Here is a 102,555-nt window from a genome sequence, read left to right on the forward strand (position 1 = left end):
CGGCGTGTCGCGGGTGATTCTGCCCGGTGTGGGTGCCGCGCCGCATGGCATGGCGCGCCTGCATGCGCAGGGGCTGGTGCAACCCCTGCGTGAACTGGAGGTGCCGTTGCTGGGCATCTGCCTGGGCATGCAGCTGTTGTTTGAAGGCTCCGAAGAAGGTCATGTCGAGTGCCTCGGGCTGCTGCCCGGCGTCGTCCGCCACCTGCATCCGGCCACCGGGATCCGGGTGCCGCACATGGGCTGGAACCGCCTGCTGCCGCTGCGCGATGCGCCGCTGATGCACGGCGTGGCCGATCGTGCCAGTGCCTACTTCGTGCACAGCTACGCCGCGCCATTGAACGAACACACCGTGGCAGCATGCGACCACGGCGGCCTGTTCGCGGCGGTGGTGCAGCGCGGCCGCCACAGCGGCGCGCAGTTCCATCCCGAACGGTCGGCCGCCACCGGTGCCCGGATCCTGCGCAACTTCATCGAGAACGCCTCCCCATGAGTTTCATCGTCTATCCCGCACTGGACATCCGCGACGGCCGCGTGGTGCGCCTGCTGCAGGGGGATTACACCCGGCAGACCACCTATGGCGACGACCCGCTGCCGCGCGCGCAGGTCTTTGCGGACGCCGGCGCGAGCTGGATGCACCTGGTCGACCTCGACGCCGCCCGTGCCGGCGGCTACACCCTCTCGCCCCTGCTCACGGCGATCACCGCGCAGACCGGGCTGAAGGTGCAGACCGGCGGGGGCGTGCGCTCGCGCGAGGATGTCGCGCGCCTCCTGCAGGCGGGCGCTGCCCGCGTGGTGGTCGGCTCCGTGTCGGTACGCGAACCGGATACGGTGATTGGCTGGCTGCGTGAGTTCGGCGCGGAGCGGCTGACGATCGCACTCGATGCCCGGCAGGCCGACGACGGCCGCTGGCTGCTGCCGGTGCACGGCTGGACCGAAACCGCCGACGTGACCCTGGATGCACTGGCCCAGCGCTATGCGCAGGCCGGCATGCGCCACCTGCTGTGCACCGACATCGCCCGGGACGGCATGCTGTCCGGGCCGAACATCGCGCTGTACCGGCACCTGTCGACGCTGCTGCCCGGCGTGGCCGTGCAGGCCTCCGGCGGCGTGCGCAGCGCCGCCGATGTTGCCGAGGCCAAGGTGGTGGGCTGCGGTGGCGCGATCCTGGGCAAGGCGCTGCTGGAAGGGCGCATGAGCCTGGCGGAGGCGCTGGCATGCTGAGCCGCCGGCTGATTCCCTGCCTGGACGTGCGCGACGGCCGCGTGGTCAAGGGCGTACGCTTCCGCGATCACGTGGACATGGGCGACATCGCCGAGCTGGCCCTGCGCTACCGCGACCAGGGCGCTGACGAGCTGGTGTTCTACGATATCGGGGCCAGCCCGGAGGGCCGTGCGGTCGATGTGGGCTGGATCGAGCGCATTGCACGTCTGATCGACATTCCGTTCTGCGTCGCCGGTGGCATCAGCGACGTGGAGACCGCCCGCCGCGTGCTGTATGCCGGCGCCGACAAGATATCGATCAATTCGCCGGCGCTCGGGCGCCCGGCATTGATCGAGGAACTGGCCGACGCCTTCGGCGTGCAGTGCGTGGTGGTCGGCATCGATTCGGTCCGCGAGCCTGATGGCCAATGGCGGGTGCGCCGTTTCAGCGGCGACCCCGACAAGACCCAGGCAGTGCCGATGCGCACGCTGGACTGGCTGGTGGACGCACAGCGCCGCGGTGCCGGCGAGATCGTGCTGAACTGCATGGACAGCGATGGCGTGCGCCGCGGCTACGACGTGGCCCAGCTTCGCCAGGCACGCGCGTTGTGTCAGGTGCCGCTGATCGCGTCCGGCGGCGCCGGGGACATGCAGCACTTCGCTGACGTGTTCGACCAGGCCGACGTCGACGGTGCGTTGGCCGCCAGCGTGTTCCACAGTGGCGCCATTGCCATTCCCGCACTCAAGCAGTTCCTGCGCGAGCAGCAGATCGAGGTCCGTGATGTCTATTGACGTATTCCCCTCCCGCGAGGCGCTGGCTGCACTGGATTGGGCCAAGGGCGACGGCCTGCTGCCGGTGGTGGTGCAGGACGCCGATACGCTGGCCGTGCTGATGCTCGGCTATGCCAATGCCGAATCGCTGGAGCTCACCCTGGTGACCGGCCACATGACCTTCTACAGCCGCAGCCGGCAGCGGCTGTGGACCAAGGGCGAGTCGTCCGGCAACGTGCTGGCGGTGACGGCCGTGCGGGTGGACTGCGACAGTGACAGCCTGCTGGTCAGTGCACGCCCGGCGGGACCGACCTGCCATACCGGCGCCGAAAGCTGCTTCGCGCAGGCGCCCGGCAGCTTCCTCGGGCGGCTGGATGCGCTGGTGCGGCAGCGCGCGCAGGACCGTCCGGCCGGCAGCTACACCACCTCGCTGTTCGAGGCAGGCACCCGTCGCATTGCCCAGAAGGTGGGCGAGGAGGGCGTGGAAACCGCACTGGCAGGTGTGGTGCAGGACGATGCGGCGCTGCTCGGCGAATCGGCGGACCTGCTGTTCCACCTCACCGTGCTGCTGCGTGCGCGGGGACTCGGGCTGGAGGATGCGGTGGCGGTACTGGCGGCACGGCACGCCGCCTGAGCGTTGAACCGGTGCGTTTAACGTTGGTGAAACGCACCGCAGGGGATGATGTGCGGCTTTACAATCGCCCACCCCGAACGGAACCCCCTCGATGACCCGCACTGCTGTCTGGCTGGCCTGCCTGCTGTTGACGACCGCCCCTGCTTGGGCTGCCGAGGTGACCGTGACCGGCAAGGTCTATCAGGAGCGCGACGGCAAGCCGGGGCGCGGTCCCACCGATCCGGGCCTGGCAGGCGTGCAGGTATCCAACGGCGAGACCATCGTGCGGACCGCCGCCGACGGAAGCTATGCGTTGCCGGTGCGCGACGGCCAGACGGTCTTCGTGATCAAACCGGATGAATACCGGTTCCCGGCGGCGTCCAACGGCCTGCCGGCTTACTGGCGTCACTACGCGCCACAGGGCTCGCCCAGGCTGAAGTACGACGGCATCGCCGCCACCGGCGCCGGCACCCGCCACTGGGATTTCGCGCTGGAGCCGGTCAAGGACGCCGCCTCGGCCCGCGATGGCTTCGAGATGCTGGTGTTCTCCGACTCGCAGACCGCCAGCCGCCAGGACATCGGGTATTACCAGCGCGCCATCGTCGAGCCGATCGTCGGCAAGCACCCGGCGCGGCTGGGCACCACGCTGGGCGACATCGTCAACGACGACCTGTCGCTGTACCCGGCCATCAACAAGGTCACCGCGCAGCTGCAGGTGCCGTGGTTCCACGTGCCGGGCAACCACGACCTGGACATGGACGCCGGCGACGACCGCCATTCGCTGGACAGCTGGCGCGCGGTGTACGGGCCGGACACCTACGCGGTGGAAGAGGGCGGCGCCAGTTTCGTGTTCCTCGACGACGTGGTCTACGACCCCACCGCGCGGCCGAAGTACATCGGCGGCCTGCGCGCGGACCAGTTCACCTTCCTCGGCAACTACCTCAAGGCCCTGCCGCGCGACCGTCTGGTCGTTCTGGGCATGCACATCCCGCTGTTCGATGCCGAACCGGGCCGCGAGACCTTCCGCCACGCCGACCGCAAGCGCCTGTTCGCGCTGCTCAAGGACTTCCCCAACGTGCTGGTGCTGAGCGGCCACAGCCACACCCAGCGGCACTATTACCACAGCGCCGCCGAGGGCTGGCAGGGCGCCAAGCCCCTGCACGAGTACAACGTCGGTGCGGCCTGCGGTGCGTTCTGGTCGGGGGTCAAAGACAGCAACGGCATCCCCGACGCGACCATGAGCGATGGCACCCCGAACGGCTACGCCGTGCTGTCGGTCAAGCCGGCTGGCGACTATGCCCTGCGCTACTACGTGGCGCGTGCGCCGGATGACTACCAGATCGCGCTGCATGCGCCGCGCGTGCTGCGCAAGGGCGCATATCCGGCCTGGGGCGTTTACGCCAATGTGTTCATGGGCCAGGACGACACCCTGGTCGAATACCGCGTCGATGACGGCGCGTGGCAGCCGATGAAGCGCGTGGTGCAGCCGGACCCGCGCCTGCTGGAAGAGAATGTCGCCGACGACACCGCCGAACGTCTGCGCGGCTTCGACCGCTCGCCGGAGGCCACGCCCTCGCCGCACCTGTGGCGCGGGGCGCTGCCTACCGACCTGGCGGCCGGCGCGCACAAAGTCGAGGTGCGCGCGGTGCACGGCGATGGCCCCACCGCCACCGCCAGCACCACTTATCGCCTGCAGGTCGCCTCGCCCTGAGCTGGCATACGCCCCTGTACGGCAGGCGCTGCTTTGCAAACCCCGGGCGATCGCCGAAAATCGCCCGGATTGATTCGATCCCAGCCAAGGCCTGCGAGTGAGCGTTGCGGCACCGTTTTCCGGGCATGTCCCGCTCCCTTCCGATTCGTCCCGTGCGACGCCCGGTCCGGCCATGCGCCATGATCCGATCATCGTTGCCGATGTCGGCGGCACGTTCGCACGCCTCGGGCTTGCCGAGGTGCAGGCGGGTCTGCCGCCGCGCCTGAGCGGGCTGCGGCAGTACCGCTGTGCCGATTACGCCAGCCTGGCGGCGATCCTGGCCGACTTCACGCGCGCCGCCCTGCGTCCGGTCGACACCGCCGTCGTGGCGATCGCCGGGCTGCTGGAAGGCGACCACCTGGTCAACACCAACCTGGCCTGGCCTGTATCGGTGGCGGCCACGCGGGCCGAGGCCGGTCTGCGCTCGCTGGCGCTGATCAACGATTTCGAAGCGGTGGCCTACGCCATTCCGCACGTGCAGCCGGACACCCTGGTGGCGCTCAACGGCGAGCCGGTCGTCGCCTCGCCTTGGCCGGCGCTGGTGCTCGGCCCCGGCACCGGGCTGGGTGCGGCACTGCGCTTCCAGGGCGGCGACCAGCCGGTGCTGGCCAGCGAAGCAGGGCACGCCGCGCTCACCGCCGGCAATGCGCTGGAACTGGAGATCCTGCGCCAGATGCAGCAGCGCTGGGCGCATGTGGACCAGGAGCGGATCCTGTCCGGCAGCGGCCTGATGAACCTGTACCCGTGTCTGTGCGGCATCCGCGGCGTGACGCCGCGTTGGCAGACCACCGAAGACCTGATCGCCGCCGCGCAGGCCGGCGACGACGCACTGGCGGTGGAAACGCTGCAGGTGTTCAGCGCGTGGCTGGGCAGTCTGGCCGGTGATCTGGCGATCACCTTCGGCGCGCGTTCGGTGTACCTGGCCGGCGGCATTCCCACCCGCATCGCCACCTTCCTGCATGCCGGTGACTTCCGCGCGCGCTTCCTGTCGAAGGGGGTGATGAGCGGTGTGCTGGCGCAGGTGCCGGTGTGGCGGGTGGACCACGGCGAGCTGGGCATGCTCGGCGCGGCGGTGTGGCACGACGCACGGCGCGGCCGCGCCGTTGCGTGAGGCACTCCCGCCGCGCGGTGCGGCGGGATGACGACAGGCAGTGCAGGGAGGGGTGGGCATGACCGATCGCAGGCAGTTTCTCCAGGCCGGGGCGCTGGCCGCCGGTGGGTTGGTGTTGCCGCACGCAGGCGCGCAGCGCCGCAGTGGCGCGCGGGTGGTGTCCACCTGGGATTTCGGCGTGGGCGCCAACCAGGCGGCATGGACGGTGCTGTCGGCCGGGGGCACCGCGCTGGATGCGGTGGAGGCCGGCGCGCGCTGGGCCGAAAGCGAACTGTGCAACCCCACGGTGGGGCGCTGCGGCAACCCCGACCGCGATGGTGTGCTCAGCCTGGATGCCAGCATCATGGACGGCGACGGCCGCTGTGGCTCGGTAGCTGCCCTGACCGACATCCTGCATCCGGTGTCGGTGGCACGCAAAGTGATGGAAAACACGCCGCACGTGATGCTGGTCGGGCAGGGCGCACAGCAGTTTGCGGTGGAACAGGGCTTCGAGCGCCAGAAGCTGCTCACCCCGGCTGCCGAAAAGGCGTGGCGCGACTGGTTGAAGACCGCACAGTACACGCCCGAGATCAACGTGGAGCGTCGCGGCCGCCCCGGCGACAGCAGCAACCATGACACGCTGGGGATGCTCGCCATCGATGCCCACGGCCGCCTCGCTGGCGCCTGCACCACCAGCGGCATGGCCTGGAAACTGCATGGACGTGTCGGTGACAGCCCGATCATTGGCGCCGGCCTGTACGTGGACAACGAGGTCGGCGGCGCCACGGCGTCGGGCGTCGGCGAGGAGATGATGCGCAATGCCGCCTCGTTCCTGGTGGTGGAGCTCATGCGCCAGGGCCGGTCGCCGGCACAGGCGTGCCGCGAAGCGATCGCACGGCTGGTGCGCAAGCGCCCGGAGGCCAGCAGGACCCTGCAGGTATGTTTCCTGGCGATGGACCGGCATGGGGAGGTCGGCGCGTACGCGCTGCACCGGGGCTTCGTCTACGCGGTGTGCGACAAGGACCGCCAGGATGACCTGCGCGACTCGGCGTCGGTCTATACCAGCGAGCAGCGCTGAGCATGGCGCGCCGGCTGCTGGAGATCGCCTCCAACTCGGTTGCGTCGGCGCTCGCCGCGCAGCAGGGGGGCGCGGACAGGATCGAGCTGTTCGACAATCTTGCCGAAGGCGGCACCACGCCGTCGCACGGCAGCATCGCGGTGGCGCGCGAGCAGCTGCGCATTCCGCTGTTCGTGCTGATCCGGCCGCGTCCCGGCGACTTCCACTACGGCGCGCTTGACGCGGAGATCATGCTGCGCGATATCGCCCATTGCCGTGCACTGGGCTGCGATGGTGTGGTGATCGGCGCGCTGGATGCCGAGGGTGACATCGACGAGGCGCTGTGCCGCGCGCTGGTGCAGGCCGCCGGCCCGCTCCAGGTGACTTTCCATCGCGCGTTCGATGCCGCGCGCGATCTGCCCCGCGCGTTGGAGCAGGTCATCGCACTGGGCTGCCAGCGGGTGCTGACGTCCGGCGGCCAGGCCAACGCGGAGACAGGGGCCGCGGTGCTGGCCGCACTGGTCGCGCAGGCGAACGGACGCATCGGCGTGATGGCCGGGGCAGGGCTCGACGCCGGCAACATTGCCGCCGTTGCCGCCCGCAGCGGCTGTACGGAACTGCATGCGTCCGCCAAGGCCGTGCAACGCTCGGCCATGCGCCACCACAACCTGGCGCTGACCGGGCTGTCGCCGGACTGGATCGCCACCGATGCCGCGGAAGTGGCGGCGCTGCGCGCCGCGCTGGACGCACGCGCAGGGTAGACCCGCGCGGAGACATCGGCCCGCTGCGGCAACAAAAACGGCAGCCGCCTGTACCAGCGCGGCTGCCGTGGAGGAACAACCCCCGCCCGAAGGCGGGGGGAGACACTCAGAACTTCCAGGTCATGCCGAGGTAGAGCTGGCGACCGGAGTACAGGTTGGACAGCAGGCGCGCCTTGCTGTCGTTGCCGAGATAGACGCGCTGCTCGGACTTGGTGGCGTTGAGCACCGATGCGCTCAGGATCAGGGCGTCGGTGATGTTGTAGGCCGCGTTGAGGTCCAGCTGGTCATACGGTTCGGAGTACTGGGTGAGACCGTTGTTCAGACCGCCCACCACTTCGCCACGGCGGTTGAACGAGGCGCGCGCCAGGAACTTCTCGTTCTCGTAGAACACCGTGACGTTGGCCTGGTTCTTGGCGCTGCCGACCAGCGGCGAGGAACCGATGCGTTCGCCATCGAGCACCACGGCGGCCAGGTTGGTGTCGTTGTAGGTGTAGTTGGCCTGGATGCCCAGGCCGATATCGAACGTGTACTGGCCGTACAGTTCAACGCCCTGCGACACGCCATCCTGGCCGTTGGCCTGGGTGGAGTACTTCTGCACCGTCACCGACTGGCCACCGACGTTCATCTGCTGGTCGCGCACCACCGGCACGGTGAAGTTGCTGATGTCCTTGCGGAACAGCGCCACACCGGCCACCGAACCCGGACGGAAGTACCACTCCAGACCGAGGTCGTACTGGGTGGCCTCGAACGGCTGCAGGTTCTTGTTGCTGCCCGAGCCGTACCAGCCGGGAGTGTCGGTGCCGCCGGCGACGCGGCGATCGTTGCTGTACTCCTCGCTGACATAGCTCAGACCGCCCGGGTAGGCGATGCTGGTGTAGCCGGGGCGGGCGATGACCTTGGACGCGGCGCCGCGCAGCACCAGGCTGTCGGTGATGTCCCAGGCGATGTTGAAGCTCGGCAGGAAGTCGGTGTAGGTCTTCTCCATCGAGCTGAGCGCATAGGTTTTCTCACGCGCCAGGTTGTCGGGCAGGCGCACGAAACCGCTCTGGCAGACATAGCCGGTATTGGAGGCGATCAGCGGTGCCGCCGCCGGATCGTTGCAGCCCATCGGCGTGCCGGCGGCGTTGTCCTGGAAGTAGTCGTTGAACTTCTCCACCGAGTCGCTGGATTCGGCGAACTGGCGGGTACGCACCACACGCACGCCCACGTTGCCGCGGACCCGTTCGGTGCGGAAGTTGGCCTGGAAGTAGCCCGAGTAGATCTTCTCGTCGACGTTGTAGACGAAATCCTCTTCCTTGCGATTGTGCGAGCCACCGTAGGTCTGGTTGAGGTAGTTGATGTACGCCGGATAGTTGATGCCCGGGAACACGTTGGCGTTGAAACCGCCGGCGATGTTGTTGATCGGGTTGGACAGGAAGAAACCGGGCTGGGCGACACCGGCCGAGGCATCGCAGCCGGACTGGTAGCGGTTCTGGTCGTAGAACGCCGGATCGGGATCCTTGCCCTGGCACACCCAGTAGGTGTTGCCGGTGTTGCGATGGACCGAGCCGTCACGGTACTTGGTGCCGAACTGGATCGAATCCAGCCAGCCGCTTTCAAACAGCTTGGTGACATCGGCCTGGAAGTAGTTCTGCTTGATGTCGGTCTGCGTCCACGACGAATCGGTCGAGCCGGTGTCGACTTCGGCGATGCCGGCCATCAACTGTTCCTGCAGGTCCGGCGAGAACGTCGCGCTCGGCGTGCCGGTCAGGTCCCAGGCGCTGTAGCTGTTGCCGGACTGCCACACGCCATTGACCTGGCGGCGTGGCTTGGCCGCCATGCGGAACTTCATCGACGGGCCGCCTTCGGACCAGGTCCGGCCGCCGGTGAACGAGGCCTTCCACAGCGGGCTGATGTCCCAGTCGATGGACAGATCGGCGGTCTGCGACAGCGCCTTCTCACGGCTGTAGTCGCCGGTCAGCTGCGGGGTGGGGATGGTGCAGTCGTCCGGACCCCAGCCACCCGGCGCGAGGCCTGCGGCCGCAGCCTGTTCCTCGCTGCAGTAATAGGTCTTGCCGGCCAGCTTCTCGTACTGCGCGCCGGTCACGATGCTGCCGCTGGGATCGAAGGTGAGCCCGTCCAGCATGCGGCCGCCGGCCCAGTTGCCGTCGCCGTTGTAGCGCGCCAGATTCCATTCGGGAATCTTCAGCATGTTCTGGGTGTAGTTGCCTTCCAGCTCGAAGCGGAAGTAATTGGCGGTCAGCGTCAGGTTGTCGAGCGGCTTGAACTGGAAGGTGAACTGGCCACCCTTGCGCTCGCGCTCTTCTTCCTTCACGGCGAAGTTCACCGAGGTCGGCATGAAGAATTCGCTGTAGTTGCGGCCGCTCTGGTCATTGAAGCCGGACCGGCCCCACCAGTAGTGGATGCCGTCCTGTTCCAGCACGTTGCCGTTGGCGTCGCGCGCATCGGTGTTGTTGCCGTACCACTGGAAGTCCTCGGTGCTGGCTTCCATCGTGCGGCTGGTGCGCTTCTGCTGGGTCACCCCGACCAGTACGCCGAAACGCTCGTCCTTGCTGTGCCAGGAATACAGCGCCGACAGCTGCGGATCGATGTCGTGGCTGGTGTCGGAGGTGGTGCCCTCGACGGTGACATAGCCCGAGTTGGCTTCCATGTCGAGCGGGCGGCGGGTATGCAGGATCACCGTGCCGCCGATGCCGCCTTCGTCGATGCGCGCTTCCGGCGACTTGAACAGCTCGGCGCTGGACAGCATGTTCGACGGCAGCAGGGTGTAGTTGAACGAGCGCGTGGCTTCGTTGTTGGTTTCCGAGGTGGCGACGTAGTTGCCGTTCAACTGCGTGAGGGTGAGATCGGGCGCCAGGCCGCGCACGCTGACCGTCTTGCCTTCGCCGCCATCGCGGGTGATGACCACGCCCGGCACGCGCTGCAGCGCGTCGGCCACGTTCTTGTCGGGGAACTTGCCCACGTCCTCGGCGGTGATCACTTCGACCACGGCATTGGCATCGCGCTTCTGCTGCAGGCTCTTTTCGATGGCGTAGCGGTAGCCGGTGACGGTCACGCTGTCGAGCGTGGTGGCGTCCGGCGACGGGGTCGTGCCGGCCTGTTGCGCGAAGGCGCCGACCGGGGCCAGCGCGGCGGCGAACAGCGCGGCGGTGATGGCTGCCGACAGCGTGTCGCGGTTGCGCATGCGGGACATCTTGTTCATTCCACTCTCTCCCTCTCCTGGATTGAAACGGTGGCGATACGTGATTGAATCGATCTAATTCTGGAGGTCGCTGTTGCCAGCAACGAACGACGGTGCGTCCCGCATGCAACGTGAGGCAGGTCCCCCCCACCTACCTGTCCGTCAATCGTGACCGTTCGGAGTTGGATCGATCTAAACGATTGGCGGGGGATTTTTAGCACGGCCCGGGAGGCGAAGCATGCTGCTGCGCAATATGACCGCGGTATGTCGGCAACGGCCGGTTTTCGCTGTGGAGGTGAAAACGTTTTCTTGCGCAGGCGCCATGCCAGGCGGTCGTTCCAGGCGCAGCCCGCAGCCAGGCCGCCGCCACAGACGACATCCATGTTGCGCCGCAGAATGCATCCGTCGAAATCCCCGTGCTTTACTTGAATCGATCTAAATTCACTGCTGCGTGGATTTGGACGCGCGCCAACAGGGGGATGGCCGGCCAGCAATGGCGGGGCTTTCACCCGTCCAGTCGCCTGGTTCCCGGCATCGGCCGGGCCACCGGTCGCCCGCACCGACATCGACCCACAGGAACCCCGCATGCGCCGAACGTCTGTCCTCGCCGTCACCTCTCTGCTTGCCCTGGCCTGCGCGCCCCTGCTGCAGGCGGCCGCGCCGGCCGCGCTGGAGCGCGAGGTCAACACCTTCATCGGCAGCAAGGATGACGGCAATACGTTCCCGGGGGCCTCGGCGCCGTTCGGCCTGATCCAGGTCAGCCCGATCGGGGAGCACTACGCCGGCTGGCGTTACGACGACCCGAAGATCCGCGGGTTCGGGCATTCCTTCCTGTCCGGTGCCGGCTGCTGGGAGCAGGGGGGCCAGGTGTCCGTCCTGCCGGTCACCGGCAGCATCGGTCCTGGCGGCGATTTCGACACCGCCACCGCCAAGAGCTTCGATCACAAAGCCTACGCAGCCTCCTACACCCATGAGGGCGAGGTCGGACAGGCCGGCTACTACAAGGTGCGCCTGACCAGCTACGGCGGCATCGATGCCGAGGCCACCGCGCGCACCCGGGCCGCAGCCGAACGCTACACGTTCGCCGCCGGTGCGGAAAACGGCCACGTGCTGGTCAACGTCGGCCAGGCCAACGAACGCCATTCGGTGATCGGCAGCGTCATCGATGTAGTGGGCGACCGTGCGGTGGAAGGCAAGCTGGTCACCCGCAGCTTCTGCGGCGGCCATCAGTACACCACCTGGTTCCGCATCGAGTTCGACCGCCCGTTCAAGGCCTTCGGCACCTGGGGCGAGGGCGGCGGGCTGCCCGGTGCGCGCCACGGCATGGAAGGCGAACTCAAGCCCAGCGGCGCCTGGCTGAGCTTCGACCTGTCGCAGGGACGAGCGGTCACGGCGGTCAGCGCGATCTCGCACGTGGATGCCGAGGGTGCGCGCGCCAACCTGCGCAGCGACGGCATGGAAAAGGGCCGCCTGCTGGGCTTCGACCGGATGCGCGAGCTGGCGCAGACGCGTTGGCGCGACGAACTGCGCAGCGTGCGCGTGCAGGGCGGGAACGGTGACGACCGCACCGTGTTCTATACCGCGCTCTACCACGCCCTGCTGCAGCCGCTGACCGGCAGCGATGCCGACGGCCGCTACCGTGGTTACGACGATGCCATCCACCGCGCCGACGGCTGGACCTACTACGAGTACTTCTCGCTGTGGGATACCTATCGTGCGCAGAACCAGTGGCTGGCACTGACCCGTCCGCAGGTCGCCCGCGACATCGGCCGCAGCCTGCTGGCCATCGATGCGCAGGGCGGCTGGCTGCCGCGCTGGGGCTACGCCAACTTCGAAACCAACATCATGACCGGCGATCCGGTGACGCCTTTCATGGTGGATCTGTGGCGCTTCGGCGCGCTCGACGGGCGTGAGGCCGAGGCGTACACGGCGTTGCGGAAGAATGCGTTCAGCACGCCGCCGATCAACTCGCGTCACGCCGGCCGGTCCGGCAATCCCAGTTATCTTGCCAATGGCTTCGTGCAGTACGACCGTGCGTTCCCCTCCAAGGGCATGGATGTGGATCCGCATCATGGCGGCTCGGCCACACTGGAGTACGCACTGGCCGACTGCGCGCTGGCACAGATGGCCGACGGCCTCGGCCACGCCGACGACGCCGGCGTGCTGCGCACGCGTGGCCGCAATTGGAACAAGGTATGGGACCCGGACGTGCGCGACGAGGGCGGCTTCAGCGGCTTCCCGCGGCCGCGCATGGAGGACGGCAAGTGGTACGTGCCGGCCGATGGCCGCTACAGCCCGCGTTCGCACCACGGGTTCCATGAAGGCACGGCGTGGCAGTACCAGTGGCTGGCGCAGCAGGACATCCCGGGCCTGGTGCAGGCGATGGACGGTCGCGCCGAGGCCGCACGCCGGCTGGATGCCTTCTTCGCCTACGACGCACTGCGCCAGGCCCCGTTGACGGCCGCGCGCAAAGAATGGGTGGTGGGGCCGTACAGCTACTACAACCAGTTCCGCTACAACCCCAACAACGAGCCGGACCTGCATGCGCCGTGGATGTACACGCTGATCGGTCAGCCGTGGAAAACCGCCACGGTGGTGCGCGCCGCGCAGCAGCTGTTCACCAACGCGCCCAATGGCGTCACCGGCAACGATGACCTTGGCACGATGTCGGCGTGGTACCTGTTCAGCGCCTTGGGGCTGTACCCGGCGGTGCCGGGCAGCGGTCAGTTCCTGCTGCACACCCCGCGCTTTGCCCAGGTCGATGTCGATCTCGGTCAGGGCCGCACCCTGACCGTGAAGGCGCCAGGTGCCGATGGCCGCACGCTCCAGTACGTGCAGGGCGTGCAGGTGGATGGTCGCGCGCATGCGCCGGTGTGGCTGGACTGGGCGCGCCTGCAGCAGGGGGGGCGCATCGATGTGGCGCTGGCAACGCAGGCGCCGGAAAGCGGGTGGGGCACGCAGGTGGCCGACCTGCCGGTGTCGTACTGCGCCACCCCGGGTGCGGCGCTCGAATGAGGGCTGCTGCAATCGTTTAGGCTTGCACGATGCCAAGGAACCCCAGCACACGATGAATGACAAAGCTTCCCCTGCCGGCAAGGGCACGCGCGCGGTGACAGTGACCGACATCGCCGAGGCGATCGGCGTGTCGCGCGCCACCGTCTCGCTGGTGCTGCGCGGCAGCCCGCTGGTGAACGTGGATACGCGAGCGCGGGTCGAGGCCGAACTGCGCCGGCAGCGCTATGTCTACAACCGGGGGGCGGCCAACCTGCGCCGGCGCACCTCGTCCAGCATCGCACTGGTGATCAACGACCTGTCCAACCCGTTCTTCGCCGAGTTCGCCTCCGGCGTCGACGAAGCGCTCGGCGGCAAGGGTTTCGTGACGTTGCTGGGCAGCACCGGCGAGTCCCCGGAGCGTCAGCAGGCGGTGCTGACCACGCTGATGGAACACATGCCGGCCGGACTGATCCTGTCGCCGGCCGAAGGCAGCGATGCCGCCCAGCTGCGCCAGGTGCTCGGACATGCCAACGTGCTGCTGTTCAATCGCGAGCTGCCCGGGGCGACCTGGGACTTCCTGACCCTGGACAACCAGCAGGGTGCGTACCTGGCCACGCGCCATCTGATCGAGCGCGGCCACCGCCGCATCGCGTTCTTTGGCGGTCACGCGGTGTCCAGCTCGTGCCACCAGCGCCGCACCGGTTATGCCCAGGCAATGCACGAGGCCGGGCTGGAGACGCACCCGGACTGGTTGATTGAAACCTCTCCGAGCCGCCTGGACGCGGCGGCCCGTAGCGGCGAGCTGTTTGCCGCTGCGACGGTGCCCACCGCGGCGGTCTGCTACAACGACAGCGTCGCGCTGGGACTGATGCTGGGCCTGGCGTCGCGTGGCGTGCACCCGGGTCGCGATTTTGCGGTCACCGGTTTCGACGATATTTCCGAAGCAGCGGTGGCCATGCCGCCGCTCACCACGCTGACCGTCGATCCGCGCGCGCGCGGGCGTCAGGCGGCGGAACTGCTGCTGCAGCGTCTGGACAACCCCGACGCCGCACCCCAGCGCACCGTTGCACCCGTCCAGCTGCGCGTCCGCGACAGCAGCGGCCCTTCCTTTGCCTGATGACCTCCCTTGTCACCTGCCCGCGCACTGAGGCGCGTACCTGAATGCCCATTTCGCCAACGCCCCGACTGCCTGCCTCATCCGCCGCCGCACCCGTGGTCAACACGCGCGTCGCGCTTGCGGTGGCGACCACGATCTTCTTCATGTGGGGCTTCCTGACCTGCCTCAACGACATCCTGATCCCGCATCTGAAGGCGGTGTTCGAACTGAACTACGCCCGCGCGATGCTGGTGCAGTTCACCTTCTTCGGTGCGTACTTCCTGATGTCGCTGCCGGCCGGCCGGCTGGTGGCGCACCTGGGTTACAAAAAGGGCATCGTGGCCGGCCTGGCGATCGCCGGGGTCGGCGCGCTCGGCTTCTGGCCAGCGGCCGAACTGCGCGTGTATGAGGCCTTCCTCGGCGCGCTGTTCGTGCTCGCCACCGGCATCACTGTGCTGCAGGTGGCGGCCAACCCGTACGTCGCGCTGTTGGGGCCGGAACAGACCGCGTCGAGCCGGCTGACCCTGGCCCAGGCGCTGAACTCGTTGGGCACGGCGATCGCGCCGATCTTCGGCGGCCTGCTGATCCTGGGCAACACGGTCAAGAGTGCCGAGGAGATCAAGGCGCTGCCGGGTGCCGAGCAGATCGCCTACCGGGTGCAGGAAGCGCAGTCCGTTCAGGGCCCGTACGTCGGCCTGGCCGTGGCGCTGTTCCTGCTGGCGGTATTCGTCTATCTGTTCCGCCTGCCGGCGCTGACCGAAACCACCGAGCAGGCCGATACCGGCAAGCACACCCTGCTGGACGCGCTGCGCCATCGCCATGTGCTGTTCGGCGTGCTGGCCATCTTCTTTTACGTGGGCGCGGAAGTGTCGATCGGCAGCTTCCTGGTCAACTACCTGTCGCTGCCCAACATCGGTGGCTTCACCGAGAAGGAAGCCACCCACTATGTGTCGGCGTACTGGACGCTGGCGATGATCGGTCGCTTTGCCGGCTCGGCGATCATGACCCGGTTCTCGCCGCGCGTGCTGCTGACCCTGTTTGCAGGGATCAACGTGGCGCTGCTGGCGGCGACCCTGCTGAGCCAGGGACAGGTCGCGCTGTACTCGATCGTGGCGGTGGGCCTGTTCAACTCGATCATGTTCCCGACCATCTTCGCGCTGAGCATCGAACGCCTGGGCACCCTGACCAACAAGGCCTCCAGCCTGTTGATCATGGCCATCGTCGGCGGCGCAGTGGTGCCGTACCTGCAGGGCCTGCTGGCCGACCAGATCGGCCTGCATGAGTCGTTCATCCTGCCGCTGCTGTGCTACGGCTACATCATTTTCTACGGTCTGTCGGGCTCGCGCCCGGCGGTCGGATTCCGCCAGGGAGCGTGAGGGCACGATGTCCAAGATTGTTTGTTTCGGCGAGATTTTGATCGATCTACTCGCCCAGCCACCGGCCTCGCCGGATACCCCGCGCGCCTTCCTGCAGTACGCCGGCGGCGCTCCGGCCAACGTCGCGGTGGCTGCCGCGCGGCTGGGTGCCGACACGCACTTCGCCGGCATGCTGGGGCAGGACATGTTCGGCGACTTCCTCGCCGAGAGCCTGGCCGATGCCGGTGTGGCCACCGACTGCATCGTGCGCACCGACGCGGCGAAGACCGCGCTGGCGTTCGTGGCGTTGGATGCCAGTGGCGAGCGGAGCTTCAGCTTCTACCGCCCGCCTGCGGCGGATCTGCTGTTCCGCAGTGCGCACTTCCATCCCAACTGCTTTGACGGCACGCGCAGCTTCCACGTGTGTTCCAACAGCCTGACCGAAGCCGACATCGCCGAGACCACGCTGGAGGGCATGCGCCGTGCGCGCACAGCCGGGGCGATGGTCAGCGTCGACCTGAACCTGCGCCCGGCCCTGTGGCCGGCCGGCGTGGATCCGCTGCCGCGCCTGTGGGAAGCCCTGCTGCTGGCCGACCTGGTCAAGCTCTCGCGCGAGGAACTGGATTATCTGGCCGCAGCGCAGGCCGGCGACGGCGAGGCGGTGGTACAGCGCCTGCTGGCCGCACAGGCGCAGGCCGTGGTGATCACCGACGGTGCCGCCCCGATCCGCTGGTTCACCCGCCGTACGCAGGGTGTACTCACCGGCTTCCGCGTGCAGACGGTCGATTCCACGGCCGCCGGCGACGCGTTCGTCGGCGGGCTGCTGTTTGGCATCGGTGAGCGCGGGGGAGATGGCAGCGCATTCGCCGCGTTCTGCCAGGACCCGGCCGCGCTCGTGGATGCGATCCGCTTCGCCGCCGCCGTGGGCGCGCTCGCGGTGACCCGCAAGGGCGCGTTCGCGGCCATGCCCACTCTAGATGAAGTCCAGCAACTGCTGCAGCAACAACAGGATGACGCCGCATGACCACGCCGGTTCCGCCGCAACCCGATTTCCGCTCGCCTGACTTCCTGCGTGCCCACATCGCGCAGAGCATGGCGTTCTACCGGCCCAACGAGATCGACCCGACGGGCGGGTTCTTCCATTACTTCCGTGACGACGGCAGCGTGTACGACGCCAGCCACCGTCACCTGGTCAGCAGCACGCGCTTCGTGTTCAACCATGCGATGGCGTACCGCGAGTTCGGCAACCCCGACGACCTCAAGGCGGTCGAGCATGGCATCCGCTTCCTGCGCGAGGTGCATCGCAACCCCGTCACGGGCGGCTATGCCTGGACCCTGCGCGATGGTGTCGTCGAGGATGCCACCAACCACTGCTACGGCGTGGCCTTCGTGCTGCTGGCCTACAGCTGCGCGCTGAAGGCGGGCATCGGCGAGGCGCGCGCCTGGATGGACGAAACCTGGACGCTGCTCGAAAGCCGTTTCTGGGAGCCTGGGTTCGGTCTGTACAAGGATGAGGCCGATGCGGACTGGACCTTCAGCGACTACCGTGGCCAGAACGCCAACATGCACATGTGCGAGGCGATGCTGGCCGCGTTCGAGGCGAGCGGCGAGCAGCGCTATCTCGGCCGCGCGCTGCTGCTGGCCGACCACATGACGCGCCGCCAGGCCGCGCAGGCCGACGGCCTGGTCTGGGAACACTACGACCGGCAGTGGCGGATCGACTGGGACTACAACCGAGACAATCCCAGGCACCTGTTCCGCCCGTGGGGCTTCCAGCCGGGCCACCAGACCGAATGGGCCAAACTGCTGCTGATTCTGGATCGGCACGTGCAGGCCGATTGGCTGGTGCCGACCGCGCGCCACCTGTTCGACACCGCCGTGGCCCGTTCCTGGGACGACGAGCGCGGTGGCCTGTACTACGGTTTCGCACCGGATGGCAGCGTCTGCGACGACGACAAGTATTTCTGGGTGCAGGCCGAGTCGCTGGCCACCGCCGCCCTGCTGGCCGCGCGTACCGGCGATGACGCCTACTGGGCGTGGTACGACCGGCTGTGGGCCTATGCATGGTCACATATGATCGACCATCGCTGCGGCGCCTGGTACCGCATTCTGGATGCGGACAACCGCAAGTACAGCGACGAGAAGAGCCCGGCCGGCAAGACCGACTACCACACGATGGGCGCCTGCTACGAAGTGCTCAACGTGGTGCGTTGACAGAACGGGGAGCAGCACATGCGGATGCGTCGTTTCGGTCTGATCGTCGGGTCGCTGTTGCTGCTGCTGGGGGCGCTGCCGCTGTCGGCGGCGCCGTTGCAGGCGCAGTGGACCTTCCGCCTGCTGCCTGGCGATGCCCGGCTGGCCGCGCATCCGCAGCTGGCCGACTGGCACAGTGCGCAGGTGCCCGGCGCCGTGCACACCGACCTGCTGGCCCAGGGGCTGATCCCGGACCCCTACGTGGGAGCGCCGGAGGCGGGCCTGCAATGGATCGGCCTGGCCGACTGGGAGTACCGGGGCCGCTTCGACGTGGATGCGGCCACGCTGGCCAGGGCGCATGCCGAACTTGCCTTCGATGGTCTGGACACGTTCGCCACCGTCGAGCTCAACGGCGCGCCGCTGCTGCGGGCCGACAACAGCCACCGCACCTGGCGGGCGCGGGTGGATGGGCGGTTGCGCCCCACCGGCAATGAACTGCGCGTGGTGCTGCGCTCGCCGATCACCACGCTGCTGCCAGGCGTGCAGGCAATGCCCCACAAAATTGCCGGCAACTACCCATCGCCGTACGGGGACGAGCCCAAGGATGCGATGGTCGGCAACTTCGTGCGCAAGCCCGGATACCACTTCGGCTGGGATTGGGGCCCGCGGTATGTCACGGCAGGCATCTGGCGCCCGGTGCGGATGGAGAGCTGGGATGCGCAGCGCCTGACCGATCTGGCTGTGCATACGCGCAGCCTGGATGCGGACAAAGCCGAGCTGGACATCGCGGTGCAGGTGGAGAGCGCCACCGCCGGGACGGCGCCGCTGCGTATTGAACTGATCGATCCGGACGGGCGGGTGGTGCGCCGGTTCGACCCGCGTGTGGCCCTGCGCGCGGGCGACAACCGCGTGGCCGTGCCGGTGGTGCTGCCCGCGCCACGTCGCTGGTGGCCGGTGGGGCAGGGCGAGCAGGCGCGCTACACCGCGCGTGCCACCCTTGCCGCAGGTACGGCGGGCGCCCTGCGGATGGAGCGACGCATCGGGCTGCGCACGGTGGAGCTGCGGCGCGAGGTCGATCGCAGCGGCGGCCAGGGCTTCGCATTCGTGATCAACGGCGTGCCGATCTTCGCCAAGGGCGCCAATGTGATTCCCTTTGACATGTTCCCGGCGCGGGTGGACCCTGCGCGCATCCGCCGCGAGCTGACCGCCGCGCGCGATGCCAACATGAACATGCTGCGCAATTGGGGCGGCGGCTACTACGAAGACGACGCGTTCTTCGATATCGCCGATGAGCTGGGCCTGCTGATCTGGCAGGACTTCATGTTCGGGGGCGGCATGCAGCCTGGTTACGATCCGGCGTTCCGCGCCAACGTGGTGGCCGAGGCACGCGACACTGTGCGCCGCCTGCGTCACCATCCCAGCGTGGTGCTCTGGTGTGGCAACAACGAGGAAGAGACCGCCTGGAAGGACTGGGGCCACGGGCGTGACCTCACCGCCGCCGATCCGGTCTTTGCGGCGAAGGTCTGGCAGGGCTATGTCGACCTGTTCGGGCTGGACCTGCGCCAGGTGGTGGCCGAGGAGGGGCTCGGTGTGCCGTACTGGTCCAGTTCGCCCGGCAATGACCTGGACGAGAAGGCCAACGATTCCACCCGTGGCGACAAGCATTACTGGCAGGTCTGGGGCAACCCGGCGCTGCCGGTGACGGCTTATCTGCGCGAGACGCCGCGCTTCATGTCCGAGTACGGCCTGCAGGCGTGGCCGGTGCTGCGCACGCTGGACGGCATCATCCCGGCCGCCGAGCAACGCGTGGACAGCCCGACCGTGCGCGCGCACCAGAAGTTCATGGCCGGGGAGGGCAACCAGCGCCTGCTCAAGTACATCGAGGAAGGCTACGGCACGCCGCGCGACTTCCCCACGTTCGTGTACCTCAGCCAGGTCATGCAGGCCGAGGGCATCGCGCTGGCCGCACTGCACCACCGCGCGTCGCGGCCGTACACGATGGGTTCGCTGTACTGGCAGTTCAACGATGTGTGGCCGGGCGCGTCGTGGTCCAGCATCGATTACGCCGGCCGCTGGAAGGCACTGCATTTCCAGGCGCGCCGCTTCTTCGCCGACCAGGCGGTGGCCGCGCTGCGCGATGACGACGGCATCACCCGGATCAGCCTGCTCAACGACCGCCGCGACGCGCTGGTGGGGCAGTGGCGGCTGCGGGTGATGGACCTCGACGGTCGCGTCCACACACGCCAGCAGCACGCCGTGACGGTGCCGCCGGGCGCGGCGCTGGAGGTGGCGCGGCTGGACGATGCGGCGCTGCTTGGCCAGGCCGATCGCCACCGCACCGTGGCCGTGGTCGAACTGCTGGATGGCGGCGGCAAGCCGGTGTCACAGGGCGTGGTGTACTTCGACGTGGCCAAGGCGCTGGCGCTGTCCCGGCCGCAGATCCACACCGACCTGCAGCGCGCAGGCGATGGCTACCGCCTGCGCCTGCGCAGCGACCGGCTGGCCCGTGCGGTGTGGATCGGGTTCGACGGACTGGACGCGGTGCTGCAGGACAATGCGTTGACGCTGCTGCCCGGCGAAACCGTGCAGGTGAACCTCACTGCAGACGCCGACCTGGCCACGCTGCGCCGCGCGTTGCGGGTTCAGTCGCTGGCCGATGCGCTGGTACCGCCGGCGGATGCCAGCGCCGCGCGTTGATCGCGCCGCCGCAGCGGCCTACATGCCGCTGCGGTTGACCACTTCGATACCGTTGACCAGCACGCGGAAACGCTGTTCGCGGAAGGCCGCGAACAGGATCGAGCGGGTTTTTTCCACGATCACCTCCTGGCCGGCGATGCGCCGCAGCCAGGACTGGGTGGTGGTAAAGGAAAAATGCGTGCCCGGGTGTGCCGGGTGCTGGACCCACACGGTCTCATCGGCGCTGACCAGCTTCATCCCGCCCCAGAACCAGTCGCGGGTGAGCTTGACCGGCGTGGTCCCGACCATGAAATCAATATCCATCTCTGTTGTGCTCCGTGTAGACGCTGGCAGATCGGCTCAGAGCGCGATCTGCTGGAAATTCTCGACGCGCTCGTGGCCGTGGGTGGCCTCGCCGCTGCGCGGCATCGGGTAGTCGTCCAGCCGGTCGAGCAGACGGGTCTGCAGCCCGGCCTCGCGCGCCGCGTCCAGTTCCTCGACCACGTCGGACAGGAACACGATCTGGGCGGCGGGCACGCCGATGGCCTTGACGATGGTGCGGTAGCTGTCGGCCTCACGCTTGCCGCCCACTTCGGTATCGAACCAGCCCGACACCAGGCCGGTCAGGTCGCCGGCCTCGCTGAAGCCGAAGAACTGCTTCTGCGCCGGCACCGACCCGGACGAGTACACGTACAGCGGCTTGCCTTCGGCGTGCCAGCCCTTCAGGACGGCGGCCACGTCGGGGTAGAAGTGGGCCTTGTAGTCGCCGTTGCGGTAGCCGCTCTCCCAGATCATGCCCTGCAGCGCCTTCAGCGCGGTGTGCTTGCGATCCTGGTCGATCCAGCCCTGCAGGGTTTCCACGATCAGGCTGTCCTGGCAGGCACCGCCGATCTCCGCCGCCACCGCATCCAGCCAGCGACGCACCTCCGGCTGCTGGCCATGCGCGGCGACGAACGCCGGCAGTGCCTTGCGCGCATACGGGAACAGCACGTTCTTGACGAACGAGATGCTGCTGGTGGTGCCTTCGATGTCGGTGAGGATGACGGTGGGGTGGGGCATGGATCAGGACGCCTTGGTCGGAATGTAACGGGGGAACTTCTGCGCGATGTCGGTGCCGGTGAAGTGGCCGACCCAGCCGTCCGGCTCGGTGAAGAAGCGGATCGCGACGAAGCTGGGCTCATCGCCCATGTCGAACCAATGGGGGGTGCCGTCCGGCACGGCGATCAGGTCGTTCTTGACGCACTCGATCTCGTAGACCCTGTCGTCCACGTGCAGGGTGAACAGGCCGGAGCCGGCGACGAAGAAACGGACTTCATCTTCCTTGTGGAAATGCTCGTCCAGAAACTTCCTGCGCAGCTCGGCGCGGTTGGGGTTGTCCGGGGCGATCGAGGCCACGTCCACGCTCTTGAAGCCGTGCTGGGCCACCAGGCGGTCGATGTCGCTGCGATAGGCGGCAAAGACCTCGTCCTGGCTGGCACCGGGGGCGACCTCATGGGCGGCCTGCCAGCGTTCGAAGGTCACGCCGATCTTCTGCAGCGCATCGGCAATCCGCTCGCCGTCCTGGGTGTCCAGCAGCGGGGCGTCGGGAACATCGTGGTCGTAAATGCGCAGTCGGCTCATGGCGGCAGCTTGAACGGCGAGGGGGGGGCAACAGTGTGTAGTGCCGGGCTCTGCCCGGCAACCCGACAGCCTGTCCTGGAATTCAGCATCCCGGCCGCCGCATCGGTAGCGCCGGCCGGCCCTGGCGCGTCCCGGGCGACGCGGTGTCGATCAGGGCCCGCGCAGCTTGCGCAGCTCCAGTTCGCAATGCAGCAGAAACTCGAACGCTTCCAGGTGACGGCGCGCCTCGGGCATGTCGCGGCCCCATGCGTACAGGCCGTGGCCGTCGATCAGATAGCCCCACAGGCACTGCCGGTCCAGCAGGTCCTCGACCTGGGCGGACAGTACGTCCATGTCCTGGGTGTTGGCGAACACCGGGACGTCGATGGCCATGTCGTGGGTGCTGTTGCCGTGGAAGGCCTTGAGCAGTTCGTAGCCTTCCAGGCGGATGTGGCCCTGCGGGGCATACAGGCGCGAGGCGACGGTCTGCACCGGCGAATGGGTATGCAGCACGCAGCCGATCTCCGGGAAACGGCGGTACAGCTGGGTGTGCAGCAGGGTCTCGGCCGAGGGCCGCAGCGGGCGGCCGACGGCCTTGCCGTCGAAGTCCACCACCATGATGTCGTCCTTCACCAGCCGCCCCTTGTCCTTGCCGGACACGGTGATCGCGGCGTGGCGGTCATCCAGGCGGTGGGAGAAATTGCTGCTGGTGGCCGGGGTCCAGCCGGCCTGCGCCAGCTCGCGGACGTTGTCGATCAACAGCTGGGCCAGCTCGCCCAGGCGCGCGGTGTCGTAGGGGGTGTTGTTCATGCCGGCATTTTAGCTAGATGAGGCGCTAAAAGCAGGGCGTCCTGAGGCGAGTGCCGGCATTGGGGGGATCGGGGGAAGGGCAGAGCCGGCGGCCAGCCGGCTCCACGGCGTGGCGACCAACGGTCGCCACACACCGGATATCCAGCGTTCCAGCAGACATCCAGCGCTCTCCAGCAGATCTCAAACCTGCTGCCTTAGCCGTTGCTATGCACGTATTCACGGCGTCCCCCGCGACTTCATACCGCCCCGCCAAACCGACCCCAACGGTCGAGCCAATGCTCCGGCTCCGGTTCTGGCTGTTGCCAAAACAGCGGGGGCCGGGCCGCAGGCCCGGCAGTCCCTCTTCCCCTTACTTCCCGCGCAGGCGGCTGTGGCGGAAGCCGTAGAAGAAGTAGATGGCGAAGCCGAGCGCGGTCCAGACGCCCATCAGCATCCAGTTGTGCGCGGTCATGGCGGTCAGCAGCGCGATGCAGCTCAGCACGCCCAGGCTGCAGATCAGCCAGGCCATCGGCATGCGGAACGGGCGCGGCAGGTCCGGCTGGGTGCGGCGAAGGATCAGTACGCCCGCGCAGACCGCAGCGAAGGCGATGAGGGTGCCCATCGAGGTCAGCTCGCCCAGGATGTCCAGCGGGAACAGCGCCGCCAGCAGGGCGATGCCGATCCCGGTGATCACCGTATTGATGTGCGGGGTGCGGTAGGTCGGGTGGATCTTGGTGAACACCGGCGGCAGCAGGCCGTCGCGGCCCATGATCATGAAGATGCGCGGTTGCCCGATGATCATCACCAGCACCACCGACGACAGGCCGATCAGTGCGCCGATCTCCACGATGATGCGCAGCCAGCCCAGTTGCGGATGCGCGGCCACCGCGGTCACCACCGGCTCGTCGGTGCCCAGCAGCGGATAGGGCACCAGGCCGGTCATGACGGCGGCCATCGCGATATACAGCACCGTGCAGATCACCAGCGAAAGCAGCATGCCGATCGGCATGTCGCGCTGCGGCCGGTGCGATTCCTGCGCGGCCACCGACACCGCCTCAAAGCCGATGTAGGCGAAGAACACCATCGCCGCGCCGCGCAGGACGCCTTCGAAGCCGTACTTGCCGGGGCCCTCGTTGTCGGGAATGAACGGGGTCCAATTGGCCGGGTCCACGTACTTCCAGCCGGCGATGATCACCAGCACGATCAGGCCGGTCTTGAGCACCACCATCGCCATGTTCATCGCCGAGGACTTGCTGATGCCCACGTAGCACAGCCAGGTCAGCAGCAGCACCAGGATCGCCGCCGGCAGGTTGGCGATCGCCCCGGTCGGCCGCAGCTGGGCGTCCAGTGGCGCGCTGACCAGCGCCGCAGGCAGATGGATGTCGAAATGACTGAGCAGGCTCAGGAAGTAGCCGGTCCAGCTCACCGCCACTGCCGAGGCGGAAACGCCGTACTCCAGCACCAGCATCCAGCCGATGAACCAGGCCGACAGCTCGCCGAAGGTGGCATACGTATAGGTGTAGGCGCTGCCGGACACCGGCACCATCGCGGCGAACTCGGCGTAGGCCATTGCGCAGAACGCGCAGCAGATCGCGGCCAGCACGAACGACAGCATGATCGCCGGGCCGGCGTGGTTGGCGGCGGCCTGGCCGGTGATCACGAAGATGCCGCCGCCGATCACCGCGCCGATGCCCAGCGCGGTCAGGCCCCACGGCCCGAGGGTGCGGCGCAGGCTCAGGCCATTGGCGTCTTCATGGGCGGCGTGCGGATGCTTGGTGGCCCACAGTTGCTTGAACATGGTGTTGAGTGTCTTGGTTGGCGCGGCAGAACGCGCGCGATGGAGCAGAAACGACCGGGCCGGCACTGGGCCGGCCCGGCAGCGATCAGGCGGAGGGCTTGTTCAGCTTGCTGTTGCGGATGCCGTAGCCGAAGTAGATGCACAGGCCCAGCAGCGTCCAGCCCACAAACAGGTGCCAATGCACCACGAACGCCTGCCAGAACAGGAAAAGACAGGCCAGCGCGCCCAACGGGCAGATCACCCACACCAGCGGCACGCGGAACGGACGCGGCAGCTCCGGGCGGGTATAGCGCAGGATCAGCACGCCGATGCAGACCGTGGCAAAGGCCAGCAGCGTGCCCATCGACACCAGCTCGCCGAGCACGTTCAGCGGCACCATGCCGGCGAGCGCTGCCGCGATCACACCCACGATCACGGTGCTCCAGTAGGGCGTACGGAAGCGGGTATGGACCTTGCCGAAGATCTTCGGCAACAGGCCGTCGCGGGAAATGGTGTAGGCGATCCGGGTCTGGCCCATCATCATCACCAGCACCACCGAGGACAGGCCGGCGATGGCGCCGATCTCGACAGCGGTCTTCAGCCAGGACAGCGTGGGATAGGGCTCGAGGGCGGTCGCGACCGGCTTGTCGGTACCCAGCAGGTGATAGGGCATCATGCCGGTCAGCACCGCACACACAATGATGTACACGATCGTGCACACCGCCAGCGAACCCAGCAGGCCGATCGGCATGTTGCGCTGCGGGTCTTTGGTCTCGCCGGCAGCGGTGGAGACCGCATCGAAGCCGATGTAGGCGAAGAACACGATCGTCGCCGCGCGGAACACGCCACTCCAGCCGAACTCGCCGGACACGCCGGTGTTTTCCGGGATGAACGGCTGCCAGTTGGCCGGGTCCAGGTGCGCTGCGCCGAAGCCGATGAACAGACAGATCACGGTGACTTTGATCGCAACGATGATCGCGTTGACGAAAGCCGACTGCGTCACGCCGACATACAGCAGGCCGGTCACGGCCGCCACGATGAGCACCGCAGGCAGGTTGAACAGCTTGCCCGAGGCGATGAACTCATTCCCGGTCCATGCGATGGGCGCTGCGCTGAGCGCGTCGGGGAACGGCATGTTCAACGTGGTGGTGATGAAGCTGATCAGGTACGCCGACCAGCCCACCGCGACCGAGGCCGATGCGAACAGGTACTCGAGCACCAGACACCAGCCGATGAACCAGGCCATGCCTTCGCCGAGGGTGGCGTAGGAATAGGAGTACGCGCTGCCGGACACCGGCATCATCGCCGCGAACTCGGCGTAGCACAGGCCGGCCAGGGCACAGGCGAAGCCAGCGAACACGAACGACAGCATCACGGCCGGGCCGGCATGGTTGGCGGCGGCCTGGCCCGTCAGTACGAAGATACCGGCGCCGATCACCGCGCCGATGCCGAGCATGATGAGATGTTTGGCTGTGAGGGTCCGTTTCAGTGTGGGCTCGCCGTCCAGGCTGCCTTCGATGGGCTCGCCGGCATCGACGTGCGGTGCCGGTGCGACCGGTTTGACCCTCAACAGAGACTTCAGCATGCAGTGCTTCCCTAAGTGAACAAAGGTGAGGTGCGCGGTACATTGCCGCGCCCCCTGATGGCGACTGGGCGCCCCTGCGATGCGGGGCCCGCTGTACCTTAGCCAAAGCTGAAGCCTGCGCACAAGCTCAAATGCAGCATGGGCGCGAGATAATCGGCAGATTCCGTCCCATCCCCGGCCCACCATGTCGCTGAACCCTGAATCCGTTGTCGTTGCTGACGCCGCGCTGCGCCGCCAATTGGCTGATTACGCGCGCCGGCACCCGGAACACGCCGCATTGGCTGCCGAATTCGGCACAGTGCTGGATGACCCGGAGAACCCCTTCCTGCGCGAGCGGCTGTCCGGCCATTTCACCGGCAGCGCGTGGCTGGTCAGCGCCGACGGGGAGCGCGTGCTGCTTACCCACCACCGCAAGCTGGACCGCTGGCTGCAGCTGGGTGGGCATGCCGATGGCGAGCGCGACCTGGCGCAGGTGGCGCTGAAGGAGGCCGAGGAAGAGTCCGGGCTGAGCGCGCTGGTGCTGGAAGATGGCGTCCTGTTCGACATCGACAGGCACTGGATTCCGGAACGGAAGGACGTGCCGGGGCACTGGCACTACGACGCCCGCTACGTCGTCCGGGCGCTGGGCAGCGAACAGTTCGCGGTCAGCGAGGAGTCGCTGGCGTTGGCTTGGCGCGATATCCGTGACGTGGCTGCCGCCATGATCGAGACGCCGGACGGCGACGACTCGCTGCCGCGCATGGCCAAGCGCTGGTTGGCGCGGTAGCGCCGGACTCGGCACGCCTGCACTCGCCGGCCACCTCGCGCCCCCGCCCGCAATTGCCGGCGACCTCCCGCGTCCGCGCGTCTGGAATTGCTGGGACCTCCCGCGGCCGTTCGGTTGGAACTGCCGGCGACCTCCCGCGTGCGCGCGTCTGGAATTGCGGTCCACTCCGTAGAGCCGGGCTCTGCCCGGCTGCCGTTGACCGGACGCGGAAGCACCACCGGCAGCCGTCAGCCGGGCTGAACCCGGCGCTACGCGGCGGCGTCCCCGGGTATCCGGTGCGGCGTCAGTACAGCACGCGGGTGCGCAGGGTGCCGGGAATGGCCGCGAGCTCTTCGCGCACCGCGCCCGCCTGTTCTTCGCTGGCGGTGATGTCGATCACCACGTAACCCACCTTGGAATCGGTGCGCAGGAACTGGCCGTCGATGTTGACGTTGAGGCGCGAGAAGATCTCGTTGACCTTGGACAGTACGCCCGGCACGTTCTGGTGGATGTGCAGCAGGCGCAGGCTGTCGGCGTGCTCGGGCAGGGTGGCCTCGGGGAAGTTGACCGCCGAGAGGGTGCTGCCGTTGTCGCTGTAGCGCACCAGTTTGGCGGCCACTTCCACGCCGATGTTGTCCTGCGCCTCCAGCGTGCTGCCACCCACGTGCGGGGTCAGGATCACGTTGTCGTGCGCGGTCAGCGGCGACACGAACGCATCGCCGTTGCCCTTGGGCTCGACCGGGAAGACGTCCAGCGCCGCGCCGCCGATGTGGCCGCTGCGCAGCGCCGCGTCCAGTGCGTCGATGTCGACCACGGTCCCGCGCGCGGCATTGATCAGGTGTGCGCCAGGGCGCATCCGCGCCAGCTGGTCGGCGCCGATCAGCCATTGCGTGGCCGGCGTTTCCGGCACGTGCACGGTCACGATGTCGGCCCGCGCCAGCAGGTCGTCCAGGTCGATCGCCGCGCGGGCATTGCCCAGCGACAGCTTGGTCTCGATGTCATGGAAGATTACCTGCATGCCCATCGCCTCGGCCATCACACCGACCTGCGTGCCGATGTGGCCGTAGCCGATGATGCCCAGCGTCTTGCCGCGGACTTCGTGGCTGCCGGCGGCCGACTTGGACCAGCCGCCCCGGTGGCACTCGGCGTTCTTCTGCGGAATGCCGCGGGTCAGCATGATCGCCTCGGCGATCACCAGTTCGGCCACGCTGCGGGTGTTGGAGTAGGGGGCGTTGAACACCGGGATGCCGGCCAGCTCGGCCGCCTCCAGGTCCACCTGGTTGGTGCCGATGCAGAAGCAGCCCACGGCCATCAGGCGCTTGGCATGGGCCAGCACCTCGGCGCTGAGCTGGGTACGCGAGCGGATGCCGACGATATGGGCCTCGGCGATGCGGGCCTTCAGCTCGTCCTCGGGCAGCGCCTTGGTGTGCTGTTCGATCTGCGAATACCCGGCGGCGGTGAACACGTCGATCGCGGTCTGGCTCACCCCCTCCAGCAACAGCACGCGGATATCCTGCTTCGGGAACGAGGTCTTCTTCGGCGACATGGGCGAGCGGCAGCATGTAGGACGGGAGCCGCCAACTATGCCAGAACCCGGGCGCGATTGTGCAGTGCGCCAAAGGGCGCGACGATGGTTTCAGATGCACCTATCGGGTGGCCCGGAATGCAGCCGGCGCAGGGCGGTCTGCTACCCTTTTGGGCTTCCCCCGTTCCGTGCCGACGCCATGACCGACCCGCGCCTTTCTTCCCTGCTGCAGGACTGCCCCGGGCTGCGGCTCACGACGGACGCGGGCGACCTGGAGCACTACGGGCGGGACTGGACCCGGCGCTGGGTGCCGTCGCCGCTGGCGATCGCGCTGCCCGGCAGTGTCGAGGAGGTGCAGGCCATCCTGCGCTGGGCGTCGGCGCACCGCGTGGCGGTGGTGCCGTCGGGCGGCCGCACCGGCCTCTCCGGCGGCGCCGTGGCGGCCAACGGCGAGCTGGTCCTGAGCTTGGAGCGCATGAACAAGGCGCTGGCCTTCGATGCAGTGGACCGCACGCTCACGGTGCAGGCGGGCATGGCGCTGGAGGCCGTGCACAACGCGGCACGGGAACACGGGCTGATCTATCCGGTGGATTTCGCCGCGCGCGGCTCGTGTTCGATCGGAGGCAACATCGCCACCAATGCCGGCGGCATCCGGGTGATCCGCTACGGCAACACCCGCGAGTGGATCGCCGGCCTGAAGGTGGTCACCGCCGACGGCCAGCTGCTCGAACTCAACAAGGGCCTGATCAAGAACTCCAGCGGCTATGACTTCCGCCAGCTGCTGATCGCATCGGAGGGCACGCTGGGCGTGATCGTCGAGGCGACGCTCAGGCTTGCCGATCCTCCGCCGGCCAGCAACGTCATGCTGCTGGCGCTGCCGAGTTTCGACGTGCTGATGCAGGTGTTCGCCGCGTTCCGCGACCGCCTGCAGCTGCAGGCCTTCGAGTTCTTCACCGACCGCGCGCTGGCGCATGTACTCGCGCATGGCGCGCAGGCGCCATTCGCCGAGGTGCATCCGTTCTACGTGGTCACCGAGTTCGCCGCCGGCGACGAGGTGCAGGAAGCGGCGGCGATGGCGGCGTTCGAAGCGTGCATGGAGCAGGGCTGGGTCAGCGATGGCGTGGTCAGCCAGAGCGAGGCGCAGGCGGCGCAGTTGTGGCGGCTGCGCGAGGGCATCACCGAAGCGGTGGCGCGCTACAAGCCGTACAAGAATGACGTGTCGGTGCGGATCTCGGCGATGCCCGCCTTCATGGCCGAAACGCAGGCGCTGATCGGCCAGGCCTACCCCCATTTCGACGTGGTGTGGTTCGGCCACATCGGCGACGGCAACCTGCACATCAACGTGCTCAAGCCCGACGCCACCAGCGATGCCGAGTTCCTGACCCAGTGCGAGCATGTAACCAGGCTGCTGGCGCAGGTGCTGGCGCGTTTCGATGGCAGCATTTCGGCCGAGCACGGCATCGGACTGGTCAAGAAGGGCTACCTGGACAGCACCCGCAGCGCGCCCGAGATCGCGCTGATGAAGGCGGTCAAACATGCGTTTGATCCCCAAGGGCTGCTGAATCCGGGCAAGGTGTTCGACCTCTGACGCGCGACAGATCTTCACGCAGCCTATACGCTCTGCGTTTTCCTACCCGAACGACACCCTGATGATGCGTCCGATCCTGCTTCTCGCCGTCCTCGCCCTGCCGCTGTCGGCGCTGGCGTCCAGTTTCGCTGGCAGCTCCGCCGGTTCGGCGTCCGGTGCGTCGTCGGCCGGCTCGTCCAGTTCGAGTGACGACAAGGTCGTGCTGGATGCGCGCGACGATGCCGCGGCGTTTGTCGCCACCGACGGCGCCATCCGTGGCGCCCGCCTGGAAGCGGCACTGCTGCATGTGCGCGAACGCGATGCAACGCAGCGCCAGGTCAGCGACATGGCCCTGGCCAAGGCGCTGCTGGCCCGCTGATGTCCAGCGTGCGCGGTCCGGCCCGTCGCTGGCGTTGGACGGTCCTGACCGCGCTGCTGCTCGCGCCGCTGGCCCAGGCGGCGCTGCAGCTGGACCTCGACCCGCAGGGACTGGACGCCCGGCAGGCGAAGGCGGCCGAACGTGTCCTGGCAGCGGTGCAGGTCCGACTGCCTGCCGACTGGCAGGCCCGCTTCGATGCGCCCGTGCCGGTGCGCTGGTCGGACACGCTGCCGGACCGCGTGCACGGCCGTGCGCGCAACGGCGCGATCACACTGAAGCGTTCGCTGCTCGACGCCGTGGAGGACGGGCAGCCGCTGCCGCGCGCCGTGCAGGCGGCGCTGATCCATGAACTCACCCACGTGCTGGACCGCGCCGATGCCGGTGGCTGGTCGCGCAGCGCGCGCTGGCGCGACCTGGCCGGCTGGCAGCAGCGGCCGTGGCGCTGGGGGCGCACCGGCAATCATTTCAGTGCGCGCAGCCCCGACGCCTACGAGCGCGCCAGCCCGGCCGAGTTCCTGGCGGTGAACGCCGAGCACTATCTGCTGGACCCGGACTATGCGTGCCGACGCCCCGCGCTTCAGGCCTGGTTTGCCGGACACCTGGGGGCCCGCGCCGACGCGCCCGACTGCGACGTGCGGCTGCCGCTGGTGCAGGCCGACGACGCCACGGGGGCGGCATCGCTGCTGGAACTGGACCCCGCGCGCATCTACGCGGTGGACTACCTGCTGGCCGAAGGCAATGACCAGCTGATGAGCCGCTGGGGCCACAGCATGCTGCGGCTGGTCGTGTGCGCCCCCGGCCGTGTGCCTGGACCGGCATGCCGCATGGATCTGTCGTATCACCGCGTGCTGTCGTTCCGTGCGTTCGTGGGTGACGTGCAGATCTCCAGCTGGCGCGGATTGACCGGCTCCTATCCCTCGCGTCTGTTCGTGCTGCCACTGAATCAAGTGGTCAACGAGTACACGCAGCTGGAACTGCGTGGCCTGTCCTCGGTGCCGCTGCGGCTGGACCGCGCGGAGATCGCCACACTGCTCGAACGGGTCGCGCAGGTGCACTGGAGCTATGACGGCCGCTATCTGTTCGTCAGCAACAACTGCGCCGTGGAGACCGGCAAGCTGCTGCAGGAAGGCGTGCCGCGGCTGGCGTCGCCGGGACTCAACCGGATCACGCCACGCGGTCTGCTGACCCGGCTGGAACGGCAGGGTCTGGCAGACCGTTCGGTGCTGGACGACCGTGCGGCGGCCACCCGCAACGGGTATTACTTCGCGTCCGCCCAGACGCATTACCAGCAGCTGTTCGATGTGGCGCGGCAGGAGCTGCCATTGGACACCGATGCGGTCGCGGCGTGGCTGCAGCGCCCGGCGAGTGAGCGCGCCCGCTGGATAGAGCAGGGCGGGCTGCGTGCCACCTCGGCGCTGTTGCTGCTGGAACAGGCTGCCCGCCATCGCGAGGAGCTGCGCGCCCGCGACCGGCTGAAACACACGTTGGGGCGCCCTGGCGAGAGCATCGATGCCGCCCGCGACACCCTGCTTGCGCTGCTCCGCGATACCGGCCAGCTGGTCAGTCCGGCGGCGCTGGTGGACGACGGCGGCTACGGGCTGCCGATGGCGGCCGAGCGCGCCGAGGCGGCCGCCGCCGCCGCACGCATCAGCGCCCGCGGAATCCCGGCGTGGACCGCGCTGCAGCAGCAGATGCGGGCCCGGTTGCCGCCGGCGCAGCAGCGGGAACTGGACACCATCGACGCCAGCCTGGCGCGCCTGGGCGACCGCATGCGCCGGCTGGCGCAGGCCGAGACCGCTACTGGCGCGGCAATGCGATGACGAACCGTGCACCGCCGAGCGCGCTGGCGGTGCACCAGACCTGGCCGCCATGCGCATCGGCGATGGCCTTGACCACGGCCAATCCCAGGCCGCTGCCGCCCCGTTGACGCGAGCGCGAGCCGTCGCCGCGCATGAACGGGTCGAAGATGTGCGCGCTCAGTGTCGGGTCGACGCCCGGGCCTTCGTCGTCGACGGCGATCTCCACGTGGGTGGCGGTGTCGTGCACGGCAATGCGCACGCGTCCCGGCGTGGCGTAGCGGCGGGCGTTCTCCAGCAGCGCCATCAGGGCCTGGCGCACGCGGGTGGGATCGCAGTGCGCCGGGTGCTCGCCGCGTGAGGTTTCCAGCTCCAGCACGAAGCCGCCGGTGCGGAAGCCGGGGTCGACCAGGGTCATCACCGAATGCACCTCCTGGACCACGTCGCTGCGCGCACGGCGCACATCCAGGCGCGCGCTGTCGGCCAGGCTCAGCACGCGCAGGTCTTCGATCAGCCGTGACAGCCCTTCCACCTGTGCCAGCAAACTGCGGAACTGCGCTTCGTCGGGCGCGAACACGCCCTCGGCGAGCCCCTGCAGCCGACCGCGCAGGATGGTCACGGGGGTGCGCAGTTCGTGCGCGATCGCCGCATGCCACATGACCCGGTCGGCATCCATGTTCTGCAGCCGCCGTGCCATCGCGTTGAAGTCGTCCACCAGCAGCGCGACCTCGCCGAGCGAGTGGTGGCTGGCGGCGGCGCGTGCGCCGAGATCGCCATTGGCGAGACGACGGATGCTGTCCACCACCGAATTGAGCGGCCCCAGGATGCGTTGCGACAACCGCACCGAAGCAGCGATCGCCAGTCCGAGCCCGATCAGGGTCACCCCGGCCATCCACACCAGTTCGGGGCCGCTGGGCGCCCAGCTGGCCGGCTCCTCGGTGGCACCCGGATAGAAGGTCACCAGGATGGCGTACAGCACATAGGAGCTGAGGATCACCATCACGATCACCGACAGCGCCATCAGCGACATCGACACCACGATGTGCCGGCTCAGCCCGGACCGGCGCATCAGCGATCCGCCGCCAGGCGGTAGCCGACGCCGCGCACGCTGGCCGGCACGTTCTCCAGGCCGACCTCGTCGAGCTTGCGCCGCAGCTTGCTGACGTGGCTGTCCACCGTGCGTTCCAACGCCTCGCTCTCCGGCAGGCATTCGTGCATCAGTTCGCTGCGGCTGAAGATGCGCAGCGGCGCCAGTGCCATGCAGTGCAGCAGCTTGAACTCGGTCAGCGTCAGCAGCAGTTCGTGGCTGTAGCCGTCGCCTTCCACATGGACCTGGTGGTTCTCCGCATCGATGACCAGGTTGGCCACGCGCAGCACGCCGGAGGCGCCTGCCGCGCGCTGGTTGAGCGTACGCCGCAGCACCGCCCGTACCCGCGCGGCCACTTCGGCCGGGTTGAACGGTTTGACCACGTAGTCATCGGCGCCCATGCGCAGCGCGGTCAGCTTGTCCAGGTCCTGGTCCAGCGCGGTCAGCATGATGACCGGGGTATCGCCGCGCTGGCGCAGTGTGTTGAGCACCGTCCAGCCATCCATGCCGGGCATCTGCACATCGAGCAGGATCAGGTCCGGGCGCGCGCTCCGGTGCAGGGCCAGCGCGGCCAGCCCGTCCTGCGCGCGCAGCGTGCGCAGACCTTCACGTTCCAGGTAGGCGGCCACGATGTCGGCGATCTCCGGCTCGTCTTCGACGATCAGGACCAGCGCGTGGAGGGAGCGGTCCCAGCGCGCGGGGCTGGCGCGGGGCGAATCGGTGGCGTGCATGCAGGCAGGGCCGGAAGGTGCTTAGCGCTCCATCGTATCTCCACATTTCCTCCATCGAAACCCCACGTGCTCCACGCAGACTTGGCCATTCATGATTTCAGCCGGTGATCCGGCCCGTGTGCTGCAGATGAAGACCAACAGGATTTGCGCCGCCGCCTGCGCGGCGATCATGGCCGTGACCACGGCCTGCTCCAGGGAAGACGTGCCTGCCGTCGCGGCGCCTGCGGTCACGGTGGCGACGCTGTCGCCGTCGATCGTCCAGCTCGACGATGAGCTGCCCGGCCGGGTGGCCGCGGTACGCACCGCGCAGATCCGCGCGCAGGTGGGCGGGATCGTGCTCAAGCGGTTGTTCGAGCAGGGAGCCGAGGTCAAGGCCGGTACGCCGCTGTTCCAGATCGACCCTGCCGCGTTCCATGCCGAGGTCGACAGCGCGGCGGCGATGCTCCAGCGCAGCGAGGCGACCCTGGCGCGTACCCGCGTGCAGTCCGAACGGCTGCAGTCGCTGGCGGCGGCGCAGGTGGTCAGCCACCAGGCCCGCGACGACGCACGCGCCGAGCATCAGCAGGCGCTTGCCGATGTGGCCCAGGCACGCGCCACGCTCGCACGACGTCGGCTGGATCTGCGCTATGCGACAGTCGATGCTCCCATCGACGGCCGCATCGACCAGGCGCTGGTCACCGAGGGCGCGCTGGTGACCGCCAGCGATGCCACGCCGATGGCGGTGGTGCAGCAGTTGGACCAGGTGTACGTGGATGTGCGGCAGCCGGCCTCGATGCTGGAGAGCATCCAGCGCAGCGTGGTGTCCGGTCAGCTCGACAAGGCCACGGGCCTGCCGGTGACGCTGCTGGGCAGTGGCGGGCAGGCTTACCCGGAGAAGGGCAGGATCCTGTTCTCGGGGATCAACGTGGATGCCGAAACGGGCGACATCGTGCTGCGCATCGTGGTCGACAATCCCGAACGGCGTCTGCTGCCCGGCATGTTCGTGCGCGCCCGGGTGCCACGCGGCGTGCAGCCGGCGGCGCTGCTGCTGCCCCAGCAGGCGGTGCTGCGCAGTACCGGCGGGCAGGCCTACGCATGGGTGATCGGCAAGGATGGCAAAGCGGTGATCCGCACCGTCGAGATCGACGGCCAGGTCGAACGCCAGTACGTGGTCAAGCACGGCCTGCATGCCGGCGAACGCGTGGTGGTGGAAGGCCAGGAGCGCCTGCAGGAAGGCGTGGTGGTCGATGCCAGGCCCTGGAAACACCCACAGACGACGGGCGCGCTGGGCGCGCCCTGATTTCCCCCGGCTGACCCCGTCGGAACAGGCGCGCCAGCGCCTGCCCGATGTGCAAAGGACGTTGCATGCCCCAGTTTTTCATTGATCGCCCGGTATTTGCCTGGGTGTTGGCCATTTTCGTAGTGCTCGCCGGCGTGCTGGCGATTCCCCGGCTGGCCATCGAACGCTATCCGGCAGTTGCGCCGCCCAGTGTGAGCATCTACGCCAGCTACCCCGGCGCAACGCCGCAGACCATGAACGATGCCGTGGTCGGACTGATCGAGCGCGAGCTGTCGGGCGTCAAACACCTGCTGTACTTCTCCTCGTCCACCGACACCTCCGGCGAGGCCACTATTTCGGCGACGTTCCGCCCGGGCACCGACCCGGAACTGGCGCAGGTGGATGTGCAGAACCGGATCAAGGCGATCGAGCCACGGTTGCCGCAGGTGGTGCGCCAGAACGGATTGACGGTGGAAGCGGCCGATTCGGGCTTCCTGATGCTGGTCGGCCTGAAATCGGTGGACGGACGCCTGGACGAGGTGGACCTGAGCGACTACATGGCGCGCAACATCGTTGACGAGCTGCGCCGCATCGACGGGGTCGGCCGCGTGCAGCTGTTCGGTGCCGAGCGCGCGATGCGGATCTGGGTGGACCCGTCGCAGCTCACCGCGTACAGCCTCACGCTGGACGACCTTGCCCAGGCGATCGCCGCGCAGAATGTGCAGATCGCGCCGGGCCGCGTCGGCGACTCGCCCGCGCTGCCGGGCCAGCGGGTGACGATCCCGCTGACGGCCGAGGGCCAGTTGACCACGCCGGCCGCGTTCGCGGCGATCGTGCTGCGCGCCCGTGCCGACGGCGGCACGGTGGTGCTCGGCGACGTGGCGCGGGTCGAACTGGGCGCGCAGAGCTATGCGTGGTCCACCCGCGAGGACGGCGTGCCGGCCACAGCGGCGGCGATCCAGTTGTCGCCGGGCGCCAACGCGGTGCGCACCGCGCGGGCGGTACGGGCGCGCATCGCCGAGCTGGCGCCGACGTTGCCGGCAGGCATGGAGGCGACGGTGCCGTTCGACACCGCCCCATTCGTGGAGATCTCCATCCGCCAGGTGCTGATCACGCTGATCGAGGCGATGGTGCTGGTGTTCGCGGTGATGTACCTGTTCCTGCAGAACATCCGCTACACGTTGATCCCGGCCATCGTGGCGCCGATCGCGCTGCTTGGCACGTTCGCGGTGATGCTGGCGGCGGGCGTGTCGATCAACGTGCTGACCATGTTCGGCATGGTGTTGGCGATCGGCATCATCGTCGACGATGCGATCGTGGTGGTGGAAGGCGTAGAGCGGATCATGGCCGAGGAAGGCCTGCCGCCGCGCGAGGCCACGGCCAAGGCGATGAAGGAGCTGACCGGCGCGGTGATCGGCATCACCCTGGTGCTGACCGCTGTGTTCATTCCGATGGCCTTCGCGGATGGATCGGTCGGCGCGATCTACCGCCAGTTCACGCTGGCGATGTCGGTGTCCATCCTGTTCTCGGCCATCCTCGCCCTGAGCCTGACCCCGGCCCTGTGCGCGACGCTGCTCAGCGCCAGTACCCGCGGCCATCATGGACGCAGCGGTTTCTTCGGGTGGTTCAACCGCGGTGTCGAGCGGATGACGGCCGGCTACCAGCGTCGCGTGGTGCGTATTCTGCAGCGTGGCGGTCGCGGCATGGCCGTGTTCGTCGCGCTGGTGGTTGCCCTTGGCCTGGGGCTGCACCTGGTGCCGGGGGCGTTCCTGCCCGAGGAAGACCAGGGCTATTTCATGACATCGATCCAGCTGCCCGCCGATGCCACCGCCGAGCGCACGCTGGAGGTGGTGAAGCGCTACGAAGCGCACGTCGCCTCGCGTCCGGGGATCGCCTCCAACCAGTCGATCATGGGCTACAGCTTTGCCGGCTCCGGCCCCAACGCGGCGCTGGCCTACACCATGCTCAAGGACTGGAGCGCCCGCAATGGTGCCAGCGCGGGCGACGAAGTGCAGCGCGCGCAGGCGGCGATGGCTGCCGCGCCCGAGGGGCAGATCATGAGCGTGATGCCACCGGCGATCGACAGCCTGGGTACGTCATCGGGCTTCGAGCTGCGGCTGCAGGCGCGTGCCGGTCAGGACCACGCACAGCTGCAGGCGGCGCTGCAGCACCTGCTGGCGCTGGCGGTGAAGAGCCCGCTGCTGCGCGATGTGCATGCCGAGGGATTGCCGGCTGGCAGTACCGTGCGGCTGGAGATCGATCGCCACAAGGCCGAAGCGATGGGCGTGGGCTTCACCCGCATCAGCGACACACTGTCGGCGGCGCTGGGCTCGCAGTACGTCAACGACTTCCCCAATGCCGGGCGCATGCAGCAGGTGATCGTGCAGGCCGACGCGCCGCACCGGATGCAGGTGGAGGATGTGCTGGCGCTGCACGTGCGCAACGCCACGGGGGGCATGGTGGCGTTGTCCGAAGTGGTCACGCCGGTATGGTCGCAGACGCCGCTGCAATTGGAGCGCTATCAGGGGTTTCCGGCACTCAGTGTGTCCGGCAACGCCGCGCCTGGCACCTCCAGCGGCCAGGCGATGGCCGAAATGGAGCGGCTGGCCCGGCAGCTGCCGGCCGGCTTCGCGCTGGCATGGACGGGCCAGTCCTTGCAGGAGCAGGCATCGGGCGCACAGGCACCGTGGCTGCTGGTGCTGTCGATGCTGGTGGTGTTCCTGGTGCTGGCGGCGTTGTACGAAAGCTGGTCGATTCCGGCGGCGGTGATGCTGGTGGTGCCGCTGGGGCTGCTGGGCGCGGTTGCGGCGGTGCTGCTGCGCGGCCTGCCCAATGATGTGTTCTTCAAGGTAGGCATGATCACAGTGATCGGCCTGTCGGCCAAGAACGCGATCCTGATCGTGGAGTTCGCCCGCCAGCTGCAGCAGCAGGGGCGCGGCGTGGTCGAGGCGGCAGTGGAAGCGGCGCGGCTGCGGCTGCGGCCGATTCTGATGACCTCGCTGGCGTTCGCGCTGGGCGTGGTGCCGCTGATGCTGGCCTCCGGTGCATCGGCGGAAACCCAGCATGCGATTGGCACGGGCGTGTTCGGCGGCATGCTGACGGGCACCGTGCTGGCCGTGTTCTTCGTGCCGCTGTTCTATGTGCTGGTGCAGGGCATGCGCCGCTGGCGCTGGCCGTGGCGACGACACCGGGGAGGGTGAGATGACTGTGGATGGGATCGAGCAGCGCACCGCGCGGGCCGAAGCCGGGCTGCGCCACGCACTGCTGGCGCAGGATGTCGAGGCGGCGCGGCAGTGGCTGTCGCCGTCGCTGTTCTTCACCGATGCGGCGGGCCACTGGCAGGGCGCGCATCCCTGCCTGGAGGCGTGGGCCGCGCGTCGCCTGCGGGTGGTGGCGATCGAGCAGAGCGCCATCGAGTACCTGGCCTGCGGACAGTTGCTGCTCGCTGCCAGCGACGTGTCCCTGACCTGCATAGCCGACGGTGGCGAGCAGCTGCGTCGCCTGCGGCTGCTGCGGGTGTGGGCCCGCTGTTCATCGCCTGCCGGTGTCCACCTGCTCTCGGTGGGGATGCTGCCGGCCCGCGACACCTGAGTGCGCGGGGTCCGGCGAGTCACCGCCGCTTCACCTCCCCCGGGTGGGGGCGCGCTAGCATCGGGTGTTGAGTGGAACAACTGCAAGGAGTCGAACATGCGTGCACCCCAGGGACTGTTGAGTGTGGCCATCGTGCTCGGTCTGGCGGCCTGCCAGCCGGCGCAGCAGACACCGGCGGGCACGGTCGATCCCGCAGCGGGCAGCACCGATGCGCCGCCGGCCGCGACCGCAACCACCGATGCGCGCACCTATGCCTTCCAGTGCGGTGATCTTGCAGTGCGGGCGACCTACAGGGGCGAGGATGCGGCGACCGTGGTCGCCGGCGAGCGGACGTTCGCGATGTCGTCCCAGCCTGCGGCGTCCGGCGCAAAGTACGGCGACGGCGAGGGCAACGTGTTCTGGACCAAGGGCACCACCGAGGGCGTCCTGTCGCTGAAGGGCGAGGCGGATCGCAACTGCACCGGCCCGGGCGGGGAAGACGCTGTGCCGGCGCCGCCGTCGACCGCAGCGACCGGCATGGTGTTCCGCGCCACCGGCAACGAACCGGGCTGGCTGGCCGTGGTGGCCGATGGCGCCTCGCCGCATCTGCGGGTGGAAACCGACTACGGGCAGCGCACCTTCGAGATCGCCACGCCCACGCAGGGCAGGGATGGCTGGTCGGGCAAGGCGGCCGATGGGACCGACATCAAACTCACCTTCCAGCGCACCGTGTGCCAGGACGACATGAGCGGCCAGGCCTTCGGTGCCACCGCGATGCTGACGGTAGGCGCGCGCCAGTACCACGGCTGTGGCGACTTCGCCGGCGCTCCGTCGCTGGCGGCGCGGCCCTGACCGGCACCGGTCTCAGCGGGAAATGCCGGGCGGGCAGTCGTCCGGCGGCACGCCGGTGAGCAGGTCGTAGCGCCGGCCCACGTCGAGAAGAAGGAGGCGGACGCTGCAGTCGTCACCGTGGGCGTCCAACAGGCCGGCGAACAGGCGTTCGCGTCCGTTGCAGAAGGCTTCTGCGGCAGCGGCCAGTTCTCTGCCACGGGCCTCGTCATAGGCCTCTTCGCCAGCAACGTGCTGGCAGGTGTTCTCGCGCTCGAGAAAGGCGCGCGCGTCTGCTGGCAGCGCGCAGTACACGCGGATGTCGTTGAGGTCGTAGACGGTTTCGGGAATGTCGCATCCGGCCTCGGCGCGGGCGCGATCCAGTTGTTCGCGGCTGTCGGGCATGCCGGACGCATCGCCACCGATGGTGGCGCCGGCGCTGTCCGGTGCGGGGTCGAGATCAGGCACGGCATCGGTTGGCAGTGGCACGTGGGCTGCTGTCGCCACCTCGTCCGCAGGTCGCGTCTCCACCACCGCGTCGGCACCTTCGTCGGCGCTGTCCGCCGCCCGCGGCGCGCACGCCGCAAGCAGGGACAGGCAGGCGGTCAGAACGAGGCGTTCAGTCCGCACGGCCGGCGAATTCACCGGTGGTGGTGTTGACCAGCACGCGTTCGCCGTTGGCAATGTACTCCGGCACCATGATCTCGATACCGGTGTTGAGCTTGGCCGGCTTCGGGCGCTTGGTGGCGGTGCCACCCTTGAGCTCCGGCGGCGTTTCGATCACTTCCAGCACCACGCTGGTGGGCAACTGCACGGCCACCGGCGTTTCGTCGATCACCTGCACGTAGATGCCGCTCAGGCCATCGGTGATGTAACCGGCGTCATCGCCGATGACATCGGCATCGAGGGTGTAGGGGGTGTAGTCCTCGTCGTCCAGGAACACGAACGCGTCGCCGTCCTTGTACGAATAGGTGGACTGGCGGCGCAGCAGCTCGACTTCGGGCAGGTTGTCGTCGGCATCGAAGCTGGCGTCGAGCTTGTTGCCGCCCGGCACGCTGTACATGATGAAGCGGAAGCGCACATTGCCGCCGCGGCCCTGCGGCGAGCTGCGTTCGATGTCGCGGATCTGGTAGACGCCGTTGTTGTATTCGACGACGTTGCCTTTCTTGATGTCGTTGGCTTTCATGGGAGTGACGGTCGGTTCGTGGAGGTGTCGGGCGCCCGCGAGGACGCCCGGAGGGTGGCGCGGATGTTACTTGGGTGCCAGGCGCACCGCACCATCGAGGCGGATGGTTTCGCCGTTGAGGTAGGTATTGCCGAGGATATGGCCGACCAGGCCGGCGAAATCCTCCGGCTTGCCCAGGCGCGGCGGGAACGGGATCGACGCGGCCAGCGATTCCTGTACGGCCGGCGGCATGCCATCGACCATCGGGGTCCAGAAGATGCCCGGCGCGATGGTCATCACGCGGATGCCGAAGCGCGACAGCTCGCGCGCCATCGGCAGGGTCATGCCGACCACGCCGCCCTTGGAGGCAGCATAGGCGGCCTGGCCGATCTGGCCTTCGTAGGCGGCCACGCTGGCGGTGTTGATGATCACGCCGCGCTCGCCGTCGTCGCCGGCGGGATTGTGCTGCATGCGGTTGGCGGCGGCCTTGGCGACGTTGAAGCTGCCGACCAGGTTGACCATCACAGTGCCCTGGAAGTTGGCCAGCGGCATCGGCGCTTCCTTGCCCAGCACGCGGCCGGCGCCGAGGATGCCGGCGCAGTTGATCGCCACGTTCAGCCCGCCGAGGAAGTCGTGGGCGGCATCGATATTGGCCACCACGGCGGCTTCGTCGCTGACGTTGGTGGTGAAGTAGCGCGCATGGGCGTCGCCGAGTTCGGCAACGGCGGCCGCGCCCTTGTCGTCGTTGAGGTCGAACAGGGCCACCTTGCCGCCGTGGGCGACCAGGTGACGGGCCACGGACAGGCCCAGGCCGGAAACGCCGCCGGTGATGACGGCGCGGACGGAAGACAGCTGCATTGCGCGTACCTGTGGAGTCTGGAAGCGCCGATTCTAGCGGATGCGGCCGGTTTCGCCGTTGTGCACCGCCACCGCCGGCGCGGCGCGCGCGGCCAGGCGGCGGGCGAACTCATCCGGCGGCAGGCCCGGGGCGAACAGAAAGCCCTGGCCGACCGATACCCCCAGCGCCTGCAGGAAGTGGCGCTGCTGTTCGGACTCGATGCCCTCGGCCACCAGTCCCAGTCCGAGGCTGCGGGCGATGCCGCACACCGCCTCGCACACCGCCACGTCCGAGCGGTTGCCGGGCACGCCCTCGACGAACAGCTGGCTCAGCTTGAGGCCGTGGATCGGCAGCCGGCGCAGGTAGTTCAGCGCGCTGTAGCCTTCGCCGAAGTCGTCAATGGTCAGCAGCACGCCCATCTCGCGCAGCCGGGCGAAGGTCTGCAGGGTGTCCGGTGCATCCTCGATCAGTACCCGCTCGGTGAACTCCAGCTCCAGCGCGCTGCCGGGCAGGCCGAACTCATCGAGCACCTGGCGCACGTTGCGGGCCAGGTCCTCGCCGACGAACTGGCGGTAGGAGACGTTCACCGCCACCCGCACGATCCCCAGCCCGTCATCCTGCCACTGGCGGACCTGGCGGCAGGCCTCGCGCAGCACCCACAGGCCGATCCGCACGATGTCGCCGGTGCTCTCGGCGTGGCCGATGAAGATGTCCGGGCGCAGTTCGCCCAGCTGTGTGTTGCGCCAGCGGATCAGCGCCTCGGCGGCCACCAGCTGGCCGCTGCGCAGGTCCACCTGCGGCTGGTAAACCAGGTGGAACTCGTCGTCGTCCAGCGCCCGGTGCAGGCGGCTTTCGATCTGCAGGCGATCATGCTGGCGCTGCGCCAGTTCCGGGGAAAACACCTGCCAGCCGTTGCGGGTGCGGCGCTTGCAGTCGTACATGGCGATGTCCGCGTTCTGGATCAGCTGCTGCGGACGCAGTCCGTCCTGCGGTGCGCGGGCGATGCCGATGCTGGCGGTGACTGCGAACTCGTCGCTGCCGAAGCGGAACGGCGTGCTGAATGCCTGGGTGATCGCGTCGGCCAGGCGCTCGGGCTGGTCGTGCTGGTCGCGGGTGTCGCAGATCACCAGGAACTCGTCACCACCGAAGCGCGCCACCAGCCCTTCGGTGCCGATCGCCGTGGCGATGCGGCGCGTGGCGTCGATCAGCAGTTCGTCACCGGCGTTGTGGCCAAGCAGGTCGTTGACGGTCTTGAAGCGGTCCAGGTCGATGTACAGCACCGCCACCCGGCAATGGGTCGGATTGGACATGCGTGCGGCGAGATCGTTGAGCACCGCGTCGCGGTTCATGATGCCGGTCAGCGGGTCGGTACGCGCCTGGATGCGCAGGGTTTCCTCGGCCTGCTTGCGCGCGGTGATGTCCTGCACGGTGCCGGCGATGCGCGCGGCGTTGACGTCGCCGGCCTCTGCCTCGCCGATCATGCGCACCCAGAAGGTATGTCCGTCGCTGCGCTGGCCCTGCAGTTCCAGCTCGAAGGGTGCCTGCTTGTCGATCACATCGAGCAGGGCCTGCTGCAGCAGCGAGCGGTCGTTCAGGCGCAGGCAGTCGAGCAGCTGGGCCATGTCCTGCAGCGGCGGCTCCTGGCCGAGGATGCGGGTGGCCTCGTCGGTGAGGTACAGCCGCTGCAGGCCGCGATCCCACTCCCAGCCGCCGATATGGGCCAGCGATTGCGCGCGGTCGAACAGGGTGTTGTTGCGCTTGAGCTCGGTGATGTCGCTGAACAGCCCGAAGACATGGTCGGGACTGTCGCGGCCGTTGCCGTAGACCGGAACGTTGGTGGTCGAGATCCAGATCATCCGGCCGCGCGGCCGGTGGTACAGCCCGACGATGGTGCTGCGGATGATCCGCCCGGTGCGCAGCGAGACCGCCGCCGGCCACTGCTCCCGGGTGAGCGGATGCCCATGCTCGTCCACGCTGATCCAGTCCTCCGGGCAGAGCATCGCCTGGAGGCTGTTGCCGTTGCCGGGAATGCCCAGGATGCGGTGCGCGGCAGGGTTGGCCGACACCACCCGCAGCTGGCGATCGAACAGGATCACGCCCTTGTCGATGGATTCCATCAGCAGGCGGTAGCGCGACTCGGCCTGCCAGCGGCTGCTGAGGTCGCGCGCGACGGCGACGATGCAGTGTTCGCCCTGGTGCTCGAAGCCGGCCGAGTGCACCTCCACCGGGAAGCGGCTGCCGTCGCCGCGCATGTTGGTGACTTCGATGACGTAGGTTTCCCCGCGATGCAGCGCCTCCCAGACGGGGTCAAGGTGGTCGCTGGGCAGGTCCGGATTGAGCAGTTCGATCGGCTGGCCGATGATGTCCTCACGGCTGCGCCCGTAGGCACGCACGCCGGCGTGGTTGAGGTCCAGTACCACGCCCGCTTCACTGAGGATGCTGACCGGGTCGGGCACCGCGTCGAACAGCGCGGCATAGCGGCGCAGGGCGAGCTGGCGCTCGTCCATCGCTTCCTGCAGGGCGGCCTGCGCCACTTCCAGCAGTTGGCGCAGTGCGTCAGGCGGTGCCTGCGCCAGGGCGCGGTCCAGCGCAGCCAGCGCGTCGACGTGGGCGGTGAGATGATCACCGACCGCAGCGTCCTTGCGCGGGCTGCGTCGGGTCATGTGGCCGCCAGCGCCTTCCCGGTCTTGCTGCCGGTGTCGCGGCCCAGCCGCGCCGCGAGCCAGCGGCCGGTGGCCGCCAGTGCCGGCAGATCGATGCCGGTGCGCATGCCGATGCCGTGCAGCAGATACACCACATCCTCGCTGGCGACATTGCCGCTGGCGCCCTTGGCGTACGGGCAGCCACCCGCGCCGGACACGGCAGAATCGACCACGCGCACGCCTTCGTCCAGGCAGGCGTCGATGTTGGCCAGGGCCTGGCCATAGGTGTCGTGGAAGTGCACGGCGAGGGCCGACATCGGCAGCTCGGCCGCGACCGCATGCAGCATCGCGCGGGCCTTGCGCGGGGTGCCCACGCCGATGGTGTCGCCCAGCGAGATTTCGTAACAGCCCATCGCGTACAGCGCAGTGGCCACGCGCACCACCTCGCTCACCGGCACCTCGCCCTGGTACGGGCATCCCAGCACGGTGGAGACGTAGCCGCGGACCTTGACCCCGTCGGCGCGGGCGCGTTCCAGGATCGGCGCGAAGCGTGCCAGCGACTCGTCGATGCCGGCGTTGGTGTTGGTGCGGTTGAACGTTTCCGACGCAGCGGTGAACACTGCCACTTCGTCCACGCCCACCGCACGGGCACGGTCGTAGCCCTGTTCGTTGGGCACCAGTACCGGGTAGGCGATGCCGGGGAGGCGGTCGATGCCCTGATAGACCTCGGCGGCGTCGGCCAGTTGCGGCACCCAGCGCGGGCTGACGAAGCTGGTCGCCTCGATGGTGCGCAGGCCGGTAAGGGACAACTGGCGGATCAGCTCGATCTTGTCGGCGGTTGCCACCGGCTGGGCTTCGTTCTGCAACCCGTCGCGCGGGCCGACCTCGACGATGCGGACGAAATCATCCATGCGCGCGCTCCCGTGACGGGACGGGGCGGGCAACCGGGAGAGCGCGGGTCAGGGGAGAAGTCACGTAGAGTCCTGGCAGGCAAGGGTGGCCCACGTTCCCCGGCGGGCCACGAAAGGGGGTACGCGGGATGGGCGGCAAAGCGGCCAGCCCGCGGTGAATGGCGCGGCCGCCGGCGCGGCCGGCGGGTGGGTCAGGCCGGGCGGTGGCACACCGCTTCGATATTGTTGCCGTCCGGATCGAGCACGAACGCCCCGTAGTAATCGGGGTGGTAGTACTCGCGGATGCCGGGAGCGCCGTTGTCGCGCCCGCCGGCGGCCAATGCGGCCTGGTGGAAGGCGTCAACCTCGGCGCGGCTGTCGGCGCTGAAGGCCACGTGTACGCCGCCGTGGGCGCCGGGGGCGTTGCCGATCCAGAAGTCCGGCTTGCCGGTGCGGCCGAAGCCGGCATGGTCGTGGTCGCCGGTCTGGGCGGCGCTGACCTGCATCACCACGCCGATGCCGAGCGGGGCCAGCGCCTGCTGGAAGAAGGCCAGGCTGCGGGCGAAGTCGGCGCAGCGGATTCCAATGTGGTCGAGCATGGTGGCGTTCTCAGTCCTGGGTAACCCAATGGGGGGCGCGCTTGTCCAGGAAGGCGCCCAGGCCCTCCTGGCCCTCGGCCGATACCCGCAGGCGGGCGATCAGCGCGGCATTGTCGCGGTCGAGAGCGTCGCGGTCGCGGCCCACCGACACCCGGCGGACCAGGTCCTTGGCCGAGGACGAGGCGATCGGGCCGGCCTTGTCGAGCAGACTGAGCTGGCGCTGCACGGCTTCGTCGATGCGTTCAGGGTCGATCAGCTGGTGTACCAGGCCGATGCGCAGGGCGGTCTCGGCATCGAAATGCTCGCCGGTGGCAAACCAGCGGCGCGCCTGGCGTGGGCCGATGGCGTCGATCACGTACGGGGAAATGACCGCCGGCAGCAGGCCGAGCCGGCTTTCGGTCAGCCCGAAGCGCGCGCTGGTGCTGGCGATGGCGATATCGCAGCAGGCCACCAGGCCCACCCCGCCGCCGAACGCGGCGCCGTGCACGCGGGCGATGGTCGGGCGGGGGAGCTCGTCCAGGGTGCGCATCAGACGCGCGAGCGCCAGCGAATCCTGGCGGTTGTCCTCCTCGCTCGCCGCCGCCATGCCACGCATCCACTGCATGTCCGCGCCGGCCGAGAACGAGGCGCCCTGGCCCGCCAACACCACCGCGCGGACCTGGGCGTCGCGGCCGGCGGCCTCCAGCGCGGCGGTCAACTGGGCGATCAGGGCCGCGTCGAAGGCGTTGTGGAGGGCGGGGCGGTTCAGCCACAGGGTCAGGACCGACCCGCTGCGTTCTATCCGTAGTGCATCACTCATCGAGGGGGCCTGCGATTACTCCATACATGTACAGATCATAGCGGGCCATTGGTCACGGGCCATGACGCGACGCGGCGATGCTAGAATTGATAACCATTCCTATCAACCAGAAGGCGCTCTGTGACGCTGTCCGATCTGCCTCTGCACAGCTCCGCCCTGGTGGAATCCGTGCAGGAACTGCATGCAAACGATGCCATCGCCCGCCGGCTCCAGGAGCTGGGGTTTGTGACGGGAGAAGATGTGCGTCTGGTAGCCCGTGGTCCGGTCGGCGGCGAGCCGCTGCTGGTGCAGGTCGGGTTCACCCGCTTCGCCCTGCGCCGCAGTGAGGCCCGGCGCATCCAGGTGACCGCGGTCGTCGCCGGAGCCCCGGCATGAGCGCCGCGGCCCTTCCGCTGCGCGTGGCGCTGGTGGGCAACCCCAACAGTGGCAAGACCGCGCTGTTCAACCAGCTCACCGGCAGCCGCCAGAAGGTTGCCAACTACACCGGCGTCACCGTGGAACGCAAGGAAGGGCGCCTGCGTGCGCCGTCCGGCCGCGAGTTCGCCGTGCTCGACCTGCCGGGCGCCTACAGCCTGCAGCCGGCGAGCCTGGACGAGGCGATCACCCGCGACCTGTGCCGGGGCTTCTATCCCGGCGAGGCGGCGCCGGACGTGCTGCTATGCGTGATCGACGCCACCAACCTGCGCCTGCACCTGCGCTTCGCGCTGGAACTGCGCGAGCTGGGCAAGCCGATGATCGTGGCGCTGAACATGGTCGATGCGGCCGAGCGTCGCGGCATCAGGATCGACGTTGCCGCGCTGGAACAGGCGCTGGGCGTGCCGGTGGTGGAAACCGTGGCGGTGCGCCGCAACGGCGCCCACGCGCTGGTCGAGCGCCTCGACGCGATGGTGCCGCACCTGCAGGCACCGGTGGCGGCGCCTGACACCCGCGAGGATTACCACACCCGCGTCCGCGCCATCCTGGCCGCGGCCGTGAGCATGCCGACCCGCACCGCGAAGATCGACGACGCGCTGGACCGCTGGCTGCTGCACCCGGTGTTCGGGCTGCTTACGCTGGTGGTGGTGATGTTCCTGATCTTCCAGGCGGTGTTCGCCTGGGCCACGCCGCTGATGGACGGCATCGAGGCCGGCTTCGGCTGGCTGGGCGAAACCGTTGGTGCGGTACTGCCCGAAGGGCCGCTGACCAGCCTGCTCACCGACGGCATCATTGCCGGCGTGGGCGGGGTGGTGGTGTTCCTGCCGCAGATCCTGATCCTGTTCGCCTTCATCCTGGCGCTGGAAGAATCCGGCTATCTGCCTCGTGCCGCCTTCCTGCTGGACCGGATGATGGCCTCGGCCGGCCTGTCCGGGCGGTCGTTCATCCCGCTGCTGTCCAGCTTCGCGTGCGCGGTGCCGGGCATCATGGCCACGCGCAGCATCCAGGACCCGCGCGACCGCCTGGCCACCATCCTGGTGGCACCGCTGATGACCTGCTCGGCGCGGCTGCCGGTGTATGCGCTGCTGATCGGCGCGTTCATTCCCGCCAGAACCCTGTGGGGCTTCGTCAGCCAGCAGGGGCTGGTGCTGTTCGGTCTGTATGTGGCCGGCATCCTCAGTGCGCTGGCGATGTCATGGGTGATGAAGAAGTGGCGCCGCGACAAGAGCGAGCACCCGCTGATGCTGGAACTGCCGTCCTACCGCATCCCGCACCCGCGCGATCTGGCGGTGGGCCTGTACGAGCGCGGCATGATCTTCCTCAAGCGCGTGGGCGGCATCATTCTGTCGCTGACCATTCTGCTGTGGGTGCTGCTGTCGTTCCCGGGGGCGCCGGAGAACGCGACCATGCCGGCGATCGATTACAGCTACGCCGGCCAGATCGGCCACGCGATGGCAGTGTTCTTCGCGCCGCTGGGCTTCAACTGGCAGATCTGCATCGCGCTGATCCCGGGCATGGGCGCGCGGGAAGTGGCGGTGTCGTCGCTGGCAACCATCTACGCGCTGTCCGCGCCCGACGATGATGCCGCGATCCAGGCGCTGACCCCGGTGGTGGCGCATGGCTGGTCGCTGGCGACCGGTCTGTCGCTGCTGGTGTGGTTCATCTATGCGCCGATGTGCATCTCGACGCTTGCCACGATCAAGCGTGAAACCAACTCGTGGAAGCAGGTCGGTTTCGCCACCTTCTACCTGTTCGCGGCGGCCTACCTGGCCGCGCTGGTCACCTATCAGCTCACCGTGGCGCTGGGAGGCGGCTGATGAGCGCCGGTCTGTTCCTGCAGTACGTGGTGGTCGCCCTGATCGTCCTGTTCAGTGCCTGGGTGGTGCTGAAAAAGCAGTTTCCGGGCACCGTGCGCAAGGTGCGCGGCGTCCTGGCGCTGGCGCTGCTCAAGCCCGACCGCAGCGCCGCATTGCAGGCGCTGGGCAGGAAGATCGCCCCGCCCGCCAGTGGCGGCGGTGGCGCGTGCGGCGGTTGCGACAGCTGCGGCCCAACCCCGCCGAAGCGGTAGCGCCAGGTTTTACCCGGCGTGCGTCAGATCGCGTGACGCCCAGACAAAGCGCAGCCTTGTAGAGCCGGGTTATACCCGGCTTGCGTCAGATCGTGGGACACCCAACGAAAGGCAGCCGGGCAGAGCCCGGCTCTACGGGTTTGCGTCAGATCGTGGGACATCCAACGAAAGGCAGCCGGGCAGAGCCCGGCTCTACGGGTTTGGGTCAGATCGTGGGACACCCAACGAAAGGCAGCCGGGCAGAGCCCGGCTCTACGGGTTTGGGTCAGATCGTGGGACACCCAGGCAAAGCGCAGCCTTGTAGAGCCGGGTTCTACCCGGCTTGCGTCAGATCGTGGGATACCCAACGAAAGGCAGCGGGGCAGAGCCCGGCTCTACGGGCCTGCGTCAGGTCGCTCAGCGCGCCTGTGCGCCCAAGCGCTCCACGGTGGCCAGCCACCGCGCGCGCGTCCGGGTGTCGGCGCTGCGCACCGGGCCGAAACTGCTGATCCGCACCGGCCGGATTCCGCAGAAGTCCAGGATGGTCCGCCTCAGTTGCTGGTGGCCGGGCATCCGGTACACCCAGCGGTAGTACCAGGGCGGGGTGTCCATCGTGATGATCGCCCGCGCGCTGCGGCCGCTCAGCAGGCGGTCCCACCACACCGAGTCCGTGCGGTAGCGGAAGGCGTACCCGGGCAGGAACGCACGGTCGAAATAGCCTTTGAGCAGGGCCGGCATGCCACCCCACCAAGTGGGGTAGACCAGTACCAGGTGCTCGCACTGTGCGATGGCGTCGTTGATCTGCTGCAGTCCCGGCTCCAGCGGCTGGATCTGCCGGTAGCCATGCCGCAGCACCGGGTCGAAATCGATATCGCCCAGGCGGAACAGCTGCACGCGATGGCCTGCGGCGAGGGCGGCCTGCTGGTAGCGCTCGGCCAGGCCGCCGCACAGGCTGTCGTGATCGGGGTGGCCAAGGAGTATGACGATCGATCTGGACATGGGGACGCTCGAAGAAGAAGGGCGCAGGCTACGGTCTGCCCCGTGGGGCAGAGTCAAGCCGTGGCGCAGGCGCCCGCCGAGATGCACGCGTCCAGTACGCCGGCGTCACCCTGCGCGACCAGCGCTGCGATGTCGCCGCGCAGGACGGTCAGCGCAGCGTCCAGCTGCTGCAGCCGCGCAATGTCGCCGCGTACCGCCTGCTGCCGCTGGGCCAGCAGCGCCTGCAGGCGATCACCGTCGAAGCTGCCATCGGGCCGGCGCACAGCGACGACCTCGGCCAGCCGGAAGCCCAGCGCCTGTGCCTGGCGGATCAGCAGCACCAGGGTGAGGTCCTGCTCGCTGTAGTCCCGGTAGCGGTTGATGCGTGGCACCGGGGCGAGCAGGCCCCGTGCTTCGTACAGGCGGATGGCTTTCTGGCTGGCGCCGCTGCGCCGGGCGATATCGGAGATGCGCACGGTCAGTCGCGCACCAGTCCGCCGTCCACCACCAGGTTCTGGCCGGTGATCGCGCGCGCCCACGGCGAGGCGAAGAACAGCGCTGCGTCGGCGAACTCGGCCGGGGTGGTCACGCTGCGCAGCGGGGTGTTGGCGGCGATGTAGTCGAACACCGCCGCGGGCGTGGCCGCGCTGGCATCGGTGGTGCGCAGCAGGCCGCCGGACAGCATGTTGACGGTGATGCCGTGCGGGCCGAGGTCCCCGGCCAGGGTGCGGGTGAGTGACAGCAGCGCGGCCTTGGCAGCGGTGTAATCGTGGTAGGGCACCACCGGGTTCTGGAACAGGTTGGTGCCGATGTTGATGATCCGGCCGAAGCCCTGTGCACGCATGCCGGGCAGGGTCGCCTGCACCGTGTTGAGCGCACCGCGCACGCTGCCGTCGAACTGCGCACTGAAGGCCTGCCAGTCGATGCTGTCGGCCGGGGCGCGGGCGTCGCCATTGAACGAGAACGCGGCCAGGGCATTGTTGACCACGCAGCTGACCTCGCGTCCAAAGTGATGGCGCGCCGCAGCGATCAGGGCGTTGACCTCCGCGCGATCGGTCACATCGGCGCGCACGGCCAGCGCATTGGCCCCCAGTTCGCCGGCCAGGGACTCGGCGGCATCGGCGCTGTGCAGGTAGTTGATGATGACCTGTGCGCCCTCACGGGCGAACGCGCGGACCAGGTGCTCCCCCAGGCCACGGGCGCCGCCGGTGACCAGGACGAGGTGATGCGAAAGCTGCATGGCAGGCTGCCTGAAGAAACCGGGCCACAGCGTAGCAAGCGGCGAGGGCGCTCCGGGCGGTGCAGTGACGCTGTTTCCCCTTGTGCAGGCTTGCCGCCACCCGCTAGCCTGCAGGGATGACCACTTCCCCCCTTCGTTTGCTCGTCCACGGTGCCTCCGGGCGGATGGGCCAGACCCTGCTCCGGCTGGCAGCCGGCACTTCCCATCTGCAGGTCGTTGCGGCTGTGACCGGCCGTGCGCCGGCGCAGCGCGTTGTCGACGGCGTGCCGCACTTCGCCAGCGCCGAGCTGTCCGGTGCACCGCCGTTCGACGTGGCAATCGACTTCAGCCTGCCGGACGGCTTCGATCCGGTCCTGGCGCTGTGCGTGGAGCGCAACGCCGGCCTGGTCTCGGGCACCACCGGCATCAGCGAATCGCAACGCCAGGCGCTGATTGCCGCCGCCAGCCGCATTCCGCTGGTGTGGGCCTCCAACTTCAGCTTGGGCGTGGCCGTGCTGGACGAGCTGGTGGAACGGGCCGCCGCTGCCCTGTCGGGGTGGGAGTGCGACATCGTCGAGTCCCACCATGTCCACAAGCAGGATGCGCCGTCCGGTACGGCGCTGACCCTGGGCGAGGCCGCACGCAAGGGCGGGGCGCAGCCGCGCTACGCCAGCCTGCGCGCCGGCGACATCGTGGGCGAGCACCTGGTGCAGTTCACCGGGCTGGGCGAGCGCATCGAGCTCATCCACCGCGCCACCAACCGCGACATCTTCGCGCGCGGCGCACTGTTTGCCGCGACCCAGCTGAATGGGCGTGCCCCCGGCAGCTATCGGGTCCGCGACCTGCTCGACGGCCCCCCGCCGGGTCCGGCAGGCTGAACAGGGCGCTTGCCACCCTGAACCCGGGGGTGGCCGTGCGTGCCCGTACGTCAGCGATTGCAAGCAAACGCTGGCGTCGCCGGGTGCTTGCCTTTACAATTCCCGCTCGCCGAATCACGACAGCCGGACCGGTCCCGCACCGCAGTCCGCGCTTTTTTGCAACCGCTTTTCCGTGAAGCGTGGCGTGACTTCGGTGACCCCTCGGTAGCCAAAGTGAGATTCCCGTGACCCAAGCCGCAATCCTCGTCCTCGAAGACGGCACCGTATTCGAGGGCGAATCCGTAGGCGCGCCCGGCCTGTCCGTCGGTGAGGTGGTGTTCAACACCGCCATGACCGGTTACCAGGAAGTGCTGACTGATCCCTCCTACGCCCGGCAGATGGTCACGCTGACCTACCCGCATATCGGCAACACCGGCATGACCGACCAGGACGACGAAGCCCACAAGGTGTGGTCGGCCGGTCTGATCGTGCGCGACGTGCCGCGCCGCCCGAGCAACTGGCGCAGCCAGGTATCGCTGCAGGACTGGCTGCTGCAGCGTGGCGTGGTGGCGATCTCCGGCATCGATACGCGCAAGCTGACGCGCATCCTGCGCGAGCGCGGCGCCCAGAACGGTGCGCTGATGGCCGGCGACGACATCAACGTGGACGTGGCGCTGGAAGCGGCACGCAAGTTCCCGGGCCTGAAGGGCATGGACCTGGCCAAGGTGACCAGCACCAGCAAGGCCTACAGCTGGAACGAGGGCCAGCTCGACCTGGATTCCAACACGTTCGCCAGCGCGGCCCCCCAGTACAAGGTGGTGGCGTACGACTTCGGCGCCAAGCTCAACATCCTGCGCATGCTGGCCGAACGCGGCTGCGACATCACCGTGGTGCCGGCGCAGACCCCGGCCGCCGAGGTGCTGGCGATGAATCCCGATGGCGTGTTCCTGTCCAACGGCCCGGGCGACCCGGAACCGTGCGACTACGCGATCGAGGCGATCAAGGTGTTCCTGGACAAAAAGGTGCCGGTGTTCGGCATCTGCCTTGGCCACCAGCTGCTGGCGCTGGCGTCCGGCGCCAAGACCATCAAGATGGGCCACGGCCACCACGGTGCCAACCACCCGGTGCAGGACCTGGACGACGGCCGGGTGATGATCACCTCGCAGAACCACGGGTTTGCGGTGGATGAGGCCTCGCTGCCGGCCACCCTGCGCGTCACCCACCGGTCGCTGTTCGATGGCACCAACCAGGGCATCGCGCGCACCGACGTGCCGGCGTTCTCGTTCCAGGGCCATCCCGAAGCGTCGCCGGGGCCGCACGACGTCGCTCCGCTGTTCGACCGTTTCGTGACCCTGATGGCGCAGGCCAAGGCCTGATGTCCCGCCTGGCAGACGCAGCAGGGCTGCGGCCCATCCCGACTGCCGGAAACCGATGAAGCCTGGAGTGACATGCTGAAGCCGCGTAAATCCCTCGTTGTCGTGCTGGGCCGTGCCGCGCTGCTGTCCGCGCTGGTCATGGCCCCGGCGATGGCGCAGGACAGCGGCCAGGCGCAGCGGGTTGACCGGATGGTCGCGCAGGTTGGGTGGCAGCGGTCGCTCACCCTGATCGCCGATGGCCTGATCGCCGAAGATCCCGGCCTGAGTGCATTGGACGGCCCGCAGCGCGCCTGCGCGGCGCGGGTGCTCAACGCCACTCTGGACGAGGTGATGCGCGAGCGCCTGGTCGAGCGGATGACCGCCGAGCAGGTGCAGTCCTGGCTGGATTTCGCCGCCACCCCGGCCGGCGCTGCGTTCATGGCCGCGTTCGCGGCGAACATGCAGGCCAAGCTGGAGTTCGGCGACGACAGCCAGGCGCCGCTGCCGGCGCCGGAGTTCCGCGCCGAGGCCGAGGCGTTCATGTCGTCGGTGCCGTTCATGGCCTTCGTCAGGGCGCTCTCTGGCCAGCCCGCGTTCAATTTCAGGCGAACACAGCAAATGCATCAACGGTTCCAGTCAGACTGCGGTGTCAGCAGTCCCCAAGCTACTTGATCGACAGCGTGCGATCAGTTTCCCCCGCCACGCTGTACTGACTTAGAGAAGACAATGCCCAAGCGCACTGACCTTAAAACCATCCTCATCATCGGTGCCGGCCCGATCGTCATCGGCCAGGCCTGCGAGTTCGACTACTCCGGCGCGCAGGCCTGCAAGGCGCTGCGCGACGAGGGGTACCGCGTGGTGCTGGTCAACAGCAATCCGGCCACGATCATGACCGACCCGGAGATGGCCGACGCCGTCTACATCGAGCCGATCAACTGGCAGACGGTCGAAAAGATCATCGCCAAGGAAAAGCCCGACGCGCTGCTGCCGACGATGGGCGGCCAGACCGCGCTGAACTGCGCGCTGGACCTGGCCGACAATGGCGTGCTGGAGAAGTACAACGTCGAACTGATCGGCGCCAAGCGCGACGCGATCCGCATGGCCGAAGACCGCGAGCTGTTCCGCGTGGCGATGGGGGAAATCGGCCTGGAATGCCCGAAGGCGGCCGTCGCTCACACGCTGGAAGAAGCGATCGAGATCCAGACCCGCGTCGGCTACCCGACCATCATCCGCCCGAGCTTCACCCTGGGTGGCAGCGGTGGCGGCATCGCCTACAACCGCGAAGAGCTGGTCGACATCGTCACCCGCGGTCTGGAACTGTCGCCGACCACCGAGGTGCTGGTCGAGGAATCGGTGCTGGGCTGGAAGGAATTCGAGATGGAGGTGGTGCGTGACACCGCCGACAACTGCATCATCGTCTGCTCGATCGAAAATCTCGATCCGATGGGCGTGCACACCGGCGACTCGATCACCGTGGCCCCGGCGCAGACCTTGACCGACAAGGAATACCAGCGCCTGCGCGATGCCTCCATCGCCGTGCTGCGCAAGATCGGCGTGGACACCGGCGGCTCGAACGTGCAGTTCGGCATCAGCCCGACCACCGGCCGCGTGGTGGTGATCGAAATGAACCCGCGCGTGTCGCGTTCCTCGGCGCTGGCCTCCAAGGCCACCGGCTTCCCGATCGCCAAGGTCGCTGCCAAGCTGGCCGTGGGTTACACCCTGGATGAACTCCGCAACGAAATCACCGGCGGGCTCACCCCGGCCTCGTTCGAGCCGTCCATCGATTACGTCGTCACCAAGATCCCGCGCTTCGCGTTCGAGAAGTTCCCGGCCGCCGACGCCCGTCTGACCACCCAGATGAAGTCGGTGGGCGAGGTGATGGCGATGGGCCGCACCTTCCAGGAATCCCTGCAGAAGGCGCTGCGTGGCCTGGAAACCGGCAAGATCGGCCTGGACCCGACCGGCCTGGACCTGGCCAATGAAGACGACATCACCACGCTCAAGCGCGAACTGAAGGCTCCGGGCCCGGAGCGCCTGTTCTTCGTCGGTGACGCGTTCCGTGCCGGTTTCAGCGTCGAGGACGTCTTCGCGCTGTCGCACATCGACCCGTGGTTCCTGGATCAGATCGAAGAGATCATCCAGGCCGAAATCCAGCTCGCCGCCGATGGCATCGACGCGCTGGACGCCGCCCGTCTGCGCACGCTCAAGCGCGCCGGCTTCTCCGATGCCCGCCTGGCCGAGCTGACCGGCACCAACGAAGCCGCCGTGCGCGCGCTGCGCCGCGCCCACAAGGTGCGCCCGGTGTACAAGCGCGTGGACTCCTGCGCCGCCGAGTTCGCCACCAGCACTGCCTACCTGTACTCGACCTACGAGGACGAGTGCGAAGCGGCGCCGAGCAATCGCGACAAGATCATGATTCTGGGCGGCGGTCCGAACCGCATCGGCCAGGGCATCGAGTTCGACTACTGCTGCGTGCATGCGGCACTGGCGCTGCGCGATGATGGCTTTGAAACCATCATGGTCAACTGCAACCCGGAAACCGTCTCCACCGACTACGACACCTCCGACCGCCTGTACTTCGAGCCGCTGACGCTGGAAGACGTGCTGGAAATCGTCGAGCTGGAACAGCCCAAGGGCGTGATCGTGCAGTACGGCGGCCAGACCCCGCTGAAGCTGGCACGCGCGCTGGAAGCCAACGGTGTGCCGGTGATCGGCACCTCGCCGGACTCGATCGACCTCGCCGAAGACCGCGAGCGTTTCCAGCAGCTGGTCGACTCGCTCGGCCTGAAGCAGCCGCCGAACCGCATCGCGCGCAACGACCAGGAAGCCCTGCTGCTGGCCCGTGAGATCGGCTACCCGCTGGTGGTGCGCCCGAGCTACGTGCTGGGCGGCCGCGCGATGGAAATCGTGTACGGCGAATCCGACCTGGCGCGCTACGTGCGCGATGCGGTCAAGGTGTCCAACGACTCGCCGGTGCTGCTGGATCGTTTCCTCGACAACGCCGTGGAAGTGGATGTGGACATCATTGCCGACAAGGACGGCAACGTGCTGATCGGCGGCGTGATGGAGCACATCGAGGAAGCCGGTGTGCATTCGGGTGACTCGTCCTGCTCGCTGCCGCCGTACTCGCTGTCGGCCGAGACCCAGGCCGAGCTGCGCCGTCAGGTGGTCGAGCTGGCCAAGGCCCTGAACGTGGTCGGCCTGATGAACACCCAGTTCGCCATCCAGGTCGGCGACGATGGCAATGACATCGTCTACCTGCTGGAAGTGAACCCGCGTGCCTCGCGCACCGTGCCGTTCGTGTCCAAGGCCACCGGCATGGCGCTGGCCAAGATCGCCGCCCGCTGCATGGCCGGCAAGACCCTGGCCGAGCAGGGCGCGACCAAGGAAATCGTGCCGGACTACTACTCGGTCAAGGAAGCGATCTTCCCGTTCGCCAAGTTCCAGGGGGTCGACCCGATCCTCGGGCCGGAGATGCGCTCCACCGGTGAGGTGATGGGCGTGGGCCGCAGCTTCAGCGCCGCCTTCGCGCGCGCGCAGGAAGCCGGTGGCATCAAGGCACCGCCGCTGGGCAAGGCCTTCGTCTCGGTCCGCGATCCGGACAAGAAGCGCGTCCTGCCGGTCGCACAGGCCCTGCTGGAGCGTGGCTACAGCCTGGTGGCCACCCGTGGCACCGCGGCGTGGCTGCAGCAGCACGGCATGGACTGCGAGATCGTCAACAAGGTGGTCGAAGGTCGCCCGCACATCGTCGATTCGATCAAGAACGGCGAGATCGTGTATATCGTCAACACGACCGAAGGTCGCGCGGCGATCAATGACTCGTTCTCGATCCGTCGCGAAGCGCTGCAGCACCGCGTGACCTATTCGACCACCATTGCCGGCGCCAAGGCGCTGGTGCATTCACTGGAATTCCGCGGCACCGGCCCTGTCTGGTCGCTGCAGGAACTGCACAAGGAGTTGAACGCATGAGAGCACCGATCACCCTGAAGGGCGCGCAGCGTCTGCGCGAGGAGCTTGACCACCTGAAGTCGGTCAAGCGCCCCAAGGTCATCGCTGCCATCGCAGAAGCGCGTGAGCACGGCGATCTGAAGGAGAACGCCGAGTATCACGCCGCGCGCGAGGAGCAGGGCTTCATCGAAGGCCGCATCAAGCAGCTGGAAGGTGAGCTGTCGCACGCCGAGATCATCGACATCACCAAGCTCAACGCCGGCAGCAAGGTCGTGTTCGGCGCCACGGTGGAGCTGGCCGATGTCGAGAGTGATGAAGAGAAGCGTTATCAGATCGTTGGCGATCTGGAGGCCGACATCAAGCTGGGCCTGATCGCGATCTCCTCGCCGCTGGCGCGCGCCCTGATCGGCAAGCTGGAGGGCGATGCGGTCACCATCGATGCACCTGCCGGCCAGCGCGAGTACGAAATCGTCAGCGTCCAGTACCTGGACTGACCGACGATGGCCACGGCCACGCTGCTGCTGCCCGCGCGCAGCCGGTTCCCTGCCACGCCGCTTCCCGAGGACGTGGCCAGGGCATTGGGACGGGCCGAACGCAACAGCGTCGAGCCAGGTGAGCGTGCCCAGCTGCAGCGGCATTTTCAACTGCAGCCGGCGCAGTGGCCCGTGGCCGCGCTGACCCGCCAGTTCGACGTCGGCGATGCCGCCGACGGTGTCTGGCTGCGCGCCGATCCGGCCAATGTGGTGCCCGACATGCACGGCGCACGGATGATGGGGCACGGCGATACGCTGCGCCCCGACGCCGAGGATGTCGCGCATCTGCTGCCGGCACTGCAGCCGCTGTTTGCCGGGTTCGGCTTCGTGCTGGACGCGCCGGTGCCGTCGCGCTGGTATCTGCGCCTGCCGCCGGGCACCCTGCTGCCCGCGTTTGCCGCGCCCGACGACGTGCTGGGCGATGATCTGTTCGCCCACCTGCCCGAAGGCGATGCAGGCCGCCGCTGGCGTGCGCTGCTGACCGAGGCGCAGGTGGTGCTGCATCAGCACGACTGGAACCAGCATCGGGTTGCGGCGGGCAAGCGCGCCATCAATTCACTGTGGTTCTGGGGCGGCGGCGAGCCGCCGCAGTCCGTGCATACCGCGCATGCCCAGGTGCGCAGCCGTGAGGCGCTTCTGCAGGCACTGGCCAAGGCGGCCGGCGTGCAGGCCGATGGCGATCAGCAGGTGGATGCGCTGGTCGATCTGCGGCAACTGCGCTCGCTCGACCAGCTCGGCAACGACGCGATCCGCCCGCTGTTGTCGGCGCTGCAACGGGGCGAACTGCGACGCCTGGTCCTGGATTTCGAAGACGGCATGCGGTTTGAGCTGGAGAAGGGCCAGCGTTGGCGCTTCTGGAAGAAGCCGCTGCAACTGCACGACGCGTGACCCCTTTCCGTTCGTTCTTCGAGCCTGCCTTGTCTTCTCCTGATTCCCCCCAGATCCAGCGCCGCGCCATCCCAGACAGCGGCGAGTGGCCCGCCGACATGCTGCCCCTGCTGCAGCGCGTGTTCGCCGCACGCGGCGTCACCGATGCCGCACAGGCGCAGCCGAAGCTGGCCCAGCTGCACGCGCCGGAGCTGATGGGCAGCATGCAGGCTGCCGTGCAGCTGCTGGCCGACACCATCGCCGCCGGCGAACGCATCCTGGTGGTCGGCGATTTTGACTGCGACGGTGCCACCGCGTGCGCGGTGGGCGTGCGTGGCCTGCGCATGCTGGGCGCGCGCGACGTGGTGCACGCCGTGCCCAACCGCATGCTCCACGGCTACGGCCTGTCGCCTTCTCTGGTGGCCGACCTGGCGCACCTGCAGCCGGGCCTGCTGGTCACGGTGGACCACGGCATCGCGTGCCATGCCGGTGTGGCCGCGGCCAAGGCGCTGGGATGGAAGGTGCTGGTCACCGACCACCATCTCCCCGGCGAGCAGTTGCCGCCGGCCGACGTGCTGGTCGATCCCAACATCGGCGGCGACGCGTTTCCGAGCAAGGCGCTGGCCGGCGTCGGGGTGATCTTCTACGTGTTGATGGCGCTGCGCCGCCACCTGCGGCTGCAGGGCGCATTCGCCGCCGGCACCGAGCCGGACCTGCTGACGCTGCTGGACCTGGTGGCGGTCGGTACCGTCGCTGACCTGGTGGTACTGGATGCCAACAACCGCGCACTGGTCTCGGCCGGCCTGCGCCGGCTGCGCGCGGGGCAGGGCTGTGTCGGGCTGCAGGCGCTCATCGCCGCCAGCGGCCGCGATCCAAAGCGCCTGACGGCCACCGATATCGGGTTTGCGTTGGGGCCGCGCCTGAACGCGGCCGGGCGGCTGGAAGACATGGCGCTGGGCATCGAACTGCTGCTTACCGAAGATGTCGTCCAGGCACGCGAGATCGCCGGCACGCTGGAGCAGATCAACGCCGAGCGTCGCGCGGTGCAGCAGGTGATGACCGACGACGCCGAACGGGCCGTGTCGCGCGCGGTGCTGCAGGCCGAAGGCGAACGTCCGATCGCGGCGTGCCTGTTTGATCCGGAATGGCACCCGGGTGTGGTCGGGCTGGTTGCCTCGAAGATGAAAGACCGGCTGCACCGCCCGGTCATCGCGTTTGCACCGGCCGAGCCCGGCGGCGATTCGCTGCGTGGTTCGGCGCGCTCGATTCCCGGCTTCCACATCCGTGACGCGCTGGCGCTGGTCAATGCCGCCCATCCGGGCCTGATCGACAGGTTCGGTGGCCATGCGATGGCCGCGGGGCTGAGCCTGCCGCACGCGCGGCTGCCCGACTTCCAGCAGGCCTTCGTTGCCGTGGTCGAGGCCAGCATGGACCCGGCGGCGCTGCAGCAGCAACTGCTGAGCGACGGCGAGCTCGATGGCAACGAGCTGGATTTCCGCCACGCAGAAGCCCTGCGCCTGGCCGGCCCCTGGGGGCAGGGGTTCCCCGAGCCGCTGTTCGACGGCCACTTCCAGGTGGCACGCTGGCAGGTGCTGAAGGAAAAGCACCTGAAACTCAGCCTGCGCGTTCCCGGTCGCGCCGAACCGGTGAACGCGATCCATTTCAGCGGCTGGACCGGCAACGCGCCGGCCAACCACGTCCATATCGCTTACCGGCTGGTCAGCGATGACTACCGCGGTGGCGGGGCGATCCAGTTGATCGTGGAGCACTGCGCCAACGCGTAAGCCGTGCCGCTCACTCCTGCACGCGGGTGACCAGCGTGGGCATTTCCCACGCCCCACCAGCGGCCACCAGCCGGCACAGACCGGTGTTGGATTCGGCGGTGGGCACGAAGCGGGCCCCATCCCAGCTCCAGGTGGCGGTGTACCAGCAGTCGCCCAGCCCACGGCCCTTGCTGGCCGAGGTGATGGTGCGTCCGTCGTCGTCGTTGCCCAGCGTGGTGACCAGCACCGGCGCATAGGGCGCGCGGTCGTTGATCACCCAGTAGCCATCGCCGGTGTTGTAGGCCGCGCGCCAGCAGCCGACCGACACCAGCAGCTTGGTGGCCGATAGACGGGTGACGGTCATGTCCTGCGGCGCTTCGCCCGCCACCAGGCCTTCGCCCGGGCCCAGCGCTTCGCAGTCGTCCGGCGAGGTGGCGGCCGCCAGGGCGGCGCGCAGCGCCGGGGAACGACCCAGTGCCGCATCGGCGGGACGGGTGGCGAAGGCCTTCCCGAGCGTCATCACCGGCACCGGCAGCGCCGGCAGCACGCTGCTTTCGGCAACGGTGCCCTTGCGCATCAGCGCACCGGGCGTGCCGAGCCGGCCCTGCACCGTATCCATCTTCAGCAGGACGGCCGACGCGCCGCGATCGGACAGGACCCAGCGCCGGCCATCGTTGCCGATCACGTCGATGTGGCTGTCGCGCTTGAGCGACGCCAGCAGCGCCGCCACCTGCGGCGCAGTGAGCGTGGCGCTGCCGTCCTCGCGGTTGTATGCAAGGGCGCCGAGCGCTACACCATTGATCTGCAGGGTCACGCGCGCGGGGAAGGTGGTTTCCTCGTACTGCCCGAGCATCAGCTCGGCGCTGACGGGCTGGTTCGGGCCGGCCGCTCGGGTCAGCAGTACCGACACGGGCGCGTTGCCCCCCTCGTCATCGTTCTGGTAGCCGGCGGCGCGGCAGGTGCGCGTGTTGTCGCAGGCCAGGGTCCAGTCGTGATGGGTGAAGCGTTCGCCGCCCTGTGGTGCCGCCTGCGCCGGAACCGGCGCAGACACGAGCAGCAGGGGCAGCAGCGTGGGCAGAAATCGCATCGCAACGTCCTTGTGGGGGCATCGGGGGAGCCGCATCTTGGGCTACCGCGTCCGTGCCGCCAAGGGCTGTCTCCGCGCAACCCCGTTTGCCGGCATCGTCCGTTCAACCTGCTGTCATTGGATCGGGAGCGTCACATGGAACGCGCACTTCGTGGGATCGGCATGCTCGGCATGCTGGGGCTGGTCATGCAGGTCGGCACTGTGGACGCGCGCCGGTTCCCGCCGCCGCGCCCATCGGTCGTCATCGCCGATGCGCCGGCTGGGGTGCAGGTGCTGCAGGTGGCCGGCGCCGAAGTGCCGGTGCAGCTGCGCAGCGTGGTGCTGGACAGCCACGTGGTGGCCGGGCTGGGTGAGACCCGGATCGAGATGGAGTTCTTCAATCCCAACGCCCGCGTCCTGGAAGGGCAGCTGGAATTCCCCTTGGCCGCCGACCAGCAGGTCGCCGGGTTTGCGCTGGACGTCGATGGCGTGCTGCGCGACGCGGTGCCGGTGCCGAAGGCGCAGGGCCGCCAGGTCTTCGAGGCGATCGAGCGGCGCCGGGTCGACCCGGGGCTGCTCGAGCAGACCGCCGGCAACCGGTTCCGCCTGCGCGTCTATCCCATTCCCGCCCGTGGCAGCCGTCGGGTCGCGCTGACGGTGCGCGACACGCTGCCGGTGGATGCGCAGGGGCTGCGCTGGACGTTGCCGATGCAGTTCGCGCGCGGCGCCGCGCAGGTGTCGGTGCGGCTGCAGGCCGCCGGAACCGGTGCGCCGCAGCCCGCGGCCGCCGGACCGGTCGCGTTCCGGTTGCAGGGCGGCAGCTACCAGGCGCAATGGCAGGGCAGTGGTGAGACGCTGCCCGCGCAGTGGCAGTGGTCGCTGCCGCAGGTGCGTCAGTCCGATGTGGTGACCGGCCTGCATGACGGACAGCGCTACCTGCTGGCGCAGATTCCGCTGCCGGCGAACACGGCGCCGCGGGCGCTGCCCAACCGCGTGGGGCTGCTCTGGGATGCCTCCGGCTCGGCGCGGCAGCGCGACCGTGCCGCCGAACTGGCAGTGCTGGACCGCTACTTCCGGGCAATCGGCAACGGCCAGGTGCAGCTGACGGTGCTGCGCGACCGTGCCGACGCCCCGCGCGAATTCGACATCCGCAACGGCGACTGGAGCGCACTGCGCGCGTACTTGGGCAGCCTGCCGCAGGATGGGGCCAGCGCCCTCGGCGACTGGACCCCGAAGGCCGATATCAAGGAGTACCTGCTGGTCAGCGACGGCCGGTCCAACTACGGTGCACGCCAGCTGCCCACGCTGCGGGCGGACCAGCGCCTGTATGCACTGAGCACCGCCGGCGCGCGGACCGACGCGGCGCGGCTGCGCGCCTGGACCGGGGCCCATCGCGGCCAGGCCCTGCTGCTCTCCAGCACGCGTGAGGTCGACGCGGTTCTGCCGTTGCTGCTGGCGCAGGGTGTCGAGGTGATTGGTGTGGAGGGGCAGGGCATTGATGCACTGGTGGCCGACACCCGCAGTACCGGACAGCTCTGGTTGCGCGTGCTGGGGCGCGTGCAGCGCGACACGGGCGAGGTGACCGTGCGTGTGCGCCTGGGCGACGGTCGCATCCAACAGCATCGGGTGGCGGTTGCCGACGCCCGTGCGCTGGGCGGCCGCCTGGTGGCGGACGCGTGGGCGCATGCCCGCCTGGCACAGTACGCAGCCGATCCGCAGGGCAATGCGGGCGCGGCGCGGGCACTGTCGCAGCAGTTCGGTCTGGTGAGTGCCGATACCTCGCTGCTGGTGCTGGAGACGCTCGACGACTACCTGCGCTACGGCATTCGCCCGCCGTCACCGCTGCGTGGCGATTACGACCGCCTGCACGCGGTGCGCGTTGCCGACGAAGCGCAGGCGCGTCAGCGGCGGCTGGATCAGGTCGCCCGCCGGTTCGCCGAGCGCGAACGCTGGTGGAACACGCCGTGGCCCAAGGACGCCCCGGCGGTTGAGGCGGCCAAGGTGGCGTCGCCGTCAGCGCCCCCACCGCCGGTCCTGACGGTGCGGGCGGCCCCACAGGCCATGCAGATGGCCGGCGAGTCCGCTGCCGATGCCGTGGTGGCGCCTGCGCCGATGGCGGCTGCCAGCCGGGCACGCCGCGCTGCGCCCGCCGAACGTGCGGCCGGCCAGGTCAACGACGGCACGCTGGCGATCAGCGTGGCAGCGTGGGCGCCGGACTCGGCCTATGCCCGTCGCCTGCGTGACGCCCGGCCGGACCAGCTGTATGGGCTTTACCTGGCCGAGCGCGAGCAGCATGCCGACAGCACCGCCTTCTACCTCGATGTGGCGGACCTGCTGTTCGCCGCCGGCCAGCGCGACCTGGCGCTGCGGGTGCTGTCCAACCTGGCCGAGATGCAGCTGGAAAACCGCCATGTGCTGCGCGTGCTCGGCTATCGGCTGCTGCAGGCCGAGGCGCCGGCACTGGCCGTGCCGGTGTTCCGTGACGTGCTGGCGATCGGCGAAGAGGAGCCGCAGAGCTTCCGCGATCTTGGCCTGGCACTTGAGGCCAGTGGCCAGCACCAGGCCGCACTGGCGTCGCTGTACGAGGTGGTGGTGCGCCCCTGGGATGGCCGCTTCGACGGCATTTCGCTGATCGCGCTGGACGAACTGACCCGGCTGGTCGCGCGCGAGCGCGTGGACGCATCCGCCATTGATCCGCGCCTGCGCCGTGCGATGCCGCTGGACCTGCGCGTGGTGCTGAGCTGGGACAGTGACAACAGCGACATGGACCTGTGGGTCACCGATCCGAACGGCGAGCGCGCGTATTACGGCAACCGGCTGACCTACCAGGGCGGGCAGATGTCGCCGGACTTCACCGGCGGCTACGGCCCGGAGCAGTTCTCGCTGCGCGACGCCAAGCCGGGCATCTACAAGGTGGAGGCCAACTTCTTCGGCAGCCGCGAGCAGTTGGTCACCGGCGCGACCACGCTGATGCTTCGCCTGAGCACGAAGTGGGGCAGCCGCGACCAGCGCGACCAGCAGGTCACGCTGCGGTTGAAGGACCGCGCCGAGACGGTGCTGGTCGGAGAGTTCGAGGTGAAGTGAGCAGGACGCGCTGCAGGCGGATGCCGCTGCCTACCCGGCGGCGGCATCCCGATGCACGCGGCGCGCGGACAGCGGCCAGTGCCCCGCCAGGGCGATGCCACCGATGAAGATCGCCGCGTTGCCGGCGGTGTTGAACACCATCTCCACCACGGCGGTGTCCGGCAGTGCCAGTACGTTGGCAACCGCCTCCAGCGCAGGGCTGATGACAAGGTACAGCGCGATCACGGCGAGCACCCGGCCGATCCGCTGCCACGGCGTCTGCGGGTCCAGCGGCCTGCCGCGCCAGTGCAGGAAGGCGAAGACCAGCAGCAGGCCCAGGTAGCGCCCCGCGCTGTCGGCCGGGACGAGCCCGGTGGTCAACGCCGCTGCCGTCATGCCAGCGCCCAGGGTGGCGAGGAGGAGGTAGCGCGTTCGATTGTGATGCGCGGGCGAGGGCAGGCACTGCCAGGCAAGCCAGGCCAGGGCCATGCCGACCAGCCAGCCGCCCAGCACATCGGACAGGAAATGCCGGCCCAGGTACATCCGTGACAGCGCCATCAACAGCGGCCAGCCGATCAGCAGCGCGATCCGCCAGCCCCGGCTGCGGATGCCGAAGCACAGCACCAGCGCCATCATCGCCGCCGTCGCCACGCCCACGTGACCACTGATGAACCCGTAGTCCGGATCGGGCTGCGCACGCAACGCCGCAATTGCTTCACCGCTGGGCAGCGACCAGAACGACCCGGCAGCGCCATCGTCCACCAGCGCGTGGCCAGGGCGGCCCTTGTCCAGCACGTGGATGTCGACATCGCTGGGGCGGGGCAGCGCCGCACTCTGTTTGATGGCGTGGGTGGCCGTGGACATGAGCAGTACCGCGAGCATCACGCCCAGCCCGGCGCGCAGCCGTACCCCGAAGCTGAGCACAACGATCAGCAGCACGTACGCCCATTCGTAGCCCAGCGTGCTCACGAAGGTCATCAGCGGCACCATCCACGCGGCATCGAAGAACGCCTGCAGCCACACATGCCAATGGGTCTGGAACATCCGTATTCCTCAGGGCCGGGCAGGCGCCGGCGTGACGGGCAACGATACCGGCTGCCGGCGGCGTCCGAAACGGGGGCGCAGCACGCACAGGGCTTGTCGCCGGGGGCGGGTGACCAATGGCGGTCGCCCGGTGACGGGTGGGGCGCACTACCATGACGGTATGAGTCAGGCTGACGACCCTTTGCGGATGGATGATTCAATGGCGAACGGCACAGCGGCACGGTGGCGACCCGGCGCGCGGATGCTGGTGTGGTCGGTGATCCTGCTGACCAGTGCGGTGGCCAATGCGCTGGTCGAAGTCATGGACGCGGCGCGCCGTGGGGACGATCTTGGCCTGTGGCAGCCGATGATCTGGGAGCTGAGCAGCGTCTCGATGATCCTGTTGACGCTGCCGGTGTTGTGGTGGGGATGCCAGCGCTGGCCCCTGCATGCGGATACCTGGAAGCGGCGGCTGCCGCTGTATCTGCTGGCCAGTGTGGCGTGGTCGCTGGTGCACGTGCTGGGGATGATGGCGCTGCGCCATCTGGCCTATGCCGCGCTCGGGCACCACTACCAGGACGACGCCACCTGGGCGGTCCGCGCGCTCTATGAGTACCTGAAGGATGTCCGCGCGTTCTTCTCTTTCGTGGCGATCGAACACTTCTTCAGCTGGTTCGGACGGCGTCGACAGGGCGAAGCGCACCTGCTCGTGGCACCGGACGATGCGCCACCGGTGGAGGCGGTGGAGCGGCCGGAGCGATTCCTGGTGCGCAAGCTGGGGCGCGACTTCCTGGTCGCCACCGCCGACATTGAATACGCCCAGGCGGCGGGCAACTACGTCAATCTGCGCGTGCGCGGGCACGACTACCCGTTGCGCACCACGATGGCCGCGCTGGAGACCAAGCTGGACCCGGCGGTGTTCGTACGCGCCCATCGCAGTTGGCTGGTCAATGCGCGCCGGCTGGTCTCGATCGAGCCCCTGGACGGCGGCGAGGCGCTGCTGCATATGGATGATGGGGCCAAGGTGCCGTGCAGCCGGCGGCAGCTCCCGCTGTTCCGCCAGGCGCTGGCGGTGCAGCCGACCGGCTGACGGCACGGTGCCACCGGCCGGCCCGGCATCCCGGCACGCCGGGATGCCGTCAGGCAGCTCAGCGCTTGCCGTCCTTCTTGATCATCGCGTCGATGCGCCCGGCGCGTGCTTCCGAACCCGGGTGCGAGGACATCAGGCCGCCCTGGCTGGACAGCTTGCGGAACATGCTGGCCAGTGCGGCCGGGTCGTAGCTGTGCCGCTTCATGAAGCGGTAGCCGTATTCGTCGGCCGCGCTTTCTTCCTTCTGCGAGAACTGCGCGTTGACGAAACCCTCGGCCAGTTCGCCGAGCTGGCCCTGGGTGAGCTGGGCGATGTTGGCGTTGCCCGACGCGGCGAGCGTATCGCGACCGGCCGAGGCCAGCATGGCGGTCCGCATCCTGGACTTGCTGTGGCCCAGCTTGACGTGGCCGATCTCGTGGCCGATCACGCCGCGCACTTCATCGTCCGAGGCCATGTCCATCAGGCCTGAATACACGCGCACGCAGCCGTTGGCCATCGCCCAGGCGTTGACATCTTCGGTCAGGTAGACCTTGAAGCTCAGGCTCAGACCGTCTTCGTTGGCGAGGCCTTCGGTGATCCTGGCCAGGCGCTGGGCGTACGGGCTGCTGGCCGGGGCGACCTTGTTTTCCTTGTCCATGTAGACGCAGGACTGGTCGGCGGCCTTGGCCACGTCCTGGTCGGACAGGGTCAGGGCCTGGCCGGCCTTCAGGCCGGTGCTGGACAGTTGCTTGAGATCGAGGGCCGAGGCGGTACCGGCGGCCAGGCAGGCGATGGCCAGCAGGGCGGCCGAGGATGACTTCCTCATCAGGGTAGAACTCCATGTGATTGCAGGGGCGGCCGGGCCTCCTGCGGGGGCAGGGCGGGCGCGGCCGGCGGGCAGTCTACCGTCTGCACCGTACCGCTGTGACGCCCGGTGTCGTTTTCTTGACGTGATGCCCCGATTGGCCCGGCGCACGGCCTCCACCTCGGCGTGAAGGCGCCGGATGGGCTATCATTGACAGTCTTTTCGCACGCATTAACTGCCGACATGATCGAGCTCAATCCTGTCCGCCAGCGGATCACCGATCTCACCGATCGCGTGCTCTCGCTCAGGGGGTATCTTTGACTACGACGCCAAGAAAGAGCGTCTGGAAGAAGTAACCCGGGAACTGGAAAACCCGGATATCTGGAACAACGCCGAGTACGCCCAGAACCTGGGGCGCGAGCGCGCCAACCTGGAAAAAACCGTCGGCGGCATCGCCTCCATCCTGGATGGGCTGGCCGAGTCCGGCGAACTGCTGGAGCTGGCGGAGAGCGAGCAGGACGACGATACCGCGCTGGCCGTGGTCGCCGACCTGGACAAGTACCAGAAGCACGTGGAACAGCTGGAGTTCCAGCGCATGTTCTCCGGCCAGATGGACAACGCGGCAGCCTTCGTCGACATCCAGGCCGGTGCCGGTGGCACCGAAGCCCAGGACTGGGCCGAAATCCTGCTGCGCATGTACCTGCGCTGGTGCGAATCGCGCGGCTGGAAGACCGAGCTGATGGAAGTGTCCGGTGGCGACGTTGCCGGCATCAAGTCGGCCACGCTGCGCGTGGAAGGCGACTATGCCTATGGCTGGCTGAAGACCGAAACCGGCGTGCACCGCCTGGTGCGCAAGTCGCCGTTCGATTCGGACAACCGTCGCCACACCAGCTTCACCTCGGTGTTCGTGTCCCCGGAAGTGGACGACAACATCGAGATCGACATCAACCCGGCCGACCTGCGTACCGACGTGTACCGCTCCTCCGGCGCCGGTGGCCAGCACGTCAACAAGACCGAGTCGGCGGTGCGCATCACCCACATCCCGACCAACACGGTCGTGGCCTGCCAGACCGGCCGCAGCCAGCACCAGAACCGCGACAACGCGATGAAGATGCTGGCCGCCAAGCTGTACGAGCTGGAAATCCAGAAGCGCAATGCCGAGCGCGACGCGGTGGAAGCCACCAAGTCCGACATCGGCTGGGGCAGCCAGATCCGCAACTACGTGCTCGACCAGAGCCGCATCAAGGACCTGCGCACCGGCATCGAACGCTCGGATACGCAGAAGGTGCTGGACGGCGACCTCGACGAATTCGTCGAAGCCAGCCTGAAGTCCGGCCTGGCAGTGGGTGCCAAACGCACCGACGCCTGACCGTCGGGGCCGCCACGCGCGGCCCCGTTCCGTTGTCCCCCGGGCTCCGCCCGGTTTCGCAATTCCCCCCGGCCATCGGCATGATGGCGGGGACCCCCACTCCCCCCGACATACACAGACCCACGCCATGAACGATCAGACCGCCGCGCCGCAGCCCCCCGTCGACGAGAACAGCCTCATCGCCGAGCGCCGCGCGAAACTGACCGCGCTGCGCGGGCAGGGCATCGCCTACCCGAACGATTTCCGCCGCGAGCAGTTCGCCGGCGCTCTGCAGGCCGAGTTCGCCGACGCCGAACAGTGGACCGCCGAGGCACTGGAAGCGGCTGGCCGCCAGGTGAAGATGGCCGGCCGCCTGATGGCCAAGCGCGTGATGGGCAAGGCCAGCTTCGCCCAGATCCAGGACGAATCCGGCCGCATCCAGCTGTTCCTGCAGGGCAGCACCCTCGGCGATGCCTACACCGCCTTCAAGGGCTGGGACGTGGGCGACATCATCGCCGTCGAGGGCGGGCTGACCCGCACCAAGACCGGCGAGCTGTCGGTCAAGGCCACCACCATCCGCCTGCTGACCAAGTCGCTGCGGCCGCTGCCGGACAAGTGGCATGGCCTGGCCGACGTGGAGCAGCGCTACCGCCAGCGCTACGTCGACCTGATCGTGACGCCGGAATCCCGCGAGGTCTTCATCAAGCGCTCGCGGATCATCCGCGCCATGCGCGCCTGGCTGGACAACCGCGACTTCCTGGAAGTCGAAACGCCGATGATGCATTACATCCCCGGCGGCGCCACGGCCAAGCCGTTCACCACCCACCACAACGCGCTGGACCTGGACCTGTACCTGCGCGTGGCCCCGGAGCTCTACCTCAAGCGCCTGGTCGTCGGCGGCCTGGAGCGGGTGTACGAGATCAACCGGAACTTCCGCAACGAAGGCGTCAGCACCCGCCACAATCCCGAGTTCACCATGATGGAGCTGTACGAGGCCTACGCCACGTACAACGAAGTGATGGACCTGACCGAAGGCGTGATCCGTGACGTGGCCAGCAAGGTGCTGGGCACCACCACGGTGGAGTGGGATGGCGCCACCATCGACCTGGCCCCGGCGTTCCGCCGCTGGCGCATGGACGAAGCGGTGCGCCACCACAACCCGGAGATCAGCGCGGCCGACTGCACCGACCGTGACGCGCTGGCTGCCCACTGCGAGCGCCTGAAGATCCGCATCAAGCCGTCCTACGGCTGGGGCAAGCTGCTGCTGGAGATCTTCGAGGCCACCGTCGAGCACACCCTGGTGCAGCCGACCTTCATCACCGACCACCCGGTCGAGGTGTCGCCACTGGCCCGCGCCAACGACGACCAGCCCGGTTACACCGACCGCTTCGAGCTGTTCATCAACGGCAAGGAACTGGCCAACGGCTTCTCCGAGTTGAACGACCCGGAAGACCAGGCGGCCCGTTTCCAGGCGCAGGTGACGGCCAAGGAAGGTGGCGACGATGAAGCCATGCATTACGACGCCGATTACATCCGTGCGCTGGAGTACGGCATGGCGCCGACCGGCGGTCTGGGCATCGGCATCGACCGCCTGGTGATGCTGCTGACCGGCAGCAGTTCGATCCGGGACGTGCTGCTGTTCCCCTATATGCGCCCTGAAAACTGAGAACTGCATTCCGGGGGGGCCGGGTGGCCCGCCCGGACGGGCTTCCGCTGGCGTGGCCGCGCGCGTATGGTTTCGACGTGGGCTATTGCGACGTTGGGGGGTGATAGCCACGGACCATGACTGTCCGGTGCGATGCGTGACATGCGCATCACACTGTGACGACGATCATGAACTGGGCGAACATCACCGGAGGCGGGACTCATGCAAGGTGCCAGTGTGCAGAGCGGCGGGGTATCCTCTTCGCTGCATGTTCCAGTGTGGTCCAGGAAGACGGCGGAAGCAGCCTTGAATATTGTCATCGTAGACGATCAAACGTCCGCGCGAACCATGCTGCGCCATGTCATCGAGGACATCGCGCCCGAACTGAGCGTGCATGACTTCGGCGACCCGTTGACGGCGCTGGCGTGGTGCGAGTCGCATCCGGTTGACCTGCTGCTGCTCGATTACCGCATGCCGGAGATGGACGGGCTTGAGTTTGCCCGTCGTTTCCGCCGGTTGCCCAAGCACCGCGACATCCCGGTGATCCTGATCACCGTGGTCGGCGACGAACCCATCCGCCAGGCGGCGCTGGAAGCGGGTGTCATCGATTTCCTGGTCAAGCCGATCCGGCCGCGCGAACTGCGCGCGCGCTGCTACAACCTGCTGCAGTTGCGGCAGCAGTCGGAGAACGTCAAACAGCGCGCGCTGTCGCTGGAACAGCGGCTGCTGGCCAGCATGCACGAGGTCGAGGAGCGCGAACGCGAGACCCTGTCGCGGCTGGCGCGCGCCATCGAGTTCCGTGATGCGGGCACCAGTGCCTATCTGGAACGCATGGCCCATGTGGCCGGTCTGATTGCCGAACAGCTGGGACTTCCCGAAGAGGAGGTCAAACTGATCGAGATGGCCGCCCCGCTGCACGACATGGGCAAGATCGCCATCCCCGACGCGGTGCTGCTCAAGCAGGGCAAGCTCAACGAGGAGGAGCTGGTCATCATGCGCCGGCACCCGCGCATCGGTTACGAACTGCTCAGCGGCAGCCAGAACCGCTTCATCCAGGTGGGTGCGCTGATCGCCCTGCGCCACCATGAACGCTACGACGGCAGTGGCTATCCGGATGGGCTGGTGGGCGATGCGATCCCGTTGGAGGCACGTATCGTTGCAGTGGCCGACGTGTTCGACGCGCTGATCTCGCCACGCCCCTACAAGGAGGCATGGAGCATGGAGGCGACCCTGGCCTACCTCTATGCCCAGCGCGGGCGGTTGTTCGACCCGCGCTGCGTGGATGCGCTGCTGCGCGGGCGCGAGCAGCTCGATGCGATCTGTGCCCAGCACTCCACGGCGTCCACGCGCCCGGGGACGTGACATGCAGCGTCTGTACCAGCGGCTGAAACACAGGCTGGCGCAACGCCCGGATACCGAGCACGGGCAGGCCATCGTCCGCATCGTGCTGATCACGCTGATCCTGACCTACGTGGCCATGCCGGGGGTGCGCAACGACCTGCCGCCCACGCAGTACAACGGCGTGCTGGCCATCGTCCTGACTGGTCTGGGCCTGTCATTGGCGCTGTTCGGCTGGCTGCTGGCACGGCCGGGGCGCTCGGACCCGCGCCGCGTGGCCGGCATGCTGGCCGATTACGGCCTGATCGCGGCCGGCATGGTGCAGATGGGCGAACCGCTGGCCTGGGTCTACATCGTGGTGATGTGGGTGACCGTTGGCAACGGCATGCGCTATGGCAACAACTATCTGTATGTCGCCGTTGCGATGGCGCTGGTGAGCTTCGGCAGCACCGCGGCGACGACCCCGTACTGGCAGCAGAACGCGCGCCTGGCGTTCGGCCTGTGGCTCGGGCTGGCGGCGGTGCCGCTGTACTTCTCGACCCTGCTGCGCCAGTTGACCCACGCGATGGACGAGGCGCGTCGGGCCAGCGAGGCCAAGAGCCGGTTCCTGGCGAACATGAGCCATGAGTTCCGCACCCCGCTCAACGGGTTGTCGGGCATGACCGAGGTGCTGGCCACCACGCGCCTGGACGATGAGCAGCGCGAGTGCGTGAACACCATCCAGGCCTCGTCGCGCAGCCTGCTGGCGCTGGTGGAGGAGGTGCTGGACATCTCCGCCATCGAGGCCGGGAAGCTGCGCGTGACCGCCGAGGATTTCGCACTCGGCGACGTGATCCAGGCGATCGGGCTGATCCTGCTGCCGCAGGCCAAGGCCAAGCGCCTGGATTACCGCGTCCGGATCGCCGAGAACGTGCCGCCGCTGCTGCGCGGCGACGTCGGCCACCTGCGCCAGATCCTGCTCAATCTGGCCGGCAACGCGGTCAAGTTCACCGACCACGGCAAGGTGGAGATCCGCGTGGCCGTGCTCAGCGCCGACGCCCACGGCGGCGTCCGCCTGCGCTTTGACATCCTGGATACCGGCATCGGCGTGGCGCCGGCGATGCGGCCGCGCCTGTTCGAAGCCTTCGAGCAGGCCGACGTCAGCATGGCGCGTCGCCACGAGGGCACCGGGCTTGGCACCACCATCGCCAAGGGTCTGGCCGAAGCGATGGGCGGGGATATCGGCTACGACGACAATCCGCCGCAGGGCAGCCGCTTCTGGGTCGAGCTGCCGTTCGCGCCGCCGCGGGTGCCGCTGGGGACCGTCACCCCGGCACTGGTGGGGGACGGCGAGCAGGACGGCAACGGCAATGTGATCGCCTTCGCCGACCCGTTCCTGCGCCACCGCGCCCGCGTGCGCAGCATGCAGATTCTGGTGGCCGACGACCACGAAGCCAACCGCATGGTCCTGCAGCGTCTGCTGCAGAAGGCCGGCCACAAAGTGCTGTGCGTCAATGGCGGTGAAGCGGTGCTGGATGCGATGGCCGAGAGCGACTTCGACGCGGCCATCGTGGACCTGCACATGCCCGGCATGAGCGGGCTGGACATGCTCAAGGAACTGCGCGTGATGCAGGCCGGGGGCGGGCCGCGGACGCCGGTGCTGGTGCTCAGTGCCGATGTCACCCCCGAGGCGATCCAGCGCTGCACGCAGGCCGGCGCGCACACGTTCCTGGCCAAGCCGGTGGTGGCCGTCCGCCTGCTGGACACGTTGGCCGACATTGCCTCCAACGGGCAGCTCAAGGCCAGCGCGCCGATCGTGCGCACCGCCACCCAGCTCGATGGCGTGCTCGACCCGGGCGTGCTCGACGAGCTGGCGTCGCTGGGCATGGGCGACGGCTTCGAACGGGAGTTCATCCGCCAGTGCCTGACCGATGCCGATCAGTGCGTGGCGGTGGCGACCGCCGACGGCGAGCGTGCCGACTGGGTCCATTTCCGCGAGCAGGCGCATGCCATCAAAGGCGTGGCCAGCAACCTGGGCCTGGTGCGCGTGGCCAACCGCGCCGGCGACCTGATGCGGATGGCCGACTGGCAGCTCAAGAGCGAATGGCGCCAGCGCCTGTCGGTGCTGCAGGGCGGCATCAAGGAAGGCCGCCAGGCGCTGGAGGCGCGTGCGCGCCAGCGCGCGCGGCCAGGCGACAACGACAGCGACGTGCGCTGAGCCGTCAATCCGTCGGCCGTGCGCCGCTCGATTCAATGGCGCTCATGTCCAGACCTGCCGCCTGGAACCGCGCCACCACGGTCCGCAGACCGTCCGTGTCGTCGCGGGTCGGACCTGCACGGCGGATGGCCTCGGCGCAGGTGCGATGATCCGTCCGGCACTGCCCGGGCTGTTCAAGCCGCAAGGCGGTCATCGCAATCACCACCGCCATGTGGGGAATCGCACGGGCGGTCGTACGTTCGCCGCGGTAGAACGCCGCGAACTGGTGCCGCACCGTCGCCGCGGCGGCCGTGGCACCCGGGGCGGAGGCGTCGGCAGGCGCGAGGAGCACTGTCTGTCCCCCCTGTTCGAGCGTGCGCGCTTCATCGGCCAGCACGGTCTCGAGAATGAACGCCTCGACCGCGCTGGGCACGTAGCCGGCCGCGAGCGCGTCGGCAGCCGGGGCGATGACCAGCAGGGATGTGCACAGGAGCTTGCGCAGGCTGTGCCTCGCCGGATCATGTCGCTGCGGAGACATCAACGTCGGTCCTTGAGGATGATGGGGGAGGGCACCATACAGGCGTGCGTCCGATCGGGCCAGCCCAGGCGCGGCGGCAGGGCCGGGAGAACAGCCATAAAAAAGCCCGGCGGCGGCCGGGCTTGAACAACAGCAGGGGAGGGTGGAACTCAGGCGACATCAAGGGTGGCGCGGCGGGTCTGTGCTTTGATCAGGCGGTCCATCGTGCGCAGCGACTTGTCGCCGAGCGCCAGGGCAGAATCGACCCACACCTTGGTGATTTCCAGCAGTTCGTCGTAACGCACGGCCTGGGCGAGGTTGCGTGCCGCGTTCATGGCCAGATAGGAGTGCGGGATGCGCTGGTGCTGGCGGATCAGATCCTCGACCGCTTTCACGCCCTGGCCTTTGGGCACCAGCACGTCCACCACGCCCATCGCGTGCATTTCCTCGGCGCTGTACACCCGGCCATCCAGAATGATCTTCTCGGCGAGCTGCGGTGCCACCCGCTTGCACAGGAACGAGTAGGCCCCCATGCCCGGGAACAGGCCGAACAGCACCTCCGGCAGTCCCATGCCACTGCCTTCTTCGGCCACGATGGTGTGGCAGGCCAACGCCATCTCCAGCCCGCCCCCCAGCGCGTCGCCCTGGATCAGTGCGATGGAGCGCACGTCGCCGCCGAAGCCGGTGTGCAGGTGGTGCACGCCTTCCACACAGCGCTGGGCGTAGGTGAGCAGACGGTCGCGGTTGCCTTCGCGGATCAGGCGCGTGAACAGGTCCAGGTCGCCGCCCAGGTTGTAGGCCGTGGCGTCGGAGGCCAGCACGAAATGACGCAGCTTGCCGCTGTTGCGCTCGGCGGGCGTGCGTGTGATGGCGCTCATGTAGTTCCACATTTCATCCAGCATGTCCTTGCGGCAGCAGGGACGGACACCACTGGTGGCGTCAGCATGCATGAACAGCCAATGTGCGGCATCGTCGCCGGTGGTTTCAGTGCGGATGGTGGCGTAGCGGTGGCTGACGGGCAGCTTTTCGATGGTGCTCATGGCGATTTCCTCAACGATGCGGGCCCGCAGGGAGGATGTTGTGGTCGGCGGGCCGGACGGGTCCACACGCGGCGATGCTACACCCCCCGGGCCGGTCGCCATGAAAAAGGCCTGCCCCGTCGCCGGTGCAGGCCCTGTCCGTTCACGATTGGCGCAAACCCTTACGGGGCGGGCGTATCGCGCAGTTCGCGGCGCAGAATCTTGCCGACATTGGTCTTCGGCAGCTCCTTTCGGAATTCGACGATTCTGGGGTGCTTGTAGCCGGTCAGGTTGGCCCGGGCGTGTTCCTTGACCTGTTCGGCGGTCAGGTTCGGGTCCTTCTTGACGATGACCACCTTGACCACTTCGCCGGACTTCTCATCCGGCACGCCGACCGCGGCCACTTCGAGCACGCCGGGCATCATCGCGATCACGTCCTCGACTTCGTTCGGGTACACGTTGAAGCCGGACACCAGGATCATGTCCTTCTTGCGGTCCACGATGTAGAAGAAACCCTGTTCGTCCATGCGCGCCATGTCGCCGGTGTGCAGCCAGCCCTCGGCATCGACCGCCTTGGCGGTTTCCTCCGGACGCTGCCAGTAGCCCTTCATCACCTGCGGGCCCTTGATGCACAGCTCGCCGACGTCGCCGGCGGGCAGGGTGTTGCCGTTGTCGTCCTTCACGCAGGCGTCGGTGGACGGGATCGGCAGGCCGATGGCGCCGTTGTACTCGGCCAGATCCAGCGGATTGATGCACGCCGCCGGCGAGGTTTCGGTCAGGCCGTAGGCCTCGACCAGGGTCACGCCGGTGACTTTCTTCCAGCGCTCGGCCACGGCGCGCTGCACCGCCATGCCGCCGCCCAGGGTGACCTTCAGCGAGGAGAAGTCGATCTCGTCGAAGCCGGGGGTGTTGAGCAGGCCGTTGAACAGCGTATTGACACCGGTGATGGCGGTGAAGCGGGTCGACTTCAGCTCCTTGACGAAGCCCTTCATGTCGCGCGGGTTGGTGATCAGGTGGTTGCAGCCACCGAACTTCATGAAGACCAGGCCGTTCGCCGTCAACGCGAAGATGTGGTACAGCGGCAGGGCGGTGATGATCCACTCCTTGCCCATCTCGATGCCCGACGCGGAGATCCACGCCGAGGCCTGCTGCATGTTGGCCACCAGATTGCGGTTGGTCAGCATGGCGCCCTTGGCCACGCCGGTGGTGCCGCCGGTGTACTGCAGGAACGCCACGTCGTCGTGGTCGATCTCGACCTTGGGCAGGCTGTGACCGCTGCCGATCTTCAGCGCCTGGTTGAAGCGGATCGCGCCGCGCAGGCTGTAGTTGGGGACCATCTTCTTGATGTACTTCAGGACGAAGTTCACCACCACGCCCTTGGCGCCGAGCATGTCGCCCAGGCCGGTGGTGATCACCTGCCGGATGGGCGTGTCGGCAATCACCTGCTGCACGGTGTCGCCGAAGTTGTCCACCACCACCAGGACCGCCGCGCCGGAGTCCACCAGCTGGTGCTTGAGCTCGCGCGCGGTGTACAGCGGGTTGACGTTGACCACGGTCAGGCCTGCACGCAGCACGCCGAAGGTGGCGACCGGGTACTGCAGGCAGTTGGGCATCATCAGGGCGACGCGATCGCCCTTCTTGAGCTGCAGTTCGCCCAGCAGATAGGCGGCGAACTGCTCGACCAGGGCGTCGGTTTCACCATAGGTGAGCACCTTGCCGAAACTGGAGTAGGCGGGGCGGTCACGGAACTTGGCCACCGAGGTGTCGAACACCGCCGACACCGAATGGAACTCGTTGACGTCGATCTCGGCGGGTACGCCTTTGGGATAACTCTGCAGCCAGGGACGTTCCAGACTCATATTCCCCCTCCAGGAAACGTGGATGAAATGGTGCGGTGACGGAGAGTATCCGTCAGTTCATGCCCCGGCAGCATACCGGGCCGAATGGAAAACGCGAAGGGCTGGTGAAAACCGCGTGCACGCCGCGTGGAAACGCGGGCCTCGGGGTCCCGTTTGCACGTATTCCTACAGACGCTGCCGCTGGACGCTGTGCAGACTCGAACGCCGGACCGAAGGAGACCCTCAACATGACGCAGTTCCATGCAAAGCGCCGGTGTCGTGCCTGGACGGTTGCGCTGATGCTGGCCGTTGCCCCCGCCGCGCAGGCGCAGGCGGCGCCGGAGCCGTTGCAGCAGTTGGACTTTCCGGTCCTGGCACGCGGTGAATCGGGGCAGTTCCGGGTCCAGGTACCGGCGCACGCCGGGGGCGAGGGCGTCTCGGCCTACTCGGTGCATGCGACGATCCCCGGCGCCGATCACGATACCGGGTACCGGTTCTTCGCGGTGGACTGCCCGGCGGGCTTCAAACAGAACGTGCATACCGGCGACCGCGGCGTGGTCTGCTACCTGAGCGGCGGTGTGCCGCATCCGCCCTTTACCATGACCGTGAGCGTGCGCAACATCGCAGCGGCCGATGGCGAGACCCGCCAGGAAGACGGGCTGCGCAGTGTCACCCTGTACGGGGAGGTCACCCGTGCGCCCTGGTTCCTGTACGGCGTGATGCCTTGACCGACCGGATGCCGGCGCGGCAGCGCCGGCATCGGTTGCCGTCCCCCTGATCGGGGACGGCAGGCGCCGACAGGGCAGGGCCGGCCTTATCGGGCGGCCAACTGGCGCAGCACGTACTGCAGCAGCCCGCCGTGCTTGAAGTACTCCACTTCCTTGGGCGTCAGCAGCATCACGTGCGCCTGGAAGCGCGTGGAGGTGCCATCGGCCCGGGTCGCGGTGACAGTGGCGGTCTTGCTGGCGCCGTCCTGCAGGTCGGTGATGTCGATCGTCTCCGAGCCGTCCAGGCCCAGGCTCTGTGCGTTCTCGCCGGCCTTGAACTGCAGCGGCAGCACGCCCATGCCGACCAGGTTGGAGCGGTGGATGCGCTCGAAGCTCTCGGCAATCACCGCCTTGACGCCAAGCAGGTTGGTGCCCTTGGCGGCCCAGTCGCGCGAGGAGCCGGTGCCGTATTCCTTGCCGGCGAACACCACCAGCGGCACGCCCTCGGCCTTGTACTTCATCGCCGCGTCGTAGATCGCCAGCTTCTGCGGCTCGCCGCCATCGGCCGGGAAGTACAGGGTGTTGCCACCTTCCTCGCCACCGAACATCAGGTTCTTGATCCGGATGTTGGCGAAGGTGCCGCGCACCATGACGTCATCGTTGCCGCGGCGGCTGCCGTAGCTGTTGAAGTCGGCCGGCTGCACGCCGCGCTCCTGCAGGAAGCGTCCTGCCGGCGAGTCCTTCTTGATGTTGCCGGCCGGGGAGATGTGGTCGGTGGTGATCGAATCGCCGAACAGGCCCATCACCCGCGCGCCGTGCACGTCCTCGATGTGGCCGACCTGCATGGTCATGCCCTCGAAGTACGGCGGGTTCTTGATGTAGGTCGAGCTGCCGTCCCAGTCGTACAGGTCGCCGTCGGGCGACTTGATGGTGTTCCAGCGGGTATCGCCCTTGAACACATCGGCGTAGTTCTGCTTGAACATCTCCGGCCCGATGGTCGCGGCGATCACGTCACCGATTTCCTTGTTGCTCGGCCAGATGTCGCGCAGGAACACCGGCTGGCCATCGCTGCCGGTACCCAGCGGTTCGGTGGTCAGGTCGATGTCGGTGGTGCCGGCGATCGCGTAGGCCACCACCAGCGGCGGACTGGCCAGGTAGTTCATTTTCACTTCGGGGTGCACGCGGCCCTCGAAGTTGCGGTTGCCCGACAGCACCGAGGTCACCACCAGGTCACCGGCGGCGATGCCGGCGCTGACTTCGGTCGGCAGCGGACCGGAGTTGCCGATGCAGGTGGTGCAGCCATAGCCGACCACGTAGAAGCCGATCTTCTCCAGCTCGGTCAGCACGCCGGCCTTTTCCAGGTAGTCGGTGACCACGCGCGAGCCCGGCCCGAGCGAGGTCTTGACCCAAGGCTTGCGGTCCAGGCCCTTGGCCGCCGCATTGCGGGCCAGCAGGCCGGCGCCGATCATCACCGCCGGGTTGGAGGTATTGGTGCAGGAAGTAATGGCGGCGATGACCACCGCGCCGTCCTTCAGGCGGAAGCGGCTGCCGTCCATCTCGACATCGGCGTAGCCCCTGGCCAGCTGTTCGTTGCCGACTGCCGCGCCACCGCCCTCGTTGACGAACGTGGACACGTCCTCATTGCGCTTGTCGCGGCTGGTGGTCAGCCCACCGAGGTTGTCGCGGTAGTTCTGCTTGACGTCTTCCAACAGCACGCGGTCCTGCGGGCGCTTGGGACCGGCCAGCGACGGCTTCACCGTGCCCATGTCGAGCTCCAGCGTGGCGCTGTAGCTGGCGTGTGCGGTCTGCGCGTCGTGCCACAGCCCCTGTGCCTTCGCATACGCTTCGACCAGCGCGATCTGCTCCTCGCTGCGGCCGGACAGGCGCAGGTAGTTCAGCGATTCGTGATCGATCGGGAAGATGCCGCAGGTGGCACCGTATTCGGGGGCCATGTTGCCGATCGTCGCGCGGTCGGCCAGCGGCAGGTGCTGCAGGCCCTCGCCGAAGAACTCGACGAACTTGCCGACCACCCCGTGCTTGCGCAGCATCTGGGTCACGGTCAGCACCAGGTCGGTGGCGGTGGCGCCTTCGGGCAGTTTGCCGGTCAGCTTGAAGCCGACCACCTGCGGGATCAGCATCGAGGACGGCTGGCCGAGCATGGCCGCCTCCGCTTCGATGCCACCCACGCCCCAGCCCAGCACGCCGATGCCGTTGATCATGGTGGTGTGGCTGTCGGTGCCGAACACGGTGTCCGGGTAGGCGATGGCCGTGCCGTCCTTGTCAGCGGTCATGACCACGCGGGCCAGGTTCTCCAGGTTCACCTGGTGGACGATGCCGGTGTTGGGCGGCACTACCTTGAAGTTGTGGAAAGCCTTCTGGCCCCAGCGCAGGAAGCCGTAGCGCTCCTGGTTGCGCTGGAACTCGATCTTGCCGTTGAGGTCCAGTGCGTCCGGGGTGCCGAATACATCCACCTGCACCGAGTGGTCGATCACCAGCTCGGAGGGGATCTGCGGGTTGATCTGTTCCGGGCGGCCACCGAGTTTGACCACGGCGTCGCGCATCGCGGCCAGGTCGACCACGCAGGGCACGCCGGTGAAGTCCTGCAGGACCACGCGCGCGGGCATGAAGGCGATCTCGATGTCCGGCTCTGCCTTCGGATTCCAGCGGGCGACCGCTTCGATGTGGTCGCGGCCGACGGTCGCACCCCCGTCCTCGTGCCGGAGCAGGTTCTCCAGCAGGATCTTCATCGAGTAGGGCAGGTGGGAGATGTCGAACTGCTGTCCGAGCTTGGGCAGGCTGAAGTAGTCGTAGGTCTTGCCGGCGACATCCAGCTGACTGCGGGTGGAGAACGAATCGCTCATGCGGGGTGACTCCTCTTGCGGATGGCTTGCAGTGGCCCGCCCGAGGCAGGCCTGCTTGCGTTCGCCGATGGCCGTGGGCCCGGTGACCGTCCGAGTATGAACGATTCAGCCGGCCCGTGGCCTGCGGCATCGGGTCTCAGGCTACATGGAGATATGTATCGCTGATGTCATGGGTCGCTGCGTATCCTTATGCCCTGCAAGGCCCGGGGGCGGGACGAAGCGGGGTGAGGGTGGAAGTATGCCCCCTGGAGTATGTATAATTTGTGCATACTTTGGAGGGCGTACCGATGGAAGCCACCGTTGCAGAACGCGGACAGATCACCTTGCCCAAGGCGGTCCGCGATGCGCTGGGTCTGACCAAGGGCACTCAGCTGAAGGTCGAACTGGAGGGCAGCCGCATCATCCTGCGCAAGAGCGTGGACGACGCCATCTCGCGTGCCCGCGGCAAGTTCGCGCTGGATGGCTTCGACTCGGCGCAGGCCGCCGTGGATGCGGTCCGCGACGAGGAATGAGCCGCGCATGATTGCCGTCGATTCCCCGATCCTGATCGAACTGCTCAGCAACGGCCCGCAGGCCGATGCCGTGGAAGCCTGCCTGCGCCAGAGCCTGGTGGGTGGCCGCGTGGTGATCTGCGGGGTGGTGCTGGCCGAGATCTGCGCCGCGCTGCGCGGCGGCGCCGAAGTGCAGGAAGCGCTGGAGGAGATGGGTATCCATTTCAGCCCGCTGGAAGCCAAGTCCGCCCTGCGCGCCGGCGAAATGCACCGCCGCCACCGCCAGCGCGGCACCGGCAAGCGCGGCATCGATGACTTCATGGTCGGCGCGCACGCACTGCTGCAGTGCGACGGGTTGATCACCTGGAACGACACGTTTTACCGCGACTACTTCAAGGGCCTGAAGCTGATCGTGCCGCAAGCCTGAGCCCGCCCTTTTCACCGCTGTATTCAACCGCATTCTGCAAAGAATCACCCGGGAGTTGTCATGTTGGAAGCCTACCGCCACCACGTAGCCGAGCGCGCCGCGCTTGGCATCCCGCCGCTGCCGCTGAGCGCCCAGCAGACGGCCGACGTCATTGAACTGCTGAAGAACCCGCCCGCGGGCGAGGCCGAGTTCCTGCTCGACCTGCTGACCCACCGCGTGCCGGCCGGCGTCGACGATGCCGCCAAGGTCAAGGCCTCGTACCTGGCCGCGATCGCCCTCGGCAGCGAAACCAATGCGCTGATCAGCCGCGAGCGCGCCACCGAACTGCTGGGCACCATGCTCGGCGGTTACAACGTCGCCCCGCTGGTCCAGCTGCTCGACGACGCCGTGGTCGGCGCGATCGCCGCCGATGCGCTGAAGAACACCCTGCTGGTGTTCGATGCCTTCCACGATGTGCAGGAAAAGGCCAAGGCCGGCAATGCCAACGCCCAGGGCGTGCTGCAGAGCTGGGCCGATGCCGAATGGTTCACCAGCCGGCCGGAAGTGCCGCAGAGCCTGACCATCACCGTGCTCAAGGTCACCGGCGAAACCAACACGGACGACCTGTCGCCGGCGCCGGACGCCACCACCCGCCCGGACATCCCGCTGCATGCCTTGGCGATGCTGAAGAACAAGCGCGATGGCATCGAGCCGGAAGAAGACGGCAAGCGCGGCCCGGTCAAGTTCATCGAATCGCTGAAGGACAAGGGCCACCTGGTCGCCTATGTGGGCGACGTGGTCGGTACCGGTTCGAGCCGCAAGTCGGCCACCAACTCGGTGCTGTGGTTCACCGGCGAAGACATTCCGTTCATTCCGAACAAGCGCTTCGGTGGCGTGTGCCTGGGCTCGAAGATCGCGCCGATCTTCTACAACACGATGGAAGACGCCGGCGCGCTGCCGATCGAACTCGACGTGTCGCAGATGAACATGGGCGATGTGATCGAGCTGCGTCCGTACGACGGCAAGGCACTGAAAGACGGTGCGGTCATCGCCGAGTTCAAGGTCAAGTCAGACGTGCTGTTCGACGAAGTGCGCGCCGGTGGCCGCATTCCGCTGATCATCGGCCGCGGCCTGACCGCCAAGGCGCGTGAAGCGCTGGGCCTGGCCCCGACCGACCTGTTCCGTCTGCCGATGGACCCGCCGGATACCGGCAAGGGCTTCTCGCTGGCGCAGAAGATGGTGGGCCGCGCCTGTGGCCTGCCGGAAGGCAAGGGCATGCGCCCGGGCACCTACTGCGAACCGAAGATGACCTCGGTGGGCTCGCAGGACACCACCGGCCCGATGACCCGCGACGAGCTGAAGGACCTGGCCTGCCTGGGCTTCTCGGCCGACCTGGTCATGCAGTCGTTCTGCCACACCGCCGCCTACCCGAAGCCGGTGGACGTCAAGACCCACCACACCCTGCCGGAGTTCATCTCCACCCGTGGCGGCATCTCGCTGCGTCCGGGCGACGGTGTGATCCACAGCTGGCTCAACCGCATGCTGCTGCCTGACACCGTCGGCACCGGCGGCGACTCGCACACCCGTTTCCCGGTGGGCATTTCGTTCCCGGCCGGCTCGGGTCTGGTCGCCTTCGCCGCCGCCACCGGCGTCATGCCGCTGGATATGCCCGAATCGGTGCTGGTGCGTTTCAAGGGCACGATGCAGCCCGGCGTGACCCTGCGCGACCTGGTCAACGCGATTCCGCTGTACGCGATCAAGTCGGGCCTGCTGACGGTCGCCAAGGCCGGCAAGAAGAACATCTTCTCCGGCCGCATCCTGGAAATCGAAGGCCTGCCGGACCTGAAGGTCGAGCAGGCGTTCGAACTGTCCGATGCGTCGGCCGAACGTTCGGCCGCCGGCTGCTCGGTGCGCCTGAACAAGGAGCCGATCATCGAGTACCTCACCAGCAACATCACGCTGCTGAAGTGGATGATCGCCGAGGGTTACCAGGACGCCCGTTCGCTGGCGCGCCGCATCGAGAAGATGGAGGCCTGGCTGGCCAACCCGGCGCTGCTGGAGCCGGATGCCGACGCCGAGTACGCCGCCGTCATCGAGATCGACCTGGCCGATATCCACGAGCCGATCGTGGCCTGCCCGAACGATCCGGACGACGTCAAGACGCTGTCGGACGTGGCCGGTGCGGCCATCGATGAAGTGTTCATCGGGTCGTGCATGACCAACATCGGCCACTTCCGTGCGGCCGCCAAGCTGCTGGAAGGCAAGCGCGACATTCCGACCAAGCTGTGGGTGGCTCCGCCGACCAAGATGGACGCCTCGGAGCTGACCAAGGAAGGCCACTACGGCACCTTCGGCACCGCCGGCGCGCGCATGGAAATGCCGGGCTGCTCGCTGTGCATGGGCAACCAGGCGCAGGTGCGTGAGGGCGCGACGGTGTTCTCGACCTCGACCCGCAACTTCCCGAACCGCCTGGGCCGCAACTCCAACGTGTACCTGGGGTCGGCAGAGCTGGCCGCCATCTGCTCGCGTCTGGGTCGCATCCCGACCAGGGAAGAGTACATGGCCGATATCGGCGTGCTGGATGCCAGCAGCAAGGACATCTACCGCTACATGAACTTCGACCAGATCGAGGATTACCAGGACGTGGCCAAGACGGTTGCTGCCTGAGCCTGATCGGCTGATGTGTTGAACGAAAACCCCCGGTGAGAACCGGGGGTTTTTTTGGTGTTGGCGATGCCGGCGGGCGCGGCGGCCGCGTCACCTCACTCGGGCGCGACCGCCGCGGGCGCCGCCAGGACGGGCGCGGTGACGGCCGGGAACAGCGACGGCAACTGCGTTGCAAACCGTGCCGCGCAGCGCTCGGCGAACGCGTGCGAGGCCGACCTGACCTTGGCGTAGTCATCCGCCTGCCAGTCCTCCAACGGGGCCAGGCGGCGCTCATTGCAGGTGACAGCGGTCTGCCTGGCGCCCTCGTCGGAGAGCCGGAATCCGACCGTGGCCGTGTGCCTGAGCTCGTATTGACTGGTGTCCCCGGAGTCTTCCACGTAAGCAAGCACCCAGTCGCCCGCCAGGCTCTGGACGGTCCGGGGCTCGACGGGGATGGCGTCGGGATGGGTGAGGAAGAAGTGCGCAAGATGGGTGCGCAGCAGCCCCGGCATGTCCGAGAGCGCCGGGCTTGGCAGGGTGTCGATACGGCTGCCGCGCGGCGCGGTCTTGGCGAACCGCTGCAGCTTTCCGTTTCCAAAGTACGCAAGCGCCAGTGCGCCCACCTGTGCGCCGGCGATCCTGCCTCGCGTCACCAGGCGCAGCGGGAGGGCGCCTTCGTCGCCGCCTTCCTGGCTGGGGTCCAGGCCCGCCACCACCTCCACGGTCCGCGTCCAGTCCCGCAGCGGGCCGCCGGCCGGCGCAGGGGACACCGTTTCGGCAGGGGTCTCGTCCACGGCGGCGGGCGCCGCCACGACGGCCTGGGCGGGTGCGGGTGCTTCACAGCGTTCCGGCGGCAATGTGAAGGCTTCCGGCTGCACGCTGCCGTCGGCAGCCACGCGCCTCACTCCGAACCGGCAGATCCGGTCGGCGGTGGTCATCTGGATCTCGTAATCGTTGCCCGGCTCGGGTGTGAACTGGAGCGTCAGCGGGCCTGAACAGCGGTAGTCGTTGGTGTTGGCGACCCGCGCGTCGAAGATCAGCGGCTGGCCACTGGCAACGCTGTACTCCTCGTAGCTGGGCCGGGAGAACATGACGCTCTTCATGTTGCGCACGGCATCGGTCTGCGGCATGCCGAGCGACACATTTGCCGGCGCACCGCTCATCATCGTGTTGAGGACCAGATGGGTCGACCGGGCGATATCCACCCGGTTGTCGTAGACCTCCCGGCAGGCCGCGTTGGTGTACATCGTGATGGCCTGGCCATTCTGGCCGAAGATGCGCACGCGCGCGTCGGCAGCGGGGGCCTTTCCCTGTGCGCCGGCAGGGCCTGTCATCAACAGGCCGCCCAGTAGCAGCCCACCCAGGATATGGCAGGGTCCATGCATGGTCTTGCTCCTTCAGTTTCCGCAGTCTACACCGGCCGATGGGGATCAGCCGCGCGCCAACGCCATCAGCCGTTCGGCGATGCGCTCCAGCGGCACCATTTCCTCGGCGGCGCCGAGCTTGTAGGCCGCGCCGGGCATGCCCCAGACCACGCTGGTGGCTTCGTCCTGGACCAGGGTTGGGGCGCCGGCATTGCGCAGCTCCAGCAGGCCGCGTGCACCGTCGTCGCCCATGCCGGTGAGGATGGCGCCGATGGCATTGGCACCGGCACTCTCGGCCACCGAACGGAACAGCACGTCCACCGCCGGTTTGTGGCGGTTGATGGGCGGGCCGTCGTCGATCCGGCAACGCCAGCGCGCACCGTCGCGGATCACGCGCAGGTGCCTGCCGCCCGGGGGCAGGTAGGCATGGCCGGGGAGCACGGCTTCACCGTCGCTGGCCTCGCGTACCGACATCGCCGAATGCCGGTCCAGACGCTCGGCGAACGCGCTGCTGAAGGTCGCGGGCAGATGCTGCGTCATCACCACGGCCGGTGCGTCGGCAGGCAGGCCTTCGAGCACCACGCGCAGCGCTTCGGTACCGCCAGCGGAGGCACCGATGGCGATCAGCCGATCGGTGGTGCGGAACTGGATCGAGCGCGGGGCAGGGGTGGCCGTGGTTTCCAGGGTGATGCGCGGCACGGTGGTGCGGGCAAGGCTGCGTACCCGCGAGCGGGCGGCCATCTTGACCTTGGCGATGATCTCATCGGCGTAGCCCTGCAGACCGCGCGCCACGTCCAGCTTCGGCTTGGACACGAAGTCCACCGCACCCAGCGCCAGTGCCTGCAGGGTGGTATCGGCGCCGCGCTCGGTCAGCGAGGAGATCATCACCACCGGCACCGGGTGCAGGCGCATGAGATTCTCCAGGAACGCCAGCCCGTCCATGCGCGGCATTTCCACGTCCAGCGTGATCACGTCCGGATGCAGGCGTTTGATTTTTTCGCGCGCCAGCAACGGGTCGGCCGCGGTGCCGACCACCTCGATGCCGGGATCGCTGGCCAGGATTTCGCTGAGCATCTGCCGGACGACGGCCGAGTCGTCGACAATCAGGACTTTGCAGGGCGGGCCAACGGTCATTCGAACAGCTCCACGCCGCCGGTGACGGGCGCACGCGACAGGCGTGCGCGTACGGCCGATTCGGTGGCGGCCACCTCCGCTTCGTGCGCGTGCGGCAGGCGCTGCACCACCACACGGCCGCTATCGGCGAAGAACCACACCTTGCGCGGATGGATGCCGCACAGGTCCTCGGCGATGATCGGGATGTGCTCGGCCTGCAGGTACTGGCGCACGAACTCCGCGTTGCGGGTGCCGACCGGGTTGCTGGTGAAGCCCTTGAGCACGTTCGCACCGCCGAACACCTTGGCTTCCAGACGCTTGCGGTGCGCGCCACGCTTGAGCAGGTCGTTGATCAGCAGTTCCATCGCGTAGCTGCCGTAGCGCGCAGGCGCGCCATCGCCGACGTTGCCCTCGGGCAGCAGGAAGTGGTTCATGCCGCCGATCTTGAGCACCGGGTCGCGCAGGCAGGCGGCCACGCACGAGCCAAGCGTGGTGGTCAGGGCGGTGGTGTCGTCCACGGCCAGATACTGGGTCGGCAGCAGCTTGGCCGCCGTGACCTGGAAGCGGCTGTCGAAGTAGCGCATCACTTCGTCGCTGCGTGCGGCCTGGTTCATACCGGGGCTCCGGGTGCGCGCTTGTACAGGGTGCGCCCGCAGGGCTGGATCAGGTCGGCGGCGTGGAGGTAGTTCTCCGAGTGGCCGGTGTAGAGCAGGCCGTCGTCGCCCATGTGCTGGATCAGGCGCGAGAGGATGCCGCGCTGGGTGGGCTTGTCGAAATAGATCATCACGTTGCGGCAGAACAGGGCGTCGAAGGGGCCGCCGACGTCGTAGCGGGGGGCGAGCAGGTTGAGTGGGCGGAAGTCGATCAGCTCGCGCAGCGCCGGCAGCACGCGGCAGTGGCCTTCATTGGGGCCGGTACCGCGCTGGAAATAGCGTTTGCGCACGGCCGGGTCCAGTCCGGAAACGCGGTCGATGGCATAGACGCCACGGCTGGCGGTGGCCAGCACCTGGGTGTCCACGTCCGTGGCCAGGATGCGCACCGGCGGCTTGAGCGTGCCGAAGGTCTCGCAGGCGGTGATCGCCATCGAGTATGGCTCCTCGCCGGTGGAGGCCGCGCACGACCACAACTGCAGCGTGCCGTGGCCGCTGCGCGCACGCAGCTCGTCGGTGAGCTTCTCGAAGTGGTGCGGCTCGCGGAAGAAGGCGGTCAGGTTGGTGGTCAACGCATTGGTGAACGCCTGCCATTCGTCGCCGCCGTGGGCTTCGAGCTGGTCGAGGTAGTCGTGGAAGCTGCGCATGCCGAGTGCGCGCAGGCGGCGCGACAGGCGGCCATAGACCATGTCGCGCTTGGCCGGCGCCAGCGAGATGCCGACGCGCTGGTAGATCAGGTCGCAGATGCGGCGGAAGTCGCGGTCGGCGAACTCGAACTCGCGACCGGCCTGCGAGGTGGCCACAACGGGGGGAGGCGTGGACACGGCTCAGAACTCCTGCCAATGGCCGTCGTCGCGGGGCAGCGCGGCACGTGGCGCATGCGCTGCGGGCCCGGCGGCGGGGGCCACGGTGCGGGCCGGCGTGCTGCGTACCGGCTGCGGCGCGGCACGGCTGATGCGCGCGGTCACCGCGCTGACCGCCGCGGCCACCTGGTTGTCCAGACGGAAGATCGACACGGCATCGGCCAGCTGCGTGGCCTGCTCCTCCATCGCCCGCGCGGCGGCGGTGGCTTCTTCCACCAGCGCGGCGTTCTGCTGGGTGGTTTCGTCCATCTGCACCACGGTCTGGTTGACCTGCTCGATGCCGGCCGACTGTTCCTGCGAGGCCGCCGAAATCTCCGCCATGATGTCGGTCACGCGCTGCACCGAGGCGACGATCTCGCCCATCGTGGCACCGGCCTTGTGCACCAGTGCCGACCCGTCGTTGACCTTGCCGACCGAGTCGTCGATCAGGCCCTTGATCTCCTTCGCCGCGCCGGCCGAGCGCTGGGCCAGGGTGCGCACTTCGCTGGCGACCACGGCGAAACCGCGACCCTGCTCACCGGCACGCGCCGCTTCCACGGCCGCGTTCAGCGCGAGGATGTTGGTCTGGAAGGCGATGCCGTCGATGACCGAGATGATGTCGGCAATCTTCCGGGACGAGGCTTCGATCGCACTCATGGTGGTGACCACCTGGCTCACCACGTCACCGCCCTGCGAAGCCACGGTGTGCGCCCCGATGGCGAGCTGGTTGGCCTGGCGGGCATGTTCGGCATTCTGGCGCACGGTGGAGGTCAGTTCCTCCATCGACGCGGCGGTTTCTTCCAGGTTGGCCGCCTGCTGTTCGGTGCGGCGCGACAGGTCGCTGTTGCCGGTGGCGATTTCGCCGGCAGCCTGGTTGATGCTGCTGGCCGACTCCTGGATCTGGCCGACGATGCGGGTCAGTTGCGTGACGGTCGCGTTGGCGTCATCGCGCATGGTGGCGAACACGCCCTCGAACCGGCCCTGCATGCGCGCGGTGAGGTCCCCCTCGGCAATGGCCGACAGCAGCGCGGACAGCTTGCCCAGGTTCTCGTCGCTGACCTGCATCATGGCGTTGAGGTTGGTGATCATCAGGCGGAAATCGTGATCGAACCGCGTGCTGTCGCCGCGCTGGCTGAAGTCGCCGGCCGCCGCGGCCGTTGCCAGCCGCTTGATCTCGGCATTGATGCTGCCCAGATTCTGTTTGACCGTGTCCACGGTGGCGGTGATGGCTGCCTTCTCGCCAGGGTAGCGCGCGATGTCGGCGCGCAGATCGCCGACCGCGTACGCCTTGACCACTTCCAGCACCGCCTCCATCGTCTGCACGTGGGCGCCCACCAGGGTGTTGGTCTCATGCACCATCAGCCCGTACTCGCCGGGGAAGGCGCTCTCGTCGATGCGGTAGCTGACCTCGCCGGCGTCATGGCGGCGGGCCATGTCGCGCTGGGCGGTGATGACCCCGTGCAGCTGGCTCTGCATGCGCGACATGGCCTCGAGCAGGCGGCCAGGCTCATCGTGGGCCTGCTCGCCGATGCGGCTGTCCAGCCTGCCGCGCGCGATGCTCTCGGCAACGGTGGTGGCCTGGCGCAGGGGCAGGGTGATGCGGTTGCCGATCAGCCAGCTCAGGGCCAGGACGATCAGAACCAGCGCGCCGCCGGCGGCGGTCATGATCGCGGTGAACACCAGTGCCTGCTGCTGCACGTCTTCCATGTACACGCCACTGCTGATGACCCACTGCCACGGGGCGTACATCCCGGCATAGGAGGACTTGTCGAACAGCCCTTCTTCACCGGCCTTGGCCCACTTGTAGGAGACCACGCCGCCGCCCAGGCGGGCCATGCCGACCATGTCGTAGAACAGGCGCACGCCGTCCTCGGAACGGAAGTCCTTCATGTCCTTGCCGATCAGGTCCTTGCGGAACGGATGCATCAGCACGCGGTACTGCGTGTCGTAGACGCTGTAGTAGTAGGCGTCGTTGTCGGCGCGCATGCGGTCCAGCGCCAGCAGCGCGGCCTCCTTGGCCGCCGCGTCGGTCAGCTCGCCGGTTTCGGCGAGGTGATGGTAGTGGTCCAGGATGCCGTAGGTCAGTTCGACCTGGATTTTCAGGCTGTCCTTGCGGGTGTCGGTCAGGTCCAGGTACTGCATGCGGGCGGCGATCACCGCGAGGGCGATGACGCCCACGGCGATCAGCGCCGTCAGCAGGTTGAGCTTGCGACGGACGGACAGGTTGGAGAAGTACTGGTTCCAGCGGCTGATCAAGGTCATGGGCATGGCATCGTTGGTCGGCGAACGTGTCGCGGCAATGCAGTTATCGGCCGCGAACCGCTGCGGTTGAGGTGTGCAGGCTGAGCGTATTCAGGTTGCAGGCGGATGGCGCGGACGCCGCAAAGGAAAAAGGCTCCGGTGCCTTCGCACCGGAGCCTTTCGCGGTTCAGTCGTTGACCGGCGCGACGCGCTTAGAACTCCTGCCAGTCGCCGTCGGCCAGTTCGGTGGCGACCGGCCGGTTCGGCGCACGGCGAGCCGGTGCCGGCGCCGGCGTCGAACGGATCGGGCGCGGTGCGGCAGCGACCGGGGCGGCGACCGGTGCCGGTGCCAGGTCGCGCTCGTCCAGCGTGAAGATCGACACGGCATCGCTGAGGTGGCCAGCCTGTTCTTCCATCGCCCGCGCGGCGGCGGTGGCTTCTTCCACCAGCGCGGCGTTCTGCTGGGTGGTTTCGTCCATCTGCACCACGGTCTGGTTGACCTGCTCGATGCCGGCCGACTGTTCCTGCGAGGCGGCGGAGATCTCGGCCATGATGTCGGTCACGCGCTGGACCGAGGCGACGATCTCGCCCATCGTGGCACCGGCCTTGTGCACGAGCGCCGACCCGTCGTTGACCTTGCCGACCGAGTCGTCGATCAGGCCCTTGATTTCCTTCGCCGCGCCGGCCGAGCGCTGGGCCAGGGTGCGCACTTCACTGGCGACCACCGCGAAACCGCGACCCTGCTCACCGGCACGCGCCGCTTCCACGGCCGCGTTCAGCGCGAGGATGTTGGTCTGGAAGGCGATGCCGTCGATGACCGAGATGATCTCGGCGATCTTCCTGGACGAGGTCTGGATCGCACTCATGGTGGTGACCACCTGGCCGACCACCTCACCGCCCTGCGAGGCCACGGTGTGCGCGCCGATGGCGAGCTGGTTGGCCTGGCGGGCGTGCTCGGCGTTCTGGCGCACGGTGGAGGTCAGTTCCTCCATCGAGGCGGCGGTTTCTTCCAGGTTGGCCGCCTGCTGCTCGGTGCGGCGCGACAGGTCGCTGTTGCCGGTGGCGATTTCGCTCGCGGCCGAGCTGATGGCCTGGCTGGACTGTTTGATGCGGGTGACGATCCCGCTGAGCTGCTCGGCAGTGGCGTTGGCGTCGTCGCGCATGCGGGCGAACACGCCGTGGAAGTCGCCGTGCATGCGTGCGCTCAGGTCGCCCTGCGACAGGGCGGCAAGCAGGCCGGAGACCTGGTCGATGCTGCTCGCGTTGGCTTCGAGCAGGCCGTTGATCTGCTGGGCCAGCTGCAGGAAGAAGCCTTCCTTGCCGGCGTCATCGATGCGGCCGGACAGGTCGCCGGCGGCGGCCTGGGCGATGACGCGGGCCACCTCGGCTTCGACGGCGGCTTCCGGGGTGCGGTCGCGCCATTCGACCACGTGGCCGACGGTGTCGCCCTGCTCGTTGGCGATGGAGGAGACCACCTGCGCGAACTGGGCGTCGCCGAACTGCATCGGACGGCGGCTGACGCCATGCTCCTTGAGCTGGCTCAAGGTGCGCTGGTCCATCTCGTTGCCGTGTTCGAGCACGGTCACCGGCTTGCCGATCAGCGAGGTGGCGGCATCGAAGTCCGGCAGGTCCTTGCGGATTTCGTCCTGGTACCGGGTGAGCGTGTGCTGCAGGGCGCGGTTGGTATAGACGATGTTGAGGCTGTCGTCGGTCAGGTACACGCCGGTGGAGCTGTAGTCCAGCGCAGTACGGATGCGCAGGTTCTCGCGGGCGATCGCCTGGTCGGTCTCGGTCCGCTCGCGCAGGTCGCGCTGCATGCGCTGCATGGCCTGCAGCAGGTCGCCCACTTCGTCCTTGCGGGTGACATCGATGTGGCCGTCGAGCTTGCCGCCGGCCACGTCGTTGGCCACCGAGACGGCGCCGCGGACACTGCCCACCAGCGAGCGGGCGAACAGCCACACCAGCACCAGGCCCAGCGCCGCGCCGCCGAGCAGGGCGATCACGGTCAGGGTGGCGGAGGCGGCGTAGGTGGATTCGGCTTCTTCACGCGAGGCGCGGGCGAGGCGGTTGTCCTCGGCGATCAGCGCTTCGAGCGCGGCGGAGGCCTTGCGGTGTCTGGTGCGGGTCTCACCGACGAAGGTGTCGACCGCATCGTCCGGCAGGTCCAGTTCGAGCATCTCGGTGACCGAGTCATAGGACGCCAGGGCGGCGTTCCAATCCTTGGCAAAGGTGTCGAACAGCTGCTTCTGCTGCGGGTTGTCGATCAGCGCCGGGTACTTCTTGATCGAGGCGTCGATCTTGCCGCGCAGATCGGTGGCACGCGTCTTGGCCTCGGCCTTGACGTCGTCGCTGGCGCGGATCAGACCCTGATAGGCGGAGTTGCGATACTCACCGACCATGCCACGGATTTCGCCAGCCATGCGGATGCTTTCCATCCGGTGACCCGCCAGCTCGGTGGTGACGTTGTTGAGCGAATACAAGCCACGATAGGCCACGATGCCCTGGAGCAGCATCACCAGCAGGATGACACCGAAGGTGAGCATCAGCTTGGGCATCAGTTTGAGGTTGTTGATCCACGGCATGGGCGGTGCGGTCTCCGGTGGCAAACGCGTCCGGGCATCGTGCCCGGTTGCAGCGACCACGCCGGCCAGCGCCGGCGTGGCATGGCGTACAGCGAATTACTTGATGTTGGCGAGCTTCAGGCCGGCCGGCGAGCTGACTTCGATTTCAGCGCGCGAGGCATCGCGGGCGATCTTGCCGATCACGCACACGGTCTTGCCTTCCAGGGTTTCCAGCGGGAAGCTGAACTTGCTGCGGTTGGCGCCGGCGATGCGGGCCGAGAAGGTGTGGCGCGGGAAGGCGCCGCCCATGTACAGGAAGGTCGGCTGGCCTTCGGAGCCTTCGGCGTAACGTGCCTTTTCCACCTTGCCGCAGACCATGCCGTCCTTGCCGACTGCACGCGGGGCCATTTCCGGCGGGATCATTTCGGCCGTCTGGGCGAAGGCGGACGAGGCGGTGGTGGCGAGCACGGCAGCAGAAAACAGCGCAAACAGGGACTTCATCGGATGGTTCTCCGGAGGATGTGGACAAGTTGGCCCGGCCTTGGGGTGTCCAGCACAGCCGGGTCCTGATTCCAGCTATCGGCCACGCGCGCGGGAACTGAAGGGTCAATGTCGACCTTCGTCGCAGTGCGCGGCGGCCGCGGGTCTGTCATCAGGCGGCGACGTCGTCGAGGGTGGTTGCCTGGCCCATGTCGGCGCTGTCCAGCAGGGTCTCGATGTCGAGCAGGATCAGCATGCGATCGTCCTGGGTGCCGATCCCGGAGATGAAGCGGGTGTCCACGGCGGCGCCGAACTCCGGGGTCGGGCGGATCTGCTCGGCGCTCAGGGGGATGACGTCGGAGACGCTGTCCACGACGATGCCGACGACGCGGTCTTCGACGTTGAGCACGATCATCACGGTGAAGGCGTCATAGCGCGCGTTTTCCAGGCGCAGCTTGAGGCGCAGGTCGATGACCGGGACGATGGTGCCGCGCAGGTTGATCACGCCCTTGATGTAGTCCGGGGCATCCGGCACGCGGGTGACCGAGTCGTAGCCGCGGATTTCCTGCACCTTGAGGATGTCCACGCCGTAGTGCTCGGCGCCGAGGGTGAAGCTGAGGTACTCGCCACCGGAGCTGGCGGCGCTGCTGTTCTTGTCGTTCATGGAGGCAATCCTGGGTCGGGCGTGGCGGTCGAAAAACCGGGCGTCACGCTGGATATCGGCCTGGGACGGAACGACTTTAGCGGGGGCTGCCGCCGTTCAGCTTTCGCCGTTCCTGCGTGCCTTGCGCTGGCGGTCGATGCGGAAGATGTAGCGCTGGATCGCGCTGTCCGCGCCGCGCGGCAGTGCGTCGAAGCGCAGGCCGACGCGTTTCATCTCCACGCCGTTGGGCAGCTTCTGCGCGCGCATGTTGCAGGCCACCAGCGACACGTTGATGGGGCTGCTGTCGGGCAGCTCCAGGCGGCAGCCGTCGTAGCGCTTCTGCAGGCCGAACACCGGGCAGTCTTCGGCCACGGTGACGGCCAGGCCGCCACCGCTGATGTCCACCACGCGCATCGTCAGCGCTTCGCTGCGGTCGTCATCAACGGGCAGGACCAGCTTGGGCGAGTCGGTGATCGGCGTCTCCAGGCGGTACAGCTCGCGCCGCTGCAGGTGCACCAGTTCGGTCGGGAACGGGGCGCGGAAGCCGACGTGGCCTTCATTGTGGATGCGGACCAGGCCATCCAGGCGGAAGCGGACCATTACCCGTTCAAGCTGGCCGAAGCACAGCAGGTGATCGGCCGCCTCGGCGGCGCGGTTGGAGGTTTCCGAGGGACTGCCGTCGAGCAGCAGTTCGTCCTCGTCCTCGTCCAGTTCCAGTACCGCCGTGGGGAACGACTGGTCGCGGCCGTCGATGTGCGCATTGATCAGCGACCGCTGGTCGATGAGCGCCTGCAGCAGCTGGCGGATCTGCCGGGGGTTGCGGACCAGGTACTTGTCATCCGTACCCGGGTCGGGCGCGGCATGGGTTCCGTCGTGTGCGGGAAGGCTGCCTTCGGACATGGAATCTGCTGGGTTGGGCGGATGCCGGCATCACACGATCCCGGGGCTCAGTCCGTTTATCGGCATCAGATCACATTTATGTAGGGCGAATATCGACAGGGCTGGATCGGAACGACGACACCCCGCCGGGGCGGGGTGTCGGATCAAACGCGATGCGAGGATCGGTGCGGCGTCAGAACTCCTGCCACTCCGTGTCGTTGGCCAGTGCCGGCTCGCGGGCCGGCGCGCGGCGCGGTGGGGCAGCGGCCGGGCGCGGACGCGCGGCGCCGGCCGGGCGTGCCGGTGACGCAGCGACCACCGTCGGGCGTGCCACAGGCGCGGAGGCGGCCTGGCCGTCGAGCTTGAACAGCGCCACCGCATCGGTCAGATGGCCGGCCTGTTCTTCCATCGCCCGCGCGGCGGCGGTGGCTTCTTCCACCAGCGCGGCGTTCTGCTGGGTGGTTTCGTCCATCTGCACCACGGTCTGGTTGACCTGCTCGATGCCGGCGGACTGCTCCTGCGAGGCTGCCGAGATCTCCGCCATGATGTCGGTCACACGCTGCACCGAGGCGACGATTTCGCCCATCGTGGCGCCGGCCTGGTTGACCAGCTGCGAGCCCTCGGCGACCTTGCCGACCGACTCGTCGATCAGACCCTTGATCTCCTTGGCGGCGCTGGCCGAGCGTTGCGCCAGGGTGCGCACTTCGCTGGCGACCACGGCGAAACCGCGACCCTGCTCACCGGCACGCGCCGCTTCCACGGCCGCGTTGAGCGCCAGGATGTTGGTCTGGAAGGCGATGCCGTCGATGACCGTGATGATGTCGGCGATACGGCGCGAGGACGCGTCGATCTCGTGCATGGTACTGACCACCTGGCCGACCACGTCGCCGCCCTGCGAAGCCACGGTGTGCGCGCCGATGGCGAGCTGGTTGGCCTGGCGGGCGTGTTCGGCGTTCTGGCGCACGGTGGAGGTCAGTTCCTCCATCGAGGCGGCGGTTTCCTCCAGGTTGGCCGCCTGCTGCTCGGTACGGCGCGACAGGTCGTTGTTGCCCGACGCGATCTCGCCGGCTGCCGTGCTGATGCTGGACGAGGCCTGCTGGATGCGTCCGACGATCTGGGTCAGCTGGGCAACCGTGGCATTGGCATCATCGCGCATGCTGGCGAAGACGCCGTGGAACTCGCCGTGCATGCGGGCGGTCAGGTCGCCGTTGGCGATGGACTGCAGCAGCTGCGACAACTGCGACAGATTGCCGTCGGCCACTTCCATCATCGTGTTCAGGTTTTCGATCATGACCCGGAAGTCGTGCTCGAAACGCAGGCTGTCGCCGCGCTGGCTGAAATCGCCGGCCGCCGCTGCCTGGGCCAGGGTCTGGATCTGGGTATTGATCGCCAGCAGGCTGGCCTTGGCCGCGTCCATCGATTCGTGCAGGATCGCGCGGCTGCCCGGCAGGCGGCGCGCATTCTGCGACAGGTCACCCGCGGCGTACTGGTTGAGGATGTCGATGGCGTCCTTGATGGCATCCAGGTGGTCGAACACCACGGTGTTGGTGCCGACGGCCAGCTCACCGTAGACGCCGGGGAAATCGACCGGCATGCGATGGGAGATGTCGGGACCGGCGTGCATCGCGGCCATCTGGCGGGTTTCGTCGGAGTAACGGCGCAGCATGGTGGTCATGTCGCTGGTGGCGGCCAGCATCTGGCCGGCTTCATCGGCACCGGTGGCGCGGATGGTGACGCTCAGGTCGCCGCGGGCCACCGACTTGATTGCATGCACCGCCTGCGACAGCGGACGGGTGATCGCCCGCGAGATCACCAGGGCCAGCGCGACGGCCACGAGCGACAGCAGCACCATGCAGGCAATGATGGCGATCACACTGGTGCGATGGACGGCATTGGCATTGGCGATCTTGCTTTCCATCAGGCTGTTGCTGAACGCACCCAGCTCCTTGAGGTCATCGAACAGGGTGCGTCGGGCGGGGCGCGACTTCTCGTCGGAGATCTGCCGCGCAAGCGCGCCGTCACCGGCGGCCACGGCGGCGCGGAGTTCGGCATTGGCGTGGAAGTAGGCGTCCACATCGGCGGACACTTTCCTGAACAGCGCCCGCTCACGGTCGCCGGCCGGCAGCGCGGCGTAGGCGGCGAGTTCATCGCGCACGATCTTGGCGGTGCTGTCCATCCGCGTGTTGTAGTCGGCGACCTTTTCGGGCTGGTCGAACATGCTGACCTGCGCCATTTCATAGGTGCGGAATTCGCCGAGCTGCGAGCGCACTTCACCCAGGTGCTGCACCGACGGGATGTCGTTGCCTGCCATTGCGGCCAACTGCGCATTGGCACCGTTGAGGCGGACCAGGGCGAACACGCCGAGAACGACGGTCATCAGGGTGGTGAGGGTGAATCCCACCGCCAGCTTGCGGGCGATGGGCAGATCGTGGAACCACTTCATGGTCGGAACTCCGGGCAGGGCGGGGTGCACAGCCGTGGGGTGCTGGGCGCAAGGGGCGTGGCGGAACGTGGGGTGGGGCGCGGGCGGTGTGACGACGGTGTCAACGCTCTTCCGGGATAACGGCGCTGTGCCGCCGCAACTTGAGTGTTGGATGTCACATTTTTTCGGCGCGCTGTGGGTATCGCAGTCGGTGCAGGCGCCAGCAACGGCAGGGAATCGGCGGCGCGGCTGGCGACGGCGCGTCTATACGCCAACGTATCCATGCCAATCAACGTCACACTTCCAGGCAAGCAGAGAACGACCTCCCGGAATGCGTTGTGCCGGCCAGCGGTCGCACCCCGCCCCGTCAGGACGCGGGCGGGCAACGTCGAGCGACGGACGCTGCCCGGCGCGTCAGAGAACGTGTGATGCCGGCCAGCGGCCGGCGCTCCGTGGGGCGATCGCGGGGCGCGTGATGCCGTCGCCCCGGGCGCGAAGAACAGAACGCCCCCGCGCGTGGCGGGGGCGTGCATTCACCGGTGATACGCGCGCGTTACGCCGCCTGCGGCATCCGCAGCGAGCGCACCAGGCCGCCGATATCCACGATCAGCGCGACGCGGCCGTCGCCCAGGATGGTGGCGCCGGAAACACCGCTGATCCGGCGGTAGTTGTTCTCGATGTTCTTGACCACCACCTGCTGCTGGCCGACCAGTTCGTCCACTTCCAGCGCGATCTTCTGGCCATCGCCTTCGACCACCACCACCAGCGAATCGTCCTTGGTGCGACCGCTGTAGCCGTAGTACTCGCTGAGCGAAAGGATCGGCAGGTACTCGCCGCGAACGCGCAGCACACGGCCTTCGCCGGCCATCGTGCGGACGTCCTCGGCCTGCGGCTGCAGGGCTTCGAGCACATAGGCCAGCGGCAGGATCAGGGTTTCGCCGGCCACCGACACGGTCATGCCGTCGAGGATGGCCAGGGTCAGCGGCAGGCGGATCAGCACGCGGGTGCCGTTGCCGGCCTGGCTTTCCAGCTGCACTTCGCCCCCCAGTGCCTGGATGTTGCGGCGGACCACGTCCATGCCCACGCCGCGCCCGGAAAGATCCGTGACGGCATCGGCGGTGGAGAAGCCGGGCTGGAAGATGAGGTCCCAGACCTGGGCGTCGGTGGGGTTGTCCGGCACGCTCAGGCCGCGTTCGACGGCCTTGGACAGAATCTTGTCGCGGTTCAGGCCGCGGCCGTCATCGCTGACTTCGATGACGATGTGCCCGCCCTGGTGCGAGGCGGCAAGGGTGATCGTACCGGTCTCGTCCTTGCCGGCGTCGCGGCGGACGTCGGGCATTTCCAGACCGTGATCGATCGAGTTGCGGACCAGGTGCACGAGCGGGTCGGCGATCTTTTCGATCAGGCCCTTGTCCAGTTCGGTGCCTTCGCCGATGGTGCGCAGGCGGACGTGCTTGCCCAGACGCGAGGACAGATCACGGACCAGGCGCGGGAAGCGGCGGAACACCGCGTCCACCGGCAGCATGCGCACCCCGATCACGGCTTCCTGCAGGTCACGGGTGTTGCGCTCGAGCAGGTCCAGACCGGCGAACAGCTGCTCGGCATGGACCGGGTCCAGGGCGTGCGAGACCTGCTTGAGCATGGCCTGGGTGATGACCAGTTCGCCGACCAGGTTGATCAGCGCGTCGACTTTTTCCACGGCGACGCGGATCGAGGTTTCCGCTTCGTGCGCGGCGGCGGCCGGCGCTGCGGCAGCGGCGGCCACAGGTGCGGCTGCCGCTGCGGGGGCGGTGGCCGCTGCCGGTGCCGTCGGGGCGCTGGTGGCCAGACTCGGCGGCGCAGCCGGACGGATGTCCAGTTCGCAGTCGTCCACCACCCATGCGAAGGTGTCTTCGATTTTGCTGCGCGGGACCTTGCCCACCAGCCCGAGGTCCCAGGCCAGGTGAGCTTCGAGCGGATCGAGCTGCGCAAACCCGGGCAGGCGCTCCATGCGCGCGGCGACCTGCAGCGAGCCCAGGTGCTCCAGCTCGCGGATGATGCGCAGCGGATCGTTGCCGCTCATGAACAGCGACGGCGCCGGTACGAAGCCGATCTGCCAGGCTTCCGGCGTATCGTCCACCGGCGCGGCGGCAACTGGGGCGGCAGTGGCCACGGCCTGTCCGGACAGCACGGCTTCCAGGCGCGCCTTGACGTTGGCCACCGCCTGCGGATCGGCGGGCTGGCCATGTTCGGCTTCGCGCAGCAGGGCCCGCAGGACGTCCACCGAGGACAGCATGGCGTCCACGGCGGCCGGTTCAAGTGCGCGCTTGCCGGCGCGCAGTTCATCCAGCAGCGTTTCCAGCACGTGGGTCAACCCGGCAATCGCGTCGAAGCCGAAGGTGCCTGCGCCGCCCTTGATCGAATGCGCGGCGCGGAACACGGAGTTGATGATCTCCGGGTCCTGCTGGCCCGATTCGAGTGCCAGCAGTCCGGCCTCCATCGCATCCAGCCCTTCGCGGCTTTCTTCGAAGAACGTGGCGTGGAAACGTTGCAGATCCATGCTCATGGTGCGTTGGGTCCGGTTGCGGGAAGGGGGAGGGCGGAAGCGAAGCGGGCTGAGGCTCAGCCGAGCACTTTCTGTACGGTGGCGACCAGCTGTTCGGGATTGAACGGCTTGACCAGCCAACCGGTGGCACCGGCGGCCTTGCCTTCGGACTTCTTGTCGGCGGCCGACTCGGTGGTCAGCATCAACATCGGCGTGAACTTGTAGTCGGCCAGCTGGCGCAGTTCGCGGATCAGCGAGATGCCGTCCATATTGGGCATGTTGACGTCGGTGACCACCGCATTGAAGCGCTGACCCTTGGCCCGGCCGAGTGCGATCGCACCGTCTTCGGCTTCTTCGACGGTGAAGCCGGCCGAGGTGAGGGCGAATGAGACCATCTGGCGCATTGACGCCGAATCGTCCACCACCAAGATACGTGCGCTCATGCAGCGTTCTCCACAGATTTCAGGTTGTCATGGGGTGCATCCAGGCCCAGGGCCTGGGTGACGCCGAGCAGGCGCGCGGCGTCACGGAAGGTTGCAGTGCAACCGTCGAATCCGGTCGCATGGCCCGCCTGGCGGCGGGCGTCGACGAATGCGCACAGGACCTGCATTGCTGCGGTATGGATACGGCTGACTTCGCTGGCATCCAGCGTCAGTGCGCCAGCCTGGTCCACCAAAGGGGCCAGGCGGGATTTGAGCTCGGTGCTGGTCTCGATACCGAGATCACCACCCAGGGCCACAGTGCTCATCGTTGCTCCGGACAAACGGTTCCGAGGTTGATAACGGCCCCGTGAGGGGAACCTTTAGGCCCGGTGCGTCGGGCCTGCCGTCAGTTCAGCAGCTGCGTGGCATCGAGCAGGATCATCGGCTGGGCGGTGACGCGGGCGACGCCACGGAACAGGTCGTTGGAGATCTGGCAGATGCGGGCCGTGTCGGGGGGTTCGATCTGCGAGTCGGTGAGGTTGGCGACGTCTTCCACCGCCGAGACCCGCAGCCCCATCGTTTCGCCGTCTTCCTCGAGCACCACGATGCGGGTATTGGCATCGTTGGCGGCCGGGCCGCTGCCCAGGTGGATGCCCAGGTCCATCACGGGGACCACCTGGCCGCGCAGGTTCATGATGCCCAGCATCGCCGGCGCGGTGCCGCGCAACGGCAGCAGCGGCACGGGCAGCACCACTTCCTGCACCTTCAGCAGTTCCAGTGCATAGGCCTGGGTGCCACAGCGAAGGCGCAGCCAGCGCGAGGTGCGTTCGCTGGCGCGGCGGTTCTCGCGCGGGCTGGAGGCGGGGTCGCGTGCCTGCGCCTGCAGTTCCTCCCAGCTGTTGGGGCGGCCGCCGCGCGGCGCCGGCGGCGCGGCCGGGCGTGGCAGGGGCGTCGGCGTCGCGCGTGCGACCGGGGCCGGTACCGCAGATGGCGGCGGTGGCGGTGGGGTCGGCGTGGGCGCGGGAGCCGGTTCGGCTGCACGCGCGACCACGGCCGGCGGCGCGCTGTCGTGCAGGACCTCGTCGGGCAGGTCGTCCCAGCCCGGACGCGCGGCTGACTCGGGTGCAGGCGACATCACCGGTCCGAGCGCGGGATCGTTCATCAGCTCGTCGAGCAGCGCCAGGTTGGCCGGTGCGCCGGGCGAGGTGGGGGTGTCATGCGCGGGCGCGGCCTGGACCGGTCCGAGCGCGGGGTCGTTCATCAGCTCGTCGAGCAGTGCGAGGTTGGCCGGTGCCCCGGGCGCGGTGGGGGTGTCCTGCGCGGGTGCGGCTTGGACCGGTCCGAGCGCGGGATCGTTCATCAGCTCGTCGAGCAGCGCCAGGTTGGCCGGTGCGCCGGGCGAGGTGGGGGTGTCATGCGCGGGCGCGGCCTGGACCGGTCCGAGCGCGGGGTCGTTCATCAGCTCGTCGAGCAGTGCGAGGTTGGCCGGTGCCCCGGGCGCGGTGGGGGT

General features: G+C 68.1%; 83 protein-coding genes (1 of these 83 cut by a window edge). 42 read left to right on the top strand and 41 right to left on the bottom strand.

All coding sequences use genetic code 11. The features are described from left to right. The 8 genes from hisH to OC534_RS02835 form a co-directional block, all read left to right on the top strand. Positions 1-490: the 3' portion of an imidazole glycerol phosphate synthase subunit HisH gene (gene hisH, locus OC534_RS02800; RefSeq protein ID WP_017355827.1), read on the top strand. 113 nt of this gene lie to the left of the window's left edge; only the last 490 of its 603 coding nucleotides appear in the window; its start codon lies beyond the left edge, outside the window; its stop codon occupies positions 488-490. After that, positions 487-1,221 carry a 1-(5-phosphoribosyl)-5-[(5-phosphoribosylamino)methylideneamino]imidazole-4-carboxamide isomerase gene (gene hisA, locus OC534_RS02805; protein WP_136003965.1) on the top strand — a complete coding sequence of 245 codons (735 nt, stop codon included), beginning with the start codon at positions 487-489 and terminating at the stop codon, positions 1,219-1,221. The genes hisH and hisA overlap by 4 nt, the downstream gene beginning before the upstream one ends. Beyond that, the gene (hisF, locus tag OC534_RS02810; RefSeq protein ID WP_136003966.1) at positions 1,215-1,991 is read left to right on the top strand and encodes an imidazole glycerol phosphate synthase subunit HisF; all 777 of its coding nucleotides are present in this window, start codon (positions 1,215-1,217) and stop codon (positions 1,989-1,991) included. Before hisA ends, hisF begins: the two co-directional genes overlap by 7 nt. Further along, a complete protein-coding gene (gene hisIE, locus OC534_RS02815) occupies positions 1,981-2,604 on the top strand; it encodes a bifunctional phosphoribosyl-AMP cyclohydrolase/phosphoribosyl-ATP diphosphatase HisIE (RefSeq protein ID WP_017355830.1) in 624 nt (207 codons plus the stop codon). Before hisF ends, hisIE begins: the two co-directional genes overlap by 11 nt. Positions 2,605-2,695: 91 nt before the next feature. After that, entirely contained in the window at positions 2,696-4,294 is a 1,599-nt protein-coding gene (locus OC534_RS02820; protein ID WP_166472915.1) for a calcineurin-like phosphoesterase family protein, read from the top strand. Between the two features lie 97 nt (positions 4,295-4,391). Continuing rightward, a complete protein-coding gene (locus OC534_RS02825) occupies positions 4,392-5,444 on the top strand; it encodes a glucokinase (protein ID WP_037591296.1) in 1,053 nt (350 codons plus the stop codon). Positions 5,445-5,502: 58 nt separating this feature from the next. Further along, positions 5,503-6,501 (top strand): N(4)-(beta-N-acetylglucosaminyl)-L-asparaginase, encoded by a 999-nt coding sequence (locus OC534_RS02830; protein WP_017356269.1) that lies wholly within the window; start codon positions 5,503-5,505, stop codon positions 6,499-6,501. 2 nt (positions 6,502-6,503) lie between these two features. After that, a complete protein-coding gene (locus OC534_RS02835; protein ID WP_262071344.1) occupies positions 6,504-7,241 on the top strand; it encodes a copper homeostasis protein CutC in 738 nt (245 codons plus the stop codon). 106 nt (positions 7,242-7,347) lie between these two features. Here the strand turns inward: OC534_RS02835 and OC534_RS02840 are convergent, their stop codons facing one another. Next, entirely contained in the window at positions 7,348-10,443 is a 3,096-nt protein-coding gene (locus tag OC534_RS02840) for a TonB-dependent receptor (RefSeq protein ID WP_262071345.1), read from the bottom strand. A 564-nt stretch (positions 10,444-11,007) separates the two neighbouring features. On the opposite strand from OC534_RS02840, the gene OC534_RS02845 reads away from it, so the two are divergent. From OC534_RS02845 to OC534_RS02870, 6 genes are read left to right on the top strand one after another with little or no spacing between them, the layout of a single operon-like run. Beyond that, positions 11,008-13,437 carry a GH92 family glycosyl hydrolase gene (locus OC534_RS02845; RefSeq protein ID WP_017356272.1) on the top strand — a complete coding sequence of 810 codons (2,430 nt, stop codon included), beginning with the start codon at positions 11,008-11,010 and terminating at the stop codon, positions 13,435-13,437. Positions 13,438-13,489: 52 nt separating this feature from the next. Further along, positions 13,490-14,533 (top strand): LacI family DNA-binding transcriptional regulator, encoded by a 1,044-nt coding sequence (locus OC534_RS02850; RefSeq protein WP_262071346.1) that lies wholly within the window; start codon positions 13,490-13,492, stop codon positions 14,531-14,533. A 44-nt stretch (positions 14,534-14,577) separates the two neighbouring features. Beyond that, positions 14,578-15,888, top strand: a complete 1,311-nt coding sequence (fucP, locus tag OC534_RS02855) for an L-fucose:H+ symporter permease (protein WP_017356274.1) — start codon at positions 14,578-14,580, stop codon at positions 15,886-15,888. Positions 15,889-15,895: 7 nt separating this feature from the next. Next, positions 15,896-16,891 (top strand): carbohydrate kinase, encoded by a 996-nt coding sequence (locus OC534_RS02860; RefSeq protein WP_262071347.1) that lies wholly within the window; start codon positions 15,896-15,898, stop codon positions 16,889-16,891. Next, complete coding sequence (locus OC534_RS02865; RefSeq protein WP_262071348.1) at positions 16,888-18,081, top strand: AGE family epimerase/isomerase; 1,194 nt, start codon at positions 16,888-16,890, stop codon at positions 18,079-18,081. Before OC534_RS02860 ends, OC534_RS02865 begins: the two co-directional genes overlap by 4 nt. A 24-nt stretch (positions 18,082-18,105) precedes the next feature. Continuing rightward, entirely contained in the window at positions 18,106-20,757 is a 2,652-nt protein-coding gene (locus tag OC534_RS02870) for a glycoside hydrolase family 2 protein (protein WP_166473658.1), read from the top strand. An 18-nt stretch (positions 20,758-20,775) separates the two neighbouring features. Here OC534_RS02870 and OC534_RS02875 read toward each other — a convergent pair whose 3' ends face one another. From OC534_RS02875 to OC534_RS02900, 6 genes are all read right to left on the bottom strand, one after another. Then, complete coding sequence (locus OC534_RS02875) at positions 20,776-21,060, bottom strand: hypothetical protein (RefSeq protein ID WP_017355462.1); 285 nt, start codon at positions 21,058-21,060, stop codon at positions 20,776-20,778. Positions 21,061-21,096: 36 nt separating this feature from the next. After that, positions 21,097-21,795, bottom strand: coding sequence for an acireductone synthase (gene mtnC, locus OC534_RS02880; protein WP_017355461.1), 699 nt, complete (start codon positions 21,793-21,795; stop codon positions 21,097-21,099). A gap of 3 nt (positions 21,796-21,798) precedes the next feature. Continuing rightward, positions 21,799-22,356 (bottom strand): acireductone dioxygenase, encoded by a 558-nt coding sequence (locus tag OC534_RS02885; RefSeq protein WP_017355460.1) that lies wholly within the window; start codon positions 22,354-22,356, stop codon positions 21,799-21,801. Between the two features lie 150 nt (positions 22,357-22,506). Continuing rightward, positions 22,507-23,145 carry a methylthioribulose 1-phosphate dehydratase gene (locus tag OC534_RS02890; RefSeq protein WP_017355459.1) on the bottom strand — a complete coding sequence of 213 codons (639 nt, stop codon included), beginning with the start codon at positions 23,143-23,145 and terminating at the stop codon, positions 22,507-22,509. Between the two features lie 349 nt (positions 23,146-23,494). Continuing rightward, entirely contained in the window at positions 23,495-24,922 is a 1,428-nt protein-coding gene (locus OC534_RS02895) for an amino acid permease (protein WP_136003982.1), read from the bottom strand. Positions 24,923-25,007: 85 nt separating this feature from the next. Next, entirely contained in the window at positions 25,008-26,486 is a 1,479-nt protein-coding gene (locus OC534_RS02900; protein ID WP_136003984.1) for an amino acid permease, read from the bottom strand. Positions 26,487-26,670: 184 nt separating this feature from the next. Between OC534_RS02900 and OC534_RS02905 the strand changes: the two genes are divergently transcribed. Then, positions 26,671-27,252 (top strand): NUDIX hydrolase, encoded by a 582-nt coding sequence (locus OC534_RS02905; RefSeq protein WP_017355456.1) that lies wholly within the window; start codon positions 26,671-26,673, stop codon positions 27,250-27,252. 283 nt (positions 27,253-27,535) lie between these two features. Here OC534_RS02905 and serA read toward each other — a convergent pair whose 3' ends face one another. Then, on the bottom strand, positions 27,536-28,777 hold the full coding sequence (gene serA / locus OC534_RS02910; RefSeq protein WP_017355455.1) for a phosphoglycerate dehydrogenase: 1,242 nt from the start codon (positions 28,775-28,777) through the stop codon (positions 27,536-27,538). 178 nt (positions 28,778-28,955) lie between these two features. Between serA and OC534_RS02915 the strand changes: the two genes are divergently transcribed. The 3 genes from OC534_RS02915 (at position 28,956) to OC534_RS02925 (ending at position 32,522) form a co-directional block, all read left to right on the top strand. Beyond that, the gene (locus OC534_RS02915; protein WP_017355454.1) at positions 28,956-30,344 is read left to right on the top strand and encodes an FAD-binding oxidoreductase; all 1,389 of its coding nucleotides are present in this window, start codon (positions 28,956-28,958) and stop codon (positions 30,342-30,344) included. A gap of 61 nt (positions 30,345-30,405) precedes the next feature. Then, positions 30,406-30,702 (top strand): DUF2388 domain-containing protein, encoded by a 297-nt coding sequence (locus OC534_RS02920; protein WP_017355453.1) that lies wholly within the window; start codon positions 30,406-30,408, stop codon positions 30,700-30,702. Beyond that, positions 30,702-32,522: a DUF4105 domain-containing protein gene (locus OC534_RS02925; protein WP_153164208.1), complete on the top strand. Its 1,821-nt coding sequence runs from the start codon at positions 30,702-30,704 to the stop codon at positions 32,520-32,522. Before OC534_RS02920 ends, OC534_RS02925 begins: the two co-directional genes overlap by 1 nt. Here OC534_RS02925 and OC534_RS02930 read toward each other — a convergent pair. Both OC534_RS02930 and OC534_RS02935 read right to left on the bottom strand, forming a co-directional pair. Then, positions 32,500-33,567, bottom strand: a complete 1,068-nt coding sequence (locus tag OC534_RS02930; protein WP_136003987.1) for an ATP-binding protein — start codon at positions 33,565-33,567, stop codon at positions 32,500-32,502. The genes OC534_RS02925 and OC534_RS02930 overlap by 23 nt on opposite strands. Next, positions 33,567-34,316: a response regulator gene (locus OC534_RS02935; RefSeq protein ID WP_017357425.1), complete on the bottom strand. Its 750-nt coding sequence runs from the start codon at positions 34,314-34,316 to the stop codon at positions 33,567-33,569. Before OC534_RS02935 ends, OC534_RS02930 begins: the two co-directional genes overlap by 1 nt. A gap of 127 nt (positions 34,317-34,443) precedes the next feature. On the opposite strand from OC534_RS02935, the gene OC534_RS02940 reads away from it, so the two are divergent. The 4 genes from OC534_RS02940 (at position 34,444) to OC534_RS02955 (ending at position 39,996) form a co-directional block, all read left to right on the top strand. Further along, on the top strand, positions 34,444-35,595 hold the full coding sequence (locus tag OC534_RS02940) for an efflux RND transporter periplasmic adaptor subunit (protein ID WP_026071000.1): 1,152 nt from the start codon (positions 34,444-34,446) through the stop codon (positions 35,593-35,595). 65 nt (positions 35,596-35,660) lie between these two features. Continuing rightward, on the top strand, positions 35,661-38,774 hold the full coding sequence (locus tag OC534_RS02945; RefSeq protein WP_262071349.1) for a multidrug efflux RND transporter permease subunit: 3,114 nt from the start codon (positions 35,661-35,663) through the stop codon (positions 38,772-38,774). Between the two features lies 1 nt (position 38,775). After that, positions 38,776-39,165: a nuclear transport factor 2 family protein gene (locus tag OC534_RS02950; protein WP_136003993.1), complete on the top strand. Its 390-nt coding sequence runs from the start codon at positions 38,776-38,778 to the stop codon at positions 39,163-39,165. 96 nt (positions 39,166-39,261) lie between these two features. Further along, positions 39,262-39,996, top strand: a complete 735-nt coding sequence (locus OC534_RS02955) for an MliC family protein (RefSeq protein ID WP_026070960.1) — start codon at positions 39,262-39,264, stop codon at positions 39,994-39,996. 12 nt (positions 39,997-40,008) lie between these two features. Here OC534_RS02955 and OC534_RS02960 read toward each other — a convergent pair whose 3' ends face one another. From OC534_RS02960 to OC534_RS02990, 7 genes are all read right to left on the bottom strand, one after another. After that, on the bottom strand, positions 40,009-40,617 hold the full coding sequence (locus tag OC534_RS02960; RefSeq protein ID WP_262071350.1) for a hypothetical protein: 609 nt from the start codon (positions 40,615-40,617) through the stop codon (positions 40,009-40,011). Continuing rightward, positions 40,592-41,158 (bottom strand): elongation factor P-like protein YeiP, encoded by a 567-nt coding sequence (gene yeiP / locus OC534_RS02965; RefSeq protein ID WP_017357253.1) that lies wholly within the window; start codon positions 41,156-41,158, stop codon positions 40,592-40,594. The genes OC534_RS02960 and yeiP overlap by 26 nt, the downstream gene beginning before the upstream one ends. A gap of 66 nt (positions 41,159-41,224) precedes the next feature. Then, positions 41,225-41,995, bottom strand: coding sequence for an SDR family NAD(P)-dependent oxidoreductase (locus OC534_RS02970; protein WP_136003997.1), 771 nt, complete (start codon positions 41,993-41,995; stop codon positions 41,225-41,227). A 33-nt stretch (positions 41,996-42,028) separates the two neighbouring features. After that, a complete protein-coding gene (locus OC534_RS02975; RefSeq protein WP_017357251.1) occupies positions 42,029-44,638 on the bottom strand; it encodes an EAL domain-containing protein in 2,610 nt (869 codons plus the stop codon). Continuing rightward, on the bottom strand, positions 44,635-45,528 hold the full coding sequence (locus tag OC534_RS02980) for a hydroxymethylglutaryl-CoA lyase (protein WP_136004001.1): 894 nt from the start codon (positions 45,526-45,528) through the stop codon (positions 44,635-44,637). Before OC534_RS02980 ends, OC534_RS02975 begins: the two co-directional genes overlap by 4 nt. Positions 45,529-45,719: 191 nt before the next feature. Next, positions 45,720-46,106, bottom strand: a complete 387-nt coding sequence (locus OC534_RS02985) for a VOC family protein (protein ID WP_017357249.1) — start codon at positions 46,104-46,106, stop codon at positions 45,720-45,722. A 10-nt stretch (positions 46,107-46,116) separates the two neighbouring features. Next, the gene (locus OC534_RS02990; protein WP_262071351.1) at positions 46,117-46,905 is read right to left on the bottom strand and encodes an enoyl-CoA hydratase-related protein; all 789 of its coding nucleotides are present in this window, start codon (positions 46,903-46,905) and stop codon (positions 46,117-46,119) included. Positions 46,906-47,025: 120 nt separating this feature from the next. Between OC534_RS02990 and OC534_RS02995 the strand changes: the two genes are divergently transcribed. The 3 genes from OC534_RS02995 to OC534_RS03005 are packed head-to-tail and all read left to right on the top strand — an operon-like array spanning position 47,026 to position 49,387. Beyond that, positions 47,026-47,280 carry a FeoA family protein gene (locus OC534_RS02995; RefSeq protein ID WP_017357247.1) on the top strand — a complete coding sequence of 85 codons (255 nt, stop codon included), beginning with the start codon at positions 47,026-47,028 and terminating at the stop codon, positions 47,278-47,280. Continuing rightward, the gene (gene feoB / locus OC534_RS03000; protein ID WP_136004003.1) at positions 47,277-49,136 is read left to right on the top strand and encodes a ferrous iron transport protein B; all 1,860 of its coding nucleotides are present in this window, start codon (positions 47,277-47,279) and stop codon (positions 49,134-49,136) included. Before OC534_RS02995 ends, feoB begins: the two co-directional genes overlap by 4 nt. Continuing rightward, the gene (locus tag OC534_RS03005) at positions 49,136-49,387 is read left to right on the top strand and encodes a DUF6587 family protein (protein ID WP_017357245.1); all 252 of its coding nucleotides are present in this window, start codon (positions 49,136-49,138) and stop codon (positions 49,385-49,387) included. Before feoB ends, OC534_RS03005 begins: the two co-directional genes overlap by 1 nt. A 396-nt stretch (positions 49,388-49,783) precedes the next feature. Here OC534_RS03005 and OC534_RS03010 read toward each other — a convergent pair whose 3' ends face one another. The 3 genes from OC534_RS03010 to OC534_RS03020 are packed head-to-tail and all read right to left on the bottom strand — an operon-like array spanning position 49,784 to position 51,584. Continuing rightward, positions 49,784-50,365 carry an NAD(P)H-dependent oxidoreductase gene (locus OC534_RS03010; protein WP_017356346.1) on the bottom strand — a complete coding sequence of 194 codons (582 nt, stop codon included), beginning with the start codon at positions 50,363-50,365 and terminating at the stop codon, positions 49,784-49,786. A gap of 53 nt (positions 50,366-50,418) precedes the next feature. Continuing rightward, positions 50,419-50,820, bottom strand: a complete 402-nt coding sequence (locus OC534_RS03015) for a MerR family transcriptional regulator (protein WP_136004006.1) — start codon at positions 50,818-50,820, stop codon at positions 50,419-50,421. A 2-nt stretch (positions 50,821-50,822) separates the two neighbouring features. Continuing rightward, positions 50,823-51,584, bottom strand: a complete 762-nt coding sequence (locus OC534_RS03020) for a 3-oxoacyl-ACP reductase (RefSeq protein ID WP_017356344.1) — start codon at positions 51,582-51,584, stop codon at positions 50,823-50,825. 116 nt (positions 51,585-51,700) lie between these two features. Here OC534_RS03020 and dapB point away from each other — a divergent pair, with 116 nt between their 5' ends. From dapB to recJ, 7 genes are all read left to right on the top strand, one after another. After that, positions 51,701-52,441: a 4-hydroxy-tetrahydrodipicolinate reductase gene (dapB, locus tag OC534_RS03025; protein WP_026070816.1), complete on the top strand. Its 741-nt coding sequence runs from the start codon at positions 51,701-51,703 to the stop codon at positions 52,439-52,441. Positions 52,442-52,665: 224 nt separating this feature from the next. Next, positions 52,666-53,796, top strand: coding sequence for a glutamine-hydrolyzing carbamoyl-phosphate synthase small subunit (carA, locus tag OC534_RS03030; RefSeq protein WP_017356342.1), 1,131 nt, complete (start codon positions 52,666-52,668; stop codon positions 53,794-53,796). A 72-nt stretch (positions 53,797-53,868) separates the two neighbouring features. Continuing rightward, complete coding sequence (locus OC534_RS03035) at positions 53,869-54,447, top strand: hypothetical protein (protein ID WP_026070815.1); 579 nt, start codon at positions 53,869-53,871, stop codon at positions 54,445-54,447. A gap of 54 nt (positions 54,448-54,501) precedes the next feature. Next, positions 54,502-57,744, top strand: coding sequence for a carbamoyl-phosphate synthase large subunit (gene carB, locus OC534_RS03040; protein WP_017356340.1), 3,243 nt, complete (start codon positions 54,502-54,504; stop codon positions 57,742-57,744). An 8-nt stretch (positions 57,745-57,752) separates the two neighbouring features. Beyond that, a complete protein-coding gene (gene greA / locus OC534_RS03045; RefSeq protein ID WP_026070814.1) occupies positions 57,753-58,217 on the top strand; it encodes a transcription elongation factor GreA in 465 nt (154 codons plus the stop codon). A gap of 6 nt (positions 58,218-58,223) precedes the next feature. Beyond that, complete coding sequence (locus OC534_RS03050; RefSeq protein WP_017356338.1) at positions 58,224-59,144, top strand: hypothetical protein; 921 nt, start codon at positions 58,224-58,226, stop codon at positions 59,142-59,144. Between the two features lie 29 nt (positions 59,145-59,173). Next, positions 59,174-60,907 (top strand): single-stranded-DNA-specific exonuclease RecJ, encoded by a 1,734-nt coding sequence (gene recJ / locus OC534_RS03055; RefSeq protein WP_026070813.1) that lies wholly within the window; start codon positions 59,174-59,176, stop codon positions 60,905-60,907. 10 nt (positions 60,908-60,917) lie between these two features. Here recJ and OC534_RS03060 read toward each other — a convergent pair whose 3' ends face one another. Beyond that, positions 60,918-61,973 (bottom strand): DUF1176 domain-containing protein, encoded by a 1,056-nt coding sequence (locus tag OC534_RS03060; protein ID WP_153164196.1) that lies wholly within the window; start codon positions 61,971-61,973, stop codon positions 60,918-60,920. Between the two features lie 135 nt (positions 61,974-62,108). Here OC534_RS03060 and OC534_RS03065 point away from each other — a divergent pair, with 135 nt between their 5' ends. Beyond that, on the top strand, positions 62,109-65,036 hold the full coding sequence (locus tag OC534_RS03065; protein WP_262071352.1) for a VIT domain-containing protein: 2,928 nt from the start codon (positions 62,109-62,111) through the stop codon (positions 65,034-65,036). Between the two features lie 30 nt (positions 65,037-65,066). Here the strand turns inward: OC534_RS03065 and OC534_RS03070 are convergent, their stop codons facing one another. Next, positions 65,067-66,059, bottom strand: a complete 993-nt coding sequence (locus OC534_RS03070) for a phosphatase PAP2 family protein (protein WP_262071353.1) — start codon at positions 66,057-66,059, stop codon at positions 65,067-65,069. Positions 66,060-66,258: 199 nt separating this feature from the next. Here OC534_RS03070 and OC534_RS03075 point away from each other — a divergent pair, with 199 nt between their 5' ends. Further along, positions 66,259-67,128: a LytTR family DNA-binding domain-containing protein gene (locus OC534_RS03075; RefSeq protein ID WP_026070963.1), complete on the top strand. Its 870-nt coding sequence runs from the start codon at positions 66,259-66,261 to the stop codon at positions 67,126-67,128. 58 nt (positions 67,129-67,186) lie between these two features. Here the strand turns inward: OC534_RS03075 and OC534_RS03080 are convergent, their stop codons facing one another. Further along, positions 67,187-67,933 carry a M48 family metallopeptidase gene (locus OC534_RS03080; RefSeq protein WP_017357272.1) on the bottom strand — a complete coding sequence of 249 codons (747 nt, stop codon included), beginning with the start codon at positions 67,931-67,933 and terminating at the stop codon, positions 67,187-67,189. Between the two features lie 222 nt (positions 67,934-68,155). On the opposite strand from OC534_RS03080, the gene prfB reads away from it, so the two are divergent. The 4 genes from prfB to OC534_RS03100 all read left to right on the top strand — a co-directional run bounded on the left by prfB (position 68,156) and on the right by OC534_RS03100 (position 74,440). Then, positions 68,156-69,281 (top strand): peptide chain release factor 2 gene (prfB, locus tag OC534_RS03085; RefSeq protein ID WP_136004022.1). Its coding sequence is split into 2 segments (ribosomal slippage): positions 68,156-68,230 and positions 68,232-69,281, totalling 1,125 coding nucleotides; the frame shifts between segments, so codons are not numbered across the junction. Positions 69,282-69,408: 127 nt separating this feature from the next. Further along, positions 69,409-70,926 carry a lysine--tRNA ligase gene (lysS, locus tag OC534_RS03090; RefSeq protein WP_136004023.1) on the top strand — a complete coding sequence of 506 codons (1,518 nt, stop codon included), beginning with the start codon at positions 69,409-69,411 and terminating at the stop codon, positions 70,924-70,926. Positions 70,927-71,127: 201 nt separating this feature from the next. Then, positions 71,128-72,267 carry a two-component system response regulator gene (locus OC534_RS03095; protein ID WP_017356403.1) on the top strand — a complete coding sequence of 380 codons (1,140 nt, stop codon included), beginning with the start codon at positions 71,128-71,130 and terminating at the stop codon, positions 72,265-72,267. A 1-nt stretch (position 72,268) separates the two neighbouring features. After that, positions 72,269-74,440 carry an ATP-binding protein gene (locus OC534_RS03100; RefSeq protein WP_017356402.1) on the top strand — a complete coding sequence of 724 codons (2,172 nt, stop codon included), beginning with the start codon at positions 72,269-72,271 and terminating at the stop codon, positions 74,438-74,440. A 4-nt stretch (positions 74,441-74,444) separates the two neighbouring features. On the opposite strand, the gene OC534_RS03105 is transcribed toward OC534_RS03100, so the two are convergent. From OC534_RS03105 to OC534_RS03115, 3 genes are all read right to left on the bottom strand, one after another. Then, the gene (locus tag OC534_RS03105) at positions 74,445-74,957 is read right to left on the bottom strand and encodes a hypothetical protein (RefSeq protein WP_136004025.1); all 513 of its coding nucleotides are present in this window, start codon (positions 74,955-74,957) and stop codon (positions 74,445-74,447) included. Between the two features lie 149 nt (positions 74,958-75,106). After that, positions 75,107-75,976 (bottom strand): crotonase/enoyl-CoA hydratase family protein, encoded by an 870-nt coding sequence (locus OC534_RS03110; protein ID WP_017356400.1) that lies wholly within the window; start codon positions 75,974-75,976, stop codon positions 75,107-75,109. 161 nt (positions 75,977-76,137) lie between these two features. Beyond that, positions 76,138-77,814, bottom strand: coding sequence for a long-chain fatty acid--CoA ligase (locus tag OC534_RS03115; RefSeq protein WP_017356399.1), 1,677 nt, complete (start codon positions 77,812-77,814; stop codon positions 76,138-76,140). Between the two features lie 227 nt (positions 77,815-78,041). Here OC534_RS03115 and OC534_RS03120 point away from each other — a divergent pair, with 227 nt between their 5' ends. Further along, the gene (locus tag OC534_RS03120; protein ID WP_051008626.1) at positions 78,042-78,521 is read left to right on the top strand and encodes a hypothetical protein; all 480 of its coding nucleotides are present in this window, start codon (positions 78,042-78,044) and stop codon (positions 78,519-78,521) included. A gap of 86 nt (positions 78,522-78,607) precedes the next feature. Here the strand turns inward: OC534_RS03120 and acnA are convergent, their stop codons facing one another. Beyond that, entirely contained in the window at positions 78,608-81,361 is a 2,754-nt protein-coding gene (gene acnA / locus OC534_RS03125; protein WP_166472943.1) for an aconitate hydratase AcnA, read from the bottom strand. A 287-nt stretch (positions 81,362-81,648) separates the two neighbouring features. On the opposite strand from acnA, the gene OC534_RS03130 reads away from it, so the two are divergent. Genes OC534_RS03130 through acnB form a run of 3 tightly spaced genes read left to right on the top strand, consistent with a single transcriptional unit; the run spans position 81,649 to position 84,925 of the window. Further along, positions 81,649-81,873, top strand: a complete 225-nt coding sequence (locus OC534_RS03130) for an AbrB/MazE/SpoVT family DNA-binding domain-containing protein (RefSeq protein ID WP_017356396.1) — start codon at positions 81,649-81,651, stop codon at positions 81,871-81,873. A 7-nt stretch (positions 81,874-81,880) separates the two neighbouring features. Continuing rightward, a complete protein-coding gene (locus OC534_RS03135; protein WP_136004029.1) occupies positions 81,881-82,279 on the top strand; it encodes a type II toxin-antitoxin system VapC family toxin in 399 nt (132 codons plus the stop codon). 60 nt (positions 82,280-82,339) lie between these two features. Continuing rightward, complete coding sequence (gene acnB / locus OC534_RS03140; protein ID WP_136004031.1) at positions 82,340-84,925, top strand: bifunctional aconitate hydratase 2/2-methylisocitrate dehydratase; 2,586 nt, start codon at positions 82,340-82,342, stop codon at positions 84,923-84,925. A 95-nt stretch (positions 84,926-85,020) separates the two neighbouring features. On the opposite strand, the gene OC534_RS03145 is transcribed toward acnB, so the two are convergent. From OC534_RS03145 to OC534_RS03210, 14 genes are all read right to left on the bottom strand, one after another. Beyond that, complete coding sequence (locus OC534_RS03145; protein WP_262071354.1) at positions 85,021-86,187, bottom strand: hypothetical protein; 1,167 nt, start codon at positions 86,185-86,187, stop codon at positions 85,021-85,023. Positions 86,188-86,334: 147 nt separating this feature from the next. After that, a complete protein-coding gene (locus tag OC534_RS03150) occupies positions 86,335-87,402 on the bottom strand; it encodes a chemotaxis response regulator protein-glutamate methylesterase (protein ID WP_017356392.1) in 1,068 nt (355 codons plus the stop codon). After that, on the bottom strand, positions 87,399-87,995 hold the full coding sequence (cheD, locus tag OC534_RS03155) for a chemoreceptor glutamine deamidase CheD (protein WP_136004035.1): 597 nt from the start codon (positions 87,993-87,995) through the stop codon (positions 87,399-87,401). Before cheD ends, OC534_RS03150 begins: the two co-directional genes overlap by 4 nt. Then, positions 87,992-88,834, bottom strand: coding sequence for a CheR family methyltransferase (locus tag OC534_RS03160; protein ID WP_017356390.1), 843 nt, complete (start codon positions 88,832-88,834; stop codon positions 87,992-87,994). Before OC534_RS03160 ends, cheD begins: the two co-directional genes overlap by 4 nt. Before the next feature lie 24 nt (positions 88,835-88,858). Beyond that, entirely contained in the window at positions 88,859-91,135 is a 2,277-nt protein-coding gene (locus OC534_RS03165; protein ID WP_136004037.1) for a methyl-accepting chemotaxis protein, read from the bottom strand. A 191-nt stretch (positions 91,136-91,326) separates the two neighbouring features. Further along, a complete protein-coding gene (locus tag OC534_RS03170) occupies positions 91,327-93,696 on the bottom strand; it encodes a methyl-accepting chemotaxis protein (RefSeq protein WP_136004039.1) in 2,370 nt (789 codons plus the stop codon). A 96-nt stretch (positions 93,697-93,792) separates the two neighbouring features. After that, positions 93,793-94,098, bottom strand: a complete 306-nt coding sequence (locus OC534_RS03175; RefSeq protein ID WP_229296465.1) for a hypothetical protein — start codon at positions 94,096-94,098, stop codon at positions 93,793-93,795. 229 nt (positions 94,099-94,327) lie between these two features. Then, on the bottom strand, positions 94,328-94,819 hold the full coding sequence (locus OC534_RS03180; protein WP_017354388.1) for a chemotaxis protein CheW: 492 nt from the start codon (positions 94,817-94,819) through the stop codon (positions 94,328-94,330). Positions 94,820-94,915: 96 nt separating this feature from the next. Next, on the bottom strand, positions 94,916-95,698 hold the full coding sequence (locus OC534_RS03185) for a flagellar brake protein (protein WP_017354389.1): 783 nt from the start codon (positions 95,696-95,698) through the stop codon (positions 94,916-94,918). A 172-nt stretch (positions 95,699-95,870) separates the two neighbouring features. Beyond that, positions 95,871-98,120, bottom strand: a complete 2,250-nt coding sequence (locus OC534_RS03190) for a methyl-accepting chemotaxis protein (protein ID WP_136004041.1) — start codon at positions 98,118-98,120, stop codon at positions 95,871-95,873. Positions 98,121-98,652: 532 nt separating this feature from the next. Beyond that, entirely contained in the window at positions 98,653-100,644 is a 1,992-nt protein-coding gene (locus tag OC534_RS03195; protein WP_136004042.1) for a chemotaxis protein CheA, read from the bottom strand. Between the two features lie 56 nt (positions 100,645-100,700). Beyond that, entirely contained in the window at positions 100,701-101,066 is a 366-nt protein-coding gene (locus tag OC534_RS03200; protein WP_136004044.1) for a response regulator, read from the bottom strand. After that, positions 101,063-101,371 (bottom strand): STAS domain-containing protein, encoded by a 309-nt coding sequence (locus OC534_RS03205; RefSeq protein ID WP_136004046.1) that lies wholly within the window; start codon positions 101,369-101,371, stop codon positions 101,063-101,065. Before OC534_RS03205 ends, OC534_RS03200 begins: the two co-directional genes overlap by 4 nt. Positions 101,372-101,451: 80 nt before the next feature. After that, complete coding sequence (locus tag OC534_RS03210; RefSeq protein ID WP_262071358.1) at positions 101,452-102,504, bottom strand: chemotaxis protein CheW; 1,053 nt, start codon at positions 102,502-102,504, stop codon at positions 101,452-101,454. Between the last annotated feature and the right edge of the window lie 51 nt (positions 102,505-102,555).

It is taken from the genome of Stenotrophomonas sp. Marseille-Q5258 (assembly GCF_946900935.1).
GTDB classification, from domain to species: Bacteria; Pseudomonadota; Gammaproteobacteria; order Xanthomonadales; family Xanthomonadaceae; genus Stenotrophomonas; species Stenotrophomonas nematodicola.

Coding starts and splice junctions, on each gene's coding strand:
- hisA (WP_136003965.1), top strand. CDS start 487: ATGAGTTTCATCGTCTATCCCGCACTGGACATCCGCGACGGCCGCGTG.
- hisF (WP_136003966.1), top strand. CDS start 1,215: ATGCTGAGCCGCCGGCTGATTCCCTGCCTGGACGTGCGCGACGGCCGC.
- hisIE (WP_017355830.1), top strand. CDS start 1,981: ATGTCTATTGACGTATTCCCCTCCCGCGAGGCGCTGGCTGCACTGGAT.
- OC534_RS02820 (WP_166472915.1), top strand. CDS start 2,696: ATGACCCGCACTGCTGTCTGGCTGGCCTGCCTGCTGTTGACGACCGCC.
- OC534_RS02830 (WP_017356269.1), top strand. CDS start 5,503: ATGACCGATCGCAGGCAGTTTCTCCAGGCCGGGGCGCTGGCCGCCGGT.
- OC534_RS02835 (WP_262071344.1), top strand. CDS start 6,504: ATGGCGCGCCGGCTGCTGGAGATCGCCTCCAACTCGGTTGCGTCGGCG.
- OC534_RS02840 (WP_262071345.1), bottom strand. CDS start 10,443: ATGAACAAGATGTCCCGCATGCGCAACCGCGACACGCTGTCGGCAGCC.
- OC534_RS02845 (WP_017356272.1), top strand. CDS start 11,008: ATGCGCCGAACGTCTGTCCTCGCCGTCACCTCTCTGCTTGCCCTGGCC.
- OC534_RS02850 (WP_262071346.1), top strand. CDS start 13,490: ATGAATGACAAAGCTTCCCCTGCCGGCAAGGGCACGCGCGCGGTGACA.
- fucP (WP_017356274.1), top strand. CDS start 14,578: ATGCCCATTTCGCCAACGCCCCGACTGCCTGCCTCATCCGCCGCCGCA.
- OC534_RS02860 (WP_262071347.1), top strand. CDS start 15,896: ATGTCCAAGATTGTTTGTTTCGGCGAGATTTTGATCGATCTACTCGCC.
- OC534_RS02865 (WP_262071348.1), top strand. CDS start 16,888: ATGACCACGCCGGTTCCGCCGCAACCCGATTTCCGCTCGCCTGACTTC.
- OC534_RS02870 (WP_166473658.1), top strand. CDS start 18,106: ATGCGTCGTTTCGGTCTGATCGTCGGGTCGCTGTTGCTGCTGCTGGGG.
- OC534_RS02875 (WP_017355462.1), bottom strand. CDS start 21,060: ATGGATATTGATTTCATGGTCGGGACCACGCCGGTCAAGCTCACCCGC.
- mtnC (WP_017355461.1), bottom strand. CDS start 21,795: ATGCCCCACCCCACCGTCATCCTCACCGACATCGAAGGCACCACCAGC.
- OC534_RS02885 (WP_017355460.1), bottom strand. CDS start 22,356: ATGAGCCGACTGCGCATTTACGACCACGATGTTCCCGACGCCCCGCTG.
- OC534_RS02890 (WP_017355459.1), bottom strand. CDS start 23,145: ATGAACAACACCCCCTACGACACCGCGCGCCTGGGCGAGCTGGCCCAG.
- OC534_RS02895 (WP_136003982.1), bottom strand. CDS start 24,922: ATGTTCAAGCAACTGTGGGCCACCAAGCATCCGCACGCCGCCCATGAA.
- OC534_RS02900 (WP_136003984.1), bottom strand. CDS start 26,486: ATGCTGAAGTCTCTGTTGAGGGTCAAACCGGTCGCACCGGCACCGCAC.
- OC534_RS02905 (WP_017355456.1), top strand. CDS start 26,671: ATGTCGCTGAACCCTGAATCCGTTGTCGTTGCTGACGCCGCGCTGCGC.
- serA (WP_017355455.1), bottom strand. CDS start 28,777: ATGTCGCCGAAGAAGACCTCGTTCCCGAAGCAGGATATCCGCGTGCTG.
- OC534_RS02915 (WP_017355454.1), top strand. CDS start 28,956: ATGACCGACCCGCGCCTTTCTTCCCTGCTGCAGGACTGCCCCGGGCTG.
- OC534_RS02920 (WP_017355453.1), top strand. CDS start 30,406: ATGATGCGTCCGATCCTGCTTCTCGCCGTCCTCGCCCTGCCGCTGTCG.
- OC534_RS02925 (WP_153164208.1), top strand. CDS start 30,702: ATGTCCAGCGTGCGCGGTCCGGCCCGTCGCTGGCGTTGGACGGTCCTG.
- OC534_RS02930 (WP_136003987.1), bottom strand. CDS start 33,567: ATGCGCCGGTCCGGGCTGAGCCGGCACATCGTGGTGTCGATGTCGCTG.
- OC534_RS02935 (WP_017357425.1), bottom strand. CDS start 34,316: ATGCACGCCACCGATTCGCCCCGCGCCAGCCCCGCGCGCTGGGACCGC.
- OC534_RS02940 (WP_026071000.1), top strand. CDS start 34,444: ATGAAGACCAACAGGATTTGCGCCGCCGCCTGCGCGGCGATCATGGCC.
- OC534_RS02945 (WP_262071349.1), top strand. CDS start 35,661: ATGCCCCAGTTTTTCATTGATCGCCCGGTATTTGCCTGGGTGTTGGCC.
- OC534_RS02950 (WP_136003993.1), top strand. CDS start 38,776: ATGACTGTGGATGGGATCGAGCAGCGCACCGCGCGGGCCGAAGCCGGG.
- OC534_RS02955 (WP_026070960.1), top strand. CDS start 39,262: ATGCGTGCACCCCAGGGACTGTTGAGTGTGGCCATCGTGCTCGGTCTG.
- yeiP (WP_017357253.1), bottom strand. CDS start 41,158: ATGAAAGCCAACGACATCAAGAAAGGCAACGTCGTCGAATACAACAAC.
- OC534_RS02970 (WP_136003997.1), bottom strand. CDS start 41,995: ATGCAGCTGTCTTCCGTCCGCGCCGTCATCACCGGCGGCGTTTCCGGC.
- OC534_RS02975 (WP_017357251.1), bottom strand. CDS start 44,638: ATGACCCGACGCAGCCCGCGCAAGGACGCTGCGGTCGGTGATCATCTC.
- OC534_RS02980 (WP_136004001.1), bottom strand. CDS start 45,528: ATGGATGATTTCGTCCGCATCGTCGAGGTCGGCCCGCGCGACGGGTTG.
- OC534_RS02985 (WP_017357249.1), bottom strand. CDS start 46,106: ATGCTCGACCACATTGGAATCCGCTGCGCCGACTTCGCCCGCAGCCTG.
- OC534_RS02990 (WP_262071351.1), bottom strand. CDS start 46,905: ATGAGTGATGCACTACGGATAGAACGCAGCGGGTCGGTCCTGACCCTG.
- feoB (WP_136004003.1), top strand. CDS start 47,277: ATGAGCGCCGCGGCCCTTCCGCTGCGCGTGGCGCTGGTGGGCAACCCC.
- OC534_RS03005 (WP_017357245.1), top strand. CDS start 49,136: ATGAGCGCCGGTCTGTTCCTGCAGTACGTGGTGGTCGCCCTGATCGTC.
- OC534_RS03010 (WP_017356346.1), bottom strand. CDS start 50,365: ATGTCCAGATCGATCGTCATACTCCTTGGCCACCCCGATCACGACAGC.
- OC534_RS03020 (WP_017356344.1), bottom strand. CDS start 51,584: ATGCAGCTTTCGCATCACCTCGTCCTGGTCACCGGCGGCGCCCGTGGC.
- dapB (WP_026070816.1), top strand. CDS start 51,701: ATGACCACTTCCCCCCTTCGTTTGCTCGTCCACGGTGCCTCCGGGCGG.
- OC534_RS03035 (WP_026070815.1), top strand. CDS start 53,869: ATGCTGAAGCCGCGTAAATCCCTCGTTGTCGTGCTGGGCCGTGCCGCG.
- carB (WP_017356340.1), top strand. CDS start 54,502: ATGCCCAAGCGCACTGACCTTAAAACCATCCTCATCATCGGTGCCGGC.
- OC534_RS03050 (WP_017356338.1), top strand. CDS start 58,224: ATGGCCACGGCCACGCTGCTGCTGCCCGCGCGCAGCCGGTTCCCTGCC.
- OC534_RS03060 (WP_153164196.1), bottom strand. CDS start 61,973: ATGCGATTTCTGCCCACGCTGCTGCCCCTGCTGCTCGTGTCTGCGCCG.
- OC534_RS03065 (WP_262071352.1), top strand. CDS start 62,109: ATGGAACGCGCACTTCGTGGGATCGGCATGCTCGGCATGCTGGGGCTG.
- OC534_RS03070 (WP_262071353.1), bottom strand. CDS start 66,059: ATGTTCCAGACCCATTGGCATGTGTGGCTGCAGGCGTTCTTCGATGCC.
- OC534_RS03075 (WP_026070963.1), top strand. CDS start 66,259: ATGGCGAACGGCACAGCGGCACGGTGGCGACCCGGCGCGCGGATGCTG.
- OC534_RS03080 (WP_017357272.1), bottom strand. CDS start 67,933: ATGAGGAAGTCATCCTCGGCCGCCCTGCTGGCCATCGCCTGCCTGGCC.
- lysS (WP_136004023.1), top strand. CDS start 69,409: ATGAACGATCAGACCGCCGCGCCGCAGCCCCCCGTCGACGAGAACAGC.
- OC534_RS03095 (WP_017356403.1), top strand. CDS start 71,128: ATGCAAGGTGCCAGTGTGCAGAGCGGCGGGGTATCCTCTTCGCTGCAT.
- OC534_RS03100 (WP_017356402.1), top strand. CDS start 72,269: ATGCAGCGTCTGTACCAGCGGCTGAAACACAGGCTGGCGCAACGCCCG.
- OC534_RS03105 (WP_136004025.1), bottom strand. CDS start 74,957: ATGTCTCCGCAGCGACATGATCCGGCGAGGCACAGCCTGCGCAAGCTC.
- OC534_RS03110 (WP_017356400.1), bottom strand. CDS start 75,976: ATGAGCACCATCGAAAAGCTGCCCGTCAGCCACCGCTACGCCACCATC.
- OC534_RS03115 (WP_017356399.1), bottom strand. CDS start 77,814: ATGAGTCTGGAACGTCCCTGGCTGCAGAGTTATCCCAAAGGCGTACCC.
- OC534_RS03120 (WP_051008626.1), top strand. CDS start 78,042: ATGACGCAGTTCCATGCAAAGCGCCGGTGTCGTGCCTGGACGGTTGCG.
- acnA (WP_166472943.1), bottom strand. CDS start 81,361: ATGAGCGATTCGTTCTCCACCCGCAGTCAGCTGGATGTCGCCGGCAAG.
- OC534_RS03130 (WP_017356396.1), top strand. CDS start 81,649: ATGGAAGCCACCGTTGCAGAACGCGGACAGATCACCTTGCCCAAGGCG.
- OC534_RS03135 (WP_136004029.1), top strand. CDS start 81,881: ATGATTGCCGTCGATTCCCCGATCCTGATCGAACTGCTCAGCAACGGC.
- acnB (WP_136004031.1), top strand. CDS start 82,340: ATGTTGGAAGCCTACCGCCACCACGTAGCCGAGCGCGCCGCGCTTGGC.
- OC534_RS03150 (WP_017356392.1), bottom strand. CDS start 87,402: ATGACCGTTGGCCCGCCCTGCAAAGTCCTGATTGTCGACGACTCGGCC.
- cheD (WP_136004035.1), bottom strand. CDS start 87,995: ATGAACCAGGCCGCACGCAGCGACGAAGTGATGCGCTACTTCGACAGC.
- OC534_RS03165 (WP_136004037.1), bottom strand. CDS start 91,135: ATGACCTTGATCAGCCGCTGGAACCAGTACTTCTCCAACCTGTCCGTC.
- OC534_RS03170 (WP_136004039.1), bottom strand. CDS start 93,696: ATGCCGTGGATCAACAACCTCAAACTGATGCCCAAGCTGATGCTCACC.
- OC534_RS03175 (WP_229296465.1), bottom strand. CDS start 94,098: ATGATCCCGCCGGAAATGGCCCCGCGTGCAGTCGGCAAGGACGGCATG.
- OC534_RS03180 (WP_017354388.1), bottom strand. CDS start 94,819: ATGAACGACAAGAACAGCAGCGCCGCCAGCTCCGGTGGCGAGTACCTC.
- OC534_RS03185 (WP_017354389.1), bottom strand. CDS start 95,698: ATGTCCGAAGGCAGCCTTCCCGCACACGACGGAACCCATGCCGCGCCC.
- OC534_RS03190 (WP_136004041.1), bottom strand. CDS start 98,120: ATGAAGTGGTTCCACGATCTGCCCATCGCCCGCAAGCTGGCGGTGGGA.
- OC534_RS03195 (WP_136004042.1), bottom strand. CDS start 100,644: ATGAGCATGGATCTGCAACGTTTCCACGCCACGTTCTTCGAAGAAAGC.
- OC534_RS03200 (WP_136004044.1), bottom strand. CDS start 101,066: ATGAGCGCACGTATCTTGGTGGTGGACGATTCGGCGTCAATGCGCCAG.
- OC534_RS03205 (WP_136004046.1), bottom strand. CDS start 101,371: ATGAGCACTGTGGCCCTGGGTGGTGATCTCGGTATCGAGACCAGCACC.
- OC534_RS03210 (WP_262071358.1), bottom strand. CDS start 102,504: ATGAACGACCCCGCGCTCGGACCGGTCCAGGCCGCGCCCGCGCATGAC.